Origin of the sequence: Geobacillus lituanicus (assembly GCF_050994965.1) — a bacterium.
Taxonomy (GTDB): Bacteria; Bacillota; Bacilli; order Bacillales; family Anoxybacillaceae; genus Geobacillus; species Geobacillus stearothermophilus.
The window spans coordinates 2381365-2493761 of record NZ_CP194773.1; the positions used below are offsets into that span (position 1 = coordinate 2381365).

The 112397-nt window shown below is 54.0% G+C and carries 125 protein-coding genes, 5 pseudogenes and 2 riboswitches (2 of these 132 only partly in view); of the genes and pseudogenes, 22 read left to right on the top strand and 108 right to left on the bottom strand.

Annotated elements, in window-relative coordinates:
- From ACR1UW_RS12080 to ACR1UW_RS12095, 4 genes are all read right to left on the bottom strand, one after another.
- A protein-coding gene (locus ACR1UW_RS12080) for an ISLre2 family transposase (RefSeq protein ID WP_498932867.1) crosses the window boundary here: on the bottom strand, positions 1 to 222 show its start. The gene continues 1143 nt to the left of window position 1, outside the view; only the first 222 of its 1365 coding nucleotides appear in the window; the start codon lies at positions 220 to 222; its stop codon lies beyond the left edge, outside the window.
- A gap of 184 nt (positions 223 to 406) precedes the next feature.
- Positions 407 to 595, bottom strand: a complete 189-nt coding sequence (locus ACR1UW_RS12085) for a capping complex subunit for YIEGIA (protein ID WP_498933500.1) — start codon at positions 593 to 595, stop codon at positions 407 to 409.
- Entirely contained in the window at positions 585 to 1487 is a 903-nt protein-coding gene (locus ACR1UW_RS12090) for a YIEGIA family protein (protein WP_033013989.1), read from the bottom strand. The genes ACR1UW_RS12085 and ACR1UW_RS12090 overlap by 11 nt, the downstream gene beginning before the upstream one ends.
- Positions 1484 to 2080, bottom strand: a complete 597-nt coding sequence (locus ACR1UW_RS12095) for a YphA family membrane protein (RefSeq protein ID WP_061580577.1) — start codon at positions 2078 to 2080, stop codon at positions 1484 to 1486. The genes ACR1UW_RS12090 and ACR1UW_RS12095 overlap by 4 nt, the downstream gene beginning before the upstream one ends.
- A gap of 117 nt (positions 2081 to 2197) precedes the next feature.
- On the opposite strand from ACR1UW_RS12095, the gene ACR1UW_RS12100 reads away from it, so the two are divergent.
- The gene (locus ACR1UW_RS12100) at positions 2198 to 2332 is read left to right on the top strand and encodes a YpzI family protein (RefSeq protein WP_064502497.1); all 135 of its coding nucleotides are present in this window, start codon (positions 2198 to 2200) and stop codon (positions 2330 to 2332) included.
- A 94-nt stretch (positions 2333 to 2426) separates the two neighbouring features.
- Here ACR1UW_RS12100 and rpsA read toward each other — a convergent pair whose 3' ends face one another.
- From rpsA to ACR1UW_RS12170, 14 genes and pseudogenes are all read right to left on the bottom strand, one after another.
- Entirely contained in the window at positions 2427 to 3590 is a 1164-nt protein-coding gene (rpsA, locus tag ACR1UW_RS12105) for a 30S ribosomal protein S1 (protein ID WP_498933503.1), read from the bottom strand.
- Positions 3591 to 3729: 139 nt separating this feature from the next.
- The gene (locus ACR1UW_RS12110; protein ID WP_033010535.1) at positions 3730 to 4317 is read right to left on the bottom strand and encodes a lysophospholipid acyltransferase family protein; all 588 of its coding nucleotides are present in this window, start codon (positions 4315 to 4317) and stop codon (positions 3730 to 3732) included.
- A complete protein-coding gene (cmk, locus tag ACR1UW_RS12115) occupies positions 4314 to 4988 on the bottom strand; it encodes a (d)CMP kinase (RefSeq protein ID WP_237420494.1) in 675 nt (224 codons plus the stop codon). Before cmk ends, ACR1UW_RS12110 begins: the two co-directional genes overlap by 4 nt.
- Positions 4989 to 5084: 96 nt before the next feature.
- Positions 5085 to 5264 carry a YpfB family protein gene (locus ACR1UW_RS12120; RefSeq protein ID WP_033010533.1) on the bottom strand — a complete coding sequence of 60 codons (180 nt, stop codon included), beginning with the start codon at positions 5262 to 5264 and terminating at the stop codon, positions 5085 to 5087.
- Entirely contained in the window at positions 5261 to 5971 is a 711-nt protein-coding gene (locus tag ACR1UW_RS12125) for a flagellar brake protein (RefSeq protein ID WP_498935307.1), read from the bottom strand. The genes ACR1UW_RS12120 and ACR1UW_RS12125 overlap by 4 nt, the downstream gene beginning before the upstream one ends.
- A gap of 120 nt (positions 5972 to 6091) precedes the next feature.
- Complete coding sequence (gene ypeB, locus ACR1UW_RS12130; RefSeq protein ID WP_498933506.1) at positions 6092 to 7435, bottom strand: germination protein YpeB; 1344 nt, start codon at positions 7433 to 7435, stop codon at positions 6092 to 6094.
- A 15-nt stretch (positions 7436 to 7450) separates the two neighbouring features.
- Positions 7451 to 8245, bottom strand: a complete 795-nt coding sequence (sleB, locus tag ACR1UW_RS12135) for a spore cortex-lytic enzyme (protein ID WP_498933508.1) — start codon at positions 8243 to 8245, stop codon at positions 7451 to 7453.
- 90 nt (positions 8246 to 8335) lie between these two features.
- Positions 8336 to 9013, bottom strand: coding sequence for a glutamic-type intramembrane protease PrsW (gene prsW / locus ACR1UW_RS12140; RefSeq protein ID WP_498933510.1), 678 nt, complete (start codon positions 9011 to 9013; stop codon positions 8336 to 8338).
- 88 nt (positions 9014 to 9101) lie between these two features.
- Positions 9102 to 10073 (bottom strand): asparaginase, encoded by a 972-nt coding sequence (locus tag ACR1UW_RS12145; protein ID WP_498933511.1) that lies wholly within the window; start codon positions 10071 to 10073, stop codon positions 9102 to 9104.
- A gap of 70 nt (positions 10074 to 10143) precedes the next feature.
- Positions 10144 to 11127: pseudogene (locus ACR1UW_RS12150) on the bottom strand (YpdA family putative bacillithiol disulfide reductase); the annotation flags it as partial.
- A gap of 90 nt (positions 11128 to 11217) precedes the next feature.
- Positions 11218 to 12489, bottom strand: coding sequence for a Glu/Leu/Phe/Val family dehydrogenase (locus ACR1UW_RS12155; protein ID WP_050367463.1), 1272 nt, complete (start codon positions 12487 to 12489; stop codon positions 11218 to 11220).
- 160 nt (positions 12490 to 12649) lie between these two features.
- Positions 12650 to 13240 (bottom strand): genetic competence negative regulator, encoded by a 591-nt coding sequence (locus tag ACR1UW_RS12160; protein WP_025948502.1) that lies wholly within the window; start codon positions 13238 to 13240, stop codon positions 12650 to 12652.
- 87 nt (positions 13241 to 13327) lie between these two features.
- Positions 13328 to 13468, bottom strand: coding sequence for a hypothetical protein (locus ACR1UW_RS12165; RefSeq protein WP_369813960.1), 141 nt, complete (start codon positions 13466 to 13468; stop codon positions 13328 to 13330).
- A gap of 36 nt (positions 13469 to 13504) precedes the next feature.
- Positions 13505 to 13896, bottom strand: a pseudogene (locus tag ACR1UW_RS12170) (hypothetical protein).
- 103 nt (positions 13897 to 13999) lie between these two features.
- Between ACR1UW_RS12170 and ACR1UW_RS12175 the strand changes: the two are divergent.
- The 3 genes from ACR1UW_RS12175 to ACR1UW_RS12185 are packed head-to-tail and all read left to right on the top strand — an operon-like array spanning position 14000 to position 15091.
- Positions 14000 to 14230 (top strand): spore coat associated protein CotJA, encoded by a 231-nt coding sequence (locus ACR1UW_RS12175; protein WP_014196217.1) that lies wholly within the window; start codon positions 14000 to 14002, stop codon positions 14228 to 14230.
- A complete protein-coding gene (locus ACR1UW_RS12180; protein ID WP_014196218.1) occupies positions 14227 to 14487 on the top strand; it encodes a spore coat protein CotJB in 261 nt (86 codons plus the stop codon). Before ACR1UW_RS12175 ends, ACR1UW_RS12180 begins: the two co-directional genes overlap by 4 nt.
- Positions 14488 to 14521: 34 nt before the next feature.
- Positions 14522 to 15091 carry a manganese catalase family protein gene (locus ACR1UW_RS12185; protein ID WP_011231723.1) on the top strand — a complete coding sequence of 190 codons (570 nt, stop codon included), beginning with the start codon at positions 14522 to 14524 and terminating at the stop codon, positions 15089 to 15091.
- A gap of 25 nt (positions 15092 to 15116) precedes the next feature.
- Here the strand turns inward: ACR1UW_RS12185 and ACR1UW_RS12190 are convergent, their stop codons facing one another.
- From ACR1UW_RS12190 to ACR1UW_RS12210, 5 genes are all read right to left on the bottom strand, one after another.
- On the bottom strand, positions 15117 to 15563 hold the full coding sequence (locus ACR1UW_RS12190) for a YpbF family protein (RefSeq protein ID WP_011231724.1): 447 nt from the start codon (positions 15561 to 15563) through the stop codon (positions 15117 to 15119).
- A 98-nt stretch (positions 15564 to 15661) separates the two neighbouring features.
- Positions 15662 to 16192 carry a LysM peptidoglycan-binding domain-containing protein gene (locus ACR1UW_RS12195; protein ID WP_011231725.1) on the bottom strand — a complete coding sequence of 177 codons (531 nt, stop codon included), beginning with the start codon at positions 16190 to 16192 and terminating at the stop codon, positions 15662 to 15664.
- Positions 16189 to 16773, bottom strand: coding sequence for a CPBP family intramembrane glutamic endopeptidase (locus ACR1UW_RS12200; RefSeq protein ID WP_011231726.1), 585 nt, complete (start codon positions 16771 to 16773; stop codon positions 16189 to 16191). Before ACR1UW_RS12200 ends, ACR1UW_RS12195 begins: the two co-directional genes overlap by 4 nt.
- Positions 16757 to 18280: a RecQ family ATP-dependent DNA helicase gene (locus ACR1UW_RS12205; protein WP_014196219.1), complete on the bottom strand. Its 1524-nt coding sequence runs from the start codon at positions 18278 to 18280 to the stop codon at positions 16757 to 16759. The genes ACR1UW_RS12200 and ACR1UW_RS12205 overlap by 17 nt, the downstream gene beginning before the upstream one ends.
- Positions 18268 to 19314 (bottom strand): YpbB family protein, encoded by a 1047-nt coding sequence (locus ACR1UW_RS12210; protein ID WP_498933514.1) that lies wholly within the window; start codon positions 19312 to 19314, stop codon positions 18268 to 18270. Before ACR1UW_RS12210 ends, ACR1UW_RS12205 begins: the two co-directional genes overlap by 13 nt.
- A 252-nt stretch (positions 19315 to 19566) precedes the next feature.
- Between ACR1UW_RS12210 and ACR1UW_RS12215 the strand changes: the two genes are divergently transcribed.
- The 3 genes from ACR1UW_RS12215 to serA all read left to right on the top strand — a co-directional run bounded on the left by ACR1UW_RS12215 (position 19567) and on the right by serA (position 22291).
- Positions 19567 to 19815, top strand: coding sequence for a ferredoxin (locus ACR1UW_RS12215; protein WP_008879661.1), 249 nt, complete (start codon positions 19567 to 19569; stop codon positions 19813 to 19815).
- Between the two features lie 176 nt (positions 19816 to 19991).
- The gene (locus ACR1UW_RS12220) at positions 19992 to 20495 is read left to right on the top strand and encodes an inorganic diphosphatase (RefSeq protein WP_020754674.1); all 504 of its coding nucleotides are present in this window, start codon (positions 19992 to 19994) and stop codon (positions 20493 to 20495) included.
- A 221-nt stretch (positions 20496 to 20716) separates the two neighbouring features.
- Positions 20717 to 22291 carry a phosphoglycerate dehydrogenase gene (gene serA / locus ACR1UW_RS12225; protein WP_047818613.1) on the top strand — a complete coding sequence of 525 codons (1575 nt, stop codon included), beginning with the start codon at positions 20717 to 20719 and terminating at the stop codon, positions 22289 to 22291.
- Positions 22292 to 22576: 285 nt separating this feature from the next.
- Here serA and ACR1UW_RS12230 read toward each other — a convergent pair whose 3' ends face one another.
- The 39 genes and pseudogenes from ACR1UW_RS12230 to ACR1UW_RS12420 form a co-directional block, all read right to left on the bottom strand.
- Entirely contained in the window at positions 22577 to 23389 is an 813-nt protein-coding gene (locus ACR1UW_RS12230; RefSeq protein WP_033010517.1) for a histidinol-phosphatase, read from the bottom strand.
- Between the two features lie 276 nt (positions 23390 to 23665).
- Positions 23666 to 24766 (bottom strand): RsiX family anti-sigma factor, encoded by a 1101-nt coding sequence (locus ACR1UW_RS12235; RefSeq protein ID WP_498933517.1) that lies wholly within the window; start codon positions 24764 to 24766, stop codon positions 23666 to 23668.
- Complete coding sequence (gene sigX, locus ACR1UW_RS12240; protein ID WP_033010515.1) at positions 24744 to 25286, bottom strand: RNA polymerase sigma factor SigX; 543 nt, start codon at positions 25284 to 25286, stop codon at positions 24744 to 24746. The genes ACR1UW_RS12235 and sigX overlap by 23 nt, the downstream gene beginning before the upstream one ends.
- 128 nt (positions 25287 to 25414) lie before the next feature.
- Positions 25415 to 26131 carry an AIR synthase related protein gene (locus ACR1UW_RS12245; RefSeq protein WP_033010514.1) on the bottom strand — a complete coding sequence of 239 codons (717 nt, stop codon included), beginning with the start codon at positions 26129 to 26131 and terminating at the stop codon, positions 25415 to 25417.
- A complete protein-coding gene (locus ACR1UW_RS12250; protein WP_498933520.1) occupies positions 26124 to 26606 on the bottom strand; it encodes an ECF transporter S component in 483 nt (160 codons plus the stop codon). Before ACR1UW_RS12250 ends, ACR1UW_RS12245 begins: the two co-directional genes overlap by 8 nt.
- A complete protein-coding gene (locus ACR1UW_RS12255) occupies positions 26603 to 27181 on the bottom strand; it encodes a cob(I)yrinic acid a,c-diamide adenosyltransferase (protein WP_150825603.1) in 579 nt (192 codons plus the stop codon). Before ACR1UW_RS12255 ends, ACR1UW_RS12250 begins: the two co-directional genes overlap by 4 nt.
- A 14-nt stretch (positions 27182 to 27195) precedes the next feature.
- Positions 27196 to 27612, bottom strand: a complete 417-nt coding sequence (locus tag ACR1UW_RS12260; RefSeq protein WP_033013967.1) for a bifunctional adenosylcobinamide kinase/adenosylcobinamide-phosphate guanylyltransferase — start codon at positions 27610 to 27612, stop codon at positions 27196 to 27198.
- Positions 27546 to 28196, bottom strand: coding sequence for a histidine phosphatase family protein (locus tag ACR1UW_RS12265; protein WP_033010510.1), 651 nt, complete (start codon positions 28194 to 28196; stop codon positions 27546 to 27548). The genes ACR1UW_RS12260 and ACR1UW_RS12265 overlap by 67 nt, the downstream gene beginning before the upstream one ends.
- Positions 28154 to 28939: an adenosylcobinamide-GDP ribazoletransferase gene (locus ACR1UW_RS12270; RefSeq protein ID WP_047818617.1), complete on the bottom strand. Its 786-nt coding sequence runs from the start codon at positions 28937 to 28939 to the stop codon at positions 28154 to 28156. Before ACR1UW_RS12270 ends, ACR1UW_RS12265 begins: the two co-directional genes overlap by 43 nt.
- Positions 28936 to 29493 (bottom strand): bifunctional adenosylcobinamide kinase/adenosylcobinamide-phosphate guanylyltransferase, encoded by a 558-nt coding sequence (locus tag ACR1UW_RS12275; RefSeq protein ID WP_033010508.1) that lies wholly within the window; start codon positions 29491 to 29493, stop codon positions 28936 to 28938. Before ACR1UW_RS12275 ends, ACR1UW_RS12270 begins: the two co-directional genes overlap by 4 nt.
- Positions 29490 to 30560 (bottom strand): threonine-phosphate decarboxylase CobD, encoded by a 1071-nt coding sequence (gene cobD, locus ACR1UW_RS12280; protein WP_289642979.1) that lies wholly within the window; start codon positions 30558 to 30560, stop codon positions 29490 to 29492. Before cobD ends, ACR1UW_RS12275 begins: the two co-directional genes overlap by 4 nt.
- Positions 30517 to 31488: an adenosylcobinamide-phosphate synthase CbiB gene (gene cbiB / locus ACR1UW_RS12285; RefSeq protein WP_289668628.1), complete on the bottom strand. Its 972-nt coding sequence runs from the start codon at positions 31486 to 31488 to the stop codon at positions 30517 to 30519. Before cbiB ends, cobD begins: the two co-directional genes overlap by 44 nt.
- Positions 31485 to 32957 carry an adenosylcobinamide amidohydrolase gene (locus ACR1UW_RS12290; RefSeq protein WP_033010504.1) on the bottom strand — a complete coding sequence of 491 codons (1473 nt, stop codon included), beginning with the start codon at positions 32955 to 32957 and terminating at the stop codon, positions 31485 to 31487. Before ACR1UW_RS12290 ends, cbiB begins: the two co-directional genes overlap by 4 nt.
- On the bottom strand, positions 32954 to 33988 hold the full coding sequence (locus ACR1UW_RS12295) for a FecCD family ABC transporter permease (protein ID WP_498935309.1): 1035 nt from the start codon (positions 33986 to 33988) through the stop codon (positions 32954 to 32956). The genes ACR1UW_RS12290 and ACR1UW_RS12295 overlap by 4 nt, the downstream gene beginning before the upstream one ends.
- Complete coding sequence (locus ACR1UW_RS12300; protein ID WP_063330772.1) at positions 33975 to 34931, bottom strand: ABC transporter substrate-binding protein; 957 nt, start codon at positions 34929 to 34931, stop codon at positions 33975 to 33977. The genes ACR1UW_RS12295 and ACR1UW_RS12300 overlap by 14 nt, the downstream gene beginning before the upstream one ends.
- A gap of 139 nt (positions 34932 to 35070) precedes the next feature.
- A riboswitch (cobalamin riboswitch) is annotated at positions 35071 to 35269 on the bottom strand.
- A 69-nt stretch (positions 35270 to 35338) separates the two neighbouring features.
- Positions 35339 to 35806, bottom strand: a complete 468-nt coding sequence (locus ACR1UW_RS12305) for an NUDIX hydrolase (RefSeq protein ID WP_369806431.1) — start codon at positions 35804 to 35806, stop codon at positions 35339 to 35341.
- A 45-nt stretch (positions 35807 to 35851) separates the two neighbouring features.
- Positions 35852 to 36033: pseudogene (locus ACR1UW_RS12310) on the bottom strand (IS982 family transposase); the annotation flags it as partial.
- A gap of 305 nt (positions 36034 to 36338) precedes the next feature.
- Positions 36339 to 37787, bottom strand: coding sequence for an IS66-like element ISGst1 family transposase (locus ACR1UW_RS12315; protein ID WP_050367479.1), 1449 nt, complete (start codon positions 37785 to 37787; stop codon positions 36339 to 36341).
- Positions 37788 to 38004: 217 nt separating this feature from the next.
- The gene (locus ACR1UW_RS12320; RefSeq protein WP_498933526.1) at positions 38005 to 39252 is read right to left on the bottom strand and encodes an RNA-guided endonuclease InsQ/TnpB family protein; all 1248 of its coding nucleotides are present in this window, start codon (positions 39250 to 39252) and stop codon (positions 38005 to 38007) included.
- Positions 39253 to 40068: 816 nt separating this feature from the next.
- A complete protein-coding gene (locus tag ACR1UW_RS12325; RefSeq protein WP_014196229.1) occupies positions 40069 to 41433 on the bottom strand; it encodes an APC family permease in 1365 nt (454 codons plus the stop codon).
- Between the two features lie 13 nt (positions 41434 to 41446).
- Positions 41447 to 42352: an acetamidase/formamidase family protein gene (locus tag ACR1UW_RS12330; RefSeq protein WP_041470264.1), complete on the bottom strand. Its 906-nt coding sequence runs from the start codon at positions 42350 to 42352 to the stop codon at positions 41447 to 41449.
- Positions 42353 to 42433: 81 nt separating this feature from the next.
- Positions 42434 to 43723 carry a hypothetical protein gene (locus tag ACR1UW_RS12335; RefSeq protein ID WP_498933528.1) on the bottom strand — a complete coding sequence of 430 codons (1290 nt, stop codon included), beginning with the start codon at positions 43721 to 43723 and terminating at the stop codon, positions 42434 to 42436.
- Complete coding sequence (locus ACR1UW_RS12340; protein ID WP_094238898.1) at positions 43723 to 44424, bottom strand: response regulator transcription factor; 702 nt, start codon at positions 44422 to 44424, stop codon at positions 43723 to 43725. Before ACR1UW_RS12340 ends, ACR1UW_RS12335 begins: the two co-directional genes overlap by 1 nt.
- A gap of 3 nt (positions 44425 to 44427) precedes the next feature.
- Complete coding sequence (locus ACR1UW_RS12345; RefSeq protein ID WP_289666796.1) at positions 44428 to 45177, bottom strand: sensor histidine kinase; 750 nt, start codon at positions 45175 to 45177, stop codon at positions 44428 to 44430.
- A 226-nt stretch (positions 45178 to 45403) separates the two neighbouring features.
- Positions 45404 to 46321 (bottom strand): DUF7916 family protein, encoded by a 918-nt coding sequence (locus ACR1UW_RS12350; protein ID WP_050367481.1) that lies wholly within the window; start codon positions 46319 to 46321, stop codon positions 45404 to 45406.
- Positions 46322 to 46370: 49 nt separating this feature from the next.
- Entirely contained in the window at positions 46371 to 47735 is a 1365-nt protein-coding gene (gene nagE / locus ACR1UW_RS12355; protein WP_063210908.1) for an N-acetylglucosamine-specific PTS transporter subunit IIBC, read from the bottom strand.
- Positions 47736 to 47755: 20 nt separating this feature from the next.
- Entirely contained in the window at positions 47756 to 48484 is a 729-nt protein-coding gene (locus ACR1UW_RS12360) for a GntR family transcriptional regulator (protein WP_498933532.1), read from the bottom strand.
- Positions 48481 to 49242 carry a glucosamine-6-phosphate deaminase gene (gene nagB / locus ACR1UW_RS12365; RefSeq protein ID WP_498933534.1) on the bottom strand — a complete coding sequence of 254 codons (762 nt, stop codon included), beginning with the start codon at positions 49240 to 49242 and terminating at the stop codon, positions 48481 to 48483. Before nagB ends, ACR1UW_RS12360 begins: the two co-directional genes overlap by 4 nt.
- The gene (gene nagA / locus ACR1UW_RS12370; RefSeq protein ID WP_498933536.1) at positions 49233 to 50435 is read right to left on the bottom strand and encodes an N-acetylglucosamine-6-phosphate deacetylase; all 1203 of its coding nucleotides are present in this window, start codon (positions 50433 to 50435) and stop codon (positions 49233 to 49235) included. The genes nagB and nagA overlap by 10 nt, the downstream gene beginning before the upstream one ends.
- Before the next feature lie 123 nt (positions 50436 to 50558).
- Positions 50559 to 52352, bottom strand: coding sequence for an ATP-binding protein (locus ACR1UW_RS12375; RefSeq protein WP_498933538.1), 1794 nt, complete (start codon positions 52350 to 52352; stop codon positions 50559 to 50561).
- Entirely contained in the window at positions 52352 to 53077 is a 726-nt protein-coding gene (locus tag ACR1UW_RS12380; RefSeq protein WP_483299729.1) for a response regulator transcription factor, read from the bottom strand. Before ACR1UW_RS12380 ends, ACR1UW_RS12375 begins: the two co-directional genes overlap by 1 nt.
- 96 nt (positions 53078 to 53173) lie before the next feature.
- A complete protein-coding gene (gene ccsB, locus ACR1UW_RS12385; RefSeq protein WP_289642992.1) occupies positions 53174 to 54361 on the bottom strand; it encodes a c-type cytochrome biogenesis protein CcsB in 1188 nt (395 codons plus the stop codon).
- Positions 54348 to 56006, bottom strand: coding sequence for a cytochrome c biogenesis ResB family protein (locus ACR1UW_RS12390; protein ID WP_498933540.1), 1659 nt, complete (start codon positions 56004 to 56006; stop codon positions 54348 to 54350). The genes ccsB and ACR1UW_RS12390 overlap by 14 nt, the downstream gene beginning before the upstream one ends.
- Before the next feature lie 13 nt (positions 56007 to 56019).
- Positions 56020 to 56544 carry a thiol-disulfide oxidoreductase ResA gene (resA, locus tag ACR1UW_RS12395; RefSeq protein WP_063330669.1) on the bottom strand — a complete coding sequence of 175 codons (525 nt, stop codon included), beginning with the start codon at positions 56542 to 56544 and terminating at the stop codon, positions 56020 to 56022.
- A 142-nt stretch (positions 56545 to 56686) separates the two neighbouring features.
- Positions 56687 to 57418: a pseudouridine synthase gene (locus tag ACR1UW_RS12400; RefSeq protein ID WP_063330668.1), complete on the bottom strand. Its 732-nt coding sequence runs from the start codon at positions 57416 to 57418 to the stop codon at positions 56687 to 56689.
- A 132-nt stretch (positions 57419 to 57550) separates the two neighbouring features.
- Complete coding sequence (locus tag ACR1UW_RS12405) at positions 57551 to 58084, bottom strand: spore maturation protein (RefSeq protein WP_171698143.1); 534 nt, start codon at positions 58082 to 58084, stop codon at positions 57551 to 57553.
- The gene (locus ACR1UW_RS12410; RefSeq protein WP_498933543.1) at positions 58084 to 58680 is read right to left on the bottom strand and encodes a nucleoside recognition domain-containing protein; all 597 of its coding nucleotides are present in this window, start codon (positions 58678 to 58680) and stop codon (positions 58084 to 58086) included. Before ACR1UW_RS12410 ends, ACR1UW_RS12405 begins: the two co-directional genes overlap by 1 nt.
- Positions 58673 to 59818: a D-alanyl-D-alanine carboxypeptidase family protein gene (locus ACR1UW_RS12415; protein ID WP_171698145.1), complete on the bottom strand. Its 1146-nt coding sequence runs from the start codon at positions 59816 to 59818 to the stop codon at positions 58673 to 58675. The genes ACR1UW_RS12410 and ACR1UW_RS12415 overlap by 8 nt, the downstream gene beginning before the upstream one ends.
- 321 nt (positions 59819 to 60139) lie before the next feature.
- Entirely contained in the window at positions 60140 to 61444 is a 1305-nt protein-coding gene (locus ACR1UW_RS12420; protein WP_171698146.1) for a superoxide dismutase, read from the bottom strand.
- Positions 61445 to 61607: 163 nt separating this feature from the next.
- On the opposite strand from ACR1UW_RS12420, the pseudogene ACR1UW_RS12425 reads away from it, so the two are divergent.
- A pseudogene (locus tag ACR1UW_RS12425) lies at positions 61608 to 61736 on the top strand (DUF2935 domain-containing protein); the annotation flags it as partial.
- A 99-nt stretch (positions 61737 to 61835) separates the two neighbouring features.
- Here the strand turns inward: ACR1UW_RS12425 and ACR1UW_RS12430 are convergent.
- The 3 genes from ACR1UW_RS12430 to ACR1UW_RS12440 all read right to left on the bottom strand — a co-directional run bounded on the left by ACR1UW_RS12430 (position 61836) and on the right by ACR1UW_RS12440 (position 63989).
- Entirely contained in the window at positions 61836 to 62240 is a 405-nt protein-coding gene (locus tag ACR1UW_RS12430) for a hypothetical protein (RefSeq protein ID WP_063210902.1), read from the bottom strand.
- Positions 62241 to 62286: 46 nt separating this feature from the next.
- Positions 62287 to 62916, bottom strand: coding sequence for an SMC-Scp complex subunit ScpB (gene scpB, locus ACR1UW_RS12435; protein ID WP_047818634.1), 630 nt, complete (start codon positions 62914 to 62916; stop codon positions 62287 to 62289).
- A gap of 311 nt (positions 62917 to 63227) precedes the next feature.
- Positions 63228 to 63989, bottom strand: a complete 762-nt coding sequence (locus ACR1UW_RS12440; RefSeq protein ID WP_033008270.1) for a segregation/condensation protein A — start codon at positions 63987 to 63989, stop codon at positions 63228 to 63230.
- A 243-nt stretch (positions 63990 to 64232) separates the two neighbouring features.
- On the opposite strand from ACR1UW_RS12440, the gene ACR1UW_RS12445 reads away from it, so the two are divergent.
- On the top strand, positions 64233 to 64745 hold the full coding sequence (locus ACR1UW_RS12445) for a DUF309 domain-containing protein (protein WP_033008269.1): 513 nt from the start codon (positions 64233 to 64235) through the stop codon (positions 64743 to 64745).
- Positions 64746 to 64796: 51 nt separating this feature from the next.
- Here the strand turns inward: ACR1UW_RS12445 and ACR1UW_RS12450 are convergent, their stop codons facing one another.
- The 7 genes from ACR1UW_RS12450 to ACR1UW_RS12480 all read right to left on the bottom strand — a co-directional run bounded on the left by ACR1UW_RS12450 (position 64797) and on the right by ACR1UW_RS12480 (position 69644).
- A complete protein-coding gene (locus ACR1UW_RS12450; RefSeq protein ID WP_033008266.1) occupies positions 64797 to 65147 on the bottom strand; it encodes a GNAT family N-acetyltransferase in 351 nt (116 codons plus the stop codon).
- 111 nt (positions 65148 to 65258) lie between these two features.
- Entirely contained in the window at positions 65259 to 65723 is a 465-nt protein-coding gene (gene ribH / locus ACR1UW_RS12455; RefSeq protein WP_033008265.1) for a 6,7-dimethyl-8-ribityllumazine synthase, read from the bottom strand.
- Between the two features lie 19 nt (positions 65724 to 65742).
- A complete protein-coding gene (locus ACR1UW_RS12460; protein WP_033008264.1) occupies positions 65743 to 66936 on the bottom strand; it encodes a bifunctional 3,4-dihydroxy-2-butanone-4-phosphate synthase/GTP cyclohydrolase II in 1194 nt (397 codons plus the stop codon).
- A gap of 22 nt (positions 66937 to 66958) precedes the next feature.
- Entirely contained in the window at positions 66959 to 67603 is a 645-nt protein-coding gene (ribE, locus tag ACR1UW_RS12465) for a riboflavin synthase (RefSeq protein WP_033008263.1), read from the bottom strand.
- A 2-nt stretch (positions 67604 to 67605) separates the two neighbouring features.
- Entirely contained in the window at positions 67606 to 68703 is a 1098-nt protein-coding gene (ribD, locus tag ACR1UW_RS12470) for a bifunctional diaminohydroxyphosphoribosylaminopyrimidine deaminase/5-amino-6-(5-phosphoribosylamino)uracil reductase RibD (protein WP_095859596.1), read from the bottom strand.
- A gap of 204 nt (positions 68704 to 68907) precedes the next feature.
- Positions 68908 to 69041, bottom strand: a riboswitch (FMN riboswitch).
- Between the two features lie 47 nt (positions 69042 to 69088).
- The gene (locus ACR1UW_RS12475; protein WP_255350139.1) at positions 69089 to 69217 is read right to left on the bottom strand and encodes a hypothetical protein; all 129 of its coding nucleotides are present in this window, start codon (positions 69215 to 69217) and stop codon (positions 69089 to 69091) included.
- A complete protein-coding gene (locus tag ACR1UW_RS12480; protein ID WP_047818635.1) occupies positions 69204 to 69644 on the bottom strand; it encodes a peptidylprolyl isomerase in 441 nt (146 codons plus the stop codon). Before ACR1UW_RS12480 ends, ACR1UW_RS12475 begins: the two co-directional genes overlap by 14 nt.
- A gap of 190 nt (positions 69645 to 69834) precedes the next feature.
- Here ACR1UW_RS12480 and ACR1UW_RS12485 point away from each other — a divergent pair, with 190 nt between their 5' ends.
- Together ACR1UW_RS12485 and ACR1UW_RS12490 are read left to right on the top strand one after the other, a co-directional pair.
- A complete protein-coding gene (locus tag ACR1UW_RS12485; RefSeq protein ID WP_289642995.1) occupies positions 69835 to 70128 on the top strand; it encodes a hypothetical protein in 294 nt (97 codons plus the stop codon).
- Between the two features lie 235 nt (positions 70129 to 70363).
- Complete coding sequence (locus ACR1UW_RS12490) at positions 70364 to 71242, top strand: DUF1002 domain-containing protein (protein WP_033009085.1); 879 nt, start codon at positions 70364 to 70366, stop codon at positions 71240 to 71242.
- A gap of 69 nt (positions 71243 to 71311) precedes the next feature.
- Here the strand turns inward: ACR1UW_RS12490 and lysA are convergent, their stop codons facing one another.
- The 21 genes from lysA to ACR1UW_RS12595 all read right to left on the bottom strand — a co-directional run bounded on the left by lysA (position 71312) and on the right by ACR1UW_RS12595 (position 89069).
- Entirely contained in the window at positions 71312 to 72631 is a 1320-nt protein-coding gene (gene lysA / locus ACR1UW_RS12495; RefSeq protein WP_100664086.1) for a diaminopimelate decarboxylase, read from the bottom strand.
- Between the two features lie 330 nt (positions 72632 to 72961).
- On the bottom strand, positions 72962 to 74440 hold the full coding sequence (locus ACR1UW_RS12500; RefSeq protein WP_498933550.1) for a spore germination protein: 1479 nt from the start codon (positions 74438 to 74440) through the stop codon (positions 72962 to 72964).
- A complete protein-coding gene (gene spoVAEA / locus ACR1UW_RS12505) occupies positions 74388 to 74999 on the bottom strand; it encodes a stage V sporulation protein SpoVABEA (protein ID WP_498933552.1) in 612 nt (203 codons plus the stop codon). The genes ACR1UW_RS12500 and spoVAEA overlap by 53 nt, the downstream gene beginning before the upstream one ends.
- A 5-nt stretch (positions 75000 to 75004) precedes the next feature.
- The gene (locus ACR1UW_RS12510) at positions 75005 to 75355 is read right to left on the bottom strand and encodes a SpoVA/SpoVAEb family sporulation membrane protein (protein ID WP_033017142.1); all 351 of its coding nucleotides are present in this window, start codon (positions 75353 to 75355) and stop codon (positions 75005 to 75007) included.
- 39 nt (positions 75356 to 75394) lie between these two features.
- Complete coding sequence (spoVAD, locus tag ACR1UW_RS12515; protein ID WP_498933554.1) at positions 75395 to 76423, bottom strand: stage V sporulation protein AD; 1029 nt, start codon at positions 76421 to 76423, stop codon at positions 75395 to 75397.
- 18 nt (positions 76424 to 76441) lie between these two features.
- On the bottom strand, positions 76442 to 76870 hold the full coding sequence (locus tag ACR1UW_RS12520; RefSeq protein WP_160269797.1) for a SpoVA/SpoVAEb family sporulation membrane protein: 429 nt from the start codon (positions 76868 to 76870) through the stop codon (positions 76442 to 76444).
- Positions 76871 to 76886: 16 nt separating this feature from the next.
- Entirely contained in the window at positions 76887 to 77318 is a 432-nt protein-coding gene (locus ACR1UW_RS12525) for a stage V sporulation protein AB (protein WP_033017146.1), read from the bottom strand.
- Positions 77305 to 77928 carry a stage V sporulation protein AA gene (locus ACR1UW_RS12530; RefSeq protein WP_237420529.1) on the bottom strand — a complete coding sequence of 208 codons (624 nt, stop codon included), beginning with the start codon at positions 77926 to 77928 and terminating at the stop codon, positions 77305 to 77307. The genes ACR1UW_RS12525 and ACR1UW_RS12530 overlap by 14 nt, the downstream gene beginning before the upstream one ends.
- 268 nt (positions 77929 to 78196) lie before the next feature.
- Positions 78197 to 78949 (bottom strand): RNA polymerase sporulation sigma factor SigF, encoded by a 753-nt coding sequence (gene sigF / locus ACR1UW_RS12535; protein ID WP_033009069.1) that lies wholly within the window; start codon positions 78947 to 78949, stop codon positions 78197 to 78199.
- Between the two features lie 13 nt (positions 78950 to 78962).
- A complete protein-coding gene (spoIIAB, locus tag ACR1UW_RS12540; protein ID WP_011231791.1) occupies positions 78963 to 79403 on the bottom strand; it encodes an anti-sigma F factor in 441 nt (146 codons plus the stop codon).
- The gene (gene spoIIAA / locus ACR1UW_RS12545; RefSeq protein ID WP_033009068.1) at positions 79404 to 79754 is read right to left on the bottom strand and encodes an anti-sigma F factor antagonist; all 351 of its coding nucleotides are present in this window, start codon (positions 79752 to 79754) and stop codon (positions 79404 to 79406) included.
- A gap of 125 nt (positions 79755 to 79879) precedes the next feature.
- Entirely contained in the window at positions 79880 to 81055 is a 1176-nt protein-coding gene (locus ACR1UW_RS12550; protein ID WP_498933558.1) for a D-alanyl-D-alanine carboxypeptidase family protein, read from the bottom strand.
- Positions 81056 to 81215: 160 nt separating this feature from the next.
- On the bottom strand, positions 81216 to 82517 hold the full coding sequence (locus tag ACR1UW_RS12555; RefSeq protein ID WP_498933560.1) for a pyrimidine-nucleoside phosphorylase: 1302 nt from the start codon (positions 82515 to 82517) through the stop codon (positions 81216 to 81218).
- A 14-nt stretch (positions 82518 to 82531) separates the two neighbouring features.
- Positions 82532 to 83359: a purine-nucleoside phosphorylase gene (locus ACR1UW_RS12560; protein WP_498933562.1), complete on the bottom strand. Its 828-nt coding sequence runs from the start codon at positions 83357 to 83359 to the stop codon at positions 82532 to 82534.
- A gap of 54 nt (positions 83360 to 83413) precedes the next feature.
- Positions 83414 to 84601, bottom strand: coding sequence for a phosphopentomutase (gene deoB, locus ACR1UW_RS12565; protein ID WP_498933564.1), 1188 nt, complete (start codon positions 84599 to 84601; stop codon positions 83414 to 83416).
- 135 nt (positions 84602 to 84736) lie between these two features.
- Positions 84737 to 85633: a site-specific tyrosine recombinase XerD gene (gene xerD / locus ACR1UW_RS12570; RefSeq protein ID WP_033009062.1), complete on the bottom strand. Its 897-nt coding sequence runs from the start codon at positions 85631 to 85633 to the stop codon at positions 84737 to 84739.
- 6 nt (positions 85634 to 85639) lie between these two features.
- The gene (locus ACR1UW_RS12575; RefSeq protein WP_011231798.1) at positions 85640 to 85852 is read right to left on the bottom strand and encodes a YqzK family protein; all 213 of its coding nucleotides are present in this window, start codon (positions 85850 to 85852) and stop codon (positions 85640 to 85642) included.
- A 109-nt stretch (positions 85853 to 85961) separates the two neighbouring features.
- On the bottom strand, positions 85962 to 86417 hold the full coding sequence (gene fur / locus ACR1UW_RS12580; protein ID WP_033009058.1) for a ferric iron uptake transcriptional regulator: 456 nt from the start codon (positions 86415 to 86417) through the stop codon (positions 85962 to 85964).
- A gap of 97 nt (positions 86418 to 86514) precedes the next feature.
- Entirely contained in the window at positions 86515 to 87177 is a 663-nt protein-coding gene (gene spoIIM, locus ACR1UW_RS12585) for a stage II sporulation protein M (RefSeq protein WP_033009057.1), read from the bottom strand.
- 151 nt (positions 87178 to 87328) lie between these two features.
- A complete protein-coding gene (locus ACR1UW_RS12590) occupies positions 87329 to 88519 on the bottom strand; it encodes an endonuclease Q family protein (RefSeq protein WP_498933566.1) in 1191 nt (396 codons plus the stop codon).
- Complete coding sequence (locus ACR1UW_RS12595) at positions 88512 to 89069, bottom strand: NUDIX domain-containing protein (protein ID WP_498933568.1); 558 nt, start codon at positions 89067 to 89069, stop codon at positions 88512 to 88514. Before ACR1UW_RS12595 ends, ACR1UW_RS12590 begins: the two co-directional genes overlap by 8 nt.
- Positions 89070 to 89189: 120 nt before the next feature.
- Between ACR1UW_RS12595 and ACR1UW_RS12600 the strand changes: the two genes are divergently transcribed.
- Positions 89190 to 90110 carry an aldo/keto reductase gene (locus tag ACR1UW_RS12600; RefSeq protein WP_063330328.1) on the top strand — a complete coding sequence of 307 codons (921 nt, stop codon included), beginning with the start codon at positions 89190 to 89192 and terminating at the stop codon, positions 90108 to 90110.
- Between the two features lie 64 nt (positions 90111 to 90174).
- On the opposite strand, the pseudogene ACR1UW_RS12605 reads toward ACR1UW_RS12600, so the two are convergent.
- The 5 genes and pseudogenes from ACR1UW_RS12605 to ACR1UW_RS12625 form a co-directional block, all read right to left on the bottom strand.
- Positions 90175 to 90438: pseudogene (locus ACR1UW_RS12605) on the bottom strand (transposase); the annotation flags it as partial.
- Positions 90435 to 90788: a hypothetical protein gene (locus tag ACR1UW_RS12610; protein ID WP_498933571.1), complete on the bottom strand. Its 354-nt coding sequence runs from the start codon at positions 90786 to 90788 to the stop codon at positions 90435 to 90437. The gene ACR1UW_RS12610 and the pseudogene ACR1UW_RS12605, both read right to left, overlap by 4 nt.
- Before the next feature lie 15 nt (positions 90789 to 90803).
- A complete protein-coding gene (locus ACR1UW_RS12615) occupies positions 90804 to 91046 on the bottom strand; it encodes a YqkE family protein (protein WP_033009052.1) in 243 nt (80 codons plus the stop codon).
- A 269-nt stretch (positions 91047 to 91315) separates the two neighbouring features.
- Positions 91316 to 91555 (bottom strand): YqkC family protein, encoded by a 240-nt coding sequence (locus ACR1UW_RS12620; RefSeq protein WP_033009050.1) that lies wholly within the window; start codon positions 91553 to 91555, stop codon positions 91316 to 91318.
- A complete protein-coding gene (locus tag ACR1UW_RS12625) occupies positions 91545 to 91889 on the bottom strand; it encodes an iron-sulfur cluster biosynthesis family protein (RefSeq protein WP_033009049.1) in 345 nt (114 codons plus the stop codon). Before ACR1UW_RS12625 ends, ACR1UW_RS12620 begins: the two co-directional genes overlap by 11 nt.
- Positions 91890 to 91973: 84 nt before the next feature.
- On the opposite strand from ACR1UW_RS12625, the gene ACR1UW_RS12630 reads away from it, so the two are divergent.
- Positions 91974 to 92192 (top strand): CDGSH iron-sulfur domain-containing protein, encoded by a 219-nt coding sequence (locus ACR1UW_RS12630; RefSeq protein ID WP_047818654.1) that lies wholly within the window; start codon positions 91974 to 91976, stop codon positions 92190 to 92192.
- Between the two features lie 15 nt (positions 92193 to 92207).
- Positions 92208 to 92405 carry a YqzH family protein gene (locus tag ACR1UW_RS12635; RefSeq protein ID WP_033016480.1) on the top strand — a complete coding sequence of 66 codons (198 nt, stop codon included), beginning with the start codon at positions 92208 to 92210 and terminating at the stop codon, positions 92403 to 92405.
- 126 nt (positions 92406 to 92531) lie between these two features.
- On the opposite strand, the gene ACR1UW_RS12640 is transcribed toward ACR1UW_RS12635, so the two are convergent.
- Complete coding sequence (locus tag ACR1UW_RS12640; RefSeq protein WP_498933575.1) at positions 92532 to 93320, bottom strand: SDR family NAD(P)-dependent oxidoreductase; 789 nt, start codon at positions 93318 to 93320, stop codon at positions 92532 to 92534.
- Entirely contained in the window at positions 93311 to 94282 is a 972-nt protein-coding gene (locus ACR1UW_RS12645; protein ID WP_498933577.1) for an MBL fold metallo-hydrolase, read from the bottom strand. The genes ACR1UW_RS12640 and ACR1UW_RS12645 overlap by 10 nt, the downstream gene beginning before the upstream one ends.
- A gap of 509 nt (positions 94283 to 94791) precedes the next feature.
- On the opposite strand from ACR1UW_RS12645, the gene proI reads away from it, so the two are divergent.
- The gene (gene proI, locus ACR1UW_RS12650) at positions 94792 to 95631 is read left to right on the top strand and encodes a pyrroline-5-carboxylate reductase ProI (RefSeq protein WP_160270704.1); all 840 of its coding nucleotides are present in this window, start codon (positions 94792 to 94794) and stop codon (positions 95629 to 95631) included.
- Between the two features lie 324 nt (positions 95632 to 95955).
- Complete coding sequence (namA, locus tag ACR1UW_RS12655) at positions 95956 to 96978, top strand: NADPH dehydrogenase NamA (RefSeq protein ID WP_095859610.1); 1023 nt, start codon at positions 95956 to 95958, stop codon at positions 96976 to 96978.
- Here namA and rnz read toward each other — a convergent pair.
- A complete protein-coding gene (rnz, locus tag ACR1UW_RS12660; RefSeq protein ID WP_096224948.1) occupies positions 96975 to 97898 on the bottom strand; it encodes a ribonuclease Z in 924 nt (307 codons plus the stop codon). The two genes, namA and rnz, sit on opposite strands and share 4 nt — an antisense overlap.
- Before the next feature lie 228 nt (positions 97899 to 98126).
- Here rnz and zwf point away from each other — a divergent pair, with 228 nt between their 5' ends.
- Both zwf and ACR1UW_RS12670 read left to right on the top strand, forming a co-directional pair.
- Positions 98127 to 99620 (top strand): glucose-6-phosphate dehydrogenase, encoded by a 1494-nt coding sequence (zwf, locus tag ACR1UW_RS12665; RefSeq protein ID WP_237420540.1) that lies wholly within the window; start codon positions 98127 to 98129, stop codon positions 99618 to 99620.
- A gap of 73 nt (positions 99621 to 99693) precedes the next feature.
- Complete coding sequence (locus ACR1UW_RS12670) at positions 99694 to 100311, top strand: cyclase family protein (RefSeq protein WP_100659133.1); 618 nt, start codon at positions 99694 to 99696, stop codon at positions 100309 to 100311.
- Positions 100312 to 100418: 107 nt separating this feature from the next.
- Here ACR1UW_RS12670 and ACR1UW_RS12675 read toward each other — a convergent pair whose 3' ends face one another.
- Positions 100419 to 101786: a glycoside hydrolase family 1 protein gene (locus ACR1UW_RS12675; RefSeq protein ID WP_237420542.1), complete on the bottom strand. Its 1368-nt coding sequence runs from the start codon at positions 101784 to 101786 to the stop codon at positions 100419 to 100421.
- Positions 101787 to 101981: 195 nt separating this feature from the next.
- Positions 101982 to 103610 carry a YncE family protein gene (locus ACR1UW_RS12680; RefSeq protein ID WP_498933581.1) on the bottom strand — a complete coding sequence of 543 codons (1629 nt, stop codon included), beginning with the start codon at positions 103608 to 103610 and terminating at the stop codon, positions 101982 to 101984.
- A gap of 516 nt (positions 103611 to 104126) precedes the next feature.
- On the opposite strand from ACR1UW_RS12680, the gene ACR1UW_RS12685 reads away from it, so the two are divergent.
- The 4 genes from ACR1UW_RS12685 to ACR1UW_RS12700 all read left to right on the top strand — a co-directional run bounded on the left by ACR1UW_RS12685 (position 104127) and on the right by ACR1UW_RS12700 (position 108588).
- Complete coding sequence (locus ACR1UW_RS12685; protein ID WP_044745323.1) at positions 104127 to 104813, top strand: response regulator transcription factor; 687 nt, start codon at positions 104127 to 104129, stop codon at positions 104811 to 104813.
- On the top strand, positions 104813 to 105817 hold the full coding sequence (locus ACR1UW_RS12690; RefSeq protein ID WP_498933583.1) for a sensor histidine kinase: 1005 nt from the start codon (positions 104813 to 104815) through the stop codon (positions 105815 to 105817). The genes ACR1UW_RS12685 and ACR1UW_RS12690 overlap by 1 nt, the downstream gene beginning before the upstream one ends.
- A gap of 93 nt (positions 105818 to 105910) precedes the next feature.
- A complete protein-coding gene (locus ACR1UW_RS12695; RefSeq protein WP_095859618.1) occupies positions 105911 to 106666 on the top strand; it encodes an ABC transporter ATP-binding protein in 756 nt (251 codons plus the stop codon).
- Positions 106663 to 108588 carry an FtsX-like permease family protein gene (locus ACR1UW_RS12700; protein WP_498933586.1) on the top strand — a complete coding sequence of 642 codons (1926 nt, stop codon included), beginning with the start codon at positions 106663 to 106665 and terminating at the stop codon, positions 108586 to 108588. Before ACR1UW_RS12695 ends, ACR1UW_RS12700 begins: the two co-directional genes overlap by 4 nt.
- 164 nt (positions 108589 to 108752) lie before the next feature.
- Here the strand turns inward: ACR1UW_RS12700 and gnd are convergent, their stop codons facing one another.
- From gnd to ACR1UW_RS12725, 5 genes are all read right to left on the bottom strand, one after another.
- Positions 108753 to 110162, bottom strand: coding sequence for an NADP-dependent phosphogluconate dehydrogenase (gene gnd, locus ACR1UW_RS12705; RefSeq protein WP_050367515.1), 1410 nt, complete (start codon positions 110160 to 110162; stop codon positions 108753 to 108755).
- Between the two features lie 156 nt (positions 110163 to 110318).
- Complete coding sequence (locus ACR1UW_RS12710; protein WP_033009034.1) at positions 110319 to 110513, bottom strand: hypothetical protein; 195 nt, start codon at positions 110511 to 110513, stop codon at positions 110319 to 110321.
- 81 nt (positions 110514 to 110594) lie between these two features.
- Positions 110595 to 111089 carry a chemotaxis protein CheW gene (locus ACR1UW_RS12715; RefSeq protein ID WP_011231828.1) on the bottom strand — a complete coding sequence of 165 codons (495 nt, stop codon included), beginning with the start codon at positions 111087 to 111089 and terminating at the stop codon, positions 110595 to 110597.
- 107 nt (positions 111090 to 111196) lie between these two features.
- The gene (locus ACR1UW_RS12720) at positions 111197 to 112321 is read right to left on the bottom strand and encodes a tripeptidase T (protein WP_095859620.1); all 1125 of its coding nucleotides are present in this window, start codon (positions 112319 to 112321) and stop codon (positions 111197 to 111199) included.
- Positions 112322 to 112352: 31 nt separating this feature from the next.
- Positions 112353 to 112397, bottom strand: the end of a protein-coding gene (locus tag ACR1UW_RS12725; RefSeq protein ID WP_164977985.1) for a hypothetical protein. 126 nt of this gene lie beyond the right edge of the window; 45 of the gene's 171 nt are visible here — the last part of the coding sequence; its start codon lies off the right edge, out of view; its stop codon occupies positions 112353 to 112355.

Here is a 112397-nt window from a genome sequence, read left to right on the forward strand (position 1 = left end):
GTAGTAGTTCCGTCGAAACGTCACTTCTCCAAACAGCGTTTGGATCGTAGTCGGCCGTTTGTCTTTCAGCTGATACCGGCGCTTGTCCCGCGCTTCCGCCAGTTGTTGATCAATCTCCTCCAAAAGGGCCGCCAACAAGACAGCGAACACCTTTTGAAGAGTTCTGACTAATTGTTCCTCCAGCTCTTTTAATAAAGGCCATTCTGTGGTAAGATGTTTCATGGACTCTCTCCCTCCTGTTTTATGGATGTTGGTCATCACCATCATAGCAGGGAGAGAGTCCTTTTTGCATGACATTTGCTTTTTTCTACCGCGCTTCGCTTGGTGGCCCCGACGAGCGTCGCGAACAAAAGTTCGCAACCCTCGTCGGGGAATCATTCCTGAATGTCACCCACAAATATTTTACTCACACATGCTTGACGATCACAAGCAGCCCGTCGCTGAGCTCATGGGCGATGCCGTCCAAAATCGCCTCCAAATTGGCGGCGATTCGCTCCATCTCCTCCTTCGTGCGGCAAACAAAGATCGGCGCACCCCCAGTGACGGCTTCACCGTTGATCGTAATGACCGCCAAAATCATTTTTTCATGCGTCATCACCGCTGCCCCCTCTCCGTTTCCAACGCCGCTCGCCCGGCATGCGGATCGCGCTCTCCAACACCGGAACATTCTCAATGACCGCTTTCGCCTTCTCGATATCCTCCACTTGCGGCAAAATGAAAATGCCGACGCGCCCGTCGTTTAAATCACGTTTGGCGAGCGGCACGAGCGCCGGCGTCCCGGAGTCGCGGTAAATGCCGAGCGCCGTCGACACATCGTGCAAAATCGCCTGCCGCTGCCCAAGGTTGGCGATCGTTGTTCGGGCGTTGAAGTTTTTCGGCGTCAAAATAAACCCCATCCCGTAGCGCAAAATTTCTTCCCTCCGCGCCGGCAAGCCGATATTCATAATGTAAATGTTGTCCACATACAGCCCTGCCCCCTCAAAATGGGGTTTGACATATTTCACATCGGCGATATCTTTCAACCGGCTCCCGCTCATAAATCGCCGCGCCACCATCATGCCGATGGCGCTGGCCGCGAGCGCCGCCCAAACGTTCCACACTAAATAAAAAAGAGTCGATAAAAACGAAACGAAAATGACCAAATAGTTCCGCCCTTCAAACACAATCGCAATGCCTTCAATGTATGTTTTTCCGCGCGGCACTAATTCATACTGGTCAAGCTCGTTCAACGTGTTGCGCTCCATGTTTCGCACATCGCGAAACTGTGAGGCGGCCAACGCCAAAAACGTGATGGCGGCAAACTCCTTTTCCATGATCGCCGGCACGGCGACCGTCCCTAGACCGGCAGCGATCACCCCCAATGCGATATGGATCGTCCGCCCGTGCAAGTATGTCGGATACTGCCGGTAATCGGTGCGCAACAAATAAAGGCGGGTCAGCACTCCGACAGCGACACCGTATAAAATGGGAAACGTATATTCGTTCACGGCTGTCTCGCCCCCCTTACAGGCCGTTTTTCCTCGAGCTGAAGCGACAGGAAGCGGATCATTTCCCAAATAAGCAAACACGACGCGCTGATCGCCGCCGCGTCGAAAAACGAGAACGAACCGAGCACATAGTCGGGCGCCATGCGGTGAATGGCCATGGCGTATACCGCTTCCCCTTGGCAGCCGCCAAGCGCCAGACAAAGAAGGCGGGCGGCAAAGCGGCGATGAAACAAACTGCTGACGATAACGAGCCACCAAGCGAGCATCCACTGGCCGTCAAGCCAAATCCAAACCGGATCAAACAAGGAAAGCAGGCGGAAGGCGGCATAGGCAAACGCCAAGCCGGACGCCGACAGCGCCAGAAACGGAAGGCGGCATGGCCGCCGCTCGATGGCCGCATAACATGAACATAAAAAAAGAACGAAAAACGCTAACGTGGCGCGGACAACACCGATTTCCACCGTCAACGACGCGGAACTGATCATCACAAGAGCGAACGCCGCCAGCCTCGTCCGTTCGCCCGTCTTTTTCATCAAAAAGGTGGCGACAATCCATATGAACCAAAAAAAGAGATAAAAATAAGTCCCTTCCATCTTTTCCACCCCTTATTATGTCCATTATGTCATCTTTTATGGCCGTTCATTCATGCATAGAAAAAAGAACGCCCGGTCATAGTAAAAATGATATTCATCAAGAAAGGAGCGGGGTGTATGGGAAAAGACCGTCAGGAGAAAAAGCTGAAACAATCGCGGCGCGTCGAGTCCGACCGCGACCAGTCATTCGCCTACAAAGGCGCAGCCCGGCTTGATACGCCGGAAGAAGCGCGCGAACGGAACGGGCAGTAACAACGCGGCCGCCTGTGGAAAACCTCGCTATACGCGATCATAATAAGAAAAGGGTGTTCCGGCCTTTCTCGGACACCCTTTTTTTACACTTAAGTTATTTCAATTTTTTCAACTGCTCGCCGATCACTTCGCCGAGCTGGAAGCCGCGCGATTCCGCCGTTTTCGTATACTGGCTGTAATCTTCCGCCGGAGCGGCCGTTTCTTCCTCAAGCAGCGCGCGGATGCTTAAGGAAATGCGGTGCTCGGCCTCGTTGACATCGAGCACTTTCGCTTTCACTTCATCGCCTTCTTTCAGCACTTCATGCGGCGAACCGATGCGGCGGTTGGCAATTTGCGATACGTGGACCAATCCTTCGACGCCCGGGAAAATCTCCACAAACGCGCCAAATGAAGCAAGCCGCTTCACAGTCCCGGTGACGACATCGCCCGGCTTCACTTTTTCGCTGATGCCTTCCCACGGACCCGGAAGCGCCTCTTTGATGGACAATGACAGACGCCCGTTCTCCGGGTCGACGGCCAGCACTTTCACTTTCACCGCATCGCCTTCTTTCACCGCCTCGGACGGATGGGCGACACGCGTATGGGAAAGCTGGGAAATATGTACGAGCCCATCAAACCCGCCGACATCGACAAAGACGCCGAAATCGGAAATGCGGCGGACGACGCCCTCGAGCACTTGGCCCGGCTCAATGCGGGAAAGCAGCTCTTTCTGCTGCCGCTCTTGCTCTTCCTCAACAACAGCGCGGTGCGACAAAATGACGCGGTTTTTCTCGCGGTCGAGCTCCACCACTTTGACGGCGAGCGTTTTTCCTTTGTAATCGGAAAAATCTTCAACATAGTGCGGTTCAACAAGCGACGCCGGAATGAAGCCGCGCACGCCGACATCGGCGACAAGCCCGCCTTTGACGATGTCTTTGATGACCGTTTCGAACGCCTCGCCGTTTGCGAACTTGCGCTCAAGCTCTTCCCACGCCCGCTCGGCATCGACTGCCTTTTTCGATAAAATGAGCAGCCCTTCTTCCCCGTCTTTGCCTTCTTCCACTTTTTTGACTTTCGCCGTCACTTCATCCCCAACGGCAACGGCATCGCTCGGCTTCTCGATATGCAAATTCGACAGCTCGCTGATTGGGATGATGCCATTTTGCTTGCTGTTTTCGACTTCGACAAGCACTTGCTTGTCCTCAAGCTTCACCACTTTGCCGCGGACGATATCGCCCACTTCATACACATTCACTTGCACATTCATTTCTTCTGTCATCGTAAAAACCCCTCCTTCATCGACTGGCGATCCTGCCAAAAGCGCGCCTCGCGCCGAGGCCGCGGCCGGCTGTCGGCAAAATAAGGACGCTTTTCTAATTAGTATACCATATTTTCTCAATCAACATGTACTATAATGCTTACTGATGTTGTTCAAGCAGTTGGCGGATATGATCCATAATGTAGTCGGCCGCCTCCTCCGGGCTCGCCTTCCGCGCGCGCAGCGGCGCCATATCAATCGGCGCCCCGTACACAACTTTGAGCGGCACAAACGGCCGGTACGGGCCAATGATCGCACATGGAACGACAGCCGCATCGGTGCGCAAAGCGAAAAAGCCGACACCGGGCAGCGCCTTTTTCAGCCGGCCATCTTTGCTGCGCGTCCCCTCGGGAAAAATGCCGAGCACTTCGCCTTGTTTCAGCACCTCAAGCCCTATGCGCAACGCCTGGCGGTCGTTCATGCCGCGCTTTACGGGAAACGCGTGCAAGTTTTTGACGAGCGTTTTCACCACCGGAACGCGAAACAATTCTTCTTTCGCCATAAACCGAATCGGCCGCGGCGCCGTAATGCCGACGACCGGCGGGTCTAGGTTGCTGATATGGTTGGCGCAAAGAAGCACCGCGCCTTCTTTTGGAAAGCGGTCAACCCCGATCGTTTGAATGCGGTACAAAGGGGTGAGCACTCCTTTGACGATTCCTTTGGCGAAGGAATAAAAATCCACCGTCATCCAATCCTTTCATTGACAACTTCCATAATGCGCGCCGCCACTTCTTCGACCGACAACGACGTCGTGTCGATTTCCACGGCATCCGGCGCCTTGCGCAGCGGCGCCGTTTCCCGCTCCGAGTCAAGGCGGTCGCGGCGGGCGATCTCTTCTTTCAACGTTTCAAAGTCGGACGGAAAGCCGCGGGCGATGTTTTCCTCATGCCGGCGCCGCGCCCGCTCCTCAACCGAAGCTTTTAAGAAAATTTTCACCTCGGCATTCGGCAGCACGTTCGTTCCGATGTCGCGCCCATCCATGACGACGCCGCCGCCTTTGGCCATGGCGCGTTGGCGGGCGACCATCTCCTCGCGCACCAGCGGATGCTGGGCGACGAACGACACCGCATTCGTCACCGCCTCGCTGCGAATGATGTCCGTGACGTCTTCGCCGTTGACAAACACGAGCTGCCCTTGCGGCGAAGGCTGCAGTTCAATATGCGTATGGCGAAGGAGCGACAAGAGCGCTTGCTCATCATGGACATCGACGCCGCATTGGAGCGCCCGGTACGTCAGCGCGCGGTACATCGCGCCCGTATCAATATACACGTAGGAGAGGCGTCGGGCGATCAGTTTGGCAACCGTGCTTTTTCCGGCTGCCGCAGGTCCGTCAATGGCGATGTTAATCCGTTGTTTCATAGTTCCTCCTGCTTTGTCTAAATCATTTGATCAGGGTACAAAGAAAAATGCAGGAAACTCCTGCATACTCTCATGTTCATTGTACCATATCCGCCGTCAGCGGTCGACGGCCGTTTCGATCGTTTCTGTTTTTGTCGGCTTGGCGACTCCCTCATACTCATATACTTTGCCGATATAAAGCGCCGCCGGCGTGTACAGAACAAGCCATTGGGCGATGAGCAGACAAATCGCCTGAATCGCGACAAGCTTCCATAACAGCTCTTCGATCCGCTTCATGGCGAACAACCCCGCCTTCCGTTTTTTCTAGCAGTATTCCACGCCGTCGCCTTATTTATTCCCTTCTCTTCAAGCTGCCGTTCGAAGCTGTGGCGGATGAGCTGGACGCGATCTTGCGAGGCGAGGCCGGCAAACTCGACCGCCATTCTCGCCCCGCTGTGCTCGTCGACAGCCATGCGGACGACCGTCGCCTTCGTGCGCACATAATGACAGTCGCCGGAGCGCATCGTCAGCACGAGCCAAAGCTCGACTGACATGCCGGGGCGCAGAAGCGGCGCGTGCGTCATCGGAATGTAAAGAGCGGCCCCGCCTGCGCTAATATCGGCTGTCATCGTCACAAACGGGGCAAACTCGCCTCCACCAAGCGGGTGGACGGCCGCGTCAACATTCGCTCTCACCCGCACATAGCGGCGGCGCTGAATGCGGATGACATATTCGTCGCCTCGGTAATCCAAGACCACCATTGGCAACGGATCATGCACTTTCCCTTTTACCTCGGTGTCAAACATGTATAACGCTCCTTCTTGGCTGACAAAACTTGCCTTAAACTGCATCCCGTTTAACAAATACACTGTTTTTCCCGTCTGCTCGTCAACGGGGTAGCCAATATGGATCGCCCCGCCGTCGACGGCAAGCACTTTGCTTCGGTATTGGCGTGCCGAGCCATCAAGCGGCTCAAGCCGAATCGGATCCCCAATTTTGATCATCATGTTTCCGCTTCCCCTTTTCAGCTGGATGCCGTTTTTGTACGATCATTATACCACAGAGTGGGCGCTTGAGGCGGACGGAAACAAAAAGGAAGCCATGTTTCAGGCCTCCCTCTGTTTTCATTCGTAATTCGGTTCGACGCTTTCAAGCTTTTCCACTTTTTCCTCTATGCCGGTTGACGCGTTCATAAACAGCTGATACGTATCATCACCGAGCGTCCCTAAAAACTCGTAGCAAAGCACTGGCTTTTGCAAGTCGTTCATAATGACCGCCTGGCGCTGTTCCATTACCTTTAGATGCGGATTCAACTTTTTCTTCACTTCTTCGGCAGTGATCGCCGGTTTCGGCAACGGACGCGGAATGGACGACGACAAATAGTCGCGCGCCGTAAAGCCGACGACATGGCCGTTGTCAAGCGCCACTTTCATTTGGATCGCTTCCGGGTAGATGCGGACGCCGTTTTCGCTTTTCACAAACGTGAGCACGGCGACGTTATCGTACTGTGTGCTGTCATACAGCTCAAACCCGGTGAATTTGTGCCGCTTCAAAAACGCCATTCCGCGGTTGGTCGCCTCATGCAGGCTGATCGTCGGTTTGCCAACCGGCCGGCTGTTTAACACCCAAATCGGATAGCCGCCGTTTTTCGTTATATCCATGTAAATATCGCCTTTTGTTTTCGGATCGTGAATCGTCAAACTGTAAAAGCGTTCGTCGGCCCCTTTGCCGCTTTTCGTCACCTTGATCTTCTCCGTTCCTTTCAAGCCGAGAAAATCGCGTGCGATCCGCTTTGCTTCATCTTTGGAAACCGGGCGGCCCTTCGCGCGGACGAACCCTTTTTCCTCGTTGGCCAGGCCGATGAATGACGGACCAAACTCGGACGAACTTGAGAACGTATCAACATTTTTTTCGACCGCTTTGAAGCCGTCAATGATGATGTTGTCTTCTTTTTGATCGTTCGTTGCCAGCGCCAGTTCGACGTCCATCCAGCGCAAATTGTTTTCCAAGACTAAATGCTGCACATTGCGCAGCTCTTGGCGGATCGCCCCGGCACTTTTATACAGCCCTTGCAGCGTCTTATACTCTTCTTTTGTCAACGGCTCCTCTTGCAAATCACGCACTGCGGTCCGGTAGGTGAATTCACCGATTTGCGTCAAAAATTCTTGCGTTTTGTTAAACGGCAAAAGCGACAGCGGCAGCTGGCCGACATCGGAATGGGCTTCAGATGCGATTTTCCACACTTCGGCGAGCGCCGGCGACAATGAGGCGTGCGAATTCATCGCCAGCGTGGCGCCCAGTTTATCGTGAAGCAAGTCAATTTGATAGGCCAGATCGTGAAAGGCGCGCTGATAGTTGTTCTCCGCATGAATCAAGATCGCATTTTTCTCTTGATGCTCGCGGTAGCCCCAGTAACCAGTGCCGACGACAGCGACGACAAGCGCTGCAATCAGTAAGTTTCGCACCATCTCGTCTCCCTCCTTTTATTTGCAAAAAATATGGTTTCCAATTCGCTTGATTTGCGGCCGGCTCCAAATCCAAGCGCTTGTCGCCGTCGCCGGATTAAAGTAGTAAATGGCCCCGTCGGTCGGGTCCCAGCCGTTGATGGCATCGAGCACCGCTTTTTTCGCCGTTTCGTTCGGCGTCAGCCAAATTTGTCCGTCGGCCACTGCGGTGAACGCCCCAGGCTGAAAGATCACCCCGGCAACCGTGTCCGGAAACGACGGGTGTTCGATCCGATTCAAAATGACGGCCGCGACGGCTACTTGCCCGATGTACGGCTCACCGCGCGCCTCGCCGTAGACAGCATTCGCCATGAGTCGAATGTCATTTTGCGAAAACCCTTTCGGCACATTGGATGCTGTCGTTTTCACCGTTCGCCTGCCGCCTCCGCCGCGCTTTTTCACCTGCTGGCTGAGCGGAATGCCGCCGTAATGGGTGAACTCGTTTCCTTGACGGATTTGCTCTTTCACAAACGACTCGTAATATTTCGATGCGTTCACGAGCTTTCGTTTCGTCTTGGGGCCGGCCAGACCATCGACCGGCAGCCCGTATTCGTATTGAAAGTTGCGCAGCGCCCAATACGTGCGCCAGCCGAACACGCCGTCAATCTTTCCGTTGTAAAAGCCGAGATACTGCAGCCGCGCCTGCAATTCAATGACATCGTCGCCAACCGCGCCACGCTGAATCACCTGCGGGGAAAACGCGAAAGCATGGCCTGATGGGTAAATGCACGTCCAAACAGCCAATGCGATGAATAGAACCCATTTTCTTGCCATATGTGAACCTCCCATCAACACTCACCGTTTTTACCCCTATTTTCCTTCCGTTTCCCTTTTTTATGCAAAAAAAAGAAAAAGCCAAAGCTTTTACGCTTGGCTTTTCACAGGCGGCACCGCTTGAGGGCGGGCGTATCCTTTCGCTTGTTTTACTTTGCGCAACGCCACCCACCATAAGATGAGCATGAACGGCCCCATGTAATACCCCCACTGCTTTTGGGCGAGCAGAATCCAGTCGTAAACGCCGTGAAGGAAAAACGGCAGCAAAAACGACGCCCATAAATAATAGCGGCGCTTTCGGCCGGCAAATTTGGCTTTGCCAAAATAAAACCCCATAATGACGGCAAACAGGGCATGGCTTGAGACCGGCAAGAGCGCCCGGGCGATTGCCGTGTCCACTCCGTTGGCGAGCAAATACAAAATGTTTTCGAGCGTCGCAAATCCGAGCGAAACGCTGGCGCTGTACACAATGCCGTCATACGGCTCATCAAATTCGTCATGGTCGTAGACAAAAAAATAGACGACAAACCATTTGACGAACTCCTCAAGCAGCGCCGCCGAGAAAAACGCCTCGGCAGCCGGCGAGGAGACGATCCCTTCGGCAGCGAGCACATACTCAATAAACATAATCGGAAAAACGAGCAAGGCGCCGAAAAAAAACATGCGCAGCACAAAGGAGAGCGGCTCGGCCTCATACTCGTCCTTTAAATAAAAATAGCTAAGCAGCGCCACCCCGGGGGCGACGCCGGCAGAAATCAACGAAAACATGCCGATCCCCGTTTCTTTGTCGGTTTATCTCTATCGTACCACGAAACAGAGCGATGAAAAAGACGAAATTGCCAAGCGGCCCGCCGACCTAATAGGCGAACAAGCCGTCAACGGCGGCGCCGGCGGCGAGAGCGACGGCGAGCTTGATGCGCGCCTTTTTCGCATCGTAGTCGCTGCCAAGAATAACCCCTTTCTTATGCAAATCGTAGGCGCTGCCGGGGTAATCGTACGTTGTATACACCGCCCCTTCCTCGGCGCTCGTCGTCACAACGACTTTGATCCCCGCTTCGATGGCTTTGACGATTTCATCGACCATTTTTGGCGCCACTTGCCCGCGGCCGACCCCTTCGAGCACAATGCCAGCGACGCCGCTTTCTCGAGCCGCTTTAATGAACTTGCCGTCCGCCTCCAAGTAGCATTTCACAATGTCCACCGGCGGAAGCGGGCGCACAAGCTTGTAATATTCGCGTCGGATCGGCTTTTGGTACACGTACACTTCATCGTTGTCGATAATGCCCAAATAGCCGAACCCGAATGCGTTGAACCCTTGAATGTTGGAAGCATGTTCCTTTTTCACATATTTCGCAGCAAAAATGCGCTCGTTGAATACGACAACCGTCCCCGCCCCGCGCAGCGTTTCAGCGCACGCGGCATAAATGGCATGGCGGATGTTGATATACACATCGCTGCCCAAATCAGACGGCGCCCGCTGCGAACCGGTGACGACGATCGTCCGCGGATCGTCAATGGTCAAATCAAGAAAATACGCTGTTTCCTCGAGCGCGTCCGTCCCGTGAGTGACGACGATGCCATCAACGGATGGATCGGTGAAATGCGCCTCAATCCGTTTTTTCAGCTCAAGCCAATGCGAAAACGTCAAATGCATGCTCGGGAGCTGAAACACGCTCTCAACCACCACTTCAATTTCCTTTGGCAAATGGCAGAGCGAAGCGAGCTCTTCGCCGCTCAATGCCCCGGCCGTTAGGCGGCCGGAGCGCTCATTTCGTTTGCTGGCAATCGTGCCGCCAGTCGTCAGCAGCACAACTTTCCGTTCAGCCACATTCGTCACCCTCACTTTCCCGTTTTCCATCACAGCGCCCGTTTCCGCCGTGCGGATGCAAGTATAGCGGCTTTCGGGCCGCCGCTTCCCGCTCGCGCCGGGCGATGCAGGCGGCGATAGCGTCCCCATGGAAACGGCCGTTTTCAATAAAAATTTCGTTCGCATTATTGCCGGCCGCAATCACCCCGGCGATAAACACCCCTGGGACGTTCGTTTCCATCGTTTCCGGGTCGTAGTGCGGCCGGCCGCTGTCCGGATCGACGCCGACGCCGATGTTCATTAAAAAGCGATGGTCCGGATGGTAGCCGGTCATAGCGAACACGAAATCATTTTTGATCGTTTTCGTCTCCCCGTTCACTTCGTAAATGACCGCATCTTCCGTGATCTCTTTCACATGGGCATGAAATTCCATGCGAATGACGCCTTTTTTCACAAGGGCGTCAAATTCCGGCAAAATCCACGGCTTAATGCTTTTGGAATATTCCCCGCCCCGGTAGAGAACCGTCACGCGCGCCCCGGCTTTGACGAGCTCCATCGCCGCATCGACGCTCGAGTTTTTGCCGCCGATGACAACACAGTCCGTGTTGAAGTACGGATGCGCTTCTTTAAAGTAATGCATCACTTTCGGCAGCTCTTCCCCCGGCACGTTCATATAGTTCGGATGGTCGTAATAGCCGGTGGCGATGACGACGTACTGCGCGCGGTACGTCCCTTTTGTCGTTTCAATCAGAAATGCTCCATCTTCCTGCGGCTTGACGGTTTTCACTTCTTCAAAAGCATTGACGCGCACTTGCTTGCGAACCACGACTTCCCGGTAATAAGCGAGCGCTTGATTTCGCGTCGGCTTCCGGTTTTCCGTAATAAACGGCACCCCGCCGATCTCGAGCCGGTCGCTCGTGCTGAAAAACGTCTGATGCGTCGGAAAACGGTAAATCGAATGGACGATGTTCCCTTTTTCGATTACAAGCGGCGAAAACCCGGCGTCTTGCAAGGCAATCGCCGCCGCCAGCCCGCACGGACCGCCGCCGACAATAATGATTTTCTCCTCTTTCATCGTTTTTGCCACCTCGCATGAAGCAAAAAATCCCCTATCTTATGATAGGGGATTTCACCAAAGCTTGCAAACATCACTTGCTTGCTCGCCTCACACCCAGCCGCGGAATCGGCACGCTTCCGCCATTTTGCGAACGCCGACCATGTAAGCAGCAAGGCGCATGTCGACGCGGCGCGTCTGCGCCATTTCATACACGTTATTGAACGCTTTGACCATCACTTTTTCAAGCCGTTGTTCCACTTCTTCTTCCGTCCAATAGTACCCTTGGTTGTTTTGCACCCATTCGAAGTACGACACCGTCACGCCGCCGGCGCTCGCCAGCACGTCCGGGACGAGCAAAATGCCGCGTTGCGTCAAAATTTCCGTCGCCTCGAGCGTCGTCGGCCCGTTCGCCGCCTCGACGACGATGCTCGCCTTAATGCGCGGGGCGTTTTCAGCCGTAATTTGGTTTTCGATGGCCGCCGGCACTAAAATATCGCAATCGAGCTCAAGAAGCTCTTTGTTCGAAATCGTATTTTTAAACAGCTTCGTCACCGTGCCAAAGCTGTCGCGCCGTTCGAGCAGATAGTCGATGTCAAGGCCGTTCGGATCGTACAGCGCGCCGTACACATCGGAAATGCCGACGACTTTCGCTCCGGCGTCGTGCAAAAATTTGGCCAAATAGCTGCCGGCGTTGCCGAACCCTTGGACGACGACGCGCGCGCCTTCGAGCGACAGGCCGCGTTTTTTCGCCGCTTCACGAATGCAAATCGTCACTCCTTTGGCCGTCGCCGTTTCCCGGCCATGCGAACCGCCGAGGACAAGCGGCTTCCCGGTGATGAAGCCCGGCGAATCGAACTCGCGGATGCGGCTGTACTCATCCATCATCCACGCCATAATTTGCGAGTTTGTAAACACATCCGGCGCCGGAATGTCTTTTGTCGGCCCTACGATTTGGCTGATAGCGCGCACGTAGCCGCGGCTTAAACGCTCCAGCTCGCGGAACGACATCGTGCGCGGGTCGCAGACGATCCCGCCTTTGCCGCCGCCATACGGCAAGTCGACGATGCCGCACTTTAAGCTCATCCAAATCGACAGCGCTTTCACTTCGCGCTCGGTGACGTCTGGATGGAAGCGCACCCCGCCTTTCGTCGGGCCGACGGCATCGTTATGCTGCGCCCGGTAGCCGGTAAAAATTTTCACCGATCCGTCATCCATGCGCACCGGAATGCGAACGGTCAGCACGCGGATCGGCTCTTTCAAGAGCTCATACACCTCTTCCGGATAGCCGAGCTTTTCCAACGCTCTATGTATAACAATTTGTGTCGACGCCAGCACGTCGTATTGTTGCCCCTTCTCTTCCGTATGCTTATCGGCTGCCATACGTAAACCTCCTATAAGCTCGCTATAATAGTTTGTCGCCTTTCATGTCATAGTATACACCTTCTGTAGCCGGATGCAAAGGAAAAATGGCGAAGCGGCGTCGAACAGTTGGCGCAAAAAAATAGACTCCTTGTCCATTTCAAGGAGCCTTTCTATACCTTTAATTGGCGCGGAAATAACGAACGAGCTGTTCGATCGCGCGGCGTTCAATCAGCCGCTTCCCATATTCTTGCACACGGTGTATCGTTATCGTAGCCGGGTTGCCAAACTCGGCCAGCAAGGCGACAAAGTTGTCGAGCGGAATCGGCGGTTCCTCGGCAACGTGCAAGTAAAAGCGGCCTTGGTACGAATAAAGCGTGCCGTCGAGGCAGCCGACCGCATGCAGGCGATGAGCGAGCTGGATGACATCTTCAAACGTTTGGAATTCGTAAAATATGTCATCGCTCTCATCGAGCGTTACTTGCATTTCGATATAATCGTCGGCGAATTCTTCTTCCATGTCGTCGTAGTCGCCTTCATTCGTGACGATAACGACCATGCCCTGTGCCGGTAAAGAGTAGACTTCGACCGCGATCGATCCGTTCACCTCAAAGCCGAGCTCTTCGCTCGCTTCCTCGATCATATCGCGGAACAGCTGATGGACTTTAAACGTGTCCTTCCACAAATCGTCTTTCGTCAACCCGCGGTCCAGCAAATCGTCAAACGTCAAGAAAATTTTAATTTTGTTGTGGGTCAAGCGCTCAAGACGCATCGGCACCCCTCCTTACCTACAGAGCCATCTCTTACCGTTATTGTATGACGCAATCGGCAATTGGTTCGTTTATTGTTATTAATGAGTTTACATCGTTTTCCCGGTTTTAGACAAGCATTTTTTCTCGGGTGTCGGTTTTCCGGGCACAATCGTGATGAGATGAGTCTCTGCCGGCGCTCCGAGGCGAAGCGGCACCCCGGTCGTCCCGTAGCCGTTACTCGTCAACACCGCCGTGCTGCCCTGCCATTTGAGCCCTCCCTCCTGCTAAAGCCGATCATCTTTGGTCAACCGGCGGTCTCTCATCGTCATCATACCATAAAAAAGGAAAAAACGAAAAAAAGCGCCGCCAGCGGCCAATGAAACCGAAACGCCCAATAAAAATGGCCGAGCGCCGCCAAACTAGCCACCCATTCCCCGACACGAAACCGCCGGCCGGACAACAGGCGCACCGTCCCGCCGACTGCCGCGCGGATGAGCGCCCCGTTGGCAGCGACGCCGAGCAAAAAACAAGCAAAAGCAAGCCATGTTCGAAACGGGGAAAACAACAGCTGCGTCAAAAACAAGGTTGGGGAAAACGGCTCAAGGGGCGGCAGCCAGCGAAAAAACAAATACGTGCACAAGACAGCGACAAAGGCGATCATCCATAGGCGGCCCATTTTTTCCTCCTTATTATTGCCATGATTCGCCATGACAAACAGGCATGAACGGTACTGCTCTATCATAATATAGACTGAACTTTGCCAAAAAAGGAGGGGTTTCATGTTTACAACGCGCAAACAATATGAGCCGTATACAAGCCCGTTTGACCCATGCCCGCCGATCCGCGTGAAAACATACGTCACCGCACCAAACTTATACGTCGGATTCCAGCCGCCCAACTTGCCGCAATTCCCTCTTCGTGAAGCGTTGATGAAAGGGACGCTTTGGCAAGTGTTTTACGATCCGTACTACAGCCCTTACGAAACAAAGACAAAAGGTGATGGCTCATGAAACAAATGCCAAAGGAGTATTATGAACAGCTTGAAGAGCTGCAAGCCGTCGACTTTGCCCTCGTCGAACTGACACTCTACTTGGACACCCATCCGACCGACTATCAAGCGATTCAACAATTTAACCAACTCGCCAAAAAACGGAAACAGCTGAAAAAACAATTTGAAGCCGCCTATGGTCCGCTTGAACAGTTTGGCCATAGCTATTCCAACTACCCGTGGAACTGGGACGACACGCCATGGCCTTGGCAAGTGTAGCCGATCCATCACGAACGCAAGGGGGGAACGGATCATGTGGATTTATGAAAAAAAATTGCAATACCCGGTCCGCGTCAGCACGTGCAATCCGCGGCTGGCAAAATATTTGATCGAGCAATACGGCGGGGCAGACGGGGAGCTGGCAGCGGCGCTCCGCTACTTAAACCAGCGCTATACGCTGCCGCCGAAAGTCATCGGGCTGCTAAACGACATCGGTACGGAAGAACTCGCCCACCTTGAAATGATCGCAACGATGGTGTACAAACTGACGAAAGACGCGACGCCTGAGCAGCTAAAAGAAGCCGGGCTGGAGCCGCATTACGTCGACCATGAGCGCGCCCTCTTTTACCATAACGCCGCCGGCGTTCCATTCACGGCGACGTACATCCAAGCGAAAGGCGACCCGATCACCGACTTGTATGAGGACATCGCGGCCGAAGAAAAAGCGCGCGCGACATATCAGTGGATCATCAATATGAGCGACGACCCGGATTTAAACGACGGACTCCGCTTTTTGCGCGAGCGGGAAATCATCCATGCCCAACGGTTCCGTGAAGCGGTGGAAATTTTAAAAGAGGAGCGCAACCATAAAAAGGTTTTCTAAGCCAGCGGCTGAGCGGAACCCCCGCTCAACTTTGCTCATAATAAAGATTGATGCCATACTCCCGCTTCATCCATTCAAACAGCCGATGGCGCCCGTTCCACTGTTCTTGGTCCTGCCATAAATCGATGCTTTTTTGAATGATCTCACAGCGGAGGGCGTGAAAATCGTCTTCCGCCTTTTCGCTTTTTCCTTTGTAGTAGACGGCTGCCCAATAAACGGTGCTTAAAAGAAGCAGAATCAACACATGGGCAGGCGCAGCGAAAAACCAGGCGATCCGCTCTCCCCACGTCCCGAAAGCCGCCGCCTTGGCCAAAAGATAAAGCAGGAAAACGGCCAAACCGGAAAACGCGGCCGCCTGCAAGAGCAACGTCCGCTTTTCGAGCCGCTCCCATTTTTTCTTTTTTTCGATGACGGCCATCAACATTTCCTTCGCCACTTCATCGAGGGGAAATTCATCTGGAAAATGGACCATCTCCTCTCCCCCTTGTCCTGTTTTTATTGTCCATCATATGCCGCAGAAGGCAGCATTAGAACAAAGAAAGGGGAGCGGCAGACAATGCTTTGTTTCGCTCAATGGTTTTCGTCAAGCGGAATGCGCAGCGTTTGCCCTGGCTGAAGGCGGCCCGTCGACAAGCCGTTTTCCTTTTTAATGAGATCGATCGCATCAGGCGTGCCGTAATATTTCATGGCGATGCTGTAGAGCGTCTCATTGGCTGCGACGACATGGGTGATGATTTTTCCTTGTTCATCATCGGTCTTCTTTTCCCGGCCGCCGACGCTTCCTCGGTCGGCGGCGCTCTTCTGCTTCGATTTGGCCGCCTGTTCTGTCCTCTTGACTTCGTCGTCTTGAATAATGCGCACCGTCTCGCGGCCGCTTTGATCTTCATGACGAACGACTGTGACCGTGTCGGACTTCGATTGGACATGGTGGATGGCCAGCACGACTGCCGGCAACGCCAAAAACAAGAACACGAGCAGGCGGGCCGGGACGTATTTTCGCTTTTGTTCTTCTTTTTCCCTCCGCCGTTTGATGCGCGAGGACGGCGCGCTCTCATCGATCCGCAAGCGCCGCCCAGCTCGGCGCTCCTGTGTTCCTTTCATCGCTTCACCCCTTCCTCCCGCTGCAACCGAATATGCAAAGCGAGCACCACATCGATCAAAAAGTGGGCGACAACCGTCACCCATAAACTCCCGGTCTGTTCGTAAAGCGCACCGAGAAACAAACTGATGAGCACAACCATCAGAAACAAAAACCATTTTTCCAAATAGCGCACATGCAGCACAGCAAAAATGACGCTTGCCGCTCCAAGCCCCCAATGCGTCTGCACAACACCGCGAAACAGCCATTCTTCCGTCACAGCGATGAGCGCACATAAAAAAAAGAGATGCGGAATCGAGCGGCCGCGGAATATTTTTTCGTTCACCCCGCCGTCGTCATGCCAATCATCCGGCAAATAGCGCATGGCCAAAAAATCGACCGCCAGCACGAGCGCCGCCCCGCCCGCTCCGTATAGCAGCACATCGGTGAGATCGAACCGCCAAAGCCGGCGCCACTCCGCCCAATCGAACAAAAAGAGCGAACAGCCGCCGGCGGCAAGAAGCAGCAACCCTTGCGTTACATAAAGATGAAAAAGCAGCTCGCGCTCTGTCATCTGCCGGATTTGTTCACTTTGCCGTTTCATTCGTCCGCCCCCCGCCAAAAAGCATGTCCCACAACTCCTCGCGCCAATGGCGAACCGGCGCCTCCTCCGGACGGCGGACGGCTCGTTCATAGCCGTCAAGCGAAAGCCCGCAGCGATCGCAGCAGACATTCTGCTGATCCGTCAGCTCCTCGCCAAACGCGCGGACAAGCGCTTGACGCCGACACGAAGACAAGTGCACCCATTCATCCATTTCCTGCAGTTTTTTCCGCTTCCAACGCCGCCGCGCCTCGATGGCGGCTGCCATCCTGCCGTACAGCCGCTCTTTCGCCTCCGCTGTCAGCCAACCAGGCATCGCCCGTTGTTCCCGTTCTAAAAAATACGCCAACAGCCGCTTTTGTACGTCGGTGAATCCGGCAGCCTCGAGCGTCGCCATCGCCGCTTCCCATCCGGCTCCTTCCGGCAGCCGCCAACACCACTCACGCAGCTCGCGCGGACTTAACAGCTCGGCCTCCGCCACCGCCTGGGCCATGGCCCGGTCGCCGTCCGCATAAAATAACACAGCAAGGCTTGGCGCTCCGTCGCGCCCCGCGCGCCCGATTTCCTGCACGTACGCCTCGAGCTGGGCCGGCATATGAAAATGAAGCACAAATCGGACGTTTTCTTTGTTCACGCCCATGCCGAATGCGCTTGTACAACATACGATGTCAAGCTGACCGTAGACAAATTGCTGCTGCACGAGCAGCCGTTGCTCCCCGTCCATGCCGGCATGGTAATAGGCGACCCGCCCCGCGCCGCACTGTTCGAGCCGGCGCGCCATCTCTTCCGCCCATTGACGGCTCGAAAAATAAATGATTCCCGGGCCTTCGAGACGCTTGGCATAATCGGCCAAGCGCGCCGCTTTGTCCTCCGTTGATGAACAATGCTCCACGCACAAGGCGATGTTCGGACGATCGACGGAATGAATATGGCGGCGGGCGCCATCCATCCCGAGCGTGCGAATAATATCCTCCTGCACCTCGGGCGGCGCCGTCGCCGTCAACGCCAAACACGGCGGGGCCCCGAGCGCGCGCCGGATCTCCCCAAGCTTTAAAAAGTCCGGGCGAAAGTCATATCCCCATTGAGAAATGCAGTGCGCTTCATCGACGACAAAAAGCGAAATGCATACGCGCCGAAGCGCCGTTAAAAATTTTGCCGACTGCAGCATCTCCGGCGACGCGTAAATAAAGCGAAACTCCGCAAGCGAAGCGAGCGCCTGCCATTTTTCTTCGGCATCAAGCAGGCTGTGAAAAGCAATCACTCGCTTTTCCCCGCGCCGGCGCAACTGCTCGACTTGGTCCTCCATGAGCGACACAAGCGGCGAAACGATCAGCACACTGCCTTGAAGCAAATACGCTGGCAGCTGATAGCAAAGCGACTTGCCGCTTCCGGTCGGCAGCATCGCCAGCACGTCGCGCCCAGCAAGCACATCTTCCGCCACTTCCCGCTGACCCGGGCGGAATGAAGCATGTCCGAACTTCATGCGCAGCGTTTTCGTCAACTCGTCCAACGTCCCACTTCCTTTGCCAACACGAGCCGAATTTCGAAATAGCTGACTTTGCCATCAAGCGCCTCGCGAATCTCTTTCAATTTCCTCGTCCTAAGCGCCTGCGCCGCCGCTCGAATGGCCGCCGCCTTTTCATCGTCGACAAACGGGGCGATCGAAAAACCGGACACATTGGCAGCGATTTCGACAACGTGATCCTCAATCGTGCTTCGCTTCAAGCGGCGAATCTTGGAAATATCTTCTATCGTTTTTCCTTTCCGCAGCCATTCGTACGTTTTTTGCGCCGATTGTGTCAGCACCGCCGGCGTCAGTCCGCTCATCAATTCGGCCATCATCGGAACGCGTCCAGCCTCAGCTTCCGCCATGATGTAATGAAGCACGTTGCGGAATTGAAACTGCACGTAGAGCGCGTCCTTTTGCAAATAGGCCGCGATTTGCTCCGCCGTCCAGCCGATGCGGACCGCGCTCGTCAAACGCAGCGTAAAGATCACCGCCGCCTCTTCCGAAACCGCTTCAAGCAGCCGGATGAGCTCTTGATACAGCGTCTCGGCCAACATCTGGCTCGATCCTTTTGCAAGCAAATATTGCTTCACCCATTGAAGCGTCCGCTCGTCGCGGCAAATCGGTGCAAAACGCCGCCCATAGACGAGGTTTGACAATGTCTGCCCGATCAAGGAAAGACGCTGCCAAAACAGCGGTTCCGCCTCATGATAGCGCCAGCCGTTCAGATGGCGGGGGAAAAGCGCTGCTTGCTCGGCAAGCCATTCTTCCCCTGCCGCGGTCAACGTGTATGTCCGCTGTTTCGCGGATAAAGCGAGTCGCTGTTCGACAAGCGCCATTGCCGCTTCCTCGAGCGCCGCCATCGTCACATTCTTCCATGTGCCAAACAGCGGCTCAAGCTGAAACCATTTGCTGTCTTGGAGCGTCTGCGCCGATTTTTTTCCCGAAAATAAATGATACACCGCCGCCAGCGTCCGTTCGCCGTTGAAGCGGCGCAAGCAATGGGCGAGCAAAAATGAGGCATAGCCATGCCGCATCCTGCGTTCCTCCCTCGCCTCTATTGTAGCAAAAATCGCCCAACCGGTCGGCAGAAAAATCGATCGGTTGACAGTTCCGCCATATGATAACAAAACTAAATAAGATGCATATGTGTAAAAATACAAGAGAGCGATTTTTTTGTTGAAAAGCCGGCCGTACGGTCTTATTATTAAAAGTGAAAAGTTCATTTCCGAGCAGGCAACACAGAGATGACCCGTCCGTTTCCAAAAAATTAGGGAGGTTCGATTTTTATGCCAAAGTATACGATTGTCGATAAAGAAACATGTATTGCCTGCGGAGCATGCGGCGCGGCAGCTCCGGATATTTACGATTATGACGAGGACGGCATTGCCTACGTCACGCTTGACGACAACCAAGGGATTGTCGAAGTGCCGGACATTTTAATCGACGATATGATGGATGCGTTTGAAGGCTGTCCGACCGAGTCGATCAAAGTCGCTGACGAGCCGTTTGACGGCGATCCAAATAAATTCGACTGAAATCTCCCCTCTTGCCGAATCGGCAAGAGGGTTTTTTGACGAAAGCGTGAAAAAATGCCATTTGACAAGTGGCGCGCCGCAAGGGAACATGCTACAATAAGATTGTCTTGCCCGCCCTGGGCGCCGGCGGGCGAGTTTTCATGCGTACATAACAACCAAAAAAGGAGGAACGGGTTGTGGCATTCGAAAATAAAATTGTCGAAGCGTTTATCGAAATTCCAACCGGCAGCCAAAACAAATACGAGTTCGACAAAGAGCGGGGCGTTTTCAAACTCGACCGCGTCTTGTACTCCCCGATGTTTTACCCGGCTGAGTACGGCTACTTGCAAAATACGCTGGCGCTCGATGGCGACCCGCTCGACATTTTGGTCATCACAACGAATCCGACATTCCCGGGCTGCGTCATCGATACGCGCGTCATCGGCTTTTTGAACATGGTCGACAGCGGTGAGGAGGACGCGAAGCTCATCGGCGTGCCAGTCGAAGACCCGCGCTTTGATGAAGTCCGCTCGATTGAAGACCTGCCGCAGCACAAGCTGAAAGAAATCGCCCACTTCTTTGAACGGTACAAAGACTTGCAAGGCAAGCGGACGGAAATCGGCACATGGGAAGGGCCGGAAGCTGCGGCAAAACTGATCGATGAGTGCATCGCCCGCTACAACGAACAAAACAAAAAATAATCGCCTAAAACGTTGTACATCCAATGCGAACCTCAGCTATTTCCGAACAATCCCGCCTATATCTTTGGATATGGGCGGTTTTCTTTTGGAAACACGAACATTCCCCAAAACAGAAAGCGTTGTCATTGGTATGACTTCTTCGCTTTCCATTGACAGAAAGCGCTTTGCTATGTTAAATTATCAGAAATTTAACATCTTCGAAACAGAAAGGGGCACCTGCTGTGGTTCGCGTACTCGTTTCCGACGCCATTAGCGAAGAAGGCTTGGCGCCGCTCCGCACATCGGCGCACATCGACATCGTTCAAAAAAACGTGAGCGAAGCGGAGGACGAATTGCACACGTTTGACGCCTTGCTTGTGCGCAGCGCAACGAAAGTGACGGAAGAATTGTTGGCGAAAATGCCGAAGCTGAAAATTGTCGGCCGCGCCGGGGTCGGCGTCGACAACATTGACGTCGACGCCGCGACGAAACGCGGCATTGTCGTCATTAACGCGCCGAACGGCAATACGATTTCCGCCGCAGAGCATACGTTTGCCATGATGGCTGCGCTCGTCCGCCGCATCCCGCAAGCGCACATTTCTGTCAAATCGCGGGAATGGAACCGCTCGGCGTTTGTCGGCAACGAGCTGTTCGGCAAGAAATTGGGCATCATCGGCTTCGGCCGCATCGGATCAGAAGTAGCAAAGCGGGCACGGGCGTTCGGCATGACCGTGCACGTCTACGACCCGTTTTTGACGAAAGAGCGGGCGGAGAAGCTCGGCGTCTCCATCCATTCACTTGATGAGGTGCTGGCAGTCGCCGACATCATCACCGTTCATACACCGCTGACGAAAGAAACAAGAGGCTTGCTTGGCACGGAAAATTTGGCGAAGACGAAAAAAGGGGTATACTTAATCAACTGTGCTCGCGGCGGCATTATTGATGAGCAGGCGCTCATTCCGTTTTTGGAAAGCGGCCATGTCGCCGGTGTCGCTCTCGACGTCTTTGAACAGGAGCCCCCGGGCGACCACCCGCTGCTGGCGTTTGATAATGTCATCGTTACGCCGCATTTAGGGGCGTCGACGGTTGAAGCGCAACTGAACGTCGCCACCCAAGTCGCTGAAGAGCTGCTCCACTTTTTTGAAGGGCAGCCGGTCACATCATCGATCAACCTGCCGGCGCTGTCGAAAGACGTCTATGAGAAAATTCAAGCATTCTATCATTTAGGCCGAAAGCTCGGTTTAATTGCTTCGCAGTTTATGAACATTCCGGTTCAAGAGCTGTCGGTCACCTACGCCGGCACGGTCGCCGATTTGGAAACGACGTACATCACTCGCAGCTTGCTTGCCGGCTTCCTGCGGCCGCGCGTCGCTTCCACCGTCAATGAGGTAAACGCCGCCATGGTCGCCAAAGAGCGCGGCATCACATACGGCGAAAAATTCTCTGATGAGACGCACGGCTATGCAAACTGCATTTCGCTCACTGTCCATGGCGAGAACAAAACGTTTACGATCAAAGGAACGCATGTGCCGAACTACGGCGACCGCATCGTCCATTTTGACGGCGTCACGATCGATTTCGCGCCGGAAGGCCATCTCCTTTACATTCAGCACCACGACCGCCCGGGGATGATCGGGAAAGTCGGGAACGTGCTCGGGGCGCATAACGTCAACATCGCCACAATGCAAGTCGGCCGCCAAGAAGCGGGCGGAAAAGCCATGATGATCCTATCGCTCGACAAACCAGTCGATGACGCGGTATTAAAAGCGCTGGCGCAAATTGACGATATTGAAACCGTCAAACGGCTCGAAGCGTAACGAAAACAAAAAAAGCAGGGTTCCCAAACGGGAAGCCTGCTTTTTTCATCGTTGGCGGCGCAGCGCCTTGCAACAGGCGCCCATGGCTGCCTTCTGTGCATGGCGGCCTGCTTCCGCCGTCCATTCTGCTTCTCATATTTCGCAACCTTTGCATAATATACAAAAAAACACCCCGGATATTCGCATCAAAATAATTTTTATACAAAAATTGTAAAATAACTAATTTTTATTCGGTCAAATCGGGCTTATTTCGAATTTTTATTCAAGGTGCGAAATGTGAGCTGCTTAACCGAGCGGCACCGCTTTCCGCTCGCCTTTCGAGAACGTCATGAGTTCGGTATAGCCGACGCTGCGGGCGAGTTCAACCGCCTTGTCAAAGTCGGCGCCGACATCGCCCGGCACGTGCGCGTCCGAGGACAACACGATCGGAATGCCTTTGTCATAGCACATTTGCAGCAGCCGCGGATCGGGATACAGCTCGCCGACCGGCTTGCGCAGCCCGGCCGTGCTGATCTCGACGCACGTCTTCGAATTGGCGAGCGCTGTCGTTGCCCGGTCGTATTGCTCAAGCAAAAACTCTTCATCTTCCGGAACGTATTTAAAAATTTTCACCAAATCCAAATGGCCGATAATATCAAATAAGTTCGACTCGGCGAGCGTTACGACTTGGTCAAAGTATTTGCGATATGTATCATACAAATCGCGCCGTTCCCATTCACGGCGGAACTCGACTAAGTCGATGCCGAAATCGTCGACCCAATGGATCGAACCGATGACATAGTCAAACTCGTACGAGCGGATAAACGCAGCCATTTCCTCATGTTTGCCGGGAGTGTAATCCATTTCAATCGACATTTTCACGTCGATTCCGGCATCCCACGCTTCGTGGAACAAGCGGACATAGTCGGCCATATCGTAGCACCGGCGCGCCTCCACCCACGGGTTGGACAAAATGTTTTTCGTTTGGTAAAAATGATACGCATGCTCGGAAATGCCAAAATGCTGAATGCCTTTTTTCGCGGCTTCATCGGTGAACTGGCGCAAATAATCGAGCGTCAACGTCCCCCGCTCCAAATGGTTGTGATAATCAGTCAGCACAGTGTTTCTCCCCTCCTGCTGTTTTTTTCATTATAACGCATCACCGCAAGAAAGGACAACCGTTTGGCGAATCATCACCCAATCATCCGTTCGCGCCGACGAGAAACAACAGCCCGACGCATACCGCGACGCCGGCGACCGCCAAGAGCCGTGTCATGAGATCATCCATCTGCCACCCCTCCTTGCCTTCTTTGCGCCATATATGTCTTATGCCAATATCATCTCCGATAGAACAACAAAGTGAAGATCGTAACAAAACGACGCAAACGGCGGCGGCTACCAGCCGGCCGCCATCAACAGAGCGTTCGGCCCGGCCGGCACGCGGATTCGCATTCCAACCGGATACGGGCCCAAGTTCGACAACCCGTCAGCCGCAAACGTCACCTCACGGAAGCCAAACTCTTTCGCTGTCAGCAGCACAGCCTCCGCCATGCGCGCCGCGTCCTCTTCATGTGACTGAGCGGTCAGCTGAATCCGGACCGTCGCATGCCGCGCATCCATATCAGCCAGCTCCACGTTTACTCCCGGCGGAATGGCCGGCTCGAGCCCGCGGATCGTCGATGTTTTCATCTGCTTCAGCGCCTTCGAAAACGTGCGAGCGCTGCCCGGCGCCGGAACGAGCACTGTATAGCCGAACGAAGCGCTGTTTTTATAATACATTCGCTGCCGCTCCTTGATTTTTGTCGCTTTTACCATTCCGAGCGCCGGCAACTCAAGCCCTTCCTTCTCTCCGGTGAAAAAGCGGAGGCGCCGCTCCCCCATTTGCCGCGCTGTTTCGACGAGGGCGTCGACAAACAGCTTCTGCTCTTTGCGGCTGGCCGAAAACACGCGGTGCTGAGCCGGGACGTGCACCATCCATTCCCCCTTCCCCCCGGCGGCCGGCTGAATGACCACTCCATCAAACCAAGCGGACGCCGCCCGCAGCGGAGAGCGCCCAAGCACGCGCAGCGCTGCCGTGAACCGCTCTTCGGGGGCCAATCGGCCGCTGAGCGGAACCGCCACTGGCACCACCCGGCCGTTTGCCGCATCAGGCAAGCCGACCACCATGACGCCGGCATCTTCCTGCGCCGGCGTCGCATCAGCGGCCATTATCGTCTCAACTTGGGGGGGAGCGCTCTCGGCTCCTAGCGTTTTGACGGTAGAGGATCGCTGCTGCTGTTCCGCGCGCTCCGGAGCGGCCGCATTCATTCCGACAGCAACAACCGCAAGAAAGAGGGCCATCGATGCCGCCGAAAGCCAACGCCGTCTCCAGCGCATCTTGCGCTGGGTGCGCTGAAGCCGTTCGTAAACATCTTCTTTTGTGCGCCGGTCTTTCACCATGGGCAGCTGCTCAAGGCTATGTTCGATGCATCGCTCATTCCAGGGAAATTTTTTCATGCCGCCACTCCTCCCGTTCGGCCTCTTCCTCCATATGTTGTTTCAGCGCCTTCAGCGCGCGGTGCTGCGTCGTTTTCACTTTGCTTTCCGTCCAGCCGAGCGCGGCTGCCGTTTCAGCAATCGACAGCGACTGGATGAATCGGAGGACGAGCACAAGCTGTTGGTCGACCGTGCAGCGCGCCAAGCAGCGGTACATGAGTTGAATTTCCTCGTTTTGAATCGCGATTTCCTCCGGCATCGGCTCGTCAGCGCCGAGCTGCTCCTCGCTCCACTCCGATGTCTTCACCCACTGGCGTCGTTTTTGCTTGCGAAAAAAATCGATCGCCACATGGCGCGCAATGGACAGCAGCCACGTCTTTTCACTACATTGCCCTTTAAACCGTTTGTACGAACGCAGCACTTTCACATACACTTCTTGCACTAAATCTTCGGCATGCTCTCGATTTCGCACCATGTAATATAAAAAATTAAACAAATCATCGTGATATTTTTCGTACAACTGTTCAAAAACGGGGTCCATCGTGTCTCTCCCCCTATTCGTTTCCATGGACCAAAGCCGAACCATTCCATTATCTTCATGATAACGGGTCTCATGCAAAAAGGGAACCATTTTTTTGGACGAAAAAGGAAGAAGGCCGAGCGAACCGGCTATCGCTCGGCAAAGAGCGGAAAAAAGAGGCGGCCGGCTCGCTTCCGCAATGCGCCCTCTGCCGCCCGGTCATAGCTGATCAAAAACGACGTCGCCGGACCACCAGAGGCAAAGAGCGGCAGCGGGCAGGCGCAGGCCCGCCCTTGGCGGCCGTTGGCGGCCGACAGTTGCATCCATTCGTAGTAAATGCCTTTGGAACCGATCGGGACGAGCTCATAAACAGACGGAGAGGCGAGAAGCTCAACAAACAGCGAAAGCGGCGCGACCCATTGAGGATGCGCCAGCACGGCCGGGCCGACAAGCGGGCGGCCGATGACGGCAAACTTCGCTCCCTCCGGCGTGACGCCGATCCGCTTCCGTTCGGCCGCCACCGTTCCGACCGCCATCACGCCAAGCGCCGACTGGACGGTGGAAAAATTCGATTCCGTGCTGCCGGTGACCGGAAGGCGAAGAGAAAGTTCATGGCAGACTCGTTCAATGCCGCGGCAAAGCGCTTCCCATCGGTCATCCCCCATAAAGTTTTGCAAGACGACGGCGTTTGCTTCCGCCCCGACGCTCAGCAATTCCATCAAGGCGACGCGGGCGGCAAAATATGCGACCGTCTCCGCCGGAGCATGCACCGTATCACCCGGCTTGTCCCCGACCGCCGCCGAGCCGTCGACGGCAATGGCGAGCTCTCTGCCTTCGGTCAATGGAAGGAAGAGCACATCACGCATGCGGCGCCCCCGCCTTCGCCATCAAACGGGCAGCCGCCGGGGCAACGGCCAGCGCGATCAACACGTTGACCAAAGCGGCGGCGGAAAGCGGCGGAATGACGGCAAGCACAAACGGCCAGCCGAACGAACCCACTAGCGGCAGCGGGGCTAACAACGCATTGCCGATGAAAAAGGCGGCGGCGCTGCCTATTTTCCATCCCCGCTGATGCAGTACGGCGAACAGCGCGCCAAGCCCGGCCATTTCCAATGCGACAAGCCAATGGAACGGGCCGAGCGGCCACCCGCCGACCACCGCCGAAATAAGGTGCCCCAGCCCTGCAACCGCCGCTCCGGCGCGCGGACCAAGGATGGCGGCGGCAACGAGCGCCGGAGCGCTGTCTAACGCGATGCTGCCGACAAACGTCGGCAGCTTGATGAACGACCCGGCGACCGAAAGCGCCAAACAAACAGCCATCCAAGCCAGGCGGCGGCTCATTGCTTCTCCTCCTTGTCGCGGAACACAATGGCGCTCCGCTCATATTCGACATCCTTCACCCCTAAGCGGGCGTTCACAACCCGGGCGGCAGCGAACAAATAGTCGGACAGGCGGTTCATATATTTCAGAACAACGTCGTTGATCGGCTCCGCTTTTTGCAACGAAACGATGCAGCGCTCCGCCCTTCTCGTCACCGTGCGCGCCAGATGAAGCGCGGCAGCCGCCTTCGACCCTCCCGGCAAAATAAACTTTTCAAGCGGCGGCGCCTCTTGGACATAGGCGTCAATGCGCTGCTCCAAAAAGGCGACCATCTCCTCGGTCGCTTTATACGGCAGCTTGCCGTTGACGATGGCCAAATCCCCGCCGCAGTCAAACAGCTCGTGCTGGATTTTTTGCAGCTCACCGCAAAGATCGTGAAAACGCGCATCATCCACCAATAAGGCAAGCGCCCAGCCGATGAACGAGTTCGCCTCATCGATCGTCCCATACGCCTCGACGCGCAAATGATCTTTATCGACGCGCCCGCCGATTAAGCTTGTTTTTCCTTTGTCTCCAGTCCGCGTATACAATTTCATAATTCTTCTCCCCTTTATTTTAATCGTTCCGCCAACCCGCACCAAAGCCGGTCGACGCGATGGCATACGGCGGCAAGCCGTTGATAGCACAGGCCGACGGCGTCGCGCCAGCGCCGTTCTTGCCGGTCAGTCGGAACGACGCCTTGCGTTACGTCTGTCCCGATCCAGACGACCGTGCGGCCGGCCGCTCCTTCCTCCCACTGCTTCCAAGCGCAGAAAAACCGCTCCCATTCCTCTGGGTCCGGAAGGCGGCGGATGGCGGCTTCGAGCCCATCCAAGACAACTGTTTTCGCCGTCTTGGCGCCATCCGGCCACCCGTATGGCTCCTGATAGCCGTCATGCCATACGATATGAACACCGTCGCTTATTCCGTACCGTTCCCGCACCCATTTTCGCTTTCCTTGGAACGCACCGCCGACAACGAAATGCACCGTTCTCCCCCTTTCCAACGCTCGATCGTTGATTCGAGCGTATACCCGCCGGAAAACGGCACCTTCCATTCCCAAAACGGGCGAACGTCCGGCGCATATTGTTCAAGCACGAAACGGATCGGACCGCTGTGGGTGACGATCGCCACATGGCGGGCGCCCATCCGCTCAGCCAACGCAACCGTCTCGGCGAGCGCCCGTTTGATGCGCGCTTGAAACGAAACATAGCTTTCTCCGGCGGGCGGCGCCGTCGAAAATGGCGACTCGAGCCATCGGTTGTACGCGAGATCCGTTTCGAGTTCGGCGAACGTTTTCCCTTCCCAGACGCCAAAAAAAAGCTCGCGCCATCCGCTCGTACACCAGTCCGGCTCGCGGCTGCCAAACAGCAGCGCCGCCGTCTCCCAGCAACGGCGAAGATCGCTTGTCACGATGCAGTCGACCGGATATGGCCACTCGACCCGCAAACGGCGCAGCCTGCTATGTTCCGCGGCCGAAAGCGGCGCGTCCGTCCAGCCGATATATGCATCGCGCCGATTCAGTTCCGTCATCCCATGACGGATGAGCGTAACAGCCAAAGGACGCCCCATAGCACCGTCTCTCCCCCTTCGATGAGCGCGCCGAGCACATCGCCGCTCACGCCGCCAAACTGCTTTTCCGCCCACGGCTTTGCCGCGAGGGAACAAAGCGCCATCGCCGCAGCCAACACCACAACCGCCGCCGGCGGAACGCCCGCCGCCGGAAGAAGCAAAAGCACAAGGCATGCCAATCCCAGCGCCCATGCTGCATCGCGCCATGAACTATATTCGCGAAGCGAGGCCGCCATTCCTGTCGATTTGGCCAGCTTGCCGGCGGAAAGAAGCCAGACAGCGCCGGCTCTCGACAGCAGTGGAATGGCAATAAACAGGGCAGGGGAAATGCCCGCTTTGATCGCTTCATGCAAAAACAGCCAGCGGAACGATAACAAACAAATGAGCGACAACACAGCGAACGCGCCGACGCGCGAATCGGCCATGATCTCTTGCCGCCGCTTGGCGTCCCGGTACGAAAAAAAGGCATCGCTCACGTCCATAAAGCCGTCGGCGTGCAGCCCGCCGGCAAGCCAAATGCCAAGCCAAAGAAGAAGGAGAGCCAAAAAAGAAGGCGGACCGAACGAAAGCGCCGTACAGGCGCCGTACACCAAGGCAGCCAGCGTCCCGAGCAGCGCTCCAGCCAGCGGCATTGTGCGCACAAGCCAGCGGACATGCGGGGCTTTCCATTCAATCGAACGCTGGATGGGAATGATCGTAAACAGCTGCAGCGCCAGCAGCCAGCCATTCCATGCCCGCTTCATTGCGGCCACCGTCCTTTCTTCACGCGAAGAAGACCGCATTCCACCACGGCGGCGGCTTCTGCTTCCGCGACCAACTGTTGATGAAGCCAACCGAGCATTTTCATGTAGCGAAATGTGCCGAGGTCATTCGGCACGCCGCCAGAAAACAACTCATTGGACACAATGACAACAGCGCGGCATGCCGCCGCCCACGCCCGCACTTGGTCGAGCAGGCAACGGGCAGCGGCGAACGCTCCTTCCTCTGTTTTCCATTCATCTCCGGCAAATAACACATTCGCCCACCACATAGTCAAGCAGTCGAGAAGGACAACATCAGGCGGACGAAGTGCAGCCAACAACTGATCAGGCCCTTCCGGCGCTTCCCACACCACCCAAGGCGCCGTCATCCCCATGCGCCGCTCTTGATGGCGGCGAATGCGCTCTTCCATTTCCGCATCGGCAGCCCGGGCGGTGGCAACATAATGAAGCGTCTCGCCAGCGGCCAGCCGGATGGCGCACACCTCTGCCGCTTCACTTTTGCCGCTGCGCACCGCGCCGCTCACAAACACGATCATCCATCCCACCTCTCAAGCGCCTCAAGCAGCCGGTCATTCTCCACCTGCGTTTTGACGGCGAGCCGGATGTAGCGGCCGTCAAGCCCCGGGAAATTCATCGTATGGCGCGGCACAACCCCTTCCTTCAACAAATGAAAAAACAGCTCCTCTGTCCGTCCTGAACACGGACGCAACAAATAAAAGTTCACGACCGATGGCGAGACGTCATACCGCCCGGCAGGCAGCGACCGAAACACCCGCTCCCGCTCGGCGGCGATCCGTTCTTTCGTCCACTTGACAAACGATTCCATCGTCATGAAACGAAGCGCCAATTGTTGGGCGATGCCGTTTGTGCTCCATGGCGGCTGATGCGTTTTCAGCGAAGCGATCACCGCCTCGTCAGCAGCGACATAACCAAGGCGCGCGCCGGCCAGGTGATGGATTTTCGTCAACGATCGAAGCACAATGAGGCGCGGATAGCGTCCCAACCAGCGCATCGCCGTAAACCCGCCGCGCCAAAACGGATAAAATGCTTCATCGATGATTACATAGGTGCCAGCCGTGTGCGCCGCGTCCACCAGTGATCTCAATTCACCCTCCTCCATCACCGTCCCCGTCGGATTGTTCGGATGGCATAAAAAGATAATGTCTTGCTTGCCTGCCCAGGCAGTCGCTTCATCCAAGTCATAAGAAAAGCCCCGCGCTTCATCGGCCGCGAATCCCTCCACATCGCATCCATAAGCGAGACAGGCGCGCCGATACTCGGAAAACGTCGGCTCCAAGATGCCGACGCGCCGACCGGCAAATAGCGCGGCCAACAAATAAATCGCCTCCGCCGCCCCGTTCGTCATCAGCACTTGTCCGGGTCGAATCTGCTCCTGCTTGGCAACGAGCTCCCTGAGCGCCTTCGCTTCCGAATCCGGATACTCCCCGGCCCAGCGAATCCACTCCTCACCGCTCGGCCAAGCTGACGGCGGCAGCCGGTACGGATTCGTATTGACGCTGAAATCAATGTATTCGTCTGGAGGGGCCAATCCGCATTGCTCATACAACGCGCGCGGATTCGCCCCATGCGCCGGCCAACGCAACGATTATCCCCCCAATCCATAGCAATAATGTAAACACTAGCACCGTTCCAATCATGATGCGGACCGCTTGGCGAATGTGGGCGGCGCGAAGCGGGGCGGCCGGGTCACCGAGCGTCGGCCTCCTCGAGACCACGCCGCCGTATGTATTCGTTCCGCCGAGCTGCACCCCAAGCAGCCCGGCCATCGCCGCCTCAAGCCAGCCGCTGTTCGGGCTTGGGTGGCGGCGGGCATCGCGAAATAAGATCGACAGCGCCAAACGAAAGCGGCGGCCGCCAAAGACCAACACCATCACAAGCGCCGTCAGCCGCGCTGGAATGTAGTTGAGCGCATCGTCCAGCCGCGCGGCCGCCCAGCCAAATTCGCGATACTTCTCATTTTTGTAGCCAATCATGGAATCACACGTGTTCACCGCCCGGTACAATAACGCGAGCGGCGCACCACCCAAGGCCGCATAAAAGAGCGGAGCGGTGATGCCGTCGCTCGTGTTTTCCGCCACCGTCTCCACGCAGGCGCGGGTGATGCCGGCTTCATCGAGCCGCTCGGTGTCGCGGCCAACGATCATCGACAGCGCGCGGCGCGCCGCAGGAAGATCGCCTGCTTCCAGCGGCCGGCGCACGTCCTCAGCCGCCTCAGCGAGGCTTTTCGTCGCAATGGCGGTGAAAATGAGGGCCGCCTCGATCGCCACCCCTACGTATACGGACAGCGCGTAGCCCACATAAACAATGAACGCCGATATCCCGTAAACAGCGGCCAACACGACCGCCACGGCCGCCGCCCCTTTCGTCCGCCGCTTTGTTCCTTGATTCCAGCGGCAATCAAGCCACGCAATCATCATTCCCATCCCGCGCACCGGATGCGGCAGCCAGCGCGGATCGCCCACGAGGGCATCGAGAAACAGCGCCAACGTCAATGCGGCCAAATGGGTCATCGCCGTTTCCTCCGCTTCTCCCAGCGGCCAAGCGCCTCAACTGTTGCCTCATACACAAGCCGGCCGAGCGCCCGGCCAAGCTCCGTCGCCGTTCCGGCATAGGCAAAGACCTGCCCGGTTTGCGTCGCCGCCACAGCGAGCGAATCGGTCGACGTACCGGTGGCAAGCGTCCCGGTTTCCGGGTCGCAAACCGAACAGTCGGCGAGCGCTTTTGCCTTCGCTTCTGTCGCTGTCATCACCGCCTGGACAAACGCTGCTTCCGTCAGCACTCCGTCAATGACCACCACCATGTTGATCGTCCCCGGTCTTGCCGCTAGCGGCTGATGCTGCCACGCCCGAGCGGCATCGACGGCATTGCCGACGCCAGCGGTCGCCATGACCGCAACCGAAAACGCTTCCCCTTCTTTCTGAAGCCAAACAGCATCCCGGACATCAACCGCCGTCATCATGCCGACCGTTCGTTCCGGCGGAAACCCGTGCTGCTCCAAATAGCGGCGCATGTCTCCTTCCGCATCACTGCAATCGTAATCCAACCCGACTTGGCGGTTGACAAAATGGGTCGCCCATTGAAATCCGGCGCCGATCAATGCCGAGGACAGGACGCGAAGCGGCGCGGCCGCAGTAAGCACAGCGGCGTCATCAAGAAAGGAAAGCCGCAGCCCGCCGACCGGCGATTCCCCTTGCTTCTTGTTCGGCATGAACGAAAACATCGGCGTTGCCGACGCCGGATGGGCCAGACGCACAATCGGCGCGGCAAACACTTCCTCAAGCAACGCCGGCGTCATGACATCCGCAGGGGCGCCGAGCGCGGCTATTTTCCCTTTGTTCAGCACGAGCACCCGATCGCAATACAAGCTCGCCGCATTCATATCGTGGAAAACGGCGACGACCGTCAAGCCGCGGGCGTGCGCCGCTTCGGCGAGCCGGTCCAAAAGCCGGACTTGGCCGCTCACATCCATATGGTTCGTCGGCTCATCGAGCAAGAGCAGCTTGGGCTCTTGGGCGAGTGCGCGGGCCAAATAGGCGCGCTGCCGCTCGCCGCCGCTCAATCGTTCGAGCGGTTCATCGATTTTCCCCGTCAGGCCGACGGCCGCAAGCGCGTCTCGGAGGGCGGCTTCATCGTCCTCCGTCCACGTCGGAAAGAAGCCGCGCTGATGAGGATAGCGGCCGAGCGCCACCGTTTCCCTCACCGTATAGCCGGGCGCCGCCTCCGCTGTCTGCGGCAAGACGGCGGCCATCCGCGCCCATTGCTTCGCAGACAGCGCCGAGAGCTTTCGGCCATCGATGACGATCTCCCCGCTTGCCAGCGGCAGCTCTTTGCTGATGAGTTTGATCAAAGTCGTTTTCCCGCTGCCATTCGGCCCTAAGATGCCGAATATTTCGCCTTTTTCCACGGCAAACGTCACACCATCAAGCACTTGTTGCTGCCCGTATCGATGCGATACGGCCCGCACCTCGAGCATCGTCATCCCATCTTTCGTTTCGTTTTTCGGAAAAACAAGACGGCAAACAGCGGAGCGCCGATCAGCGACGTAATGACGCCGATCGGCAGTTCGCGCGGTTCAATGATCGTCCGCGCCGCCACATCGGCAAGCACAAGAAACGCACCGCCGTACAAGAGCGACAGCGGCAACAGCACCCGGTAGTTCGGCCCGCACACAAGCCGAACCATATGCGGAACGACAAGCCCGACAAAGCCGATCGTCCCTGACACCGACACCGCCGCGCCGGTGAGCAGCGCCGCCGCCGTCAAAATGATGACTTTTCGGCGCGTAACATCAACGCCGACATGAAGCGCCGCCGCCTCGCCAAAGGCAAACGCGTTCAACTCGCGGCTGTTGGCGATGAGCACTGCGGCCCCAACGAGAAAAAACGGCAGCAACAGCCCGCTGTATTTCCAGCCGCGCATCGCCACGCTCCCCATCAGCCATGAGATGATTTGCCGCAATTCTTCCCCGGTCAACGCGATCATAAGCGAAATGAACGCGCTGAAAAACGCGCCGAAGATAATGCCGGCTAAAATGATCGTCTCAACCGACATGCGCCGCTCCACAGCGCGAGTGAACGCCAACACGGCGGCAAGCGTCGCCATGCCAAACAAGATGCTCACGACCGGCAGCGTAAACGTGCCAAAGAACGGCCATTGCCAGCCGAGAAAGATGACGAGCACCGCCCCGACCGACGCGCCGGACGAGACGCCGAGCGTGTACGGATCGGCGAGCGCATTTTTTAACAGCCCTTGAAACGCGGCCCCGGCCAGCGCCAATGACGCCCCGACCAAAAACGCAAGCACGACGCGCGGCAAGCGGATCGCCATCACGATCGGCACCCAATCAGCTGGAATGTGGCGAGGCAGCGCCGCTCCGAACCATTCAGCCGCCAAAATGCGGACAATAGAAGAAAAGGGAATCGACAGCGATCCTGTCGATACCCCTACGAGAAGCGATAACACGGCCGCGGTGACGGCCAATATATACATCCACATTTTACTTGAACACATCCGGGTAAATGGCTTTGGCAAGTTCCTCGACCCCTTCGACAAGGCGCGGACCCGGGCGGCTTACTAAGTCGGTGTTGACGTCATACACCCGCTTGTTTTTCACCGCCGGCACGTCTTTCCAAGCGGCGCGCGCAAACACTTGCTTCGCTCCGCCGTATGTCGTGATGATGACATCCGGCTTATAGGCCACGGCTTTTTCTTCCGTCACCATCGGCCAGCCTTCCAAGCTGCCGGCGACGTTTTTCGCCGAAATCACTTGAAGCATCTCATCCATAAACGTCCCTTTGCCGGCCGTATAAATTTGCGGCGGCGGCGACACTTCAATCCAGACGTTCGCTTGTTTGTCCGCCGGGATTTGTTTCGCTTTTTCTTTGATTTTCGCAAGCTTCTCTTTCATCTCATCAATCACTTGCTTCGCTTTGTCTGTCGTCCCGGTCGCTTTGCCGATCAAGTCGATGGACGCATATACATCGTCGAACGACTTCGCGTCATTGACGACAAGCACGGTAATGCCGGCGTCTTTCAATTGCTTGAGGCCATCGCGCGAGTTATGGGCGCTTGACGCGTGGGCCAAGACGAGATCCGGTTTGAGCGAAATGATTTTCTCGACGTTGAATTCCATGCCGCCGATTTTCGTTTTCGTTTTGACGTCTTCCGGATAATTGTCAAAATCGCTGACGCCGACGATCTTATCGCCCAACCCCAACGCATAGGCGATTTCCGTATTGCTTGGGATGAGCGAGACGATCTTTTTCGGTTCCGCTTTGATCGTGACATCCTCGCCAAGCCCGTCTTTCACCGTCACTGGAAACGCCGCTTGTTCCGTTTTCGGTTCTTCTTTTTTCGCAGGCTCGGTGCTGCCATTCGCCCCGCCACAGCCGACGAGCACGGCGGCCAAAAGGAAGAACACCGCCACCACCGCCGGCCATGTCCAACGTTTCATCCGTCATTCCCCCTTCGATGATGTATGTACAACAAAAAAGCCCATTCCGTCCGAACGGGGAATGAGCGCGAAACAGACCGCCAATGGGCACAGCAATGCCCTATGCGACTGTTTCCGCGTCTCACCCCCCGAAGATTCGGAAACTGCGGCAAGCAAGGCAGGTCTACTGGCTCATGCTTCATCCTACTCTGAAGCCTTCCCGTACGGAAAACAGCGCAAGCCATCTGTCCGTACAGTGGCGATTTCATTTCGTCCGCATTGACAGTTGCGGGGACAGCTCCGGATTCCCACCGGATTCCCTATTAAGCCGTTTCGGCGCCTTGCTGCGAATTGATTTAGTTATCGGATATGGACATTTTTATATTAAAGCAAGGCCTGGCATTTGACAACTATGAATTTACAGCACTTCACCTTCCCACTCTTGCAGACAATCGAGACGGATTCATGACCCATGCTTCATAAGGAACAGAGCATCCCCTTTTCATCGCATCGAGCACCCGCGATTTCAAATGCGGCCATGTCACATATTCATCAATATTCGACTCATCGATCAACACAAACTTCGCCTTTTGAATTTCCTCAGGCTGGGGAGAAACGTTTCCTTTCACATATGTCGCTTTAAATACAATGTTTATGATATTTTTAGTTTCATTGTAATACACGCCGCTGACCCCGATGAGACGGATGTCAACGCCAGTCTCTTCATGCACCTCGCGATGAACGGCCCGATCGAGCGGCTCGCCCGGTTCAACTTGTCCACCCGGCATTTCCCACGTATCGGAGCGGTCATAGCTTTTAACAAGCAAAACCTCTCCCGTGTCATTCGTAATATAGGCTGAAACGGTGATAATGGCTTGTTGGTGTTTATCCATCAAGCTCTCCTCCTACATCGCGGAATGATCCTAGCCCTCTCCAAACAAAACAACTTTCCAAGAATATGAATGGCGATTATGACCCATTTCCTTGCTTTAACAAATGACGATTTCAGCGCTACAATACATTTAGAGCCGCCAGACAGTTGCGCTGATACCAAGAACAAGATCGCCGTATATTGCTTTTGAATTTCCGCTTGATCCGTTGTAAAATGAAGACGCTCTTGTATGGGATTTCTCCTTTCTAATGTTAGGTGAGCACTTTCATTTTAAAAGGAAATTTTCATACAAGGACTATTTTTATGCTCGTCTGATTTTATCTAGCACCACGGGTTTAAAATAATCTCGTTTTAGAATAGAGTATATAGCCATATCCCTAAATTTACCTTTAATATACCAATGTTCTCTCATAACCCCTTCAAATTGCATCCCTAACTTTTGTAAAACTCTTAAAGATTGAACGTAACTATTCACCCCAGTGCTAGTGTATAAAAAAGCCCAGCACAAATAGGGCATTTCGGTCATAGAAAATGCCCTAGGTAGCGGAAAGAACTCGATCGATCGTTTCGCCTGCCAACAGAAGACATAACGAATCCCACACGTTTTTTTCGTGTTTCGTCAGTGTGGAAACGATGCTTCTTGCGATGCAAAACGACTGCGCGAATGTTTCTTCGCGAAACGTACCCGAAATGTTCTCTTTGACTTTGACCATGCGAAGATCGCGTTCGGCTTGGTTGTTATCAAAGGGAACATGTACTTCACGTAAGAAACGCAGCGCTTCTTCCTTTCGTTTTTGAAGGCGTCGAACAAAAGCGAGTGCTTTTTTCGGAAGAGGCGTCATCGTTTCTAATCGGTGTTGTGCTCTTTCTAGGATGCGATCATACACTCGTTCCCACCGTCTCGCTTCTTCTTCGGAAAGTGCACCGTGATGGGCTTCGACGGCTTGCTTGGCGGCTAACAGAAACGTGGTCATGCGCATCGCCCACGTATGCCCCTGTTCGATGAATCCTTTTAACTCACGCAAATGGTGGGCATGACAAAGGGCATGGGTGGCATGTGTGTATTTCGGATATGTACCGAACGCATCGTGCATCATCGTCCCTTCATATCGGGGAAGAATCCCGATATCATCGGTCGCTTTTTTTCCACGAGAAGCGTGAGGAGCCAAGTATGTATATCTCGATGTACACGCGACATGCACCCATGCGAGTTTCCCATTGATGCGCAAACTCGTTTCATCGACATGCAGGATGTTGGATTCAAGTAAGGCGTCTTCGATGATGTCCATATTTGATTCCAACGATTCGCGTCCTCGTTTCACCATATTGGCAAGAGTTCCCGTACTAATCGAGTGTTGATATAACGCTTCGATTGTATCACTTAAACGCTTGTACGGGATCAATTGGATATGATGTAAATAAACAACGAGCGCCGTGAGCCGTGGACCGTATTGCACATGATTCGTGACATGGGATGGGAATTCGGCTTGTTGCACGCATCGACAATGTGGACACGATTTCACTTCACGTTCATGTTGTGTCACCTCGATCGCCACAGGAGGGACATCAAACACTTGACGGATATCGACTTTGAACGGTTTGACTTCACGCAAAGAAGCTCCACATCCTTGACACGTATGCACACGGTGGACGACACGATGATGTGGATGTTCCACTTGACGGAGCGTCTTCCCCTCATGTCCCTCTTGCCCACCAGGCTTTTTGCCAGACGGCTCGCGGGAGGAACGCTTTTTCTCAAAACGGTCAGAAGATGGGGGCAAATGGCTATTGGAGCTGTTTTTTTTCGTGCGTGCTTCCAGCTCTTGAACACGGTACTTCAGTTGTTCATTTTCTTTGCGTAGTTGTTTGTTTTCTTTCAACAGTTGCTCAATGACTTGTTGTTGGTGAGTAATGAGCTGCTTTTGTTGTTGGACTTTGCCGATTAAGCCCTCAACTGTAAATACAGCTTGTTGTACCGTCAACATGTGATTCACCTCCTTGTCTATCAGTATTCACATCATAGACAAGGAAAGAAGAAAATATTCAGCTCACTTTATGATGTGGCTGAATAGTTACGTATGATGAGGTCTCCAAGGTAAATATTTGCAGTTTTCCGGATTTGACGCATAATCAAGTGAACTACCCCCACTTAATTTTCTAGCGAAAATTTGAAGTGGGGGCTTCCAAAGAAGTTTGACTGCTTCAAGCAATCCTTATTCTTTGAGGCGTGTCCACTTCGCCGCTAGAGCATAAGACACTCAGGTCTACAGCTTTACTTTTCTTTAAGATGTTTAATGCGCCATTGACATCAGCATTAATTAGTTTGCCAGACTTTGTTCGATACAAGCCGCGCTTAATACGTTTGCCGCTGAACTTATATTCTTTTGGATTGTCGGCATTATATTCAGGAATCTCATCGCCGTCAAAAAAGCTGGCTTGAGACGTATAGGATTCTTCCTGTTTCAAGAATTCAATGCCGTAAAATTCACAAAGATATTCTAGTTTTTCTTTTATGTTACCGAGAGGAATATTGACAAAGTTTTGATTTGTCTTTTTTCCTAGATTCATATTGCGTTGCCATGTTTCCGCATAGCCAATGACAAGTTTGCCAATTTGATTTTCAATACAGTAGTTAATGATGTAACGGCAAGTCTTGTTGATATAATCATTCACTTTATTATTGCGATTCATAGCAAGCAAAGCTTGTTTACGAGTGGTGCCTTTGATTTTTTGCTTATCTTTAATGCTTTGAAGTCTGGCATTTTCTTTGTTAAACCATTGATTAATACTTTTTAATCTCCGCCCATCAATGATGAACGATCTGCCGTCTGATGTGACACAAGTGGCAAGATTATTCACTCCTAAATCAATCGCCAGTGCTTTTTGGTCATTTAATTCTCTTTGATCTTCAGGCATTTCATATTTGTACTGAATCTCAAAGAACCTGGCATGATGTTTAGGAATGATTTCAATCTGCTTAATCTTTTTGTCAAGTAACACAGGCGGAATCGTTATCGTGATAGGCTTGTGAGTCTTTTTAAATAGGCGAGAATACGGTATCGTGAATTTGTTGCCGTCTATACGAATCTGGCCAATGATCAGTGAATGAAAGCCATCTTTTTTAAGATATTTTGGGATACTGATAGCCTTGTAGTCATATTTGCCTTGTTTGGCTAGTTTTACTAAGCCAAAGAAAGATTTAAAAGCCTCATTAACCTTTTTTAAAATTTGCTGTGCCATGTTGCTGTTCAACAGCTTATAGTTTTCGTTCGTTTTTGCAAGATGATAGTTTTTCTCATAATTAAGAAATTCCTTGTGTTCAAAATAGTATTGTCTGACATTGTACAATCCGACGTTGTACATGTTCTTGGCAATATGGCACAGTTCTCGAAGAGTCAAGTATTCTTCTTTGGTCAAACCATTTAGCTGTTGTTTGATACAAAAATACATTTTTTCACCTCCCATCTAACTATATTATACTATATTTTACTGAATCTATCCTAATTTTCAGCAAAATATAGTTAAGGCGATTCATCTCCCACTTACTCCGCTTCGCTTCGTTGAAGTGGGAGTCTTCTCGCCTAATTAAGATAAATCATATGCATCATCTAACGTTAATTTTCTTAATATTAAACGTTCAGTAGTAAGTGTAGGCAAATCCCCAAATACATCTTTAATCTTCAAATTCCTCAACCCTTTCTATACCTATATTTTAATATTCCTTCTGTGTCTTAAAACACTTATATAGGTGCAACCAAAACGTTTAACATATCTTTGACAGAAAAGCCTCTTATCGATTTTTCGACTGTCGAGGGCAAGCCTTTGCTTGCCTCCGTCACGCCAAGGCATGACGGACGACTGAACAACCACCCGCTTCTCAGACCCATACATGGGGCTGAAAGCGGTGTTGTTCGGTCACTCGACAGTCGGATGCAATGACCGGCAAAGACGAAAACAGCTGGTGCAGTAGCCTTTGTTCAAGCATTCTATCCTGCGTGCTTCCCTCAAGGGAGCGACATTCCGTAGTGCACCAGACTACTGGGGTCCGTCTATATATCGGACTTTTACGTACCATAGATACAACGACCTCATGACCCCAGCTGCAAGGAGACCATTCGACAGAAGGTTGTTTTCATCCTTCCGATGGTGACGAAATTTTTTTGTCATGGGAGTCTATGTAATACGTCGAGATCGGAAAAACGTTTCATCGCCTCTAAAAATCAAAGACCCAACGCCTTTTATGACGGCGTCAGGCCTTACAAGCGACTACAGTTCCCCGCTTAGACGGGAGTCTTTGTTCGTGAGCCGCAAAAAGATCAGGTAAACGAGTCCAATCGCGATCCAAATCAATCCGAGCTTTTTGCTGAGCGGGTCCAGGTTCATCCATACATAGCCGATGATAACAAAACCGATGAGCGGAAACAAGAGATGATTGATATAATCGTTACTCTTTTGTTTGCGCAAGAAATAGTTCATCACTGATACATGCAAAAAGAGGAAAGCCGTCAGGGCGCCAAAGTTGACAAGCGAAGCGAGTTTATCAATTTGTGAGGCGAACACCGTCGTGACAATGAGCGAAATCACAGCTACAAGCAATGTGCTGACGTATGGCGTTTGAAATTTCGGATGCACTTTAGCCAGCACACTGGGCAGTTTACGGTCGCGACCCATGCTGTACAAAATGCGAGAGATGGCTGCCTGGGCGACGAGCGCGTTTGCGATCCCCCACGAAAGCGCGGTAGCGACGATCGTTGTCCATTTTAACCATGGTCCGCCTGCCAGCTCCGCAATCTGATAAAACGCCACGTCCGCATTTTTAAACGTCGTATAATCAGGCCAAATGAGAGCAGCGACCCATGTTTGCACGATGAAAAGCGCACCGACAACGAGCAAAGCGAAAATGATCGCTTTGCCGATCGATGATTTCCCGTCCCTTGTTTCCTCAGCCAGCGTCGACACCGCATCAAAACCAAGGAAGCTCAAGACGGCCACCGACACCGCCCCCATCACCGTCCCCATGCTGAAATGGTTCGGATCGTACAACGGTTTGAACGTAAACTGCGCTCCATTGACGCCTTTTATAATCGCAATCATTCCTGTGATCACAAACACTGCAAGGACGATGAGCTCTAAAACAACAATCACTTTGTTCGCTTTGGCCGTCATCTCGATTCCAAGAATATTAATGATCGTATTCATGCCAATGAACAGAATGAGCCACACGGAAATCGGCACTTGCGGCACAATATCGGCTAAGGCAGCAGCGCTGACCAAATAGAGAAGAGCCGGAACGAAAATGTAATCAAGCAAAATGACCCAGCCTGCCATAAAACCGACATATTCATTCATTCCCCGCTGGGCGTAAGAATACACCGAACCAGCGATTGGAAACGCTTCGGCCATTCTAGCGTAGCTCAAGGCGGTGAAAATCATCCCCACCATTCCGATTAAGTATGCTAAGGCGACCATCCCTTTTGACCCTTGCGCTACATACCCGTAAATGCCGAAAGGAGCGATCGGCACCATGAACACCATTCCGTAAATCAACAAATCAACAAATGTGAGCGACCGTTTTAATTCCTGTTTATAACCGAGCGACTCAACCGATGTGTTCGTTTCAAGTTGCGCCATCGCCGTTCCCTCCTCAATCCTCAAATAGGCGGATGCCATACGCTTCAAGCACAAATCGCGGTACAAAGAAACGCGCCGTGACGAGCGGGTCAACGACTTGGCTGATTTGTGTCTGACCGGCAGCGCTGAGCACCATCGTCAAATGGTTCAGCGTCAACGGAGTATGCGGCAACAGCAAATCAACCATTTCCTCAACCGACTGTTTGACCGCTTCATCCAACGTTTTGGCCGAGACGATCGTCGCAATGCCATCATCGTTTTGCAACAGTGGATGGTTGAGCGAATATCCTTTCATCACCCGGACGGTGACCGTCACTTCCCCCGGGATTTCAATGCCCGACACACCGATTTCGCCGTCCCCCATCGCCGCATGCAAGTCACCCAATGCAAACAATGCACCTTTTACAAATACAGGAAAATAAACGGTTGCTCCTGTTGTAATGAGCTTTGTATCCATATTGCCTCCATGCGGCCCGGGCGTCCCGCACGACACATCCTCACCGCTCGGCGCTACCCCGATGACGCCAATCATTGGATTTAATGGAATAGAAAGATGCTCGTCAAATATAGCCCGGTTTTCTTCTACTGGAATCATTTTTGCCTCAAACTGCGGAATCCGGTCTCCAAGCACCCCGAGCCCTGGTCCGACAGCCATGACCCCCTGTCCTTTGAGGCGAATCTGTTCAATTTTTACCGCTAAAATGTCACCGGGTTCCGCCCCTTCAATATAGATCGGTCCGGTCGCCGGATTGATATGATTCCAATCGATCGAGTCAAACGGCGTTTCGCTTGAAGTAATTTGATTTTGGAAACAGTCGTACGTTTCGATGACAAACGTTTCCCCTGACTGGACTGTTCGAACCGGTTGGTGGTTTTTGCTAAATGAATAAATGGCCGTTGTGCATGGAACAAATGACATGTCCGCTTTCCTCCCTTTCGTTTTTGTCTCATTATAACAGGGAGCAAACAAACTGTTTTGCATTTTTTTGATTCATTTTTGTTACTTCTTTATTTTTTGAATTAATCGATAAATCTGAGTAAACAAGAAACCGCCAATCCCATTCCATGCTATGGCCTCCAGCACGTTATGGCGCATTCCCCATCGCCAGGCGATCACAAACAAACATACCCATCCGATCATGCCTATAACCCCCATCGGTTTCTCTCCTGTCCGTAAAGCAGCCAACCCAAAACACGAGGAGGCAAGCAAGGCGGTCGAAAACATGACCATCCGCATCGGAAGAAGAGGAGCAATAAAAAAGAGGGCTAGTACAAGCAAAAAAGAGATGACATATGTCCATGAGAGATGCCTGCTCCACCTGTGCCAAAAAATTTGCACAACGGAATGCAAGGAAAGGGATAAGCTAAGTGACAACGCCGCCAGAAAGGCAATAGTAAGCGGCCAAGCAATCAAGACAGAAGAATGAAGCAGCCACCGTTTCAGTATGGCGGCAGTCGAAGCGGCCGCCGCATACGGGACGCATAAGGCTGCGACGGCCAACGGAAGCGGAGCAAGGCAAAACGCGGCCATAGAAAACGTCAGCGCAACGCGTTCTTTTTTCAATATTGATGCAATATCCCATACATACTCGTCGGCCAACCATTGCCCGGCAGCCGCCGCCAGCACAGCCCAAAATAACACGAACAACGAAACCATGTTCACATCGAGGGAAGCTGGGACAGTGCGTACAATCATCTCATATTGCCGCGCCACACCACCCGTTAGATAATAGGCAAACGGAACCATTCCCATCACTATATAAACAATGTATAGCAGAACCGTTCCGATTTTCCGCATCCCCAACCAACCGGCGAGCACGGTAAACACGTACACATAGACGAACCAAATGAATAAAAAAGTCGGAGAAAAACGAAAGAGTTGCTGCAACAAATAGGCACATAACACGACAACGGTAAGCAGCCGGCCGATCGAAAGAAGGCGAACAAAAAACCGAAAGAAAAACAAAGCCCGCGCCGTAAAACAGCAGTCCGGCCAGCGATCCCCTTCCTTTGTTAGGGAACGATAGCGTCCGGCTGCTGCTGAACGCCAAAGCACAAAAACGGCAGTCCATACCGCCATAGCCGTCACCACTCCCGCCGCCACTCCACCTCGAATAAAAGCATAACATCCAAACAACAGCAGCTCCCCGGATGCGAAACGCAACAACAGAGCATTGACCCCTTTGCTTAATCCAAGCGCCTCCGCTCCGATAAAACTGGAGCGACCAATATGCGGCACGGCAGCAAGCAGCAGTACGCATGCCATGAATAAAAGCATATACCAGTCCATTATCCATTGTTCTCCTTATACTTCGTAGGTGAGATGCCGACATATTTTCGAAACAAATGGCTGAAATGATGTTGGCTGGAAAACCCCGTCTCCTCAGCAATGCGTGCCATGGACCAATCCGGCTTTTTGGTCAACAGCTCTTTCGCCTTTTCAATCCGATATCGATTGACGTAATCCTTAAAATGGATGCCGATCTCCTCAACAAACAGCCTGCTCAAATAGGCTGGATGTACATGCACGGCAGCGGCTACCTCGGTTAAGCTGATTTTTTGCGCATAATGACAGTGCACATATTCGAGCGCCGCGCGGATGAGCGGGGACGAGACGAGCGCTTCCGGATGCTTTTGTTCAAATTTCGACAGCGCTTGATCAAACTCGCTCTCGATGAGCGGCTTCACCAAGTAGTCGAGCACTTCAAGCTGAATCGCCCGTTTGGCATAAGCAAAATCTTGGTAGGCTGTGATAATGATCAAGGCTAGATCGGGCTGTTTTTGTTTGAGCTCATAGGCCAAATCCAACCCGGACTGTCCAGGAAGGTGGATATCGATCAGCGCCAGCCGGAAGCGATGGGATGCGGCCAACCGTTTCGCCTCTGCGGCATCCTCCGCCGGCCATACTTCCCAATGCGGATATTTCCGCTTCACCAAATACGTGAGTTGTTCCAATTCTAAATATTCATCATCGACAATCAACACCTTCATCGTTTATCCCTCATCCCCTGGAACATACGGCCAAACGACAAGCGCCTCTGTCCACCCGCGCTCATCTTTTTGCAACACGAGCTGAGTTGGCAAATCAAACAAAAGAGCAAACCGCTTGCGCAAATTATCCAAGCCGATACCTCCATTCGCGATGGATAACTCCTTCCCTTCATTGCCATTATCGCAGACGCGCAAATATACCCAGTTGCCTTGGCGTCGAAAATCGATCGCCAAACATTTTTCACCCGCTTTTTTCTCAAGGCCATGTTTGAATGCGTTTTCCACCAGCGTTTGCAACGTATAAGAAGGAATGAGCGCACGCTCTCCATCCGGATCCATTTGCACCGACACCGACAGCCGTGAACCGAAGCGAAGCTGCTGCACCGCTAGATAGTTGCTTGTATGCGCCCATTCTTGTTTGAACGGAATAAGCGGCTGTTTCGTCTCATAGCTATCACGCAAAAACAGCGCAAAATGCTCCATTCCCCGAATCATTTCTTCATTTTTTCCTAAGCGTGCCAAGGATAAGAAAGCATTCAACGCATTGAAAAAGAAATGCGGTCGGATTTGTTGATGGAGCTGCATATACTTGCTTTCTTGAAGTTCTTTTTCCAGTCGAAGGCGCGCATGTTCCAACTGCCAATAATCCACTTCTTTTTCTGCTACCCCCAACAGCGCCAACACTGTCAACGATACAAGCGGCAACAATACGCTGAAAATGAGAATGAGATGAAATAATGGCTCGGCAATCATCAATATTCTCCCCGCCACTCGCAATGCTTTCCCATTTGTTTTTTCATTTTATCACAAATTTGTTCTTTCATTTGATCACAAAATAAATAGAGGCGGCGGTACAAGGCAAATGTTTCCCACATCCGCAAACTTATTTTTCCATCATCTTAGCTCCCATCCTATCCTCTCCCGGCAAAAAAACGCCCCAAAAGCGAATGCTTTTGGGACCGACTGATCATATTCCACTTTATCTCAACGGCGATCTTGCCATGCGAATATACGTATGGCGTCTGCCGCGAATGGCGATCGAATACGCCATAATATTCTCTGGAACAGCGATGCCATGATAGCCAGCGTCGCCGATATGATGTAGATCCGCCCCAGCCATTTTGCTTGCAAGCGCGATTTGACGAATCGTACTCTCGTCAGCTCCTTCTTGGCTTGTGCCGATCGTCAGCATCGCAAGCGCCCCATGTTCATGCGCCACCTGAACAAGCTTCTCTGTCTTGTCTAATGTCACCCCCGGCACCGTTCCAGGAGCCGGCATCAAAACGACATCCGCACCAGCGTGAATGAAACGCACCACCACTTCTTCCGATACGATCCCGCTTCCCGCTTCATCGGCAACGCCTGCCGCGTGCATTTTCCCAGCCATCACGAGAGCATCCTCGCCTAAAATGGACCGCGCCGTTTCGATGGCTTTCACAATCTCATCATTCGTCACGCCTGTTTTCGGGTTTCCGGTTAGGCAAACAAAATCAAATCCTAGCTGTTTTGCTTGTTGCAGCGACTCGGCCGTTGCCATTCTCCCTTTTGGCGGCGTCGCAAGCTCCTCAAGCTGTTTTGCATTTGGGTCAACCGGCTCCAAATTGACGCCAACCGGGCGCCCTGTCAACTGCTTTAACCGTTCCACCATTTGATTCGGTTCGTTCGTGTCCAACCCGTTCACAACCGGCCGGAACACATCGAACCAATTCAACAACAGCAAATCCGCCCCAAACGCCGTGGCCAGTTCAGCGTTGGTGACCGCCGGATACAGCGGCGCGAATTCCCCGACGACTTCCGCGACGATCACCCTGCCTTCTGACGCTTGAATCGATTGTTTTAACTGTTTTCCTGTCATCCGACGAAAATCGGAGGCGTTGCAATCCAACAGCCGCTTCACCGGAGCTCCCCCTTTCTGGCGTCCCTTAAAAGAACGGCTTCGTTGTTCCTTATTTTCTCATAGCGTTGGCCAGAAATTCGACATCCGTGCCAACGACCACTTGCAAATCCGTTTGGTTGAGGCGAAGCACGCCTTTCGCTCCCAAACGTTTCAATTCTGCTTCGTTGACTTTTGACATGTCTTTCACTTTTAGGCGCAAGCGTGTGACACAATTGTCAATTTGCGCGAGATTATCTTTTCCTCCTAACGCCTCGATATATTTTGCAGCAAGGTCCTCATATTTGACGCCCGACTGCGCGGCACCGCTGTCGGTAAACTCGCCTTCTACGTCGTCTTCACGCCCCGGTGTTTTTAAATCCAGCTTCGTAATCAAGAAATAGAAGACAACGAAATAGATCACGGCATAGATGAATCCTTGAACAATCAACAAATACGGTTTTTGCGCAATGCCGTAGTTTAAGAAAAAGTCAATCGCACCGGCTGAGAACGTAAACCCGTGATGGATATCAAGCGCCGTCGCCACCGCGAGCGACAAGCCGGTCAACACGGCATGAACGACGTACAAGAGCGGCGATAAAAACATAAACAAAAATTCAATTGGCTCCGTAATCCCGGTTAAAAATGACGTCAACGCCACGCCAAGGAGCGCGCCCGCGACCGCTTTGCGCCGCTCTTTTTTCGCCGCGGCGATCATCGCCAGCGCTGCCGCCGGGAGACCGAACATCATCACCGGGAAGAAGCCGGCCATAAAAATGCCCGCATCCGGGTCACCGGCGAAAAAGCGGCTTAAATCGCCAGTTTTGCCGTTATATTCGCCAAAGACAAACCAGACAAAACTGTTTAACACATGGTGCAATCCGACCGGAATCAGCAGCCGGTTTAAGAATCCAAAAATGCCGACGCCAACAGCACCGGCGCCAACGATCCAATGGCCGACCGCATTAATGCCGTCTTGAATCGGCGGCCAAATGTAGCCGAAAACGAGAGCAAGCACGAGCATAACAAGCGATGTCACGATCGGCACAAACCGCCGGCCGCCGAAAAAGCCGAGCCAGTCGGGCAACTTGATATCATGATAACGGTTGTATAAAAGCCCGGCGATCACCCCGGAGATCATGCCGCCTAATACAGACATGTTGATGTCTTTATCAATCGCGGCAGCGCCTTTCGTCAAAACAAAATAGCCGATCGCCCCAGCGAGTGCGGCGGCGCCGTTGCCGTCCTTTGAAAAGCCGATGGCGACGCCGATGGCGAAAATCAACGCCAAGTTGGAAAACACCGCATCACCTGCAGCAGCGATAAATGGAATATCTAATAAGTCCGGCTGGCCGAGCCGAAGCAACAATCCAGCCGCCGGCAAAACAGCAATCGGCAGCATTAACGCTTTTCCGAGACGCTGCAAAAATCCTAACATAACCATTCATTCCTCCCTTTTTATTTTCGCCGTTCCATTTCAACGATGAATTTGTACCGATCACCGCGGTACACCGATTTGACGACTTCGAGCGGCCGGCCGTCATCAAGGTATGTGCGGCGCTCAAGCAGCAGCACCGGCGCCCCTTCTTTCACCTGCAAATGCTCGGCTTCCAGCTTGCGGGCGACGGACGCTTCCAGTGTTTGAACAGCAGAACCGATGATCAACCCTTTTTCCTTTTCGATAAATTCATAGACGGGACCGCTTACAACATCACGCGTCAGCCCGGGAACAAGATGGACGGGAATGTAGAGCGTCTCCAGCGCCATCGGCGAACCGTCGGCTAAACGGAGGCGGCGAATTTCGTAAAGAGCGTCCCCTTCCTTAACAGCGAGCCATTCGGCCAGTTTCCCGGAAGCCGGCACCGTTTCAAAGCCAAGAACGATGGTGTCCGGCTCCATGCCGCGCGCCCGCATATCTTCGGAAAAGCTCGTCAGCCCTTTCAGCGGCTGCTCGATTTTTTGGGCGGCGACAAACGTCCCCTTCCCGCGCCGGCGGATGAGATAGCCATCGTTCACTAAATTGTTGACCGCCTGCCGAACGGTCATCCGGCTGATGTCATACATTTCCGCCAACTCGCGCTCAGACGGGATTATCTCGCCCGGCTGCCATTCTCCTTTTTCAATCTTTTCTTTTATATATTGCTCGAGCTGATAGTAAATCGGAATCGGCGATTGTTTATCGATCATGGCGCATCCACCCGCCGCTTTTCCTTCGGAATGAGCGAGAGCGCCTCCCGGTCGGCAATGATCGTCACGTCCGGATGAAGGTGAAGCGCGGAAGCCGGCAAGTCCGGGGTGACAACGCCTTCTAAAAGCCGAGCCATGGCCTCTGCTTTTTCTCGTCCCGACGCCAACAGCACGAGGCGGCGGCTGCGCAAAATGGTCGCAATCCCCATCGTAATGGCACGGCGCGGCACGTCATCCAACGACCCAAAAAAGCGGGCGTTTGCCTTGCGCGTAGATTCGGCAAGCTCGACGACATGGGTCGGCGATGAAAACGGCGTCCCTGGTTCGTTAAAGCCGATATGGCCGTTGCGTCCGATGCCCAAAAGCTGCAAATCGATGCCGCCCACTTCATCGATGAGCCGTTCGTAGCGGCGGCATTCTTCGTCAAGATCAGCAGCCAAGCCGTTCGGCACATGCGTCTCGTGAAGCGGGATGTCAAGCTTTGAAAACAAATGCTCATTCATATAATGGCGATAGCTGTTCGGATGATCCGGACCAAGGCCGACATATTCATCCAAATTGACCGTGCGCACAAGCCGATACGATGTCCCATTCTGACGATGATCGGCGGCCAATTCGCGGTACACGCCGAGCATCGTCGAGCCGGTCGCCAAGCCGAGAACGGCGTTCGGCTTTTCCTTGACTTGTTTGATGATGATGTCCGCCGCTTGGCGGCTCATCTCTGCGTAGTCAGCAGCTTTCAAAAGCTTCAAAGCCATCGCTCTTCACCCCTTTCATCCTGCTTGCGATAGGCAAGGGCGCCACGGCAAAACGTCATCATGACTTCATATCGTTCATTCAACACGACGACATCGGCGTCTTTGCCGGGCCGCAAGCTGCCTTTCCGATCAAGCAAGCCAAGCTGTTTCGCCGGATTCCAGCTCGCCATGCGGATCACCTCTTCAAGCGCGCAGCCAGTATAATCGAGCACACGGCGGATGGCCTCGCCAAGCTTGAGCACGCTTCCCGCCAGCGTTCCGTCGGCAAGCCGCGCCTCCCCGCCGCAGACTTCCACCTCTTGGCCGCCGAGATCATACTCCCCATCGCCGAGACATTTCGCCCGCATGGCGTCGGTGATTAAGATAAGCCCCTCGCTTCCTTTATTCCGGTAAGCGAAGCGAACCATCGGCGGCGCGACGTGCAGCCCATCGGCGATCAGCTCGCACATGACTTCTTCAAACATAAGCACCGCACCGGCGACACCCGGTTCACGGTGATGGATGCCGCGCATCCCATTGAACAGGTGGGTCGCATGCGTCACCCCTGCATGGACCGCCGCTTTTACTTCGTCGTAAACGGCATCGGAATGGCCGATCGAAGCGATCACACCCGTCTGTTTCAAGTAGGAGGCAAGTTCCAGCCCCCCGTTCCGCTCCGGGGCAAGCGTGACAAGGCGGATGTGGCCGCCTGCCGCCTTTTGCCAGTGTTGGAACAGTGAGATGTCCGGATCGGCGAGATGGCGCGGGTGCTGCGCCCCGGCGCGCTTCGGCGACAAAAACGGTCCTTCCAGATGAACACCGAGCACCTCCGCCACCCCTGGGCGATTCTCCTCGGCCATATAACGGGCGACATTTCGAAGCGCCGCTTCGATTTGTTCGCTTGGCGCCGTCATCGTCGTCGCCAGGAAACTGGTCGTCCCTTCCGCCGGCAAGGCGTTGGCCATCTTGTCAAGCGCCTCCGGGGTCGCATCCATAACATCCGCTCCAGCCGCCCCGTGGATATGAACGTCAATGAAACCAGGCACGACAGCAAACCGTGGAGAAAGCTCGATCACTTCCGCCCCCGCTTCTGCCGGGCACGACGACATCGGGCCAATGGACGCCACTTTTTCCCCTTCGATCAGCACATACCCTTGTTGAATGTTGTCTGCTTCTGCATACACCGCAGCATTTTTCAATATCCATCGTTTCATCGCGATTTCACACCTTCTGCTTTTATAATAATATTATATATTCTAGTTGTCTATACCACTATAAAAAAACTTCAACGTGAAAGAAGCAGGGAAGCTGTGGCTTCCCCGCTCTTCCAAACGGCGCTACGCTCCTTTCGGTCCGCGGGCCGGCAAATAAAACGAAAACGTCGTTCCTTCGTTCAGTTTGCTGTGAACGGTAATGAGCCCTTTATGCGCTTCGACGATGTTTTTGGCGATGGCAAGGCCTAACCCGGTGCCGGAGCGGCCGCGCGTGCGCGCTTTATCGGCTTTGTAAAACCGTTCAAACACAAACGGCAAATCCTCTTCGGGAATGCCGGAACCAGAGTCTTGGACATGGATCGTCACGCCGTCGCCGCTCCGTTCAGCGATCAAGCGGACCGCGCCGCCTGATTCTGTATGGCGGATGGCGTTGTCAATTAAGTTCGTTAACACCTGTTCGATCCGATCCGGATCGAGAGCGATTTCGATATCCGGATCGCGAAACTCGGCTGTCAGCTCAATCTGCTTTTCTTTCGCCAGCCCTTGGAATTTGCGGATGATTCGCTCAATATACGGCACGAGCTGGACGCGCTCATAATGGAGTTCCATATGCCCGGCTTCCATGCGCGCCAAATCAAGCAAATCATTCACTAGGCGGCCCATGCGCAGCGACTCGTCATAAATGACTTTCGCCATCTCTTTTTTCTCGTCTTCGCTTGCCGCGATATCGTCGATGATCGCCTCGCTGTAGCCTTGAAGCATGGCAATCGGCGTGCGCAATTCGTGCGAAACGTTGGCGATAAAGTCTTTGCGCAGCTTGTCAAGCCGCCGCTCTTCGGTCATGTCGCGCAAAACAGCCACCGCGCCGCGCACCATCGTTTTGCCGTACAGCGGCGTCATTAAAATGACCCACGTCCGCCCCTGCAGCGTCACTTCGGTCGATTGCTCCTTCTCCTCGCGAACGACGCGGGCGAACAGCTCTTTCACTTGCGGCGGCAACGGCGCCATCGCTTCCGCGTCGTTTCCTTGCTCAAAATACCACGCCTGCAAAAACCGCTCAGCCGGCGGGTTCGTAATCAAGATTTCCCCGTCGCGGTTAAACGTCAAGACGCCGTCGGCCATGCTGCTTAAAATGCTGGCGAGCTGTTCTTTTTCCTGGTTTAAGGCGTTGATGTTAAACTGCAGACGCCGTCCCATTTGGTTGAACGCCATCGCCAGCCCACCGATCTCATCGTTCGTTAAAATCGGCACTTTCATATCGAAATGGCCCCGCGCCATTTCGAACGCGGCTTGCCGCATTTTCCGGAGCGGAGCGGTGATGCGCGTCGACAAGAAAAAGGCAAAAAACGTCGTCATGACAATGGCGATAAACGCGGCGAGAAAAATTAACTCTTTCGTCCGCTCCGTCGCGTCGGCGATCGCCTCGAGCGACTGATAGATAAACACAGCTCCTCGGCTGCCATCCGGCATCGACATCGGCACGCCGACAATGATCATATCACGGGGCAGCTTTTCTTTTGGATACCGCTCCAGCATATACAAACGCTTTTTCACCGTTTTCCCATCTGTCAGCACACGCCGCAAGTCCCGATCTTGGCGGATCGACGACAGTGGCATATTATCCAAACCAGCATCGCCAGGCGAATACCAATAGTGCGACTCATCGGCGACGATGACGGCTTTCGTTCGATTGTCCACAAGCGTCCAAGCGATCGAGCGGGCAAGCTGCTCATCGCGGTAATCGTGCATCACCTCGGCCACTTTTGTCGCCAGGCGGGTCAAGTCGTTTTCCGCTTCCTGCACATAATAATCTTCCAAAAATTTAATAAGCAAAATGCTTAAAATAAACAGCACGCACGAAACGAGCAACAAAATCGTAAACCATAGCTTGCCGACGACGCTGCGAAACAGCCACATCAGTCGTTCACTGCCTCAAACTTGTAGCCGACGCCCCAGACGGTGACGATCATTTTTCCCGCCTGCGGCGACGCTTTATTCAACTTTTCGCGCAACCGTTTAATGTGGGTGTCGACCGTGCGCAAGTCGCCGAAAAATTCGTAATGCCATACTTCCTTCAACAGCTGTTCGCGGTCGAACACTTTGTCGGGCGAGCGGGCCAGAAAGAGAAGCAGCTCATATTCTTTCGGCGTTAAGCTGACTTCCTTGCCGTCGACCGTCACCCGGTGGGCATCGTTGTCAATCGTCAAATGCGGAAACACAAGCACGTCTTTCGCCGTCGTCTCCACCGGCGCGTAGGGGGCGTTCGCCGCGCGGCGCAACAGCGCTTTTACGCGCAGCACGACTTCGCGCGGACTGAACGGCTTGACGATGTAATCATCCGTGCCGACTTCAAACCCTTGCACGCGGTTGGATTCTTCGCCTTTTGCCGTCAACATGATGATCGGCGTCGTTTTTTGCTCGCGGATTTCTTTGCACACCTCAATTCCATCTTTGCCCGGCAGCATCAGATCGAGCAAAATGACGTCATAATCATTCGTCAACGCCTTCTCCAACGCTTCATTGCCGTCGCCGGCCTCATCGATCACATAGTTTTCCCGCTCCAAATACATTTTCAAGAGCCGCCGGATGCGCTCTTCATCGTCAACCACTAAAATACGGATGGTTTTTTCTTGTTTTTCCAATGCTTTGCACCCTCCTATCATCAATGGAAACACTCCCTATTTTCTAGTTTACCGAAAAACCGGATGCTCGCCAACAGAGCATCCGGTTGTTTTCCATTATGTTCCGGCGTACGAGTGCAATCCCGCAATGACGAGGTTGACCGCCACTAAGTTAAACATAATAATGGCAAAGCCGATGACGGCGAGCCATGCCGACTTTTCACCATGCCAGCCTTTTGACAAACGAAGGTGCAAAAAGGCAGCGTAAAACAGCCAAGTGATCAGCGCCCATACTTCTTTCGGGTCCCAGCCCCAAAAACGCGTCCAGGCGATTTGCGCCCAAATCATGGCAAAAATGAGCGCCCCGAGCGTAAACACCGGGAATCCGATCGCTACAGCTCGATAGCAAATTTCATCGGTTAAATCCAAATTGACGTTTTTCACAAGCGGCTGCAGCGCCGCTGCGATGCGTTTGCGCAATGCGAGGCGAAGCGCGATGTACAAGACCGCCCCCGCCATCAACGACCAAATGACGGTATTCAACTTTTTCGCGTTAATGATCGCCGGCATCTCAACAAGCGGCTCCATGCGGCCGGCGCTTTCTTTCATAAGCTCCCCTTTGTGCGGCCCAACGAGCGCCGGCATATCGTAGATGACCTCAACCGTCTGCTTGTTTTTGTCGACCCACGTGAACTTCGCTTCATACCCAGAAAGACCGAACGCTGTCGAAACGATGACAAAGCCGAGCGTAGTAATTAAGCAAAACATGACCACTTCGAGCCAAAACGTCCGTTTCGACGGCTTCGATTGATCGACGACGCGAATCAAATAGATGAGCCCAGCGACAAAGCTGATGGCCAAAATCGCTTCACCAGCCGCCGCCGTCGTCACATGGATGTGCAGCCAATCGCTTTGCAAGGCGGGAATGAGCGGCGAAATTTCCCGCGGAAACATGCTCGCATAGGCGATGATCAGCAACGCGACCGGAAGCGCAAACAGGCCGAGCACGCTCAACCGGTAAATGAAATAAACAATGATAAAAGCAGCGACAAGCATCATGCCGAAAAACGTTGTAAACTCGAACAAATTGCTCACCGGAGCATGCCCGGCAGCGATCCAGCGCGTGATGAAATACCCGACCTGGGTGAGAAAACCGATGATCGTCACGGCAATGCCAAGCTGCGACCAACGATCCTTTCCTTGCCGCTCCTTCCGTTTGTCGCGAATGGCGCCGCCAAAAAAAAACGTGCCGATCAAATATAACACAAACGAAATATAGAGCAATGTGCTGCTAAGCTGTGCCATGCGCTTGTCCTCCTTGTCCGGCTTTTTTCTCTTCCTCGAGCCGATCGGCCGGCATCGTTAAGCCGGTGCCGTCAAGCAGGCGGCGCAGCTCGTTTTTCAAGCCGAACCAGTTTTTATTCGTATGTGCGGCGATCCATAGCTCGCCGTTCACCCGCTGCACCCAAATGCGGCGGTGATTCCAATACATTCCTTGGATGAGCCCGATCATGAAAATCGCGCCGCCCACCCCTAAAATCCAAAGCGTGAAATCGCGGCGGACGGTCAAGCCGGAGACATTGCGCGTCTCAAGCCCCGCGAACGCCATTTTGTACTTGTTGTTGCCAAACGGTTCGATCGTTTGTTGGATGGCGACGAAGCTGACTTCCCCTTTCGGACGGTCCGGCGCATACATTTTAAAGACGAACGCCGGATTGTTCGGCACGCGCGATTTTGTCGACGGGTTGCCGTCTTCGTCAAACTCAAAGTCAGGAAAATAGCTTAATAGCTCGACGCGATACCCCCGTCCGAGGTCGTACGTTTCTTTTGGATCGTACAAGTCGATCGCTACCGTGCCGAACGTTTTTCCCGACTGTTTATCCGCCAGTTGGAACGACATCGTTTTCGGCTCGTTCAGCCGGAAATCGACTTGATAGAGTGCGTAATGGTTGAATTTCAGCGGTTCGTTGACGCGAATCGAATATTCTTTCACCTTTTCGAGCTTCGGTTTGGCGCCGGCGACTGTCGGGTCGACGCGCTTATACAAGACGACATTTGTCTGATAGTTTTCCGCAATCATGCCATCGCCGACACGGTCGATGGCGGCATTAAACACTTCATTGTCTTCACCTTTTTTGTACGTGTCAAAAATAAACTTTTCACTTTTTAAAAAGTACTGGCCGTCAGTCCCTGGGATTTCTTTCGTTTCCCCTTCGCGAATCCACATCACCTCATCAATGTACATGCCCGGCACCGAGCGAAGCATGGCCCCGATTAAGAAGATGATCAGGCCAACATGGTTCACATACGGTCCCCAGCGGGAAAAGCGCCCTTTTTCGGCGAGCAGATGGCCGCCTTCTTCGCGGATGCGGTATCGTTGCTTGGCGAGCCGCTCTTTCAGCAGAGCGACCACCTTGTCCATATCGCCGACGCGCGAAACGCCAAACAGCCGCTGCCGCTCTAAAAAGCGCGGATGGCGCTTCACCCCTTGCCGCTTCAAGGCGCGGTAAAGCGGAACGACCCGGTCCAAGCTGCAAATGACAAGCGAAACGCCGATTAAGGCGATGAGCAAAATGTACCACCATGAGCCGTACAAGTTGTTAAAGCCGAGCTCATAATACAGCTTCCCTGCCCAACCGTACTGCTCTTCGTAGTATTCAGCCGGATTCACGTTCGGCGGGATATACATTTCTTGCGGAAAAATCGTACCGACGGCCGAAGCGATGAGCGTGATGACGATGAGCGCTACCCCAACTTTGACCGAGGAGAAAAACGCCCAAATTTGGTCGACGATCGTTCGGTTGTACGTTTGTGACCGGCGCGCGCTTCCTTCGTAGCGCATGTCCAAAATCAGTTTTTCTCCCAAATCGGCAAGCGGCTTGCCGCACGACTCACAAAACGCCGTGCCGTGCGGATTGACATGGCCGCATTCGCATTTGACGTGTTCCATGGCGCAAAACTCCTTACGGTTTGATGCTTTCCAAATGGCGCTGAATGTCTGCTTTTGTCATCGCGCCGGTGATGATTTTCTTCACTTCGCCGTTTTTGTCAATCAAAAACGTGGTTGGCAGCGGGCCGACATTATAGGCGTTCAACACTTGATCTTGACGGTCGATCACAATCGGAAATGTCAGGCCGAACCGTTCCGCGAACTTTTCAACGCTCAACTTCGGTTCACCGACATTGACAGCCAAAATTTCAACCCCTTGTTTTTTGTAAATCGGGTACAGCTCGTTCATATACGGCATCTCCCGCTCGCACGGCTTGCACCACGTTCCCCAAAAGTTCAAAAAAACGCCTTTGCCGCGATAGTCTGAAAGACGATGTTCATGCCCTTTCAAATCGGTCAGCACAAAATCAGGCGCCGTCGAACCAACAGCGACAGCCGTTTTCTCCGTGAAAAAATTCGTGTAAATCGTATAGCCGATCGCCGCCAAAAGCACGAGCAAAATAACCGTTCTCATCACTAGGCGATGTTGCTTTTTCATCGTTCAAACCCCTTTACGTTTCTCCTCCCCCACAGCCAACGGTAGAGGGGAGGCAAGCGGTTCACAATCTCTCATTTTCCATTATAGCAAAGTTTTATTCAGCCTGCTGTGCAAGGATATGAACGTTATGTGACAATCTTCGTCATTTTCGCCCGCCGGATTGGGCAAGGACGCGCAGCAGCTTCACCTCGTGCGGTGTCAGCTCGCGGTATTCGCCGGGACGAAGCCCTTTTAAATCAAGAAACGCATACCGTTCGCGCTTCAGTTTCATCACTTCACAGCCGATCGCCTCAAACATGCGGCGCACTTGCCGGTTCCGCCCTTCATGGATGCGGATTTCGACAATCGCCGTCCGCTTTTTTCGGTCAGCGGAGAGCAGTTTCACCTTCGCCGGCGCCGTCATGCCGTCTTCCAGCATCACCCCTTGCTCGAGCTGCTTCAGCTGCTCGCGCGTCGGGATGCCTTTCACTTTCGCAACGTATACTTTCTCGATTTCATAGCGCGGATGCATGAGCAAGTTGGCGAAATCGCCGTCGTTCGTCAGCAAAAGCAGCCCGGACGTATCATAGTCGAGCCGCCCGACTGGGTAAATGCGTTTGTCCAAATCCTTGAAAAAATCGGTCACCACTTTGCGCCCTTTGTCATCTTTGACGCTCGAGATGACGCCGCGCGGCTTGTACAGCAAATAATACACCGGCTCCTCGCGCTCGACCGGAATGCCGTCGACTTCGACCTCATCTCGCGGTCCGACCTTGACGCCAAGCTCCGTGACAACGCGGCCGTTGACTTTCACCCGCCCTTGCAAAATCATTTCTTCCGCCTTGCGCCTTGATGCCAAACCAGCGCGGGCAATCACTTTTTGCAGCCGTTCCATTCTCTCTCACCTCTTTCATCATCTTACCCTTTCCGTCTAACAGATACAAGCGCGGCACTTTTATTTTTCACCTTTCCCGCTCCCTTTGCAAACAAAAAACCCGCCGAACGGCGGGAACGAAAAAAGGCGCCGCTAGCGCCCGAATACAAACAAAACGATGAAAACAGAAACAATAAAGCTGAGAATGTCGGCCAAAATGCCGACTTTTAACGCATCGCCCATTTTTTTGACGCCGACGGCGCCAAAATAGACGGTGAGCACGTAAAGCGTCGTCTCCGTACTGCCTTGGATCGTAGAAGCAAGGCGCCCGATGAACGAATCCGGGCCGTAAGTAGCGATCAAATCGGTCGTCATGCCGAGCGCCGCCGTGCCGGAAAGCGTGCGGAGAGCCGCAAGCGGAACGACTTCGGCCGGCAGTCCAATGGCATCAGCCAGCGGTTTGATCACTTCCATCATGGCATCAAGCGCCCCTGAGGATCGGAAAATGGCGACCGACACCAACATGCCGACCAAATACGGGATGAGCGAAAACGCGATCTCGATCCCTTCCTTGCCGCCTTCCACAAACGCTTCGTACGTCGGCACTTTCTTTGCTGTACCGTAAAGCAAAATAAAAGCAATGAGCGCAGGGATCAGCCAAACAGAAAGAAGTTGGACGATGGCCATTATGGCTTCCTGCCTTTCCGCATCCGTTTCCAATAATAATATCGGTCAATCAATACGGCTCCGATCGTGGAGATGGCCGAGGCAACAACGGTCGTGCCGATAATCTCGCCCGGCGACGCCGATCCGTACGTCATGCGGATCGAAATGACGGTCGTCGGAATAAGTGTAATGCTTGATGTATTGATGGCTAAAAACGTCACCATCGATCGGCTCGCTTCGTCGCGGCCGCCGTTGAGCCTTTTCAGCTGCTCCATCGCCTTAATGCCCATCGGCGTCGCCGCATTGCCAAGGCCGAACATGTTGGCGACCATGTTGGAAACGATATACCCGAGCGCCGGATGATCGGGCGGCACTTCTGGAAACAGGCGGCGCACAAGCGGCAGAAACAGGCGCGCAACGTTAGCAAGCAAGCCGGACCGCTCGGCAATCGCCATCAACCCGAGCCAAAAGACTAAAATGCTGACCATGCCGATGCTGATCGTCACCGCTTCTTTGGCGCTTTCAAACACCGCTTTGTTCACTTCGTCCATCGTGCCGTTGGCCGCCGCAAAGACGATGCCAATGACCGCCATCATCACCCAAATGAGGTTAACCATCGCTTCTCACACCTAAAAAGCGAAATACTTGCCATAAAAACCCTCGGCCGCTTCCTTCCTTTCCCGGTTCATACAGCAGCGGCACCGAATCAACCGCCTTTTGATGCAAATAAAGCACCGCCTTTCCGACCTCTGTCGGCGCCCGTTCTGGGTATTTTTCCCATCCCTTGCGCGGCTTCAACAAATATACTTTCACCCGCAGCTCTCCCGTCTCCTGTTCGGTCACCGGATATTGCAAATCGCGGGCTGCACGCAGCCGCCCTTTGTAAAACGGATCGGAAATTTTCTTCACGACCCGCTCGCCGCGGACTTTTGCGATATGGTAGTTGGAAAACCCGTACTCATACATGGCGATATGATCGTTCCAGTCGTCCGGAGCGTCCAACGTCACCGCGATCAAATCGACCCCATCTTTCGACGCCGTTGTCACAAGCGTGCGGTGCGCCCGTTTCGTATAGCCGGTTTTGCCGCCGGTGCAATATTCGTAAAGGCTTGTCAGCAGCTTGTTTTTATTCCGCCATACGCGCGCGCCGTCCTCACCGGGCGGGGCGGGGGCGCGGTACACTTTCGTTCCGGAAATGCGGCGAAACTCTTCGTTTTTCATCGCGTATTGCATGAGCAACGCCATATCATAGGCCGTTGAGTAATGGTTTTCCGCATCGTCCAATCCGTGCGGATTGGCAAACTCTGTGTCGCGCATCCCGATTTCAGCCGCCTTTTTGTTCATTAAAAACACAAACCCCTCGACGCTGCCGCCGACATGCTCTGCGATGGCAACCGCGGCGTCATTGCCGGAACGAAGCATCAGCCCGTACACTAAGTCGCGCAGCTTGATTTTCTCTCCTTCGCGCAAATAAATTGATGATCCTTCCGTCCGAACGGCGCGGGCGCTGACGGTCACCATGTCGTCAAGCTTCCCGGACTCGATGGCCAAAATGGCGGTCATAATTTTCGTGATGCTGGCAATGCGCCGCTTCGTATAGGCGTCTTTCGCAAACAAAATCCGTCCGGAATGCTGTTCTATTAAAATGGCGCTTTTTGCGCTCACCCCGTCCATGGCGTTCGTCTGCCGTGGAACGCATGATATCATCCCTGCAGCGAGGACCATAAGGCAAATGAGCCGCTTCCACCTTTTCATCCGATACCGGCGAGGATCCCCCTCCTTCGGCAAGCAGGGAGGAATCGCCTGTTCCTCCTTTCCATTCAACCTGAAATGAGCGCAATAGAGGGAAGATCGCGACACACCAAGGCCATGTTCTGTACAAGTGTATGCGCCGGTGGGACAAATATGATGAAAAAATATGGCCGTAGAAGCGTTCGCAGGCTTCCACCAGATGAAGGATGGGACTACACGTGCAACACCTAGAGCAAACCGCATCGCGTTTTCGGCAAAACCGCCCTCCTAGACAAGGAGCCGGCTTTTACCCCTCAAAAAACAGGCGGGGGTCCCCCCGCCTGTTTAAAATGGCTGCCAGCGCAGCTTCCGCGCCTCATGAAAACGCGCTTCGACATCGCGCCAATTGACGACGTTCCACCAATGTTCGATGTATGCCGCCCGGTCGTTTTTATATTGCAAGTAATAGGCATGCTCCCACACATCGAGCACAAGAAGCGGAATCGTATCCCATTGCGCCATGAGCTGGTGTTTTTCCGCCTGCAAAATTTCGAGCCGATGCGCCCGCGGCGCCCAAACGAGCAGCGCCCAGCCGACCCCTTCGGCGCTTTTGGCCGCTTCGGTAAAATGGCGCCGGAACGCAGCAAAACTGCCAAAATCGCGTTCCAGTTGCGCCCGCAGCTCTCCGCGCGGTTCGCCGCCGCCTTCCGGATGCATATTATACCAAAAAATGGTATGCAAATAATGCCCCGAACCGTGGAACGCCGCTTCCCGCTCCCAATGCTTCAGCAGTTCAAAATTGTTCGTCCGGCGCGCTTCGGCCATCATGCGCTCCGCCTTGTTCAGACCATCGACGTAGCTTTGATGATGCTTCGTATGGTGAAGGCGCATAATTTCTTCGGAAATATGGGGTTCAAGCGCATCATAGCTGTACGGCAAAGGCGGCAGCACATGCCTGCCGGGCGGGATCGGCTGTTGCCGTTCACCATCGGCCTCGCCTTCCTCTTGCCGCTGCTCTTCGTCAATCGTCTTTTCCTTGTGCAACTGCCCGCCATCAGCGGAATCCGCCGATGAGGATGCAATCGGCTCCGCCCGTTCCGCCGCCGCGGCCGGCTCTTGTTCGGTATCTCCCCCGTGTGTGACGATCTCCTCAACGCTTGGTTCTCCGCCGCCTTCCTGCTCAAGCAAAACGGCTGCTTCTTCCCGCCGCGGCGAGTTTTCCTCCTGTCCGCCGGCTACTGGTTCGACAAGGCGAACGGCTCGAACATACACATCGTCAACAAGGCGTTGCAGTTGACCAATCTCCTCCTCCGTCCACTCGCCGTCGTGTTCTTCAATGCGCGCCAACAAAGAAGAAAGGCCGATGTCATCCGCCGCTCCGCGCGCGGATAGGGCGTGCTCCATTTGTCTCCCCCACTCAGCCGCTTCGATGGCATAATGGCGAAGCGCAGCGGCGTACACGTCATCCACAAGGCGCGTGAGTTCGCGGATTGCCTCTTCCGTCCACGCTCCGTCATGTTCGGCGATAAACTTCAGCAGCGCCGAAGCGCCATCAGTGCTTGCCCCGCGCAGCGCCAGCACCTGCTTGACCTGTTCTCCCCATTCGTTCACCTCAGCCGCATACCGGGCGAATAACGTTTGGTCGTCCATTTGGTAAAAACCTCCTCCTGCTTTTTTCGCCATATCGTATGCCTGCTTGCGGAAATCGTTCTTGTCCGCATTCACCCAAATTTTTGGCTGCTCATACATATAGGAGCGAGGCCATACTCAGCTGAAAAAACAGAAGGAGGGGAAAAGCATCTATTACGTCCAAGGCATGCAGTCGCCGCTGATGGCCGACCATATGGCGCGCGAAGAATGTTACTACTTGCAAAAGCTGGCGGAAACGACCGGCGAAGTGAAAGCTCTAGCCTGCGATCCGACCAAGACGCGCACACAATAGTCCATAAGGAAAAAAGCGGTTCGCTCGAAGGAACCGCTTTTTCTTGCCCGTATAGCCGTTTTGCCGGCCCCGCCAAGCACGGAACACACGGCTTTTGTTTCACTGCGGCGCGCGCTCTGGCAAGCGGCACTCGCCGGTTTCCGCCCATTCGCCGACAAGCGCCTCCAGCGCCTCGGTGTCAAGAGCAGCAAAATAGCGGCGCAATTCGCCTTCGTCATGAATATAGACGCGCCGGCGCTGTCGGTATTCCGGATTTTTCCATAAACAAACGAGGGCGACGATGTCGCGCAAACGAATGTCGCGCCCGTTAGCCGTAAACAGTGGATCGCTTTCATACGGCAGCCAATCAAGCAGCGCCGCCTCAAAATGGCGCAAATACAACACAGACAGCGTCCGCTCTTCGCCGCCGTCGCGGTACGTGACTTCCGATCGGTTGAAGTAGTCCTCAAACGTATTCGACTGCGATTTTTGCAATTCTTCGCCTTGCAGGCGGCAAATGTTCATGAGCGCACCCCTTCCCGGTCAGCCGTTTTTTCTTTAGTTTACCATATTACGGCTGTCCGTCGCTCAAATTTTCCGCCAATTTTCCGAAAAACAAGTCAGCTTCCCGCTCAACCTCGCCATCGTCCGTCCATTCTGGCAGCGGCGGCAGTTCTTCAATCGTTTTCAGGCCGAAATAGTCGAGAAATTCGGCCGTCGTCCCGTATAAAATCGGCCGCCCGGTCCCTTCGGCGCGGCCGACTTCTTTAATGAGCGCCCGCGCCATGAGTGTCTGCAGTGGCTTGTCGCTTTTCACGCCGCGGATTTCCTCGATTTCAGCGCGCGTAATCGGCTGGCGGTAGGCGATAATGGCGAGCGTCTCGAGCGCCGCCTGCGACAGCGGCGACGCTCCCGGCGCTTCGACCAGCTTTTTCAAATACGGAGCATACTCTTTCTTCGTCGCCAATAAAAACACGCCGCCCAGCTCGACCAGCTGAATGCCGCGTTCTTCGCGGCAGCAGTCTTCCTGGAGCGCCGCCATCACTGCTTTCGCCTCCGGCTCGCCAATATCCAAAACAGCGGCAATTTGGGCAAGCGACAGCCCCTCGTCGCCAGCGGCAAACAACAGCGCTTCCACGATCGCTTTGAATGGAGCCGGCGCACCAGCAGCGCTGTTTGTTTTCATTTCCTTTTGGTCCATTCTCCCTTCTCCCCTTTCCTTTTTCACCGTTTTGATCGCAACTGCAGCCATCTTGCGGCTTCCCGGCATTTTCCGCGAAAATGCAGGACTGGCGCGTGATTTTCATCCCCGGGTGAAGGGCAAAACGTTGCCCATGAGACTTTTTCGTGAAGATGCGCATGCCTTGAGCAGACATTTTCACGCCTGGGCGAAGAGCAAAACTTGCTCATGAGCCTTTTCCGAATCAGCAGCTGTCCGTCTCGCCTTCGCACCGGCCATCAGCCGATGGGCCCAGCAGGCAAAAGGAAAGCGGTCCGCCATCGCGAACCGCCTCAACCGGCCAGATGATTGGCGGCGAGAAACAAATCGCTGAAATTCCGCTCTTGCTCAACGATGATTTTATTTTGTTTCATTAATTCCAAAATAGCCAAAAAAGTGACAACGATATACGAACGGTCGCAGGACGGAAATAACTCATAAAAGTTTTTCCGTTCTTTCGCCTGCCGCAGTTCATGCAAAATTTCCGCCATCCGCTTTTCAACGGAAATATCTTGGCGGGCAATTTTCGTCCGCATCGGTTTTTGCAGTTTTTTGCGGCGCAACAGTTTTGACAGGGCGCCGAGCATATCGTAGACGTTGACATCAAGCGGCGCGGACGCTTTTTTTTCATCGGCGTACGCGCTCAAGTCACTCGGGGGTTTTGTAAACAGAAGCGCCCGTTCTTCTTCGCGCCGCTTCAGCTCGCGTGCAGCTTCCTTAAACTTTTTGTACTCAAGAAGCCGCTGCATCAGCTCTTCGCGCGGATCGTCCGCCTCGGCGAATTCCAAGCTGTCATCTTCGGCGTGTTCGTCGGACACCGGCAGCAGCATTTTGCTTTTCATCGCCAACAGCGTGGCCGCCATAACCAAATATTCGCTGGCGATATCAAGCTCAAGCTCTTGCATGGCGTGAATGTACGCCATATACTGTTCCGTAATTTGCGCCACCGGAATGTTGTAAATATCGATCTCATAGCGGTTGATTAAATGCAAAAGCAAGTCAAGCGGCCCTTCAAACGCTTCAATTTTGACGTTATACGGCACTTGCACATCCATCCCACCATTTTTCCGCAGCCGTTCCCCGCGCCGATGCGCACATTGGAGAACCTTGCTGGCAATATACTTATTGTATCATAATTCCGCGGCGAAGCGAACGGAAATGAGACGGTTTTTGCCTCGAACGCCATGAAAACGTATAATACGAGGAGAGCCCTGCCGCAGCGCCGGCAGCTGCACGGCTTTGCCTGGCAACAAGGCCGCCTACCGCTAAACACGCCTCGGCGAAAGGAACGATGGCCCATGTATCCAAAAGCATATATCGACTATTTAGTCCATTTCCATGGCGACCGCGATTATTTCGAATGTCATGAGATTTTAGAAGAACAATGGAAGCGCGACGGACGGAAACGGGAATGGCTCATTCTCATCCAAATTGCCGTCGCCTTTTACCACTACCGGCGCGGCAACAGTTCCGGCGCGCTCCGCCTCATCAAACGGGCGCGGACGCTGCTTGAGGAGGCGCGCGGGATGATCCGCCGGCTCGGCCTTGACGAGAAGGAGTTGGCCGTGCTGCTTGAAGAGGCCGCCGAGCGGATTGCCCGCGGCGAACCGTATGAAAGCATTGAGCTGCCGATTCGCGACCGCTCCCTGTACGAACAGTGCCAAGCCGCCTGCGCCGAGCGGCAGCTTGTTTGGGGGCAGGCGAGCGATCTCACTGATATCGACCTTGTAGACAAACACCGGCGGCGCGACCGTTCGGACGTCATCGCCGCCCGCGAACAAAAAAAGCGGGCGAAAGCAGAAGGGACATAACCCCTCTGCCGCCCGCAACAGCGCGGCGTTGCGCCGATTTGTCTCGTTGGGCTAGCACGTTTGGCATTTATCGAAAAACGAGGCGGTCCACTCGTTCGCGCATAGCCGGCGGTCGGGGTACGCCTCTTTCAACGCCTTGACCATCTGTTTTCCGATCCCTTGGTGGCGATGCGATGGATTGACGCTGATGTGCTGGATTTGCACAACATCAGGAGCGCACAACAGGACGCCGATAATGCCGACGATATCGTCCCCTTCCTTCCATAAAAACAGCTGCCAGTCGCTGTTCGTTTCATACTGTTTGATCGTCTGCTGGAGCCGTTTCAAATCTTTTTCCGTCGGCATAAACGACAACAGTCCCATGGCGATTTTCTCATAGTTTTTTCGATAGCGGATCAACATAAAAATCCCTCATTATCGACAAACGCTTTTCCGAAAAGGAAAACACGTTGTCATTTTCTCTATACGTATTATAAACATTCTCACCGATATTGTGAACCATTTCATGCCTTTTTACACAAATGTCCGCAAAACGTTCGCCATCTCGATGGCCGAAACGGCCGCTTCCCAGCCTTTATTGCCCGCCTTTGTGCCGGCCCGTTCAATGGCTTGCTCGATCGTATCGGTCGTCAATACGCCGAAAATGACTGGGACGCCGCTTGAGAGCGCGGCGTGGGAGACGCCTTTGGCCGCCTCGCTGCAGACGTAGTCAAAATGGCTCGTCGCCCCGCGGATGACGGCGCCGAGCGCAATGACGGCATCAAACTGCTTCGATTCCGCCATTTTTTTCGCGAGGAGCGGAATTTCAAATGCGCCCGGCACCCAGGCGACCGTGATGTCATTGTCGCTGACGCCATGGCGCGTCAAACCGTCGATCGCCCCTGACAAAAGCTTGCCCGTAATGAATTCATTAAAACGAGAAACGACGATGCCGATTTTCAACCCGGTGCCGACTAAATTTCCCTCAAGAACCCGCATGTTTTTTCTCCTCCTGTTTTCAAAAATGAAGCATATGCCCTAGTTTTTCATATTTCGTGCGCAAGTATTTTTCATTTTCTTTTTTCGCTGGCATTTGAAGCGGCACCCGTTCGACAACTTCAAGCCCGTGCCCTTTCAAGCCGGCGATTTTGCGCGGATTGTTCGTGAGCAGACGCATTTTCGTGACGCCAAGGTCTTTTAAAATTTGCGCGCCAATGCCGTAGTCGCGCAAATCGGCCGGGAAGCCGAGCTTTTCGTTCGCCTCGACCGTATCGTAGCCTTGCTCTTGCAGCTTATAGGCGCGCAGTTTGTTCATCAGGCCGATGCCGCGCCCCTCTTGACGCATGTAAAGCAACACCCCACGCCCCTCGGCTTCGATTTGCCGCAGCGCCGCATGCAGCTGCGGACCGCAGTCGCACCGATACGAGCCGAATACATCGCCGGTTAAACACTCGGAGTGGACGCGCACAAGAATCGGTTCATCGGGAATGATGTCTCCCTTGACGAGCGCCACATGCTCCTTGCCATCGAGCACGTTCGTGTAGCCGACAGCGCGAAACTCGCCGAACTCAGTCGGCAGCCAAATGTCGACCTCGCGCTTCACTAGTTTTTCCCGCTGGCTCCGATAGGCGATCAAATCTTTGATCGTGATCATTTTCAATCCGAATTGGTCGGCGATTTGCCGCAAATCCGGAACGCGCGCCATCGTTCCGTCTTCTTTTATGATTTCGCAAATGACGCCAGCCGGCTTCGCCCCGCACAAACGGGCCAAATCGACCGCCGCTTCCGTATGGCCGGCGCGCCGCAAGACGCCCCCCTTTTTTGCAATCAACGGAAAAACGTGGCCAGGCCGTTTAAAATCACTCGCTTTCACATTTGGATCGAGCAGCGCCTGAATGGTCGCCGCCCGCTCGTAGGCGCTGATTCCGGTCGTCGTCGTCTTATAGTCGATGCTGACGGTAAACGCCGTCCCATGAGCGTCGGTGTTATGCGCGACCATCGGCTCGAGCCCGAGCCGCGCCGCCAACTCTTCCGTAATCGGCACGCATACAAGCCCGCGGCCATGGGTGATCATAAAATTAACGACATCCGGCGTCGCTTTTTCAGCCAATGCGACAAAATCGCCCTCATTTTCCCGGTCTTCGTCGTCGCAGACGATGATCACTTCGCCGTTTTTCAGCGCGTCCAGTGCCGCTTCAATCGTGTCAAACATCTGAAGTTGCCCCCTATCCCGTTTATTTATAGCCATGCCGCTCCAAAAATTCGCTCGTCAATCCGGAAGGCAGCTCCTCTTTCGCGGCAAGAAAAGCAGCGACGTATTTGCCGATCATATCGCACTCGATATTGACGAGGTCGCCCGGCTGCTTTTCGCCTAAAATCGTCGCTTCACGCGTATGCGGAATGAGCGAAATGGTGAACGTGCGCTCGCTCAGGCCGAAAATCGTTAAGCTCGTCCCATCGACGGCGACCGATCCTTTATAAATCATGTACGGGCGAAGCGGGGGAGGCGCTTCAATTTCATAGTAGACGGCGTTCGCCTTCGGCCATCGGCGGACGATGCGCCCGACGCCGTCCACATGCCCGGTGACGAAATGGCCGCCAAACCGCCCGCCAGCCGCCATCGCCCGCTCTAAGTTCACTTTCGATCCCGGCTTCAATGTTTTGAGCGCCGTCGCCTTGACGGTCTCCGGCATGACATCGACGGTAAACCGCCGGTCAGTAAACGACGTGACGGTCAGGCAGACGCCGTTGACGGCGATGCTGTCGCCGAGGCGAACGTCTTCGAGCACCCGGCGGGCGCCAATCGCCATCACGATGGCGTCGCCCGTTTGCCTCATTTGTTCAACCGTGCCGACCTCTTCAATAATACCGGTAAACATCCTTACTCCCCCCTCCTTTTCACCGCAGCAACGACTTTTATATCCGGGCCGACCATCTCCAACTGCCGGATGTCAAGCTCCATCGCCTCTTCAAGGCGCGAGAAGCCGAGGCCGCCGACCGGCGTCGGCGCTTCGCGGCCGCCGATCAGCTTCGGGGCGATGTAGGCGACCACTTCATTGACCGCCCCTGCCCGGAGGAAGCTGTCATGAACGCGCGAGCCGCCTTCCACAAACAGCGACGTAATGCGCTGCTCACCGAGCAGCCGGAGCACGTCGCGCACATGAATGTGCGCAGCCGCCATCGGGATGATGCGCACCCCGAGGCGCTCGTATGCCTCGGCCTTTTCCCAGCTGATGCCGCTCCCGGTGATGATCCACGTTTCCGCCTCCCGGTCGGTGACGACATGGGCGTCAAGCGGCGTATGCAAGTTTGTATCCAAAATGATGCGGAGCGGATTTTTCCGTTGCTCCCCGATGCGGACCGTCAACTTCGGATTGTCCGCCAACACGGTGTTGACGCCGACCAAAATGGCGTCATGCTGGGCGCGAAGGCGGTGCACATCTTGGCGCGCCGCCTCGGACGTAATCCATTTGCTTTCCCCGGTCGCCGTCGCAATTTTCCCATCGAGGCTGCACGCGTATTTTAACGTCACAAACGGCGTTTTTGCCGCGATATAGTGAAAAAACACCCGGTTGAGCTCATCCGCCTCTTCTTTCAACAGCCCGACATCGACCTCAATGCCCGCCCGTCGCAGCTTGTCGATCCCTTTCCCGGCGACGAGCGGATTCGGGTCGGTTGTCGCGATGACGACGCGGCGGACGCCGGCTTGAATGAGCAAATCCACGCATGGAGGCGTTTTGCCGTAATGGCTGCACGGCTCAAGCGTCACGTACACCGTTGCCCCGCGCGCCTTCTCGCCGGCCATGCGGATCGCATGCACTTCCGCATGCGGCTCTCCCGCTTTTAAATGGGCGCCAAGCCCGACGACCGCTCCGCCATTGACCACAACAGCACCGACGACAGGATTGGGGGACGTTTGCCCGATTCCGGCTTTCGCGACATCGAGCGCAAGCCGCATATAATGTTCATCGCGATACACCACACTCCCCCCTTTTTTTCTAAAAAATAAACCCCCGGAACTTCCCCGGGGGTTCGTTAATGAGAGAATGAACCATGATGTGCAGCCAAACAAACAAGAACACTTGTTCGTTAACTATGTCATACCGACCGACACAAAGCGGCCGCCGCTACACCAAACCGGCGCCGGCCGTCCAGGCCGGCCGAAAACAGCCGTGCGCACATCGCCATCCTTCTCCCATCCAGACTATACTGTCGGCTCCGGAATCACACCGGATCGTGCCGATACGGCTCGCGGGCTGAGAGGCATAGCGCCTCATCACCGCCGGTCGGGAATTTCACCCTGCCCCGAAGGAGGCTTCACTATATTATTAGGTTTATTATACCACAAGAGCGGCCGGAAATCATCATTGTACGACCCAAAACCAGTACGCCGCTCCCCACAATAGGCTCATCCCCAGCAAAATGAAAAACAAAAGCCAATTGTTCCGGCTTGTCCGCTCCTCGTCTTCCGTCCGTTGCTTACGGTTCGTCAAACACTTTCACTTCCTTCATGACATCGCCATTTTTCATGGCTTTGACAATCTCCATTCCCGACGTCACTTGGCCAAAGACCGTATGCACTCCGTCCAAATGCGGCTGCGGCTCATGGACGATGAAAAACTGGCAGCTGCCGGTGTCGCGGCCGCGGTGCGCCATTGACATCGCGCCAGCAACATGCCGGTGCGGATTGTGGTCCGTCTCACACGGAATCGTATAGCCGGCATCGCCCGTCCCGTTGCCGCGCGGACATCCTCCCTGGCTGACAAAACCGGGAATGACGCGATGGAACGTCAAGCCGTTGTAAAACCCTTGATTAGCTAATTTCTCAAAATTAGCGACCGTCACCGGCGCTTCGTTCGGGAATAGTTCAAATTCGATTTTCCCACCGTTTTCCATCAAAATATATCCTCTTTTCGCCATGGTACTTCAGCTCCTTTTTTGCGCTTCAACCGCTTTTATCATATCATGATTCGAAAGGGAAAGAAAGCCAAAATGCCGCCTCGTCGAACTGTTCATTGTTTTTTTAATATAATATATTTATATGGAATCGGAATGGGTACACTAGTGATGAATGATAGACGTAGCAAAACTGGCAAGGGGGCGTCCGACGGTGTTGTTGATGGCGGTGACGGTAATCGTCTTTTCTGTTTCGTTTCTCCTCATGCCAAAACGGCTTTCAGGCCTTGAAATGTATACAACTTCGCTGTTTGCGATTTTCTTCGGCCTTTCAACGGATTTGTTTCTCGATGTCAAGTACCATTTATACGGGTATTTTGATGTTGGAGTCGACGGACTGGCCTATGTATTTATTGTTTTCATTTACGTCACCGTCAACCTCCTGTTTTTAAACGGATACCCGATGCATCGTCCGATTTGGGTGCAGGCCGCCTATATCGGCGGATGATCGCTCTTTTCCCTTTTGTATGAAATGGCGGCGCTGAGGACAGAAATTTTTTACTACCACGGCTGGAAGCTTTCCTATTCAGCCGCCTTATATCCGCTTCTGTTTCTGATTTTGCTTTGGCATTTGTTGTTCGTGCGCCGCTTGGCGGCGAAGGCAAAGCGCCGTTCCGAATAGAAATTCACGCCGGCGTACGTTATAATGGTAGTGCATGGTTGGTAGATAGGAGGCGAGCAATGTGAAACGAACGATCGCTTCATCGCTGCTTTGGGCGATGCTGCTGGCGTTTCCGGCCATCGCAGCCGCGGATGCCGCGCCGGGTGATGTCATCGTCACGCTTGGTGAAAATTTGACCGCTGAACAAAAACAAAAAGTGCTGGAAGAAATGAAAGCGCCGGACGGAGCGCAGACAATCACGGTCTCGAACGCCGAGGAGCATAAATATTTGGATGGACTCATCCCGAAGGCGCAAATCGGCACACGCGCCATCTCATCGTCCATGATCACCATCGGTGAACCGGGCTCAGGGCTTCACGTTGAGACGCACAACATCACATGGGTGACGAAAGAGATGTATACAAACGCCTTGATCACCGCTGGGGTGAAAGATGCCGATATTTATATCACGGCTCCGTTTCCGGTTTCCGGCACCGCAGCGCTGACGGGGCTGATGAAGGCGTATGAAATTTCGTCCGACAAGGCGATTCCAGATGACGTAAAAAAGGTAGCCAACGAGGAAATGGTGCAAACGGCCAAGCTCGCTGATTCGATCGGCGCGGACAAAGCGGTCGCCTTGCTGGCGAAAATCAAAGAGGAAATCGCCAACAACCCGCCGCAAACGGACGCTGACTTGCGCGCCTTGATTGAAAAAATCGCCAATGATCTTGGCATCACATTAAGCGCCGATGAAATCAACGCTCTCGTCTCCCTTTTTCACAAAATGCAAAACGCCGACATCAATTGGGACCAAGTGAACGACCAGCTGAGCAAGGCGAAAGAGCAGCTGTCTGCGTTTTTGCAGTCAGAAGAAGGGAAAACATTCATCCAAAATTTGATCGACATCCTCAAAGAAATTTGGAATGCCATCAAATCGGCCTTTTCCGCCAACCAACAATGAGAGAAGGCGCCCTGCTGCATTAGGGCGCCTTCTCTTCTTGGCGGCGGCCGTTCTTTTCCAGGGCCGCCTTCATTGGTTGACTTTCGCCTTCAACGGCAAGTCATATTGGATCAAGTCTTCATACGTTTCCCGTTTGACGACGAGCTGGGCGTCGCCGTTTTCGACGAATACGACCGCCGGACGCGGCAGACGGTTGTAGTTGTTCGCCATCGAATAGCCGTAAGCACCGGTGCAAAAGACGGCTAAATAATCGCCCGGTTTCGCTTCCGGAAGTGCGATGTCCCAAATGAGCATGTCGCCTGATTCACAACACTTCCCTGCAATGGACACGACTTCCATCCGATCGCCCAGCACCCGGTTGGCCAGCACCGCTTCGTATTTCGCTCCATACAGCGCCGGGCGGATGTTGTCGCTCATGCCGCCGTCAACGGCGATATAGGTGCGGACGTTCGGCACCTCTTTGCGCGAGCCGATCGTATAAATCGTCGTTCCGGCATCCCCCACGAGCGAGCGGCCGGGCTCAATCCAAATTTCCGGCAACGGAAGTTGATGCACTTCCGCCTGTGTTTTCACCTCATCCACGATACAGTCGACATACGCTGACACCGGAATCGGGTCGTCTTCATCCGTATAGCGGATGCCAAAGCCGCCGCCAAGGTTGACGACCGCAGGAACGAACCCACACGTTTTGTGCCATTCGGCCAGCTTGGCAAACACTTTTCGTGCGGCGAGCACAAAGCCGGTCGTTTCAAAAATTTGCGATCCGATATGGCAATGGACGCCGAGCAGTTGAAACGCAGCCGACGCCATGACGCGCCGGAACGCTTCATCCGCTTGACCGTTATTCAAATCAAAGCCGAACTTCGAGTCTTCCTGTCCGGTTAAAATGTAATCGTGCGTATGCGCCTCAACCCCTGGCGTCACGCGAAGCAAAACCGGAACCGCTCGGCCGGATGACCCCGCCAATTGTTCAATCAGCTCGAGCTCGTAAAAGTTGTCGGCCACGATGCAGCCGACCCCGTGTTCAAGCGCCATCGCCAGTTCATCCCGGCTTTTGTTGTTGCCATGGAAATGGATGCGCTCCGGCGGGAACCCGGCGGCCAAAGCCGTATACAGCTCCCCGCCTGAGACGACATCGAGCGACAATTGTTCCTCAGCGGCCAGCTGCACCATGGCAACTGAAGAAAACGCCTTGCTGGCGTAGGCGACTTGCGCCCGCACGCCATGGCGGCGGAACGCTTCCTTAAACGCGCGCGCCCGCGCGCGGATCAAGGCAACGTCATAAATATAAAGCGGCGTTCCATACGTTTTCGCCAACTCGACCGTATCGACGCCGCCGATTTCCAAGTGCCCTTTTTCATTGACGCGGCTCGTTCCATGAAAAAACATTGAAATCCCTCATTCCTCATCAAAGTGGCGCAAACATGCATACCAAAAGCAAAAAAGACAGTTTCGCAACCGGCGCCTGCCTTGAAAAAAACAAAGCCGCAGAGCAATCAGCCCCGCCGCATGGCAGGCTGTCATACAGCCGCGTGCGCCCTCTGCCTCGAGCGCCCGCCCTCCTGAGGCGAACGACTCGCCAATGGCGCGCCTGCAAAGACGCGAAACGTCAAGTATAACGTATCATAATTATACAAAAGTTTCAATAGCGCCAAAAGGGAGAAAGCGGCCGTCCATATATGCCAATGGAAACGGCCGCTTGTGCGATGACGATCTGCGTCATGTCGGTTGCTTTCGCACGTCCTGTGGATGAACGATGCTCGGACGCACTTTCGCCCCGGCCGCCGAGCGGCGGACGACAATTTGCATAAATGCCGCCGGGTCAAACGGAATGAACGGCCATAAGTACGGCGTGTTGAGGGAACGGATGCTAACGAGCCAAAGCAAATAAACCGTCGCGCCGATGACGAGTCCGGGCACCTTAAACAAGGCGACGAGCACGACGAGCGCCAGGCGGGAAATTTTATTGGCCACGCTCAGCTCATAGCTCGGCGTTGCAAATGAACCGATCGCCGCGACGGAAACATACAAGATGACTTCCGACACAAACAGCCCAACGTCAATCGCGATTTGCCCGATCAAGACAGCGGCGATCAAGCCCATCGCCGTAGAGAGCGGCGTCGGCGTATGAATGGCTGCCATCCGCAAAAACTCAATTCCAAAATCAGCGATCAAAATTTGCACGACGATCGGAATATTCGCTTGCTTGTTCGGACCGATGAACGCCCACTCTTTCGGCAGCAGTTCAGGCTCAAGGACAAACAGCACCCAAAGCGGCAGCAAAAACAACGACGTCAAAATGCCTAAAAACCGCACCCAGCGCACAAACGTCCCGACCCCTGGCGACTGCCGGTATTCCTCGGCATGCTGGACGTGGTGAAAAAATGTTGTCGGCGTGATGATGACGCTTGGCGATGTATCAACCATAATGAGCACATGCCCTTCAAGCAGGTGCGTCGCTGCTACATCTGGCCTCTCGGTGTAACGGACGAGCGGGTACGGGTTGTATCCTTGTTTGACTAAAAACTCTTCAACTGTTTTGTCGCCCATCGTCAGTCCATCGACGTTGATTTGCTGCAACTCTTTCTTGACGAGTTCAACAAGCCCCGGGTCAGCGACGTCTTTAATATAGGCGATGCATACGTCCGTTTTTGACCGCTCGCCGACTTGCAAAATTTCAAAGCGCAGCCGCTCGTCGCGGATGCGGCGGCGGGTGAGCGCCGTGTTGACAATGATGTTCTCGACATAGCCGTCGCGGGCGCCGCGCACAACTTTTTCCGTCTCCGGCTCTTGCGGCTGCCGACCCGGATAGCTGCGGACATCAACGGCAAACCCGGTTGATTCCCCTTCAATCAAGACGATGATCAAGCCCGACAGCAGCTTGTCAACCGCTTCGTCGAGGCTCGTCACCGGACTGACTTGCTGATGAACGAGTCGATTTTCGATGATCTGCCACGCTTGGGACGCCTGGCGTTCATCATCGTTGACGCGCACAATTTGTTTTAACAATTCGATAATGTATTGCGTGTCGCATAAACCGTTGCAGTAGTAAATATGTACTTCCCGGTTTAGGATATAGATTTTCCGCACGCCTAAATCAAAGCTTGTCCCGACGCCGATCCGTTCTTGCAAAAACTTGGCGTTGTCAACGAGCTTCTTGGCGATCGGCGCTTTCGGTTTCTTTTCTTTTTCCGGCATGGCCTTCACTCCTTTCCAAAATCAACTCGACCGCCTTGCGCGTAATCGGCGCTCCGTATTTCGCATGGTCTCGATATCCCATTTTGCCGATGTCGCCGATGCCGACGATGAGCGGAATGTTCAACCGGTCAAGGCAGTAGACGGTATCACCATTGATCCGCCCGATCTCGAGGTCCCGGACGCCTTCTTTATCGACCCCATATTCGGTCATCACGCCGTCACGGTCGATGCTCACATGCACTTTTGTCCATTCATGCTGGTGCGTATTGGAGGCAACCGCCAGCGCCCCGAGCACTTGGATTTGCTCATGCGTCGCCACATAGCGAAGCGCCTGCTCTCCGGCCCCCTCCCCGAGGGCGCCGCAATCGTCAAACATGACAAACACTGGATCGTGCGGCGTTTGCAAAATGAGTTCGACCAACTGTTCACCGCTCAGTTTCGTCGGATTGCCTTGCGAGCGAGAAATGCAACGGCCGCCGATTTCGGCTGCAACCCGCTCAATCGCCCGGCAGGCGAACTCGTCCCCATCCGTTACTAAAATGACTCGTCGTTTTTCCATCATCTCTACCCTTTCGGTTTGCAAGTGAGCGCCGCGGCAAAAGAGCCAGCCACGATAAAAGCGAACAAGGCGCCGGCAAATCGGAACACCGCTGCTCCGGTTTCGACAAATCCCTCCGGCCGCGGTTCTACCATGGCCCCTTTCGCCAACCAATACCCAAATCCGCATAGCGGCATCGTCGCCCCGGCGCCAGCCCAAGCGACGAATGGATCATAGACGCCGCCAAAGCCAAGGAGTACGCCAAAGACGACAAGCGAACCGGCGACGCCAGCCGGCGTCCATTTGCCGCGGTCGATGATGAGCTGAACGATGGCGCACAGCAGCCCGCCGGCGAGAAAGGCACGGACGTATTCCATATCACATTCCCTCCTGATCGTTCCCAAATAAAAGACGTCCTACGGCGGCAAATCCGACTCCTGTCCAGCCGCTTCAATGACGACGCCGTGGGCGATGGCCGGAATCGATTGTTTTTGCTGCACCATCGTTTGACTCAAGAGCGCCCCGGTAGCGACGACAAACAGGCGTCGAAACGTTCCGCGGGCGAGCTCTTGAAGCAAATACCCGTACGTGACGACCGCCGAGCAGGCGCAGCCGCTGCCGCCGGCGAACACCTTTTGATCTGGCCGGTAAATCATCAGCCCGCAATCGTTGTAAACGTCGGTCACATCGTAGCCTGATTCAGCAAGCAACTCGCGGACGATGACGCTGCCGACGCGCGACAAGTCGCCGGTGACAATCAAATCGTAATCGCCCGGCGAGACGCCTAAGTCACGGAAATGCTGCTCGATCGTATCGGCCGCCGCCGGGGCCATCGCCGCCCCCATGTCGAGTGGGTTTTTCAGCCCGGCATCGATCACTTTGCCGATCGTCGCCGCCCGGAGGCGCCAGCGCCCCGGGGTTCGGCCGACGAGCGCAGCGCCGGCACCCGTGACGGTAAACGTCGCCGTTTTTGGCTTTTGCACCCCGAGTTCAGTCGGATAACGAAATTGCCGCTCGGCCGTCGCGTTATGGCTGCTTGTGGCGACAAGCGCCCGATCGGCCAGCCCTCCAGCAACGAGAGCCGCCGCCGCCGCCAGCGTCTGCATCGAGGTGGAGCAAGCGCCGAACAGGCATAAAAACGGAATCGGCAGCTCGCGGGCGACATAGTTGGACGTCGCACTTTGGTTTAACAAATCGCCGGCCAAAAACAGATCGACTTCTTCGGCCGACACGCCCGCCTTTTGCAAGCAGCAATCCACCGCCTCCCGCATCAGCCGACGCTCCGCCAACTCCCACGTTTTTTCCCCGCAATACAAATCGCGATGGCAAACGTCGAAATAACGGCCAAGCGGCCCGTCAGCCTCAAGCGGCCCGACAGCCGCAGCGGCAGCTTGGATGTAAACACCATCGTCAAACACCCATGTCTGCTTTCCGACACGTTTCATGGCCAATCCCTCTTTTCGTCACGGCCAAACAAGGCCAAGCACATAGGCGGCAATCAGACCATAAATGACCGCTGCCCCACCGGCTTTCAACATCTGCCCGGCCACCCCGGCCGTCCATCCTTCGCTGCGATGTTCGATGGCAGCGCTCGCGATGGCATTGGCCAGCCCTGTAATGAGCATCGTCGCCCCCGCACCGGCAAATTGGCTGAAATCATCATATTTCCCGACGGCCGTCAGCACAATCGCCAATCCGGCCATCACCATAGACGCCCACAGATGAGCCTCGAGCGGCGAAGCGGCAAACGTGCCGCCATACCAATCAACGAGCCATTGCGCCAACGCACAAAGCGCCCCGCCGACAAGAAACGCTTTTACCGCATTGGCGGCATATGGGGGAGAAGGCTGAAACGCCTTCACCTCGCGGAGATAATCGGTTCTCAATCCCACGTTTTCTCCCCCCTTTTCAGCGAAAGTGATCGACAAAATAAAGCCAATGAAACAACGAACCGGCCACTTTGCCAAAGGCGATGGCCATAAGTAAAATGACGATTTTATCATCGACGCCGATCCGCTTCGCTAAAATCGGCCAAACGTTCAACACCTCTGTTAAAGCGGCAGCGAGCATTCCGATAAACACACCATGAAACAATCCGATCGGCACAAGCCAATATTTGGATAAATGCCACACCGAATGGCACAGGCTCATCCAGCCGCCGACAATGGCACCCGCGACAGCACTCCACTCATAGGCGTGAATGCGCTTCGTCGTTTTCGTCAGCTGCGTCAAGCGCGGAATGACGCCAAGCACAACCAAAAAGGCGACAAACCCGGTTCCGACCGCCAGCCCTCCAGCAAAGCCGACGAACACTACCAGCAACACCTTAAGCGTCGTCAAGATGCCTCATGCTTTCTTTGTTTTCGTGCAAAATGACGTATTGATCGATCGCCTGCTGGTAGTTGAACATCTCGACCTCGAGAGGGCTAGGCTCCTCATTGATTCGTTTGCGGAACCAATGGTTGAAAAATAGCACCATCCCGATGCCAAGCCCAAGCGAATACGGAATTTGTAAAAGCAGCGGTTTATCGACCGATTGGCCGGTCATCATCTGGTAAAGATGGCGATGCGCTTGCTGCATGCTCACATCTTCGTGGAAATTCACGATCGCCATGGCTGAACCGACGAACAAAAGAAGCCAAACGAGAAGAAAAGAAGCCATTGAAAACCGCCGTTTTTCGTACACAACTTCCACGATCGTCTGTGAGGGGCCGACCATTTGCACATCAAGCGACGGGTCGGCATCAAGCACAGCTCGAACAATGTGCATCATATCGATAATGACGATGTTCTTGTCGCTCGGCTGGATGCGGTAGAGCGGAATCGCCTTCAGCCGGCGAATCAGCCCGCCATCTCCTCCCGTCATTTGGGCCACTTCTCCGAGCGTGACGACCGCTCCCGGTTTCACTTGCACGCGATGGCGCGGCTTAATAAACACAGTGGTTGCCATCTGCTTCACACCTTTATCCCCATTTTGTTTTTCTTTAGTTTGGTTGGCGGAAAGAAGGATCATACAGATTGCCGCCATTCGCCATCGATTTCATAAAAGTAGAAAAGAATGGGCTGAAAAGCGCCCATTTTTTTTGGAACATGATGATCAAATTAGGATTTTTTCCCTCCATCCGCCGTGAGGAGCAAAAAAAGGCGGAACTCCGCCCCATGCGAAAAAAACGGACTCACCCGTCCGCTTTTTCCCGCCCCATGCGGAAAAAATGGACTCACCCGTCCATTTTTTCCTTTATGTGCTGCAATATTTTCTTTTCCAGCCGGGATACTTGCACTTGAGAGATGCCGAGCCTCGATGCCACTTCAGACTGGGTTTGGTCTTTGTAATAGCGCAAATAGACGATCAGCCTCTCACGCTCGTCGAGTTCTTCGATCGCTTTTTTTAAGGCGATTTTGTCAAACCATGACGCTTCGTCGTCATCGGCGATTTGATCGAGCAGTGTGATTGGGTCGCCGTCGTTTTCGTATACTGTTTCGTGAATCGACGCCGGCGAGCGAACCGCCTCTTGGGCGAGGACGACTTCCTCCGGGGAAATGCCTAGATGGTCGGCGATTTCCGTAACCGTCGGCGCCCGCCCGCGCGTTTTCGACAGCTCATCTTTCGCCTTGCGGATTTTGTTGCCCATCTCTTTCAGCGAACGGCTCACTTTGACGGTGCCGTCGTCGCGAAGAAACCGTTGGATTTCTCCGATAATCATCGGCACGGCGTACGTGGAAAACTTGACGTCATACGACAAGTCAAACTTATCGACCGACTTCAGCAAGCCGATGCAGCCGATTTGGAACAAGTCGTCCGGCTCGTAACCGCGGTTTAAAAAGCGCTGGACGACCGACCAGACGAGACGCATATTTTTTTCAATAATTTCGTCGCGCGCTTCCTGGTCGCCCTCCTGGCTGCGGCGAATCAGCTCCTTCATCTCCTGGTCTTTGATCGGCGACTGATCTTGCTTGACATCGACATCCATAGGCATGTCTCCCTCAGTTACATAACGCTTTGCTTTTCGCAATATGCTTTTTCAAATACACAGTCGTCCCTTTGTTCACTTCCGATTCGACGATGACTTCATCCATGAAATTTTCCATAATCGTAAACCCCATCCCTGACCGCTCAAGCTCGGGCTTTGTCGTAAACAACGGCTGGCGCGCTTCTTCGATGTCAGGAATGCCGACTCCTTCGTCTCTCACCGTCAAATGGACGACACCGTCTTCAATGATGACCGAAATGGAGACGATGCCGTTCGGATCGTTGTTGTAACCGTGAATGATGGCGTTCGTCACCGCCTCCGAGACGACCGTTTTAATTTCTGTCAGCTCATCCATCGTCGGGTCGAGCTGGGCGACAAACGCCGCCACCGTCACGCGGGCGAACGACTCGTTTTCACTGCGGGCGGAAAATTGGAGGTGCATCTCGTTGCGCATTTATGCCACCCCCAATGCCTGCAACGCAAATTGTTCATCCGCCTCAAAGCGAATGATTTTAAACAGCCCCGACATGTCAAACAAGCGCTTGACCGTCGGCGACACAGCGCAGACGACCATCTGTCCGCCGACGTTTTTAATTTGCTTATAGCGCCCTAAAATGACGCCGAGACCGGAACTGTCCATAAACGTCAGCTGTCTTAAATTGAGCACGATATGGCGGATGCCCCGGTTTTCGAGCACATCCGTCACCTGCTCGCGCAATTCTTCCGCTGTATGATGGTCAAGCTCTCCGGAAAGGCGAACGATGAGCACGTCTTGCTTCACTTCCAAGTCGATCGCGAGACTCACAGCGTGTTCCTCCTTGTCCATTTCAGGATACGGAGACATTTCGCTGCCGCTCGCCGGAAATCCTGCCGCCCGACAAAACTAGTGGTTGTTCGCCAAAGATAGGGAAAAGGCCGCAAAAATTGACATTATCCCGCTTGGACGAAACGGCTGAACACCCGTTTAAACAAGTCCCAAAAGCTGGCCTCCGCCACCGTTTGCTTCGCGACGATCGGGCTGCGCAAAATTTCTTTTCCATCCTGCTTCAAAATGAGGACGCCGAGCTCATCGCCTTTGCGAACCGGGGCCTTCACATCGTCTTTCACTTTGATCACTTTTTCAATTTGTTTGGTTGATTGTCCTTTTTTCGTCAACACTGACACCGGCTCAGACGTCACCGCCGCCACCGATTTTTGCTTTCCTTTGCTGACGTTGACATGGGCGACGGTTTCATTCCGCTCGTATACCGGAAGGGTTTGGTATTGGGCAAACGCGTAATCAAGCATTTTTGTAATTTGAGCGTTGCGCGATTTCGGCGTCGGTGCTCCGAACACGACGGCAATGACGCGCATGCCGTTTCGTTCCGCTGTTGCGGTCAAGCAATATTTCGCCTCGCCCGTATATCCTGTTTTTAACCCGTCAACACCCGGATAAAATTTGACAAGACGGTTTGTATTGACAAGCCAAAACTTCTTGTCCGTATTTTCGCGCAAATAGTCTTCGTATTTGCTTGTATATTTCGTAATGTCTTCATATTTCAACAGTTCGCGCGCCATAGCGGCCATGTCATGGGCGCTGCTGTAGTGATCTTCCGCCGGCAGGCCGGTTGCGTTGGCGAAATGGGTGTCTTTTAAGCCGAGCTGTTTCGCTTTTTCATTCATCATCTCAACAAACGCCTTTTCTGATCCGGCGATCCGCTCAGCCATGGCAACGGAAGCGTCATTCGCCGAACCGATGGCGATGGCGCGCAACAGCTCATCAACGGTCATTTCCTCGCCCGGCTCAAGGAAAATTTGCGACCCGCCCATCGAAGCTGCGTATTCGCTTGCCCGCACTTTTTCGTCGTAGGAGAGCTTGCCTTCGTCGATCGCTTCCATAATCAACAACATCGTCATAATTTTCGTCATGCTCGCCGGCGGCAGTTTTTCATGGGCGTTTTTTTCATAAAGCACGGTGCCGGTGTCGCGCTCAATCAAAATGGCTGATTTCGCCTCATCGGCCAGCTTCACTTTCGCCTCCTTCATCTCTTTCGCCTCGGCATGGGCAGAAAGAGGAAGAAAAAGAAGAAACGGCAATAAAAGAAGACGAGTGACTTTCGTTTTCATCTCCCAAACCTCCATTCTTTATACATGCCATTTTTTCCAGGCGAGATATTTTTATACAAAAAACAGCTCATTTTCCAAAAAACAAAAAAAACGCCCGAAACATTTGTTTCGAGCGTTTTCTTCCTTGCATCGCCCCTTGTTCTGTTGGCTCGGCCGGCGCTCAAACGATCGTCTCGTATACGAGCGGCGGCGGAGTGACGGGTTTAGGCGAAAGCCGAATGGCTGAGGACAGCGTTTCCTCCACCTCGCGCACGTCCGGCCGGTTGCTGTGGATCGTGGCCAACGTTTCTCCCTTTTGCACACGGTCACCGATTTTTTTATGAAGCACGACGCCGACAGCCAAGTCGATCGCGTCCTCTTTTTTCGCCCGACCGGCGCCAAGCCGCATGGCGGCTGTGCCGACTTCATCGGCGGCAATCTCGGCGACATAGCCGTCTTCCTTGGCGGCAACCGGGAAGGTGTACGCCGCTTTCGGCAAGTTGTCCGGGTTGTCGACCACCGACGGATCACCACCTTGCGCGGCTAAAAATGTTTTGAACGCTGCGATGGCAGAACCGTCGCGGAGCGCCCGTTCAAGCAGGCGCCGCGCCTCCCCAAGTGTCGATGCCCGTTCCGCCAGGCATACCATATGGCTGCCGAGCGTCAAACAAAGTTCGGTCAAATCGCGCGGCCCGTTTCCTTTCAGAGTGTCAATCGCCTCTTTCACTTCCAGGGCGTTGCCGACGGCATAACCGAGCGGCTGGCTCATATCAGAAATAATGGCCAACGTTCGGCGGCCGACGCGCTTGCCGATGTCGACCATCGCCTGGGCGAGCTGGCGCGCCTCGTCGAGTTCTTTCATAAACGCCCCCGCGCCCGTTTTGACGTCGAGCACGATGGCATCAGCGCCAGCAGCGATTTTTTTGCTCATGATCGATGAGGCAATGAGCGGGATGCTGTTGACCGTCGCGGTCACATCGCGGAGCGCGTACAGCTTTTTGTCAGCAGGCGTCAAATCGCTTGTTTGGCCGATAATGGCGATCTTGTTTTCGTTGACGAGCCGAATGAACTCCTCTTTGCTGATCTCGACATGAAACCCGGGCACCGACTCAAGTTTGTCGATCGTGCCCCCTGTATGGCCAAGGCCGCGCCCGGACATTTTCGCTACCGGCACGCCGACGGCGGCGACGAGCGGGCCTAACACGAGTGTCGTCGTATCGCCGACGCCGCCAGTCGAGTGTTTATCGACTTTCACGCCGCGGATGCCTGATAAGTCGATGACCTCGCCAGAATGGACCATCGCCATCGTCAGCGCCGCTGTTTCTTCTTCAGTCATGCCGCGGAAGTAAATCGCCATCGCGAGCGCGCTCATTTGGTAATCGGGAATGTCCCCGTTTGTATACCCTCGGACGATCCAATCAATTTCTTCCTTCGTCAGCGCCTCTCCATCACGCTTTTTTGCAATCAAATCGACCATTCGCATCGCGATCACCTTTTTCAGTTTGATTTCGCCATTTCGGCGACAATCGCTTTCACAAACCGCAAAAAGTCCGTCTTCACCCTCTCGGCCGTTTCCACCACTTCATCATGATGAAGCGGAGCATCCGACATCCCTGCCGCCATATTCGAAATGCACGAAATGCCGAGCACCTCCATGCCGCCGTGGCGGGCGACGATCACTTCCGGGACGGTCGACATGCCGACCGCATCGCCGCCGAGCGTACGAATCATGCGAATTTCCGCCGGCGTTTCATATGACGGCCCCGTATTGGCGACATATACTCCTTCATGCACGCGAACGCCAAGTCTCGCCGCCGTTTCCTTGGCGAGCTGGCGCAAGCGCCGGCTGTACGCTTCCGTCATGTCTGGAAAGCGAGGACCAAGCTCCGGATCGTTCGGACCAATGAGCGGATTTGTGCCAAGCAAGTTAATATGGTCAGAAATGATCATCAAATCGCCCGGCCGGAACTGTTCGTTCACGCCGCCGGCGGCGTTCGTCACGATCAATTGACGGACGCCGAGCGCCTTCATCACCCGGACCGGAAACGTCACTTCGCGGAGCGAATATCCCTCGTAATAATGAAACCGCCCTTGCATGGCGACAACGGTCGCCCCCTCAAGCCGCCCATATACGAGCCGTCCAGCGTGTCCTTCAACGGTCGACACTGGAAATCCGGGAATCTCCTCGTACGGAATGCGAACCGCCTCCTCGATTTCCTCGGCGAGCACGCCGAGTCCCGAACCGAGAATCAAGCCGATGGCGGGCGGTGCCGGCATACGCTGACGCAAAACATCAGCTGCTTTTTCAATCATGTGTCGATCCATATCTCTTCCCCCTTGTCTCATCATTTCACCGCCAAAAAAGCAGAGCGGCCTCTGTTACTTTAAGTCGGCCAAAAAGCTCGTTCCGTGCGGCGGCATATGAACTTGAAAATTATCGGCGATCGTCGCCCCGACATCGGCAAACGTCTCGCGGACTGGGAGCGGCTTGCCGCCGCGAAATCGCGGGCTGTACACAAGAAGCGGCACATATTCGCGCGTATGGTCCGTTCCATGGTGAATCGGGTCGTTGCCATGATCGGCCGTAATGATCAGAAGGTCATCGTTTTTCAGCCGCGGCAGCACCTCGGCAAGCCGGGCGTCAAACTCCTCAAGCGCGTCGCCGTAGCCTTTTGGGTCGCGGCGGTGGCCATATTTGGCATCAAAATCGACGAGGTTCACAAAACTGAGCCCGGTAAAGTCGATGCTGAGCGTACCGATGAGCTTATCCATGCCATCCATGTTCGAGGTAGTCCGCAGCGATTGCGTCACCCCTTCATTGTCGTAAATATCGGCGATTTTTCCAATGGCGATCACATCATAGCCCGCGTCTTTCAGTTCGTTCATCACCGTGCGGCCGAACGGTTTGAGCGCATAGTCATGCCGGTTCGGCGTCCGCTCAAACCGGCCGGGCGTCCCGATGAACGGGCGGGCGATGACGCGCCCAACCATGTATGGCTCATCGCGCGTCAGCTCACGGGCGATTTCACAAATGCGGTACAGCTCCTCAAGCGGCACGACGTCCTCGTGGGCAGCGATTTGCAAGACAGAATCAGCTGATGTGTAGACGATGATCGCCCCTGTTTTCATATGCTCTTCACCGAGCTCTTCAATGATCGCCGTTCCGCTTGCCGGTTTGTTGCCGATCACCTTCCGACCGGTGCGCCGCTCCAGTTCGGCGATCAGCTCGTCCGGAAATCCGTCGGGAAAGACGCGGAACGGCTTGTCGATGCGAAGGCCCATCAGCTCCCAATGGCCGGTCATCGTATCTTTGCCGGCGGACGCCTCTTTCATTTTGGTGTGATACGCGAGCGGCTCCGCGACTTTCGGCACTCCCTTAATTTCACGAATATGGCTTAAACCGAGCTTCGCCATATTCGGCATGCGCAAGCCGCCGCGGTATTCAGCGATATGCCCAAGCGTATCCGCTCCTTTGTCGTTATACTTTTCAGCATCAGGCGCCTCGCCGATGCCGACCGAATCCATGACAATTAAAAACACGCGCCGGTATCTGGCTTTCACGTTCATTCCTCCTGCCTGCAATGAAGATGGTATCTCTTCCTATTGTTCCTAATTTAAGCGCAAAACACGCTGGCGGTAAATTGGTCAGAAGTCTGACAACTTTACAAACAAGCAAACGCCCAGCCACAGCAATGGGCGCAGCTAGGCGCGCGGATGGTACTGTTTATACACGTCTTTTAGGCGCGTTTTCGTCACGTGCGTATACATTTGCGTCGTTGAAATGTCAGCATGCCCAAGCAGTTCCTGAACGGCGCGTAAGTCAGCCCCGTTCTCAAGCAGATGCGTCGCAAACGAGTGCCGGAGCGTATGCGGCGTCAATTCTTTTTCGATGCCGGCTTCTTTCGCGAGCCGCTTTAAAATTTTCCAAAACCCTTGCCGCGTCAGGCGCTGCCCGTAATGGTTCAAAAACAGCGCCTCGGTTGCCCGTTTGCGCGGATTGACAAGCTGCGGACGCCCGTGCTCCAAGTAGCGGACAAGCGCCTCGATCGCCATTCGCCCGATCGGCACGATCCGCTCTTTTCGACCTTTTCCATAGCAGCGGACAAACCCCATCGTCAAGTGCACGTCAGCCAAATTCAGCTGCACGAGTTCGCTGACGCGCATGCCGGTCGCATACAACAGCTCGAGCATCGCCTTGTCGCGCAAGCCAAATGGCGTATTCGTCTGCGGCGCTGACAAGAGCGCTTCAACTTCCTCGACCGACAGCACTTTCGGCAGCGTCCGCTCAAACTGCGGCGTTTCGATATGGACGGTCGGATCTTGGGAAACGATTTTCTCCCGTAGCAAAAACTGATGGAACGAGCGAATCGACGCCAAATGACGGGCAATCGTCCGCGCCGACTGTCCTTGTTCGCTCAAAAATTTCAAGAAATGAAGAATGTGCAGCCGCTCGACTTCGCCCCACGCCCCGAGCTGCTCAACTTGGCGCAAATAATGGGCATACTTTTTCAAATCGCGCTCGTATGAAATAATGGTGTTGTGCGCCAAGTTTCGCTCCACCGTCAAATAATGCAGGAAATCGCTCAATTCGTGTTCCAACGCTCTCTACTCCCCGTCGCGATAAAAAAATAATAGCCGGTCAAGCCAGCTGGGCGGTGCACTCTCTGCCGCCGATACTTTGACCGCCGATCCTTTCGGCTCATCGTACCGGTGATAATATTCATATTCGCGGTTAAACCATACAAGACTATAATAAAATAAAATGGTGCATCCCGTAAACAAAAGAAATACTTTCACCATTTGCCAAACGGTTTTCATGGCATCCTCCCCATCGGCAGCTTGTCTGTTTGCTAGTATGAGGATATGCCGTTTGGTTCCTGATTTATACGCATATACGCAAAAACCCTTTCCCGCCGGAAAAGGTTTTTTATTTTTCTTCTTCGTGTTTTTGCTGGCAGCGATGGCAAATGCCGTGGAACGTCAAGCGGTGGTCTTTAATTTTAAATTTCCATTCCCGCTCGACAATGGCTTCGACGTCTTCAAGCAAATCCTCTTGAATTTCCGCCACCGATCCGCATTCGAGGCAAACGAGATGGTGATGAAAATGGGCCGCCCCTTCCTTGCGGAGATCATAGCGCGACACCCCGTCCCCGAAGTTGATTTTATCGACAATTTTCAACTCGGTGAGCAGCTCGAGCGTCCGATATACGGTCGCCAGTCCGATCTCTGGGGATTTTTCTTTCACGAGGAGGTAGACGTCTTCCGCGCTTAAATGGTCTTCTTCATGTTCAAGCAGGACTCTTACTGTCGCTTCCCGCTGCGGCGTCAGTTTATAGCCGGCTGAGTGCAGCTGCTTCTTAATTCGTTCCACACGATCTTCCATGTTTTCATTCCTCCCTCGCCATTCACCTCCCATTATAACAAATGTGCGCGGGAAGGTTCAAAGTATAATTACTATCACAAAAGAACAACAATGATTACTACATAATAATTATTATTAAATTAACGACCCATTTCACCACCTGTTTCATCAAGACCGGCGAAAGGTACGCTTCCACCGCCGAAGAGACAAGCAGCCCGAAGGCGGCCGCGGCCATCGCCGCGGCATAGCGCATTACCATCGGGAACACTGGCTCGTGCGGCCGTTTCATAAACTGATTGCGCACCATCCGCAAGGAAAACGATATCGACATCACGCCCATCACGATCATGAGCGGAATGACAAGCAAATTTTGCGGCATCACCGAAACAAATGACAATAAAAACCCTTTCCAGCCCATTTGATTGACTAAAAAGCCGACGGTGAAGCCGACGACAATGCCTTTTAAAAACAGTAAAACCAAAATGACCGGCAGTCCGATGACGGAAATGCCGAGCACCCACATGAGGGCCATATATTTGACGTTATGCATGTAGCTTTGACGGAACATGTCGTGGGCGCTTGCCACGTTGTCTTTTGATACTTGTCCAAAAAATTGCGCCAAGTAATAATACAAATCTTGCTTTTGGCTGAAGCCGAGGCTGTTGACGACAATGGCGCCAAAAATGACGCCCATTAAAAACAGGACGATGACAAATACGTATAGTGAAGCGTGGTCGCGCAAATGAATAGCGGCGGCCGATTTCAGCGGATGGGTTCTCATCGTGCTTCGTCCTCCTATTTGTCTCTTAGTAGATTGTATGTCCATCCGCCTGATGTATGACTGCTTTCTGCAAAAAGAACACCGCCATGGCCGTTCCCTTGCTGGATGGGGCCATGGCGTTCAGCGTTCCGCTTTCTCCCGCTTTTGTCCATCACGCTTCCCGCACTTTTCCGTATCTCCCACCGCCCCCGGCCTCGATATAGAGCGCACCGCTGCGGGCAAGGACGATCAGTTGGGCCAATTTTTCTCCGACCGTCTCCGCGATCTCTTCCTCCGCCGCCTCATGAAGAACGCGCATTTCCGTGCCAAAACGGCCGAGCAGCTTTTCATACGCTTTTGGACCAAGGCCGGGGATGAATTCAAGCGGCACTTGATAAATGTACGGCGGCCGTTTCGGCCCGCGTTCTGCCGTTTTCAGCTCCTCCAGCCGGTCAAACACACCTTTCACGACCCGATGATGGCCGCACGCCGCACAGCTGTCGACGTCCGGTGCAGCCGGCGCAAGGCAACGCTCGCACACTGTCTGGTGATATTTTCCTAGTTTCGGATTTAAACCGTAGTTGGCGACAATCGCGCGCCCGTCTTCACCGCGCAGCGCTTTTTCAAACTCGGCAAACGTCGGGGAGGAAAGCCGCACTTCTTCATATTCGCGGGCGATTTTCCGCAGCGAATGGGCATCGGAATTCGTCAAGTACGGGTAGCGATGCAATTCGGCGATCTGGTCGGCCATCGCCGTGTCGGCGCTCAGCCCAAGTTCTACAGCATCAATGAGATCCGGGTCGAACACCTCCGTCAAGCTGCGTTCGACGCCTCTTCCGTACAAACTTTTAAACGGGGTGAATGCATGCGCAGGGATGAACCAGCCGCCTCGCTCTTTCACTGTCTGTTGCAATTCGCGCCCTGAGGCGTGAAGGCGCTGCGTGCTGAGCGATACGTTTTTCACCCGCTCCCCAAGCCAGACAGAAAATGCGCGCATGGCGGAAACGGTCGGCAAAAAGGCGAGCACGTGGATCGGTCCATGGCAATGGTCGTCATATACTTCGATTTCACTGCCTAGCAAAAGCGTCACCTTTCCGGCGCTGACGCCGCCCCCCTCATATTCGCGCCAACCGTGCTTCTCCATTGCCCGCTCGAGCTCGTCCAGCACTTCGGGCACATGGCTGTCAATCACACCGACGAGGTCGATCCCTTTCACCTCAGCCGCCTCATGCAAGATGTTCTCAAGCGTCAACGTCCGCGCCCCGGTAATTTTCACCGGGCGGCCCGAGGCGGTGCGGCCGATGTGAATATGTAAATCAGCGTAATAACGGCCGAGGCCGCCCGCGTGTGTTTGATCAGGCATTTTGCCCCCCCAACGCGCGGCGCAACTGCAAATATTGCAAAGCGTACGCCGTTTTGGCGTCATAAATTTCGCGTCGTTCCAGCATATGAAGCGCCTCCTCCAATGTCACTTCCAACAGCTCGACAAACTCATCTTCATCCAAATCGGTGCCGTCCTCCGCTTTTTCCAGCCCCTCGGCAACATACAAATGAATGAGCTCATCGGCAAACCCCGGGGACGTATAAAAAGAAATCAGATGGCGCATCGATTGGGCGCGGTAGCCCGTTTCCTCTTTCAGCTCGCGGTGTGCGGAAGCGAGCGGCTCTTCCCCATGTTCTAGCTTGCCCGCCGGAATCTCGACTAATGCGCGCTCCAGCGCTTTTCGGTACTGGCGGACAAGAACGATTTTCCCGTCCGGCAACAGCGGCAGCACCGCCACCGCGCCCGGGTGCTTGATCACCTCGCGCCGGCTTTTCTGCCCGTTTGGCAGCTCCACTTCCTCCACATACAACTCAATAATGCGGCCGCTGAACAGCTTCTCTTTGCGGATCGTTTTTTCATACAGCTCCATGTTCATTCTCCCCTATCAAATTGGATCGATTCTTTTCCATTGTACTACATGTTTGGCCATTTTTTCGCTTCCGTTGTACAATGAACATATCATCATCGATCGCGAAAGGGGGCGCAAAAGATGAACAAACGCCGCATCGGCACATCAGACTTATACGTCAGCGAAATTGGACTCGGCTGCATGTCGCTCGGCACGGATGAGCGTCATGCCATTTATCTCATCCATGAAGCGTTGGAGCGCGGCATCAACTACTTGGATACAGCCGATTTATACGACCGCGGCTTAAATGAGGAGTTTGTCGGCAAAGCGGTGAAAGGAAAACGCGGCCAAGTCATTATCGCGACAAAAGTCGGCAACCGTTGGCGGCCGGATGGCAGCGGCTGGGACTGGGATCCGTCAAAAGCCTATATCAAACAAGCGGTCAAAGAGAGCCTGCGCCGCCTGCAAACGGACTACATTGACTTATACCAGCTCCACGGCGGCACGATCGACGACCCGATCGATGAGACGATTGAAGCGTTCGAAGAGTTGAAGCAAGAAGGCGTCATCCGTTGGTACGGCATCTCCTCGATCCGCCCAAACGTCATTCGCGAATATGTGAAGCGCTCGAACATCGTCAGCGTCATGATGCAATACAGCTTGCTTGACCGGCGGCCGGAAGAATGGTTCCCGCTTCTTCGCGAACACAACATCAGCGTGATCGCCCGCGGCCCGGTCGCAAAAGGCTTGCTCACGAGCCGCCCGCTTGAGCAGGCGGGAAGCGCGGTGAAACAACACGGCTACCTCGATTATTCGTATGAAGAACTGCAGGCGCTCATCCCGAAGCTGAAGGAAAAAACGGCCGGACGCCGGTCCTTGACCGCGACTGCGCTGCAATTTTGCTTGTATGACCCGGTCGTTGCCGCCGTCATCCCGGGCGCCAGCCGCCTTGAACAGCTTGAGGAAAACGTCGCCGCTGCGTCAGCCCCGCCGCTTGACCGCACTGAATACGAATGGCTGAAACAAGCGACGAAACGCTCGGTGTACGACGTGCATCGGTGAACTACCCCCACTTAATTTTCTAGCGAAAATTTGAAGTGGGGGCTTCCAAAGAAGTTTGACTGCTTCAAGCAATCCTTATTCTTTGAGGCGTGTCCACTTCGCCGCTAGAGCATAAGACACTCAGGTCTACAGCTTTACTTTTCTTTAAGATGTTTAATGCGCCATTGACATCCTGTTTACGAGTGGTGCCTTTGATTTTTTGCTTATCTTTTATGCTTTGAAGTCTGGCATTTTCTTTGTTAAACCATTGATTTATACTTTTTAATCTCCGCCCATCAATGATGAATGATCTGCCGTCTGATGTGACACAAGTTTTTACTGAATCTATCCTATTTTCAGCAAAATATAGTTAAGGCGATTCATCTCCCACTTACTCCGCTTCGCTTCGTTGAAGTGGGAGTCTTCTCGCCTAATTAAGATAAAAACCAAAGGAGCGGAAAGAAAGCCGACATGCCTTGCTGAAAAATAGATCGAGCCAAAAAATGCAAACAAATCGAGAGCCCGGCGGCCGCTGACGGCCGCATACGGGCTCTCGTTCGGTACGTGCGGCCGCTCATTTGCGACGAGCGGGCCGACCGTCGTAAGCGGCGCGCGCAAATTGACGGCCAACGCGACGACTGCTCCGGCCGTCCAGAATGGAAAAGAAGAGGGGCGCGTCGCTGCCGCATTCGATTTCATCGTCCATCCCCTCCGCTACTTAAATTTCCGCCAGTCTAGCTCGCTTTCCTCAAGCAGCTCGGCAAACGATTTCTGTTCCTCACGGCGGCGCGCTTCCTCGCGGCGCCGCGCTTCCTCTGCCGCCCGCCTCCGCGCTTCTTCCTCGGCAAGTGCGCGCTTTTTCTCAAGCAGCTTCGCTTCCACCGCGGCGCCAAGCCGGTCGGCGATCGTCAAGGCCTCCGTCCCTTGCTCTTTTTTTCGCCCGATCTTCTTCATCATGTCCGCCCCCCTTGCATAACAATCGTTCATTTGTCAAACGATACAACTACACGACAAAGAAAAGGAGAGATGATAGATGGCGAAAAACCGCGCCCAAAAAGGGAAACCATCCGCTGATACGGTCAAGCCGGTGATCGCAAAAGAAGAATTGGAAAAAGCAATCCACCCGACCAAGCGGCAAAACAGTCCTCAATAACCGCAACATAGACGATGCAGCTTTTATCAAAAGGGGCGCCCTGCAGCCCAAATCGGCTTTCAGGGCGTCCCCTTTACAACACTTCGGTGATGTGCGGCATATGCTCGCCAAGCCAAGCAATGGCCGCCTCCAGCGTCGGAAACTCTTTCGTTTCAAACGTCATTTCGTTTTGCAGCAGCCAGACGTCTTTCGCCTCATGATACGGGCCGGCGACCGACCAATGAAGCAAGCTGTACGGATCGTTTTCATGGGTGAACGACACCCATGTTTTTTGCTTCGCCGTCTTTGCGAGCTGCTCTAACTTACCGTTCATCGCCGGATTTCACCTCAACAAGCGGCATATGACCATTCAACGTTTGCCCTAGGCTTTTGAGCTGAAAAACGGTCGTTCCCGGCTTGACGTCAATCGTCATCGCTTCATCAAAAAAGATGAGCCGCGACCGTTCGACGAGCACCGGCACGAAATTCGTTTCGACGGCCAAATCATCGTCATCGGCCTTGTCGACAAGCCATAGCGCCGGCACGCCGTCGACCAAACAGCCGCAGCCGTCCGTGTCAAACGCCAGCTTTAACTGCCGCTCGGATTGCGCTACAATAGAGGCAAGCGCTCGTTTGGCTGCATCCGTAAACGTGATCGATACACTCATGCTTGACTCCTTTTTCCTTATTGATTTTCTTTTTCATTTTACCTGCCAACACGCGAAACTGTCAAAGCAAAGGAGGAACAAGCGATGGCAAACGTGCAAATCAAAGTGAACGACAACGGTTCGCTGCGCGTCACCGGCGATGTGGAACTGCTCGATGGAGAAGGAAAGCCGTTTGTGACGAAACAAACGTTTTCGCTCTGCCGTTGTGGGCTGTCGAACAATAAACCGTTTTGCGACGGTTCACATAAAGGCCGATTCCAATCGGTCGTCCGCGCCCCTTTGCCGGAAACGGATAAACAATAAGGCGGTGAGAAGCCGATGGACGAACGATGGCTGCAAAAACAAGTGCGCAACTGCCTGCGGCATTATGGCTATGATGATGACATGATGCCGCTTGGCGAAGACGACTGGCGCGAGCTTTGCGCCCGCATTGCCGCCGCCAAAGAGAGGCAGCCAAACGCGGACATGTATGAACTTGTCCATGACGCCGTCTACCGGTTCATCACCAGCGCTTGACCCGGCTCGTGTCAAACGAACACGGGGTTGGCCCCAAAGGCCATCTTTCTTCAAGAAGAGGAAAGGCGTTTCGCGCGTCTAGACGATGATCAGAAAGGGTGCCCCTTATATTTGGGACACCCTCGCTTACTTTTGGAAAAACGCCCCTTTCGCCACCTTTTCCACCAAACTCGGCGCAAGGCGATACAGCCGGCTGCCGAGATCCATCCAGCGCGGCATGTTCACTTCGCGCGTCGGCGTCATCATCACGTCGACCACACGCTTCGCCACCGCCTCCGGGCGCAGCATCCAACGCGACACGTTGCGCACATACTCTCCCGATTCATCAGCGGTTGAAAAAAAGTTCGTCTCCACCGGCCCCGGATTGACGGCCGTGACAAAAATGCCAAAGCGCCCCGCCTCGAGGCGAAGGCTGTCAGTAAAGCCGATGACGGCATGTTTCGTCGCGGAATAGACGCTCGACTTCGGCGTCGCGATTTTGCCGGCTTGCGACGCAATGTTGATAATATGACCGCTTCCTCTCTCTTTCATATGCGAATACACCGCCTTCGTACAGGCGATGAGGCCGAAGACGTTGACGGCAAACATCCTCTCCATTTCATCCAAGTCGATGTCCTCGACATAGCGAAAGACGCCAAACCCGGCGTTGTTGACCAACACATCGATCGCGCCCAGTTCAGCAGACAGCTTCGCAAATACCGCCTCGACCATCTCGCGGTCGCTGACATCAAGCGATGCATACGGGGCGCGAATACCGGTTTGCGCTTCGATCCGCGCGCTCGCTTCTTTCAGACTTTCTTCACTGCGCGCCAAGAGCACCGGCACCGCCCCTTGGCGCGCCGCTTCATAGGCGATTTGCTCGCCAATTCCTCCCGACGCTCCGGTAATGACGACATGGCGCCCCTTCAGCCGCACACCGACACCCCCGCCGCTTCGTAGACGTATCGGCCGGCTTCCTGCTTTTTCGTCACATACCCGTTCGCCTCGAGATAATCAAGCTGGCCGATCGTCTCTGACATCGTCAGCATGAGCTGGCGTTCGTAAGCGGTGGGAAACAACTTTTGACAAACGTCAAACACCGTATGCGGGCGTTCTTTCACCATTTCGAGCACCCGCTCGGCGCGCTGGCGCTGCTTATCGAGCCGCTCGCGAACGAGCGCCGGAATATCGGTCGCATCGTCGCCATGGCCGTTTAACGAGCGAACGATGTCGTATTGCAGCATTTTTTCGAGCGATTCATTATACTGCAGCAGCAGTTTCGGCCGCTCGGTTTCCCCTTCCGCCGGCGGCTCCATCATTGGATTCGGGGAAATATGAACAAGCAAATGATCGCCGCCGATCAGCAATCCGTCCGCCTCGCGGTAGAGGGCGATATGGCTTTGCGCATGCCCCGGCGTTTCGATGACCTGCCACCCGGGCATCCCCGGCACCGCGTCCCCTTCCGTCACCATGATGTCAAGCCCGCGCCGGCTTGCATATCGAAGCGATCCACCTTCTTTGGACAGCTGACTGAACAAACGGCGGTCAACGCCGCATTCCGTAAAAAATTCCTGAAAAAATTGGACGTACCGTTCCATAAACGAACGTTCACGGCGCAAAAACGGATCCGCTTTCGGATGGCCGATGATCGGCGCATGCGGAACATAATCAAGCAAGCCGACATGATCCGGATGATGGTGAGTAATGACGATTTGTTCAATATCCTCTGGCGCATAACCGACCTCGCCAAGCTGCTTCACAAACAGCTGCCATGCTTCCTCTGTTTTCACTCCGGCATCGACCAGCGTCAACCGATCGCCGGCGATCACGTACATATGCACATCGCCGACCGGAAACGGCGTCGGCACCGTGATCCGATACACTCGTTCCTCGTTCATTGCGTTCCCTTCTTTCCTCAAGTTCATGAACCATCCCGTTCGAACCGTTTCATCAGTCAAAATGAATAGTTATTCATTATATTTTATTTTACAGTTTACATCGATTTCATCCATTTGTCATGCCTTTTTCTTCCGCACGACGAAATTGCAAAAAAATTCGCTCTCCTCTCTTGACAACAGCGCCTGTCCCGCGGCATAATGACTAATAACATCACGGATACGGCAAACCGGCGATGAACAGGGCCAGTAAACCGCAAACGGCACCAGAGAGCGAAGCCCGCGGCTGGAAGGCTTTGCGGCCCTCTTTGCGGTTGAACCTACCCTAGGAGCTGTTAGGCCAACCTAAACGCCTCCCCGGCGTTATCGGGGCAGAGTCGGGCCTGTTTGGCGCTTGGGCCAAATCGGGCCAAAAAAGGTGGTACCGCGGAAACGAAGGTTTTCCGTCCTTTTGCAGGACGGGAAACCTTTTTCTTTTGGATGGATACACCAAGGCAAGGAGGAGTGGAATGATGAACAACGAACGAACGATCGCGCTCATCGGCGCCGGCTCGATGGCGGAATCGCTCATCGCCGGCATGACGAAAGCGTTTTGCCATCCGGCGCACATTGTCGTCGCCAACCGACAAAACCGCGCTCGGCTCGAGGAGCTGGCGCGCCAATACGGTGTTGGCACGGCGGGTTGCGCGCAAGAAGCCGTCAAACAAGCGGATATCGTCATTTTGGCGATGAAGCCGAAAGACGTCGTCGAAGCGATGAACGCCATCGCACCGACCCTCCGCGCCCATCAGCTCATTCTTTCACTGCTCGCGGGCATCACGACCGAGACGATCGAACGGCTCGCTGGACGCAACATCCCTGTCGTGCGCGCCATGCCAAACACATCCGCCGCCGTCGGCTTATCAGCGACCGCCATCGCCGGCGGCCGCTTCGCCGCGAAAGAACATCTTGAGGTCGCCAAACAGCTGTTTGAAACGGTCGGCATCGTCGCTGTTGTGCCGGAGCGCGACTTGCATGCGGTCACCGGCCTGTCCGGGAGCGGTCCGGCGTATGTGTATTACTTGGTCGAAGCGATGGAAAAAGCGGCGGCCGACATCGGCCTTGAGCGAGATGTCGCCAAACGGCTCATTTTGCAAACGATCATCGGCGCAGCCGAGATGCTAAAAGCGTCCGACAAGCACCCATCCGTCCTGCGCCGTGAAGTCACGAGCCCAGGCGGCACGACCGAAGCCGGCATTGGCGTGCTTGAGCAATACCGGTTCCAAGAAGCGGTCATCGCCTGCATCCGAAGGGCGACGGCCCGCTCCGAAGAGCTCGGCAGCGCTCTTCTCGCTGCCATCGCCGAAGCGTAAAGAGCGGACCTCCGGAGCGCGCCGCCCCTGCACGGCGGATGGGCGGGGAAGTTTCGGCAAAACCGGGCGCAATGAACAAGGAAACAAACGAACCTTTTCATCCGGTTATGGAAGATTTTTTTGGTTTCGCATAACGGAAACTCGAATTTCGCACATGACACAACCGCATAAGCCCATCTTTACCCAAAACAGACCATGTTAACAGGGCCGCGGCTTTTCCACCGTCCGGCTCAGGCAAAACAGTCCGTTGCACTTTGTTTTTGACAGGCAGCGTGCTATCATCAGTCATGAACCACTCATTGGCCTAGAAAGGAGCTGCTTGTCATGAACACGATGCTGTTTTCGCCGTATACAATCCGCGGGCTGACGCTGAAAAACCGAATTGTCATGTCGCCGATGTGCATGTATTCGTGCGACACGAAAGACGGCGCCGTACGCACGTGGCATAAAATCCACTACCCGGCTCGCGCTGTCGGCCAAGTCGGCTTGATTATCGTTGAAGCGACCGGCGTGACGCCGCAAGGTCGCATTTCTGAACGCGACTTAGGCATTTGGAGCGATGACCATATCGCCGGGCTTCGCGAACTCGTTGGGCTTGTGAAAGAGCATGGGGCGGCCATCGGCATCCAGCTTGCCCATGCGGGGAGAAAATCGCAAGTGCCGGGAGAGATCATCGCTCCGTCAGCCGTCCCGTTTGATGATTCGTCGCCGACGCCAAAAGAAATGACGAAAGCCGACATTGAAGAAACGGTGCAAGCGTTCCAAAACGGCGCACGGCGCGCGAAGGAAGCCGGCTTTGACGTCATTGAAATCCATGCCGCCCACGGCTACCTGATTAACGAATTTTTATCGCCGCTCTCCAACCGGCGCCAAGACGAGTACGGCGGCTCTCCGGAAAACCGTTACCGTTTCTTGGGCGACGTGATTGACGCTGTCCGCGAGGTATGGGACGGGCCGCTGTTTGTGCGCATCTCAGCGTCCGACTATCACCCGGAAGGACTGACAGCGAAAGACTATGTTCCATACGCCAAGCGGATGAAAGAGCAAGGCGTCGACCTTGTTGACGTCAGTTCCGGCGCCGTCGTTCCGGCGCGCATTGACGTCTATCCGGGCTATCAAGTGCCGTTTGCCGAACTGATCCGCCGTGAAGCAGACATCCCGACCGGCGCCGTCGGCCTCATTACGTCCGGCTGGCAAGCGGAAGAAATTTTGCAAAACGGCCGCGCCGATCTCGTCTTTTTGGGGCGCGAGCTGCTACGCAACCCGTATTGGCCATACGCCGCGGCGAGAGAGCTGGGCGCAAAAATCTCGGCGCCCGTCCAATATGAGCGCGGCTGGCGGTTTTAACCGCGCGGGATCGAAAACGAGGCGAAATCAGCGGCAAGATCGGTGTTCGGAAACACCTTCCGCGCCTCGGCGACGAGCTGCAGCGCCGCCTCACCTTGGTAGCGAGAGCTGATATGGGTCAAAATAAGCCGCTTCGCCCCGGCCCGCCTCGCCACCTCGGCTGCGTCTGTGGTCGTGGAATGGAAATAGTCATGGGCCAGCCGCTGTTCCGCCGCGGCAAACGTCGCCTCGTGGACGACGACATCGGCATCGCGGGCGAGTTCAATCGCCGCTTCGCAAAAACGGGTGTCGCCGAGCACCGCGACGATCCGCCCTTTTTGCGGCGGCCCGACAAATTCGCGCCCGTCGATGACCGTGCCGTCATCCAGCACGACCGTTTTTCCTTGCTTAATTTCTTGATAAATCGGGCCGGGGCGGACGCCGAGTGCTTGCAATCGATCGACCAAGAGCGGGCCGGGCAAATCTTTTTCCACGACGCGGAAACCGTATGACGGCATGCCGTGATCGAGCCGTTTGGCGATGACGGAAAACCGTTCATCGTCAAAAATGACGCCCTCATCGATCTCCGCAATGTTCAGTTCATAGCGGAGCTTTGTCCCGCTGACGGCAAGGGCCGTTTCGACAAACGCGCGAATGCCTTTTGGGCCGAAGACCGTAAGCGGCGTCTCGCCGCTTTGAAACGAACGGCTGCCTAGCAGTCCAGGCAATCCAAACAAATGGTCGCCATGCAAGTGCGTAATAAAAATATGCTCGATGCGGCGCGGGCGAATGGCGGTATGCAAAATTTGATGCTGCGTCGCTTCGCCGCAGTCAAACAGCCATGTCGCCCCGCGTTCGCCAAGCAGCTGCAGGGCGACGGACGATACGTTGCGCTCTTTGGCCGGCACGCCGGCACCCGTACCTAAAAACAACAGTTCCAACGCGCTTCACTCCTTTTTCTCGCTCAATATGGCCTGTTGTTAGCGTACCAATGTCAAAACGGCTTTTCAACTTTCTTTTGCGCTCAAAAACGCCGGGTTGGCGCCCGGCTCTTTCATGAACATAAACGCTTTCCCGCCGGAAAGCAACAAAGTGTTTGCGTTCCGACCGGCAAACCTCTACAATGGTTTCATTGAAGAGACAAATTTGGTTAAAGCGAGGTACATACGGTGGACAACATGAATCCGAAATCGATCATCGTCATTTTCGGAGCGACGGGAGATTTGGCGAAACGGAAACTGTTTCCGTCCCTTTACCGCCTGTATGAAAAAGGGCATTTGAACGAGCAATTCGCTGTCGTCGGCGTCGCGCGCCGCCCGTTGTCGGCCGACGAGTTCCGGAACTATGTGCGCGACTCGGTCGAAACGGCGTTTCACCAAAAGCTCGCCGACGGCCGATTCACCTCCCATTTCTATTACCATCCGTTCGACGTGACGGAAGCCGAGTCGTATCAGCGCTTAAAGTCGCTCCTCGAACAGCTCGACGGCACATACAAGACCGAAGGCAACCGCATCTTTTATTTGGCGATGGCGCCGGAATTTTTCGGCACCGTCACGTCCCGCTTGCAGTCGGAAGGATTGACGGAAACGCACGGCTTTAAGCGGCTCGTCATCGAAAAGCCGTTCGGGCATGACTTGGCGAGCGCCGAGAAGCTGAATGACGAGATTCGCCGCGTCTTTTCCGAGCGGGAAATCTACCGGATCGACCATTACCTCGGCAAAGAAATGGTGCAAAACATCGAGGTCATCCGCTTTTCAAACGCCATTTTCGAGCCGCTTTGGAACAACCGGTTCATCGCCAACATTCAAATCACATCGAGCGAAACGCTCGGCGTCGAAGACCGCGGCCGCTACTACGACCATTCCGGGGCGTTGCGCGACATGGTGCAAAACCATATGCTGCAAATGGTCGCTCTGTTGGCGATGGAACCGCCGATCAAATTAACGACCGATGACATCCGCCATGAAAAAGTGAAAGTGTTGCGCGCCTTGCGCCCGATTGCGCACGATGAAGTCGACCGCTATTTCGTGCGCGGCCAATACGGGCGCGGGGTGATCCACGGCAAACACGTGCCGGCGTACCGCGAGGAGCCGAACGTCGATCCGGACTCGAACACGGAAACGTTCGTCGCTGGAAAACTTTTGATCGACAACTTCCGTTGGGCTGGCGTGCCGTTTTACATTCGCACCGGCAAACGGATGGCGGAAAAATCGACAAAAATCGTCGTCCAATTTAAAGATGTACCGATGAACTTGTATTACCGGACGAATGAGACGATCGCCCCGAACTTGCTCGTCATCCACATCCAGCCGGACGAAGGGATCACCCTTCATTTAAACGGCAAAAAAACCGGGGAATCGACGACCATAACAGCTCCATTTCAACTCGACTATTGCAACAACTGCATCGATGGGATCAACACGCCGGAAGCGTACGAAAAGCTGCTGTACGACTGCATGCGCGGCGACGCGACAAACTTCACTCATTGGGACGAAGTGGCAGCGTCATGGCAGTTTGTCGACCCAATTTCTGAGGTGTGGGCGAACACAAAAGCTTCCGACTTTCCGAACTATGCGGCTGGCTCCATGGGCCCGGCGGCCGCGGACGAGCTGCTCAAACAAGACGGCTTCCACTGGTGGCCGATCGAGCATCCGCGGCCATAACCGCGAATCGTTTGCGCCCGCCGCCCTTTTGGACAAGCGAGCGTTATCTCTCATGCAAAGGAGCGAATGAACGATGAAGGTGTATGACGTCACGGCCCCGATTTACGAGGGCATGCCCGTATATAAAAACAAACCGGAAAAACAACCGAAGCGCACCACCGTCACCAACGGCTATGTGACCGAATCGCGCATTGACATGGACGTGCACACCGGCACGCACATTGACGCCCCTCTTCATATGGTCGAAGGCGGAGCGACGTTTGAAACGATTCCATTGGACGACCTCGTCGGCCCGTGCAAGCTGTTCGATTTAACCGATGTCAACGACCGGATCACGAAAGACGACATCGCGCATCTTGACATTCAAGAAGGGGACTTCGTTCTGTTTAAAACGAAAAACTCCTTTGATGATGCATTTAACTTTGAGTTTATTTTCGTCGCCGAAGACGCGGCTCGGTATCTAGCCGACAAACGGATCCGCGGCGTCGGCATCGACGCCCTTGGCATTGAGCGAGCGCAAGAAGGCCATCCGACCCATAAAACGCTCTTTTCGGCCGGCGTCATCATCATCGAAGGGCTGCGGCTGAAAGACGTCCCCGAAGGCCGCTATTTCATGGTCGCCGCCCCACTCAAACTCGTCGGCACCGACGCCGCCCCGGCGCGCGTGTTGCTGTTGGACCGCGAGCCGTAAAAACAGCCGGTCCCCCGATGGGACCGGCTGTTTGATCATTTCAAATTGAATATTCGCCATGGCCGCCCTAAAGACTAGTAAAATGGTGGGGGCTTCCTCGCCTCTGTTTACAGCTCTTCCCCGTTCGTGCGAATGACGCGCTGGAACCAGTAGAAGCTTTTTTTCTTATAGCGCTTCAAATCGCGCAAGTTCTCGTCGTCGCGGTTGACGAAAATGACGCCGTAGCGCTTGCGCATCTCCCCTTGTGAACTTAACAGATCCGTCGCCCCCCACATCAAATAGCCGATCACCTCGACCCCTTCTTCCATAGCCATCTTCATTTGTTCGATATGGCGGCGCAAATAGTCGATCCGCTCATCATCGTCGACTGTTCCGTTCTCATTCAGCTCCTCCTCAAGCCCGATGCCGTTTTCGGTGATAAAAATCGGCATCTGGTAGCGGGCGTACACGTCTTTTAAGGCCATCCGCAACCCGATCGGATCGATCGCCCAGCCCCATTTCGTCTTTGGCAAATAGGGATTCGGTTCCAGCCCTTTGATGATCCGCTCATCCTGTTCCTGATGGCGGACGATTTGGCTTTGATAGTAGCTGAACGACAAAAAGTCGACCGTCTGCGAACGGAGCAACTCCTCATCCCCCGCTTCGAGCGGCAGGCAGATTCCTTTTTTCTCAAGCCGGTTGGTCACATAACGAGGATAGGCGCCGCGGGCGAACACATCAAAGAAGAAATCAATGAACAGCTCTTTCGCCTGCACGTTCGCCAAAGCGTCTTCCGGCCGGCATGTCGCCGGATACGTCGTCAAATACGTCACCATCCCGCCGATCTTCGCCTCGGGAGCGATTTCGCGCAGCGCCTTCACCGCTTTCGCGTGGGCGATGAACACATTATGACAGACGCGGTAGGCAAACGCTTCCGGATCTTCGTCTTCCGGCCCAATCGCCCCCCATAAATGCGGTTGTTCGAGCACTAAATTTTGTTCGTTGAACGTCAGCCAATAGTTCACTTTCCCGCGGTAACGCGCAAATACGGTGCGCGCGTACCGCTCAAACAAGTCGACGACTTTCCTTGATGCGAAGCCGTTGTATTTTCTCGCCAAAGCCAGCGGCAAATCAAAATGGTACAGCGTAATGACCGGCTCGATGCCGTTCGCCCTCAATTCATCAAACACAGCGTCATAAAACGCCAACCCCGCCTCATTCGGCTCCCCTTCCCCGTCCGGAAAAATGCGCGTCCAAGCGATGCTCGTCCGGTAGGCGGTAAAGCCGAGCTCCTTGAACAACGCGATGTCTTCTTTGTAGCGATGGTAAAAATCGACCGCCACTTTCCAGTCGGAATGCCCTTTTGGAATCGGGCGCGCATCCACGATCGACAGCCCTTTGCCGCCTTCGTTCCACGCCCCTTCCGTCTGGAACGACGTCACCGCCCCGCCCCATAAAAAGTCGTCGGGGATGATCGATTTACGCTGTTGTGACATGGAAAGACCCTCCTATCTGTGAACAGACGTGTTTAAGTGATTGAACGCCTTGGAAAATTCACCTTTGGGCATCATCCTCATGATGACATATTTGCTTCTTTATAAAACGAGACGGGCGGAGGTACGAGCCCGTCTAGACGTTGTGAAAACTGTTTCATGCGCTTTGGAGAACCAACGCTCCCAGCAATGGCAATTTTATTGAGACAGTTTTTGCTTAATCAAATAATGGTTCGTAGCCACTTTTCGATACGTGAAGATCATTCCATCATCTCCAGCCGTTGCGAGCAACGCTTCAGATGACAAATCGGCGATTTTCGTTCCTGTTGCCCGGTTATAAATGGCACGGCTGGTGATGATATATTGACGGCTCGCCGCCCGAAGCGGCTCCGGAAATTCAGCGGCCACCAATGCGCCGGGCTGGGCTGGATTGATGCGCGCCTTTCCGTAAAAAATCTCCCCGCCGTTCATAAAAAAGGCATCATCCCCTCCAAGGAAGGACAATAGTTGCGAAACATGCCAATCGGAAAGCCGCACCGCATACAGATCATAATCCGATGTTCCTTCCTGTCCGACATACAATACATTTTGTTTTTCGTCATACCCAATCAACGGATTGATGAATACCTTTGGGATTCGCCATTGTTTTTTCGTCTTCATATCATAAACGGCAATCGATCCCGTCAACGTGCGGCTATTGTCCGTGAAGAAAATTTTCCCGTCCCCGATCGCCAATGAACGCGGAGCAGCGATCAGCGGCACCGTTCCAAGAAACCGCATTGTTTTGGCGTCGTAAATCGCCATTTTCGTCGCTCCCGATAGCGCAACATACACCTTGCCGCCATCAATTTTTACATCCGTCGGCTGCGGTCCGGGATGAATTTCTTTCACCATTTTCATGTCGCTGGCGCGAATGACAAACAGTTTGCTGTCTTCGGCGGACAACACATACAACCATCCGGTCGACGAATCATAAGCCAAATGGGAAATGGGGACATTGGTGAAAGCATAATGGGACGATCGAACATAATAGCTCTCATCGGCCGGCAATGGATATTTATAAATTCGATTTTCCCCTTCTTTGATCAAATACAAATTGTACTTTGCATCCATCAACGCATAGTTCGTCGGGAATGGAAGCGCGTTTATCTTAGCAGAGGTGTAACGGTCATACACCGCCTTATTTGTCACCACGTAGGCCCCTTGAACATCTAAAACGGGGCCGTTATAACAGTCGTGCACCATGTTGATATTTCCGGCATCAATGCGCCTTCCCGCAAAAAACACATCGCTTCCGTCAACGATGAGCGGATGGATGGGCGCGCTGCCTCTCGGCCCTTGATACGAAACTCGCTTCACCACCTTCAAATCGGACAGGCGCAATACCGCTAAATCAGGAATGGAAACATTGCGGCCGATGAAGGCCAGACCTCGCTTCTCATCGAAAAACAACGTATTTTCCTCTGAAAAAACGGAAAAAAAGTTAGGATCAGCAATCAGCCGGCTTGTTTGGCGTTTCGCCGCCAAATCCCACATGTACATCTCATACGTCGTCTTCCCGCGCCCGTACTGCTTTCCGAAAGTTACGATTTTGTTGCCTAATAGGCCAAACGGCAATCCGTTATACGGGGCTCGTTGAATCAGCCGTTTTGTTTTGACGTCAAAAACGTCTATCGATGTTTCAGACGGCACATACAGCTTCCCGTCCCGCAAAAGAAGAGTGACCGACCGCTGGGCATATTTCCGCCATAAAGCGCTGTATGCCCGCAGAGAAACGGGTTCCTGCTTTTTGATCGACAATGTGCTCGCTTCAATAAATAATAACATCCCCTTTTCCGTGAGCGCATAAATATACCCATTTTGATCATCCATGACCCAATCGAGCACGCGCCCAGGAAGCTGTTGCGTACGCGGTCCGGCCGCTTCCGCTTTAGCGGAAGGAAACACATGGAAAAGACAGATAAACAAGAAGAGACAAAATAAAAAACCTTTCCTAAATGTTGTTCCCATTCCAATCCCCCGTCAAACAATGATTTCTAATTCCTTCCTTATACATTCCTTGCGCATAGCATAGCTCAAACAATCGAGCACCGACATTTGACCATTCCTTATCCATCCTCAATATCCATGATAGCCCACCGTTGATCATCACTTCAAGCTCTTTTTGCCATACGCCCCCTGTTCGGCCGCATGCACCAACTGCCGCCGATCACGAACAGCGGCCATCGCTTTGCTGTGTAATGCATTTTCATGCTTTCCCTTTTGAACCTCCTTTCCCCCGAACGGTGAAACAAATATAATGAAAACGGAACTCCCAATAGAAACAAGTGGGGTGAGGCAAAATTGAACATTTTGCTCATTGAAGATGATGTGACGTTGTTTCAAGAAATCAAAGCACGTTTGGAACAATGGTCGTACAATGTTTGCGGCATCCGCGATTTCGGTCGTGTGATGGAAGAGTTTTCTGCTTGCAAGCCGCACTTGGTGATCATCGACATCCAGCTGCCGAAATTTGACGGGTTCCACTGGTGCCGCCAGATTCGTGCTCATTCGAACGTCCCGATTTTGTTCTTATCATCGCGCGACCACCCGACTGATATGGTCATGTCGATGCAGCTTGGAGCTGATGATTACATCCAAAAGCCGTTTCATTTCGATGTGCTGATCGCCAAAATCCAAGCGCTGCTCCGCCGCGTGTACAACTACAATGCCGGACCCGTTCAGCTGCAAACATGGTGCGGGGCAACGGTCGACTATGAAAAAAGCACAGTCTCAAATGAACACGGAACGGTGGAGCTGACGAAAAACGAGCTGTTGATTTTGAAACATTTATTGGCCAAGAAAAACCAGATCGTTGCTCGGACGGAGCTGATCAAACGGTTATGGGAAGACGAACGGTTTGTCAGCGACAACACGCTGACCGTCAACGTCAACCGCCTACGAAAAAAACTGGACGAACTCGGCTTGGGCCGCTTCATTGAAACGAAAGTTGGGCAAGGCTATATGGCTACGGAAGAAGGGAGCCACTGATGATCAAAGATTATTTGTGGGAACGAAAAAGCTGGATGGCCCTCTTTCTCTTTCTAGAGCTGTTCATCCTGTTTGTCGCTTATCTGGATCCGACGATTCCGCTCTCCTCCGTCCTTTACATCGTCTTTTTAACGACTATCATCTTTGTTGTCTTTGTCATCATCCGTTGGAAAAAAGAAACGGCATTTTATCAACGTTTGCAAGAGTGGGAGCGCCGCCTCGATCCCATCTCTGCCCTGCGGGCGGCAAGCCCGCTGGAGAAGATCGTCGAACGCGTCCTCGCCAGCCAAACGGACCAATGGAAACAGGAACTGAAAGAACACCTCACCACGTTGGAACAAGAGAAAGATGAACTGTTGTCATGGATTCATGAAATGAAAACGCCGCTGACGGCCATGCGGCTCATCATCGAACGGGTCGGGGACGAAAACACGAAAGCGCAACTCTTGTACGAATGGCTGCGCATTCATCTGCTTCTTGATCAGCAACTTCATCAACGACGGCTTCCACACATGGAAAACGACTTATATATCGAACAAGTCGAGCTTGAGCCGCTTCTCATCAATGAGATTAAACCGCTGCAATCGTGGTGTATGCAAAAAGGCATCGGCTTTGACCTTCAATTGGACGTCCGCTCCGTCCTGAGCGATGCCAAATGGCTTTCTTTTATCATCCGGCAAATCATCACGAATGCGGTGAAATACAGCGAGTCATCTGACATTGTCGTGAAAAGCTTTATGAAAAACGGCCATGCCCGCTTGCAAATTCAAGATTTCGGCTTGGGCATTGATCCAAAGGACTTGCCGCGCATTTTCGAGAAAGGATTCACCTCCACCACCGAACACCAAAATGAAGCGGCGACGGGGATGGGGCTGTATTTGGCGAAAAAAGCCGCCAAACCGCTTCTTCTTGACTTTCATGTCGAATCCACGCCCGGGCGCGGAACGACATTTACGATCATATTTCCGCAAGAAAATGACATCATCCGCACGCACCGCATGTGACGATTTTGTCACACGCGGTTTCGTTTTGTTCGGCCAAACGCAGGAAAAAAATAATCTCATTGCTTATGATAGAAACGAAGGAGGGAAAATGAGATGATCATATTGGAAGCAACCAACATCCACAAAACGTACGGAACGAAAAAGAATCTACAAGAAGTGCTCAAAGGCATCGATCTGCGTGTGGAGAAGGGGGAATTTCTCGCGATCATGGGGCCTTCCGGATCAGGGAAAACGACGCTCCTCAACGTTCTTTCCTCAATCGACCGAGTGAGCGAGGGCGCTATTTTCATCGAAGGAAACAACGTCGTCGCCATGAAAGACCGAGAGCTGGCAGAATTTCGCAAACGCCATGTCGGCTTCATCTTTCAAGAGTATCATTTGCTTGACACGCTGACGGTGAAGGAGAACGTCCTTTTGCCTTTATCGATTACGAAAACGCCCAAGCGAGAAGCGGAAAAGAAATTTGCAGAATTGGCGGCTGAACTTGGCATTACTGACATCCAAAACCACTATCCGAGCGAAATTTCTGGTGGGCAAAAACAGCGCGCTGCGGCGGCGCGGGCGTTCATCCATGAACCGAGCATCATTTTTGCCGATGAGCCGACGGGCGCACTCGATTCAAAATCGGCTTCCGATTTATTGCACAAGCTGCAACAACTTAATAAAAAACGGAAGACGACAATCATCATGGTCACCCACGATCCGGTCGCCGCCAGTTTCTCAGGACGTGTCGTTTTTATCAAAGACGGACAATTGTATACGCAACTGTATAAAGGAACGGAAACGCGGCAGCAATTTTTCCAAGCCATTATGCAAACGCAAGGCGTGCTGGGCGGTGTTCGGCCATGAGCATGAAGCAACTCCTGTTCCGCAACTTGAAACAAAACATCCAACATTATTATTTGTACGTGTTTGCCTTGATGTTTGCTTCCGCCTTGTATTTCGCGTTCGTGACATTGCAGTACGATCCATCGCTTGATGCCATCAAAGGGGGAGTGAAAGGCGCGGCGGCCGTCCGCACAGGCGCGGTGCTTCTTATCGTGATTGTCGCCGTCTTTCTTTTGTACGCCAACGCCCTGTTTATCAAGCGTCGGAGCCATGAGATCGCTCTTTTGCAGTTGATCGGCATGACGAAACGAAACATCTTTTTGATGCTGGCGGCCGAAAACGTCATTCTTTATTACGGCACACTGATCATCGGCATATTGGTAGGATTTGCCGCTTCCAAGCTGTTGATGATGATTTTGTTTAAAATCATCGATATTCCACTAGCGGCATCTCTTTCCTTTTCTGGACGAGCACTAGTGCAAACGTTGATTGTGTTCAGCGTGATTGATGTCCTCATGATGGGGATGAACCGCTTGTTTCTCAAAAAACAGACGATTTTATCCTTGTTCCGCACTACATCCACAACCGAAGCAAAACACGTATCCGTATGGAACATGGTCGTGGGGATGGTGGGGATCATCCTCATCGCCAGCGGCTATGGTATATCGACGAAATTGTTTAGCAGCGACTGGAAGAGCGTGCAAGGATTATTCATGGACATGGCGTTCATCTTAGGCGCTGTCATCATCGGCACCTATTTGTTTTTCAAAGGAACGATCAGCTTTCTGTTCCACCTATGGCGAAAACAAAAAGGCGGCTATTTGTCGATCAACGCCGTGCTATCGGGATCGTCGCTCATGTTTCGCATGAAATCGAACGCGTTGCTGCTGACGATCATCACGACCGTGTCGGCCATCGCGATCGGGTTGATTTCGTTAAGCTATATTTCCTACTATTCCGCCGAACGATCCGCGCAAAACTATGTCGCCGCCGATTTCGCGTTTACGGACAAAAAAGATGCCGCCCGTTTTACGGCGGCGCTGCGATCTCATGATATTCGCTATCGGGAAACGATGATCGATGTCATCGAAGCACCGACTGATATTTCGATGATTTTGGACATCGCTGATCAAAGCCGGCTCCAGTTTCAGCCGTCCGCCGCGCCGTTATCGGTGATCAGCGACACAAGTACAGGCCGCATCGATGTCAAGCCTGGGGAAGCGCTGCTGACGGGATATCAGGACATACTCCGTCAATTCTTGCCGTTTAAAGAAACGGGAACGATTCGCTTAGAAGAAAACGGCCGCATGGTCCCACTTCATTACCTTGGGATGAAAAAAGACTATTACGTCAACTATCATTTCACGTACGGCATGCCGACCGTCATCGTCGACCAAACGATGTTTGATCGTTTGCAAAAAGAAACCGATCCACAAAAGAAAAAGGTGCATATCGGAATTCATCTGACTGACGAAACAAATATTGAACGGGCTGATCAGTTGTTTCAACGCATGGAGTTTTCCTCCATCGCCGATTCGCGCCTGATGATGAGCCGCCACCAAAAGCAAACGTTCGGATTGATCATGTTTGTCGTCACCTTTTTAGGACTCGCCTTTTTGGTCACATCCGGCTGCATTCTTTACTTCAAGCAAATGGGCGCCGGCGAAGAAGAGCGGCCGAATTACACCATTTTGCGCAAACTGGGATTCACCGAAAAAGACTTGCTCGGGGGCATTCGGCGGAAACAGCTGTTCTACTTTGGCATTCCGTTGTTGCTGGGATTGTCCCATAGCTATTTCGCCGTCCGCTCCGGCTGGTTCTTTTTCGGCACCGAACTGTGGATGCCGATGTTGACGGTGATGGCGATTTACACGGTCTGCTATTCGCTGTTTGGCGTGTTGTCCGTTCGTTATTACAAAAAGCTAATTCGCGAGGCGCTTTAAAACGATGCAGCGAGTGAGGGAAGAACCAAAACCGTTCCAACGTTCGCCCACTCGATCAGTGGTCATCCCATTCTGAAGATGCAGTTCCAGTTGACGGAACGAATTTTAGCTTTATCGAACACGAAAAGCCCTTAGAGTAGCGAATGACTCTAAGGGCTTTTTTCTTATTTCAACCATTCCGTATGGAAAATGCCTTCTTTGTCGACGCGTTCGTACGTGTGGGCGCCGAAGTAGTCGCGCTGCGCTTGGATTAAGTTGGCCGGGAGCACCGCGGTGCGGTAGCTGTCGTAATAGGCGAGGGCGCTAGCGAATCCTGGCACTGGAATGCCGCGCATCGCCGCGGTGGCGACGATTTCGCGGAGCGCGTCTTGGTAGCGTTCGACGATGTCTTGGAAATACGGATCCAAGAGCAAGTTCGAAAGCGCCGGATCGCGGTCGTACGCCTCTTTAATTTTTTGCAAAAATTGCGCGCGGATGATGCAGCCGCCGCGGAAGATCATGGCGATATCACCGTAGCGCAAGTTCCAGTTGTATTCCTCAGAAGCCGCCTTCATTTGCGCAAATCCTTGGGCGTACGAGCAAATTTTGCTCATGTAAAGCGCGCGGCGCACCGCTTCGATGAAGTGGGCGCGGTCGCCTTCAAACGGCTTCACCGCTGGGCCTGCCAGCACTTTGCTTGCTTTCACGCGCTCGTCTTTCATCGCCGAGAGGAAACGGGCGAACACCGATTCCGTGATGATCGGCAGCGGCACGCCCAAATCGAGGGCGTTTTGACTCGTCCATTTGCCCGTCCCTTTTTGCCCGGCTTTGTCCAAAATGACGTCGACAAGCGGCTTGCCTGTTTCTTCATCGATTTTCGTGAAAATGTCGGCCGTGATCTCGATTAAGTAGCTGTTCAGCTCGCCTTTGTTCCAGTCGGCGAACACTTCGTGCAGCTCTGCAGCATCCATGCCGAGCACATGTTTGAGCAAGAAGTACGCTTCAGCGATCAGCTGCATGTCGCCGTATTCGATGCCGTTGTGCACCATTTTGACATAATGCCCGGCGCCGTCCGGACCGATGTACGTCGTGCACGGTTCGCCGTCGACTTTGGCGGCGATGGCTTCAAAAATCGGGCGCACGAGCTCATGCGCTTCTTTTTGGCCCCCTGGCATGATCGACGGGCCTTTCAGCGCCCCTTCCTCGCCGCCCGAGACGCCCGTGCCAATAAAGTGGATGCCAAGTTCGGCGAGTTCTTTGTTGCGGCGCTGCGTATCTTTAAAATACGTATTGCCGCCGTCAATTACAATATCGCCTTTTTCCAAATGCGGCTTCAGCTGTTCGATCGTCGCGTCCGTCGGCGCGCCCGCTTTCACCATCAGCAAAATTTTCCGCGGTTTTTCCAAGGCGTTGACGAATTCTTCGATGCTGTATGTACCGACAATGTTTTTTCCTTTCGTTTCTTGCAAAAACTCGTCCGTTTTTTCGCGCGAACGGTTGTACACCGCCACCGAATAGCCTTTGCTTTCGATGTTGAGCGCCAAGTTTTTCCCCATGACCGCCAGTCCGATGACGCCGATTTGCTGTTTCGCCATTGTCCAACGTCCCTTTCCGTTTTGGTTTGTTCATCAAACAACATACCATACGTTTGCGCTTGCCTGCAAGTTTTTCTAAACCGATTTAGGAACGAGGCGGCACGACGGACTTTGCTTGACCTGTCCATGCGAAAAGGGGCGTAACGCCCCTCATGCTTAGTAGCCTCCATAATGCGGGAATCCGTATGGTCCAAACGGGTAATGACCATAAGGCACGCCATACGGGAAGTGATGATAGCCGTCATACCCTCCATGCCAATGATGATGGTGATAACCGTATGGAGGATAGCCGTAGCCGCCAACGTACGGCGGATAAAATCCGCCCATATACGGACCGAACGGTCGAACCATGGAATGCGCCTCCTCTCATGTGTTGAAGTTCATTTCCATGGTTAGGATATGCGCGGAAGAAAAAACGGTATAGGCAAACACCTATACCGTCTCTTCCTCTTGGATGACCTGGGCCGCGGCCTGGGCGGCGGCCACTTGCTCGCGAATCGCGTCCGCTTCTTCCAAATGGGCAAACAAGACGCGCGGATCCAGCACCGTGAGCAACCGCTCCGGCAGCGTCGCGATCCCGACGACATACGGCGTGCGCTCCGCGGATACGAGCTGCAGCGGTTTGATGGCTTCCGGTTCAATATCGACAATTTCCTTTGCTTCGTCAACGATAAACGCCACCGACAACCCGTCGACCGCGGCGACGACAAGACGCGTCTGCTCGGTTTCCTCGATCGCTTTCCCATATAGAAGCTTTCGCATATCGAGCACCGGCGCGAGCTCGCCGCGGATGCGCGCGACGCCCGCCATACAATCCGGCATATGCGGCACGGCCGTCGGCGCCGTCATTTTCTCAATCGAGACGACATACGCGATCGAGACGGCGTACTGTTCCCGCTCGACGCGAAACACCACGTATTTGTCCATTCCCCCGCCACCTCTTTCGTGATTCGCACTCTGCTTTTTTTATCGGCTCATTCCGGCCGAATGTTTACCGAAAGGTTCAAGAAAAAGAGCATCCAGCCTCGGGATGCTCATTCGGCATTGGCGACTTCCTCGACAATGGCGACAACCATCTCTGTCAGCTTCACCAGCTCTTCAATCGGCATCCGCTCATTCGTCGTATGGATTTCTTCGTAGCCGACTGCGAGGTTGACCGTCGGAATGCCGAAGCCGGCGATGATGTTGGCATCGCTGCCGCCGCCGCTTTTCTCCAGCTTGCACGGCCGTCCGATTTTCGCCGCCGCCCGTTTGGCGACCTCGACGACATGGTCGCCGTCGCTGAACTTAAAGCCCGGGTACATCACTTCCACTTCGACATCGGCGCGCCCCCCCATTTCCGCGGCAACCGTTTCAAACGCCTCTTTCATTTTCGCCACTTGCGCTTCCATTTTTTCCGGAACGAGGGAACGGGCTTCCGCTAAAATATCAACGCGGTCGCAGACGATGTTCGTTTGCGTGCCGCCTTCAAAGCGGCCGATGTTCGCCGTCGTCTCCTCGTCGATGCGGCCGAGCGGCATTTTTGCGATCGCCTTCGCCGCAATCGTAATGGCAGACACTCCTTTTTCCGGCGCCACGCCGGCATGGGCAGTTTTGCCGTGCACAACGACTTTCAGCTTCGCCTGCGTCGGGGCGGCGACGACGATGTTGCCGACTTTGCCGTCGCTGTCCAAGGCATAGCCGTATTTCGCTTGAATGAGCGACGGGTCAAGCGCCTTCGCCCCGACAAGCCCCGACTCTTCGCCGACGGTGATGATAAACTGGATTACGCCGTGCGGGATGTTTTGTTCTTTCAACACGCGAATCGCTTCCAACATGGCCGCCAAGCCCGCCTTGTCGTCCGCCCCTAAAATCGTCGTCCCGTCGGTGACGACATAGCCGTCTTGGATCGACGGTTTCACCCCTTTGCCCGGCACGACCGTATCCATATGCGACGTGAAGTAAATCGGGTCGACCCCGTCTTTCGTCGCCGCGAGCGTGCAAATCAAGTTGCCTGCCCCATGCCCCGTTTTCGCGGCCGCATCGTCTTCGATCACATCGAGGCCAAGCGCTTCAAACTTTTGTTTGAGCACCTTCGCAATGTCCCCTTCATGCTTTGTTTCCGAATCGATTTGCACAAGTTCCAAAAATTCGTCGACAAGACGCTGTTCATTGACCATCGCTTTTTTCCTCCTGCTTATGTACTCCACCTTAAGTATACCGAAATGTTCCGCCAAGAGCCAAACCGGACGCCGG

Coding starts and splice junctions, on each gene's coding strand:
- ACR1UW_RS12405 (WP_171698143.1), bottom strand. CDS start 58,084: ATGGCCATCGTCCAACTTCTTTCTGTTTGGCTGATCCCTGCGCTCATT.
- ACR1UW_RS12550 (WP_498933558.1), bottom strand. CDS start 81,055: ATGAAAACGAAAGTCACTCGTCTTCTTTTATTGCCGTTTCTTCTTTTT.
- ACR1UW_RS12690 (WP_498933583.1), top strand. CDS start 104,813: ATGATCAAAGATTATTTGTGGGAACGAAAAAGCTGGATGGCCCTCTTT.
- ACR1UW_RS12615 (WP_033009052.1), bottom strand. CDS start 91,046: ATGATGAAGAAGATCGGGCGAAAAAAAGAGCAAGGGACGGAGGCCTTG.
- cmk (WP_237420494.1), bottom strand. CDS start 4,988: ATGAAACAACGGATTAACATCGCCATTGACGGACCTGCGGCAGCCGGA.
- ACR1UW_RS12100 (WP_064502497.1), top strand. CDS start 2,198: ATGGGAAAAGACCGTCAGGAGAAAAAGCTGAAACAATCGCGGCGCGTC.
- ACR1UW_RS12320 (WP_498933526.1), bottom strand. CDS start 39,252: ATGTATTTTTGTATCAAACAACAGCTAAATGGTTTGACCAAAGAAGAA.
- ACR1UW_RS12125 (WP_498935307.1), bottom strand. CDS start 5,971: ATGATCAAAATTGGGGATCCGATTCGGCTTGAGCCGCTTGATGGCTCG.
- ACR1UW_RS12315 (WP_050367479.1), bottom strand. CDS start 37,787: ATGTTGACGGTACAACAAGCTGTATTTACAGTTGAGGGCTTAATCGGC.
- spoIIM (WP_033009057.1), bottom strand. CDS start 87,177: ATGAGAACCCATCCGCTGAAATCGGCCGCCGCTATTCATTTGCGCGAC.
- ACR1UW_RS12270 (WP_047818617.1), bottom strand. CDS start 28,939: ATGAAGCGGGCATGGAATGGCTGGCTGCTGGCGCTGCAGCTGTTTACG.
- ACR1UW_RS12185 (WP_011231723.1), top strand. CDS start 14,522: ATGTGGATTTATGAAAAAAAATTGCAATACCCGGTCCGCGTCAGCACG.
- ACR1UW_RS12700 (WP_498933586.1), top strand. CDS start 106,663: ATGAGCATGAAGCAACTCCTGTTCCGCAACTTGAAACAAAACATCCAA.
- ypeB (WP_498933506.1), bottom strand. CDS start 7,435: ATGGTGCGAAACTTACTGATTGCAGCGCTTGTCGTCGCTGTCGTCGGC.
- ACR1UW_RS12300 (WP_063330772.1), bottom strand. CDS start 34,931: ATGAAACGTTGGACATGGCCGGCGGTGGTGGCGGTGTTCTTCCTTTTG.
- ACR1UW_RS12575 (WP_011231798.1), bottom strand. CDS start 85,852: ATGAAAACCGTTTGGCAAATGGTGAAAGTATTTCTTTTGTTTACGGGA.
- ACR1UW_RS12625 (WP_033009049.1), bottom strand. CDS start 91,889: ATGAGTGTATCGATCACGTTTACGGATGCAGCCAAACGAGCGCTTGCC.
- ACR1UW_RS12390 (WP_498933540.1), bottom strand. CDS start 56,006: ATGGAACACGTCAAATGCGAATGCGGCCATGTCAATCCGCACGGCACG.
- ACR1UW_RS12590 (WP_498933566.1), bottom strand. CDS start 88,519: ATGCCTGATCAAACACACGCGGGCGGCCTCGGCCGTTATTACGCTGAT.
- ACR1UW_RS12400 (WP_063330668.1), bottom strand. CDS start 57,418: ATGGAACGGCTGCAAAAAGTGATTGCCCGCGCTGGTTTGGCATCAAGG.
- ACR1UW_RS12645 (WP_498933577.1), bottom strand. CDS start 94,282: ATGAACGAGGAACGAGTGTATCGGATCACGGTGCCGACGCCGTTTCCG.
- ACR1UW_RS12340 (WP_094238898.1), bottom strand. CDS start 44,424: ATGAAGGTGTTGATTGTCGATGATGAATATTTAGAATTGGAACAACTC.
- prsW (WP_498933510.1), bottom strand. CDS start 9,013: ATGTTTTCGTTGATTTCTGCCGGCGTCGCCCCCGGGGTGGCGCTGCTT.
- ACR1UW_RS12155 (WP_050367463.1), bottom strand. CDS start 12,489: ATGGCAGCCGATAAGCATACGGAAGAGAAGGGGCAACAATACGACGTG.
- scpB (WP_047818634.1), bottom strand. CDS start 62,916: ATGGACCAAAAGGAAATGAAAACAAACAGCGCTGCTGGTGCGCCGGCT.
- ACR1UW_RS12695 (WP_095859618.1), top strand. CDS start 105,911: ATGATCATATTGGAAGCAACCAACATCCACAAAACGTACGGAACGAAA.
- ACR1UW_RS12410 (WP_498933543.1), bottom strand. CDS start 58,680: ATGGTTAACCTCATTTGGGTGATGATGGCGGTCATTGGCATCGTCTTT.
- ACR1UW_RS12275 (WP_033010508.1), bottom strand. CDS start 29,493: ATGATCGTGTTTGTGAGCGGCGCGGTGCGCAGCGGCAAAAGTGAAGCG.
- proI (WP_160270704.1), top strand. CDS start 94,792: ATGAACAACGAACGAACGATCGCGCTCATCGGCGCCGGCTCGATGGCG.
- ACR1UW_RS12250 (WP_498933520.1), bottom strand. CDS start 26,606: ATGAGCCGCCGCCTGGCTTGGATGGCTGTTTGTTTGGCGCTTTCGGTC.
- ACR1UW_RS12430 (WP_063210902.1), bottom strand. CDS start 62,240: ATGAACATTTGCCGCCTGCAAGGCGAAGAATTGCAAAAATCGCAGTCG.
- deoB (WP_498933564.1), bottom strand. CDS start 84,601: ATGAACGTGAAAGCCAGATACCGGCGCGTGTTTTTAATTGTCATGGAT.
- ACR1UW_RS12330 (WP_041470264.1), bottom strand. CDS start 42,352: ATGTCATTTGTTCCATGCACAACGGCCATTTATTCATTTAGCAAAAAC.
- ACR1UW_RS12440 (WP_033008270.1), bottom strand. CDS start 63,989: ATGGATGTGCAAGTGCCGTATAACGTCAAAATTGAAGCGTTTGAAGGG.
- cbiB (WP_289668628.1), bottom strand. CDS start 31,488: ATGACCCATTTGGCCGCATTGACGTTGGCGCTGTTTCTCGATGCCCTC.
- ribH (WP_033008265.1), bottom strand. CDS start 65,723: ATGCGGGTTCTTGAGGGAAATTTAGTCGGCACCGGGTTGAAAATCGGC.
- gnd (WP_050367515.1), bottom strand. CDS start 110,162: ATGGCGAAACAGCAAATCGGCGTCATCGGACTGGCGGTCATGGGGAAA.
- ACR1UW_RS12255 (WP_150825603.1), bottom strand. CDS start 27,181: ATGAAATTGTATACGCGGACTGGAGACAAAGGAAAAACAAGCTTAATC.
- ACR1UW_RS12420 (WP_171698146.1), bottom strand. CDS start 61,444: ATGGACGACCAAACGTTATTCGCCCGGTATGCGGCTGAGGTGAACGAA.
- ACR1UW_RS12595 (WP_498933568.1), bottom strand. CDS start 89,069: ATGGAGCTGTATGAAAAAACGATCCGCAAAGAGAAGCTGTTCAGCGGC.
- spoVAEA (WP_498933552.1), bottom strand. CDS start 74,999: ATGGAAAAACGACGAGTCATTTTAGTAACGGATGGGGACGAGTTCGCC.
- ACR1UW_RS12360 (WP_498933532.1), bottom strand. CDS start 48,484: ATGATCGATAAACAATCGCCGATTCCGATTTACTATCAGCTCGAGCAA.
- ACR1UW_RS12510 (WP_033017142.1), bottom strand. CDS start 75,355: ATGGAATACGTCCGTGCCTTTCTCGCCGGCGGGCTGCTGTGCGCCATC.
- sigF (WP_033009069.1), bottom strand. CDS start 78,949: ATGGATGTCGATGTCAAGCAAGATCAGTCGCCGATCAAAGACCAGGAG.
- ACR1UW_RS12085 (WP_498933500.1), bottom strand. CDS start 595: ATGACGCATGAAAAAATGATTTTGGCGGTCATTACGATCAACGGTGAA.
- ACR1UW_RS12375 (WP_498933538.1), bottom strand. CDS start 52,352: ATGTGGCTGTTTCGCAGCGTCGTCGGCAAGCTATGGTTTACGATTTTG.
- ACR1UW_RS12480 (WP_047818635.1), bottom strand. CDS start 69,644: ATGGCGAAAAGAGGATATATTTTGATGGAAAACGGTGGGAAAATCGAA.
- ACR1UW_RS12715 (WP_011231828.1), bottom strand. CDS start 111,089: ATGGACAAATACGTGGTGTTTCGCGTCGAGCGGGAACAGTACGCCGTC.
- nagB (WP_498933534.1), bottom strand. CDS start 49,242: ATGGCTTTGAAGCTTTTGAAAGCTGCTGACTACGCAGAGATGAGCCGC.
- namA (WP_095859610.1), top strand. CDS start 95,956: ATGAACACGATGCTGTTTTCGCCGTATACAATCCGCGGGCTGACGCTG.
- ACR1UW_RS12190 (WP_011231724.1), bottom strand. CDS start 15,563: ATGGTCCATTTTCCAGATGAATTTCCCCTCGATGAAGTGGCGAAGGAA.
- ACR1UW_RS12675 (WP_237420542.1), bottom strand. CDS start 101,786: ATGTCACAACAGCGTAAATCGATCATCCCCGACGACTTTTTATGGGGC.
- sigX (WP_033010515.1), bottom strand. CDS start 25,286: ATGGACCCCGTTTTTGAACAGTTGTACGAAAAATATCACGATGATTTG.
- ACR1UW_RS12110 (WP_033010535.1), bottom strand. CDS start 4,317: ATGACGGTGGATTTTTATTCCTTCGCCAAAGGAATCGTCAAAGGAGTG.
- ACR1UW_RS12290 (WP_033010504.1), bottom strand. CDS start 32,957: ATGACGATGCTCGAGGTGCGGGCCGTATCGCATCGATACGGGCAGCAA.
- ACR1UW_RS12215 (WP_008879661.1), top strand. CDS start 19,567: ATGCCAAAGTATACGATTGTCGATAAAGAAACATGTATTGCCTGCGGA.
- nagA (WP_498933536.1), bottom strand. CDS start 50,435: ATGAAACGATGGATATTGAAAAATGCTGCGGTGTATGCAGAAGCAGAC.
- ACR1UW_RS12335 (WP_498933528.1), bottom strand. CDS start 43,723: ATGGACTGGTATATGCTTTTATTCATGGCATGCGTACTGCTGCTTGCT.
- ACR1UW_RS12680 (WP_498933581.1), bottom strand. CDS start 103,610: ATGTTATTATTTATTGAAGCGAGCACATTGTCGATCAAAAAGCAGGAA.
- ribE (WP_033008263.1), bottom strand. CDS start 67,603: ATGTTTACCGGTATTATTGAAGAGGTCGGCACGGTTGAACAAATGAGG.
- ACR1UW_RS12180 (WP_014196218.1), top strand. CDS start 14,227: ATGAAACAAATGCCAAAGGAGTATTATGAACAGCTTGAAGAGCTGCAA.
- ACR1UW_RS12160 (WP_025948502.1), bottom strand. CDS start 13,240: ATGCGTCTTGAGCGCTTGACCCACAACAAAATTAAAATTTTCTTGACG.
- ACR1UW_RS12095 (WP_061580577.1), bottom strand. CDS start 2,080: ATGGAAGGGACTTATTTTTATCTCTTTTTTTGGTTCATATGGATTGTC.
- ACR1UW_RS12530 (WP_237420529.1), bottom strand. CDS start 77,928: ATGGCAACCACTGTGTTTATTAAGCCGCGCCATCGCGTGCAAGTGAAA.
- ACR1UW_RS12295 (WP_498935309.1), bottom strand. CDS start 33,988: ATGTGTTCAAGTAAAATGTGGATGTATATATTGGCCGTCACCGCGGCC.
- ACR1UW_RS12235 (WP_498933517.1), bottom strand. CDS start 24,766: ATGAAAAAATTTCCCTGGAATGAGCGATGCATCGAACATAGCCTTGAG.
- ACR1UW_RS12720 (WP_095859620.1), bottom strand. CDS start 112,321: ATGGTCAATGAACAGCGTCTTGTCGACGAATTTTTGGAACTTGTGCAA.
- ACR1UW_RS12555 (WP_498933560.1), bottom strand. CDS start 82,517: ATGCGAATGGTCGATTTGATTGCAAAAAAGCGTGATGGAGAGGCGCTG.
- sleB (WP_498933508.1), bottom strand. CDS start 8,245: ATGGCAAGAAAATGGGTTCTATTCATCGCATTGGCTGTTTGGACGTGC.
- ACR1UW_RS12710 (WP_033009034.1), bottom strand. CDS start 110,513: ATGGTTCGACCGTTCGGTCCGTATATGGGCGGATTTTATCCGCCGTAC.
- resA (WP_063330669.1), bottom strand. CDS start 56,544: ATGAAAAAGCAACATCGCCTAGTGATGAGAACGGTTATTTTGCTCGTG.
- ACR1UW_RS12245 (WP_033010514.1), bottom strand. CDS start 26,131: ATGCGTGATGTGCTCTTCCTTCCATTGACCGAAGGCAGAGAGCTCGCC.
- ACR1UW_RS12500 (WP_498933550.1), bottom strand. CDS start 74,440: ATGCCGGAAAAAGAAAAGAAACCGAAAGCGCCGATCGCCAAGAAGCTC.
- ACR1UW_RS12195 (WP_011231725.1), bottom strand. CDS start 16,192: ATGAAAGGAACACAGGAGCGCCGAGCTGGGCGGCGCTTGCGGATCGAT.
- ACR1UW_RS12325 (WP_014196229.1), bottom strand. CDS start 41,433: ATGGCGCAACTTGAAACGAACACATCGGTTGAGTCGCTCGGTTATAAA.
- ACR1UW_RS12415 (WP_171698145.1), bottom strand. CDS start 59,818: ATGAAAAGGTGGAAGCGGCTCATTTGCCTTATGGTCCTCGCTGCAGGG.
- ACR1UW_RS12445 (WP_033008269.1), top strand. CDS start 64,233: ATGTATCCAAAAGCATATATCGACTATTTAGTCCATTTCCATGGCGAC.
- ACR1UW_RS12120 (WP_033010533.1), bottom strand. CDS start 5,264: ATGAAGCGGATCGAAGAGCTGTTATGGAAGCTTGTCGCGATTCAGGCG.
- ACR1UW_RS12560 (WP_498933562.1), bottom strand. CDS start 83,359: ATGGATCGACACATGATTGAAAAAGCAGCTGATGTTTTGCGTCAGCGT.
- ACR1UW_RS12210 (WP_498933514.1), bottom strand. CDS start 19,314: ATGCGGCATGGCTATGCCTCATTTTTGCTCGCCCATTGCTTGCGCCGC.
- ACR1UW_RS12610 (WP_498933571.1), bottom strand. CDS start 90,788: ATGAAATCGAATGCGGCAGCGACGCGCCCCTCTTCTTTTCCATTCTGG.
- ACR1UW_RS12265 (WP_033010510.1), bottom strand. CDS start 28,196: ATGGGGCGTCCTTTGGCTGTTACGCTCATCCGTCATGGGATGACGGAA.
- spoIIAB (WP_011231791.1), bottom strand. CDS start 79,403: ATGCGCAACGAGATGCACCTCCAATTTTCCGCCCGCAGTGAAAACGAG.
- ACR1UW_RS12200 (WP_011231726.1), bottom strand. CDS start 16,773: ATGAAACGGCAAAGTGAACAAATCCGGCAGATGACAGAGCGCGAGCTG.
- rpsA (WP_498933503.1), bottom strand. CDS start 3,590: ATGACAGAAGAAATGAATGTGCAAGTGAATGTGTATGAAGTGGGCGAT.
- ACR1UW_RS12450 (WP_033008266.1), bottom strand. CDS start 65,147: ATGTTGATCCGCTATCGAAAAAACTATGAGAAAATCGCCATGGGACTG.
- lysA (WP_100664086.1), bottom strand. CDS start 72,631: ATGTTTTTTCATGGAACGAGCCGCGTCAATGAAAAAGGGCACTTGGAA.
- ACR1UW_RS12345 (WP_289666796.1), bottom strand. CDS start 45,177: ATGATTGCCGAGCCATTATTTCATCTCATTCTCATTTTCAGCGTATTG.
- ACR1UW_RS12670 (WP_100659133.1), top strand. CDS start 99,694: ATGAAGGTGTATGACGTCACGGCCCCGATTTACGAGGGCATGCCCGTA.
- ACR1UW_RS12635 (WP_033016480.1), top strand. CDS start 92,208: ATGGACGAACGATGGCTGCAAAAACAAGTGCGCAACTGCCTGCGGCAT.
- spoVAD (WP_498933554.1), bottom strand. CDS start 76,423: ATGAAACGTGTCGGAAAGCAGACATGGGTGTTTGACGATGGTGTTTAC.
- ACR1UW_RS12460 (WP_033008264.1), bottom strand. CDS start 66,936: ATGTTTGACACGATTGAAGCGGCACTGGACGCGCTGAAAAACGGCGAA.
- ACR1UW_RS12175 (WP_014196217.1), top strand. CDS start 14,000: ATGTTTACAACGCGCAAACAATATGAGCCGTATACAAGCCCGTTTGAC.
- ACR1UW_RS12600 (WP_063330328.1), top strand. CDS start 89,190: ATGAACAAACGCCGCATCGGCACATCAGACTTATACGTCAGCGAAATT.
- ACR1UW_RS12620 (WP_033009050.1), bottom strand. CDS start 91,555: ATGAACGGTAAGTTAGAGCAGCTCGCAAAGACGGCGAAGCAAAAAACA.
- fur (WP_033009058.1), bottom strand. CDS start 86,417: ATGGAAGATCGTGTGGAACGAATTAAGAAGCAGCTGCACTCAGCCGGC.
- ccsB (WP_289642992.1), bottom strand. CDS start 54,361: ATGGCACAGCTTAGCAGCACATTGCTCTATATTTCGTTTGTGTTATAT.
- ACR1UW_RS12630 (WP_047818654.1), top strand. CDS start 91,974: ATGGCAAACGTGCAAATCAAAGTGAACGACAACGGTTCGCTGCGCGTC.
- nagE (WP_063210908.1), bottom strand. CDS start 47,735: ATGTTAGGATTTTTGCAGCGTCTCGGAAAAGCGTTAATGCTGCCGATT.